The organism is Bradyrhizobium sp. UFLA06-06 (assembly GCF_054820065.1).
Genome location: NZ_JADFUD010000027.1, coordinates 1 through 107,746, shown reverse-complemented (window position 1 = coordinate 107,746; position 107,746 = coordinate 1). Strand labels below are relative to the sequence as shown.

The 107,746-nt window shown below is 64.8% G+C and carries 103 protein-coding genes, 1 tRNA gene and 1 pseudogene; 60 read left to right on the top strand and 45 right to left on the bottom strand.

What is annotated here, in order from left to right:
* Positions 1 to 138: 138 nt before the first annotated feature.
* Genes IF803_RS23280 through IF803_RS23265 form a run of 4 tightly spaced genes read right to left on the bottom strand, consistent with a single transcriptional unit; the run spans position 139 to position 4,178 of the window.
* Positions 139 to 1,305 carry an acyl-CoA dehydrogenase family protein gene (locus IF803_RS23280; RefSeq protein ID WP_461193589.1) on the bottom strand — a complete coding sequence of 389 codons (1,167 nt, stop codon included), beginning with the start codon at positions 1,303 to 1,305 and terminating at the stop codon, positions 139 to 141.
* Positions 1,299 to 2,096, bottom strand: a complete 798-nt coding sequence (locus IF803_RS23275) for an ABC transporter ATP-binding protein (protein ID WP_461193588.1) — start codon at positions 2,094 to 2,096, stop codon at positions 1,299 to 1,301. The genes IF803_RS23280 and IF803_RS23275 overlap by 7 nt, the downstream gene beginning before the upstream one ends.
* Positions 2,090 to 3,106, bottom strand: coding sequence for an ABC transporter permease (locus IF803_RS23270; RefSeq protein ID WP_038383988.1), 1,017 nt, complete (start codon positions 3,104 to 3,106; stop codon positions 2,090 to 2,092). The genes IF803_RS23275 and IF803_RS23270 overlap by 7 nt, the downstream gene beginning before the upstream one ends.
* Entirely contained in the window at positions 3,084 to 4,178 is a 1,095-nt protein-coding gene (locus IF803_RS23265) for an ABC transporter substrate-binding protein (protein WP_028339421.1), read from the bottom strand. Before IF803_RS23265 ends, IF803_RS23270 begins: the two co-directional genes overlap by 23 nt.
* Before the next feature lie 77 nt (positions 4,179 to 4,255).
* Here IF803_RS23265 and IF803_RS23260 point away from each other — a divergent pair, with 77 nt between their 5' ends.
* From IF803_RS23260 to IF803_RS23250, 3 genes are all read left to right on the top strand, one after another.
* Positions 4,256 to 4,636, top strand: coding sequence for a hypothetical protein (locus IF803_RS23260; RefSeq protein ID WP_461193587.1), 381 nt, complete (start codon positions 4,256 to 4,258; stop codon positions 4,634 to 4,636).
* 18 nt (positions 4,637 to 4,654) lie between these two features.
* Positions 4,655 to 5,641, top strand: a complete 987-nt coding sequence (locus IF803_RS23255) for an ABC transporter substrate-binding protein (RefSeq protein ID WP_461193586.1) — start codon at positions 4,655 to 4,657, stop codon at positions 5,639 to 5,641.
* Positions 5,642 to 5,804: 163 nt separating this feature from the next.
* Positions 5,805 to 6,242 carry a hypothetical protein gene (locus tag IF803_RS23250; protein WP_461193585.1) on the top strand — a complete coding sequence of 146 codons (438 nt, stop codon included), beginning with the start codon at positions 5,805 to 5,807 and terminating at the stop codon, positions 6,240 to 6,242.
* A gap of 56 nt (positions 6,243 to 6,298) precedes the next feature.
* Here IF803_RS23250 and IF803_RS23245 read toward each other — a convergent pair whose 3' ends face one another.
* Entirely contained in the window at positions 6,299 to 7,252 is a 954-nt protein-coding gene (locus tag IF803_RS23245; protein WP_411780037.1) for a sulfonate ABC transporter substrate-binding protein, read from the bottom strand.
* 165 nt (positions 7,253 to 7,417) lie between these two features.
* Here IF803_RS23245 and IF803_RS23240 point away from each other — a divergent pair, with 165 nt between their 5' ends.
* On the top strand, positions 7,418 to 8,197 hold the full coding sequence (locus tag IF803_RS23240) for an SDR family oxidoreductase (protein ID WP_461193584.1): 780 nt from the start codon (positions 7,418 to 7,420) through the stop codon (positions 8,195 to 8,197).
* 167 nt (positions 8,198 to 8,364) lie between these two features.
* Here the strand turns inward: IF803_RS23240 and IF803_RS23235 are convergent, their stop codons facing one another.
* A complete protein-coding gene (locus IF803_RS23235; protein ID WP_016843119.1) occupies positions 8,365 to 8,664 on the bottom strand; it encodes an HU family DNA-binding protein in 300 nt (99 codons plus the stop codon).
* 434 nt (positions 8,665 to 9,098) lie between these two features.
* Between IF803_RS23235 and IF803_RS23230 the strand changes: the two genes are divergently transcribed.
* The 4 genes from IF803_RS23230 to IF803_RS23215 all read left to right on the top strand — a co-directional run bounded on the left by IF803_RS23230 (position 9,099) and on the right by IF803_RS23215 (position 14,363).
* On the top strand, positions 9,099 to 10,712 hold the full coding sequence (locus IF803_RS23230; RefSeq protein WP_461193583.1) for an ABC transporter substrate-binding protein: 1,614 nt from the start codon (positions 9,099 to 9,101) through the stop codon (positions 10,710 to 10,712).
* Between the two features lie 218 nt (positions 10,713 to 10,930).
* Positions 10,931 to 11,908, top strand: a complete 978-nt coding sequence (locus tag IF803_RS23225) for an ABC transporter permease (protein ID WP_304499138.1) — start codon at positions 10,931 to 10,933, stop codon at positions 11,906 to 11,908.
* A gap of 2 nt (positions 11,909 to 11,910) precedes the next feature.
* On the top strand, positions 11,911 to 12,741 hold the full coding sequence (locus tag IF803_RS23220; RefSeq protein WP_016843116.1) for an ABC transporter permease: 831 nt from the start codon (positions 11,911 to 11,913) through the stop codon (positions 12,739 to 12,741).
* On the top strand, positions 12,738 to 14,363 hold the full coding sequence (locus IF803_RS23215) for an ABC transporter ATP-binding protein (protein ID WP_461193582.1): 1,626 nt from the start codon (positions 12,738 to 12,740) through the stop codon (positions 14,361 to 14,363). The genes IF803_RS23220 and IF803_RS23215 overlap by 4 nt, the downstream gene beginning before the upstream one ends.
* Positions 14,364 to 14,379: 16 nt before the next feature.
* Here the strand turns inward: IF803_RS23215 and IF803_RS23210 are convergent, their stop codons facing one another.
* From IF803_RS23210 to IF803_RS23200, 3 genes are all read right to left on the bottom strand, one after another.
* Positions 14,380 to 15,597 (bottom strand): fructose 1,6-bisphosphatase, encoded by a 1,218-nt coding sequence (locus tag IF803_RS23210; protein WP_461193581.1) that lies wholly within the window; start codon positions 15,595 to 15,597, stop codon positions 14,380 to 14,382.
* A 143-nt stretch (positions 15,598 to 15,740) separates the two neighbouring features.
* A complete protein-coding gene (locus IF803_RS23205) occupies positions 15,741 to 16,928 on the bottom strand; it encodes a 6-phosphofructokinase (protein WP_461193580.1) in 1,188 nt (395 codons plus the stop codon).
* A gap of 228 nt (positions 16,929 to 17,156) precedes the next feature.
* Positions 17,157 to 18,524: an NAD(P)/FAD-dependent oxidoreductase gene (locus IF803_RS23200; protein WP_461193592.1), complete on the bottom strand. Its 1,368-nt coding sequence runs from the start codon at positions 18,522 to 18,524 to the stop codon at positions 17,157 to 17,159.
* Between the two features lie 77 nt (positions 18,525 to 18,601).
* Here IF803_RS23200 and IF803_RS23195 point away from each other — a divergent pair, with 77 nt between their 5' ends.
* The 4 genes from IF803_RS23195 (at position 18,602) to IF803_RS23180 (ending at position 22,746) form a co-directional block, all read left to right on the top strand.
* Positions 18,602 to 19,456 (top strand): VOC family protein, encoded by an 855-nt coding sequence (locus IF803_RS23195; RefSeq protein WP_461193579.1) that lies wholly within the window; start codon positions 18,602 to 18,604, stop codon positions 19,454 to 19,456.
* Between the two features lie 115 nt (positions 19,457 to 19,571).
* A complete protein-coding gene (locus tag IF803_RS23190; RefSeq protein ID WP_028339434.1) occupies positions 19,572 to 20,894 on the top strand; it encodes an ABC transporter substrate-binding protein in 1,323 nt (440 codons plus the stop codon).
* A 164-nt stretch (positions 20,895 to 21,058) separates the two neighbouring features.
* The gene (locus IF803_RS23185) at positions 21,059 to 21,910 is read left to right on the top strand and encodes a carbohydrate ABC transporter permease (RefSeq protein ID WP_229159989.1); all 852 of its coding nucleotides are present in this window, start codon (positions 21,059 to 21,061) and stop codon (positions 21,908 to 21,910) included.
* Positions 21,907 to 22,746 carry a carbohydrate ABC transporter permease gene (locus tag IF803_RS23180; protein ID WP_155258377.1) on the top strand — a complete coding sequence of 280 codons (840 nt, stop codon included), beginning with the start codon at positions 21,907 to 21,909 and terminating at the stop codon, positions 22,744 to 22,746. The genes IF803_RS23185 and IF803_RS23180 overlap by 4 nt, the downstream gene beginning before the upstream one ends.
* A gap of 144 nt (positions 22,747 to 22,890) precedes the next feature.
* Here the strand turns inward: IF803_RS23180 and IF803_RS23175 are convergent, their stop codons facing one another.
* Positions 22,891 to 23,502, bottom strand: a complete 612-nt coding sequence (locus IF803_RS23175) for an LOG family protein (RefSeq protein ID WP_028339437.1) — start codon at positions 23,500 to 23,502, stop codon at positions 22,891 to 22,893.
* A 105-nt stretch (positions 23,503 to 23,607) separates the two neighbouring features.
* Positions 23,608 to 24,285: a cysteine hydrolase family protein gene (locus IF803_RS23170; RefSeq protein ID WP_028339438.1), complete on the bottom strand. Its 678-nt coding sequence runs from the start codon at positions 24,283 to 24,285 to the stop codon at positions 23,608 to 23,610.
* Between the two features lie 226 nt (positions 24,286 to 24,511).
* On the opposite strand from IF803_RS23170, the gene IF803_RS23165 reads away from it, so the two are divergent.
* A complete protein-coding gene (locus tag IF803_RS23165) occupies positions 24,512 to 25,525 on the top strand; it encodes a formamidase (protein ID WP_092082506.1) in 1,014 nt (337 codons plus the stop codon).
* 63 nt (positions 25,526 to 25,588) lie between these two features.
* Here the strand turns inward: IF803_RS23165 and IF803_RS23160 are convergent, their stop codons facing one another.
* Complete coding sequence (locus IF803_RS23160; RefSeq protein WP_304499128.1) at positions 25,589 to 26,659, bottom strand: YeiH family protein; 1,071 nt, start codon at positions 26,657 to 26,659, stop codon at positions 25,589 to 25,591.
* A gap of 86 nt (positions 26,660 to 26,745) precedes the next feature.
* Between IF803_RS23160 and IF803_RS23155 the strand changes: the two genes are divergently transcribed.
* Entirely contained in the window at positions 26,746 to 27,717 is a 972-nt protein-coding gene (locus IF803_RS23155) for a LysR substrate-binding domain-containing protein (RefSeq protein WP_461193578.1), read from the top strand.
* Here the strand turns inward: IF803_RS23155 and IF803_RS23150 are convergent.
* The 3 genes from IF803_RS23150 to IF803_RS23140 all read right to left on the bottom strand — a co-directional run bounded on the left by IF803_RS23150 (position 27,665) and on the right by IF803_RS23140 (position 30,935).
* Complete coding sequence (locus IF803_RS23150; RefSeq protein ID WP_461193577.1) at positions 27,665 to 27,886, bottom strand: hypothetical protein; 222 nt, start codon at positions 27,884 to 27,886, stop codon at positions 27,665 to 27,667. The genes IF803_RS23155 and IF803_RS23150 overlap by 53 nt on opposite strands.
* Positions 27,887 to 28,036: 150 nt before the next feature.
* Positions 28,037 to 29,275: an ATP-binding protein gene (locus IF803_RS23145; protein WP_461193576.1), complete on the bottom strand. Its 1,239-nt coding sequence runs from the start codon at positions 29,273 to 29,275 to the stop codon at positions 28,037 to 28,039.
* Between the two features lie 388 nt (positions 29,276 to 29,663).
* Complete coding sequence (locus tag IF803_RS23140; protein ID WP_461193575.1) at positions 29,664 to 30,935, bottom strand: allantoate amidohydrolase; 1,272 nt, start codon at positions 30,933 to 30,935, stop codon at positions 29,664 to 29,666.
* A gap of 374 nt (positions 30,936 to 31,309) precedes the next feature.
* Between IF803_RS23140 and IF803_RS23135 the strand changes: the two genes are divergently transcribed.
* Genes IF803_RS23135 through IF803_RS23115 form a run of 5 tightly spaced genes read left to right on the top strand, consistent with a single transcriptional unit; the run spans position 31,310 to position 36,685 of the window.
* Entirely contained in the window at positions 31,310 to 32,419 is a 1,110-nt protein-coding gene (locus IF803_RS23135; protein ID WP_461193574.1) for a BMP family ABC transporter substrate-binding protein, read from the top strand.
* A complete protein-coding gene (locus tag IF803_RS23130) occupies positions 32,416 to 33,525 on the top strand; it encodes an ABC transporter permease (protein ID WP_461193573.1) in 1,110 nt (369 codons plus the stop codon). The genes IF803_RS23135 and IF803_RS23130 overlap by 4 nt, the downstream gene beginning before the upstream one ends.
* 1 nt (position 33,526) lies before the next feature.
* Positions 33,527 to 34,453 (top strand): ABC transporter permease, encoded by a 927-nt coding sequence (locus IF803_RS23125; RefSeq protein ID WP_028339446.1) that lies wholly within the window; start codon positions 33,527 to 33,529, stop codon positions 34,451 to 34,453.
* A 19-nt stretch (positions 34,454 to 34,472) separates the two neighbouring features.
* Positions 34,473 to 35,156 (top strand): biuret amidohydrolase, encoded by a 684-nt coding sequence (biuH, locus tag IF803_RS23120; RefSeq protein WP_461193572.1) that lies wholly within the window; start codon positions 34,473 to 34,475, stop codon positions 35,154 to 35,156.
* Positions 35,153 to 36,685: an ABC transporter ATP-binding protein gene (locus IF803_RS23115; RefSeq protein ID WP_461193571.1), complete on the top strand. Its 1,533-nt coding sequence runs from the start codon at positions 35,153 to 35,155 to the stop codon at positions 36,683 to 36,685. The genes biuH and IF803_RS23115 overlap by 4 nt, the downstream gene beginning before the upstream one ends.
* Before the next feature lie 307 nt (positions 36,686 to 36,992).
* On the opposite strand, the gene puuE is transcribed toward IF803_RS23115, so the two are convergent.
* Together puuE and IF803_RS23105 are read right to left on the bottom strand one after the other, a co-directional pair.
* On the bottom strand, positions 36,993 to 37,931 hold the full coding sequence (gene puuE / locus IF803_RS23110; protein ID WP_461193570.1) for an allantoinase PuuE: 939 nt from the start codon (positions 37,929 to 37,931) through the stop codon (positions 36,993 to 36,995).
* Between the two features lies 1 nt (position 37,932).
* Positions 37,933 to 38,346 carry a DUF3830 family protein gene (locus tag IF803_RS23105; protein ID WP_016843084.1) on the bottom strand — a complete coding sequence of 138 codons (414 nt, stop codon included), beginning with the start codon at positions 38,344 to 38,346 and terminating at the stop codon, positions 37,933 to 37,935.
* A 196-nt stretch (positions 38,347 to 38,542) separates the two neighbouring features.
* Here IF803_RS23105 and IF803_RS23100 point away from each other — a divergent pair, with 196 nt between their 5' ends.
* A complete protein-coding gene (locus IF803_RS23100) occupies positions 38,543 to 39,277 on the top strand; it encodes an SDR family NAD(P)-dependent oxidoreductase (protein WP_461193569.1) in 735 nt (244 codons plus the stop codon).
* Here IF803_RS23100 and IF803_RS23095 read toward each other — a convergent pair.
* A pseudogene (locus tag IF803_RS23095) lies at positions 39,274 to 39,366 on the bottom strand (IS5/IS1182 family transposase); the annotation flags it as partial. The gene IF803_RS23100 and the pseudogene IF803_RS23095 overlap by 4 nt on opposite strands.
* Positions 39,367 to 39,776: 410 nt before the next feature.
* On the opposite strand from IF803_RS23095, the gene IF803_RS23090 reads away from it, so the two are divergent.
* Positions 39,777 to 40,382 (top strand): CarD family transcriptional regulator, encoded by a 606-nt coding sequence (locus tag IF803_RS23090; RefSeq protein ID WP_461193568.1) that lies wholly within the window; start codon positions 39,777 to 39,779, stop codon positions 40,380 to 40,382.
* Between the two features lie 77 nt (positions 40,383 to 40,459).
* Here IF803_RS23090 and IF803_RS23085 read toward each other — a convergent pair whose 3' ends face one another.
* From IF803_RS23085 to IF803_RS23075, 3 genes are all read right to left on the bottom strand, one after another.
* Positions 40,460 to 41,146: a hypothetical protein gene (locus IF803_RS23085; RefSeq protein ID WP_461193567.1), complete on the bottom strand. Its 687-nt coding sequence runs from the start codon at positions 41,144 to 41,146 to the stop codon at positions 40,460 to 40,462.
* Between the two features lie 543 nt (positions 41,147 to 41,689).
* The gene (locus tag IF803_RS23080) at positions 41,690 to 42,601 is read right to left on the bottom strand and encodes a complex I NDUFA9 subunit family protein (protein ID WP_461193566.1); all 912 of its coding nucleotides are present in this window, start codon (positions 42,599 to 42,601) and stop codon (positions 41,690 to 41,692) included.
* Between the two features lie 123 nt (positions 42,602 to 42,724).
* Positions 42,725 to 43,093 (bottom strand): VOC family protein, encoded by a 369-nt coding sequence (locus IF803_RS23075; RefSeq protein ID WP_304499117.1) that lies wholly within the window; start codon positions 43,091 to 43,093, stop codon positions 42,725 to 42,727.
* 264 nt (positions 43,094 to 43,357) lie between these two features.
* Here IF803_RS23075 and bfr point away from each other — a divergent pair, with 264 nt between their 5' ends.
* The 4 genes from bfr (at position 43,358) to IF803_RS23055 (ending at position 46,765) form a co-directional block, all read left to right on the top strand.
* Positions 43,358 to 43,840, top strand: coding sequence for a bacterioferritin (gene bfr, locus IF803_RS23070; protein WP_028339454.1), 483 nt, complete (start codon positions 43,358 to 43,360; stop codon positions 43,838 to 43,840).
* A gap of 329 nt (positions 43,841 to 44,169) precedes the next feature.
* Complete coding sequence (gene ftsZ / locus IF803_RS23065) at positions 44,170 to 45,225, top strand: cell division protein FtsZ (RefSeq protein ID WP_461193565.1); 1,056 nt, start codon at positions 44,170 to 44,172, stop codon at positions 45,223 to 45,225.
* 254 nt (positions 45,226 to 45,479) lie between these two features.
* Positions 45,480 to 46,481, top strand: coding sequence for a tryptophan--tRNA ligase (gene trpS / locus IF803_RS23060; protein ID WP_461193564.1), 1,002 nt, complete (start codon positions 45,480 to 45,482; stop codon positions 46,479 to 46,481).
* Positions 46,482 to 46,564: 83 nt separating this feature from the next.
* Complete coding sequence (locus tag IF803_RS23055; RefSeq protein WP_057015248.1) at positions 46,565 to 46,765, top strand: hypothetical protein; 201 nt, start codon at positions 46,565 to 46,567, stop codon at positions 46,763 to 46,765.
* Positions 46,766 to 46,776: 11 nt separating this feature from the next.
* Here IF803_RS23055 and IF803_RS23050 read toward each other — a convergent pair whose 3' ends face one another.
* From IF803_RS23050 to IF803_RS23040, 3 genes are all read right to left on the bottom strand, one after another.
* A complete protein-coding gene (locus IF803_RS23050; protein ID WP_461193563.1) occupies positions 46,777 to 47,646 on the bottom strand; it encodes an aldose 1-epimerase family protein in 870 nt (289 codons plus the stop codon).
* Positions 47,647 to 47,761: 115 nt separating this feature from the next.
* A complete protein-coding gene (locus IF803_RS23045; protein WP_461193562.1) occupies positions 47,762 to 48,529 on the bottom strand; it encodes an enoyl-CoA hydratase-related protein in 768 nt (255 codons plus the stop codon).
* Positions 48,530 to 48,606: 77 nt separating this feature from the next.
* On the bottom strand, positions 48,607 to 49,041 hold the full coding sequence (locus IF803_RS23040) for a MarR family winged helix-turn-helix transcriptional regulator (protein WP_304499113.1): 435 nt from the start codon (positions 49,039 to 49,041) through the stop codon (positions 48,607 to 48,609).
* Positions 49,042 to 49,317: 276 nt separating this feature from the next.
* Here IF803_RS23040 and IF803_RS23035 point away from each other — a divergent pair, with 276 nt between their 5' ends.
* From IF803_RS23035 to IF803_RS23000, 8 genes are all read left to right on the top strand, one after another.
* Positions 49,318 to 50,217: a CHAD domain-containing protein gene (locus IF803_RS23035; RefSeq protein WP_461193561.1), complete on the top strand. Its 900-nt coding sequence runs from the start codon at positions 49,318 to 49,320 to the stop codon at positions 50,215 to 50,217.
* A gap of 165 nt (positions 50,218 to 50,382) precedes the next feature.
* Positions 50,383 to 50,655 carry a helix-turn-helix domain-containing protein gene (locus IF803_RS23030; RefSeq protein ID WP_028339461.1) on the top strand — a complete coding sequence of 91 codons (273 nt, stop codon included), beginning with the start codon at positions 50,383 to 50,385 and terminating at the stop codon, positions 50,653 to 50,655.
* Complete coding sequence (gene hyfB, locus IF803_RS23025; RefSeq protein ID WP_461193560.1) at positions 50,652 to 52,667, top strand: hydrogenase 4 subunit B; 2,016 nt, start codon at positions 50,652 to 50,654, stop codon at positions 52,665 to 52,667. Before IF803_RS23030 ends, hyfB begins: the two co-directional genes overlap by 4 nt.
* Positions 52,658 to 53,614, top strand: a complete 957-nt coding sequence (locus IF803_RS23020; RefSeq protein WP_461193559.1) for a respiratory chain complex I subunit 1 family protein — start codon at positions 52,658 to 52,660, stop codon at positions 53,612 to 53,614. The genes hyfB and IF803_RS23020 overlap by 10 nt, the downstream gene beginning before the upstream one ends.
* Entirely contained in the window at positions 53,614 to 54,276 is a 663-nt protein-coding gene (locus IF803_RS23015) for a hydrogenase-4 component E (RefSeq protein ID WP_016843065.1), read from the top strand. The genes IF803_RS23020 and IF803_RS23015 overlap by 1 nt, the downstream gene beginning before the upstream one ends.
* Positions 54,273 to 55,721 carry a hydrogenase 4 subunit F gene (locus IF803_RS23010; protein WP_461193558.1) on the top strand — a complete coding sequence of 483 codons (1,449 nt, stop codon included), beginning with the start codon at positions 54,273 to 54,275 and terminating at the stop codon, positions 55,719 to 55,721. The genes IF803_RS23015 and IF803_RS23010 overlap by 4 nt, the downstream gene beginning before the upstream one ends.
* A gap of 18 nt (positions 55,722 to 55,739) precedes the next feature.
* Positions 55,740 to 57,251, top strand: a complete 1,512-nt coding sequence (locus IF803_RS23005; RefSeq protein WP_461193557.1) for a hydrogenase large subunit — start codon at positions 55,740 to 55,742, stop codon at positions 57,249 to 57,251.
* A 12-nt stretch (positions 57,252 to 57,263) separates the two neighbouring features.
* Positions 57,264 to 57,797, top strand: a complete 534-nt coding sequence (locus IF803_RS23000) for an NADH-quinone oxidoreductase subunit B family protein (RefSeq protein WP_461193556.1) — start codon at positions 57,264 to 57,266, stop codon at positions 57,795 to 57,797.
* 210 nt (positions 57,798 to 58,007) lie between these two features.
* On the opposite strand, the gene IF803_RS22995 is transcribed toward IF803_RS23000, so the two are convergent.
* Entirely contained in the window at positions 58,008 to 59,018 is a 1,011-nt protein-coding gene (locus tag IF803_RS22995; protein WP_461193555.1) for a LacI family DNA-binding transcriptional regulator, read from the bottom strand.
* Between the two features lie 98 nt (positions 59,019 to 59,116).
* Here IF803_RS22995 and IF803_RS22990 point away from each other — a divergent pair, with 98 nt between their 5' ends.
* From IF803_RS22990 to IF803_RS22975, 4 genes are all read left to right on the top strand, one after another.
* On the top strand, positions 59,117 to 59,989 hold the full coding sequence (locus tag IF803_RS22990; RefSeq protein WP_461193554.1) for a phytanoyl-CoA dioxygenase family protein: 873 nt from the start codon (positions 59,117 to 59,119) through the stop codon (positions 59,987 to 59,989).
* A gap of 140 nt (positions 59,990 to 60,129) precedes the next feature.
* On the top strand, positions 60,130 to 61,476 hold the full coding sequence (locus IF803_RS22985) for an MFS transporter (RefSeq protein WP_461193553.1): 1,347 nt from the start codon (positions 60,130 to 60,132) through the stop codon (positions 61,474 to 61,476).
* Between the two features lie 3 nt (positions 61,477 to 61,479).
* Positions 61,480 to 62,340 (top strand): sugar phosphate isomerase/epimerase family protein, encoded by an 861-nt coding sequence (locus tag IF803_RS22980; protein WP_461193552.1) that lies wholly within the window; start codon positions 61,480 to 61,482, stop codon positions 62,338 to 62,340.
* Positions 62,341 to 62,397: 57 nt separating this feature from the next.
* Entirely contained in the window at positions 62,398 to 63,903 is a 1,506-nt protein-coding gene (locus IF803_RS22975; protein ID WP_461193551.1) for a glycosyl hydrolase family 79 N-terminal domain-containing protein, read from the top strand.
* Positions 63,904 to 63,918: 15 nt separating this feature from the next.
* Here IF803_RS22975 and IF803_RS22970 read toward each other — a convergent pair whose 3' ends face one another.
* Positions 63,919 to 64,704, bottom strand: coding sequence for a division plane positioning ATPase MipZ (locus IF803_RS22970; protein ID WP_461193550.1), 786 nt, complete (start codon positions 64,702 to 64,704; stop codon positions 63,919 to 63,921).
* Here IF803_RS22970 and IF803_RS22965 point away from each other — a divergent pair.
* A complete protein-coding gene (locus IF803_RS22965) occupies positions 64,703 to 64,942 on the top strand; it encodes a hypothetical protein (RefSeq protein WP_411780073.1) in 240 nt (79 codons plus the stop codon). The two genes, IF803_RS22970 and IF803_RS22965, sit on opposite strands and share 2 nt — an antisense overlap.
* Positions 64,943 to 64,994: 52 nt before the next feature.
* Here the strand turns inward: IF803_RS22965 and IF803_RS22960 are convergent, their stop codons facing one another.
* On the bottom strand, positions 64,995 to 65,783 hold the full coding sequence (locus IF803_RS22960; RefSeq protein ID WP_461193549.1) for a crotonase/enoyl-CoA hydratase family protein: 789 nt from the start codon (positions 65,781 to 65,783) through the stop codon (positions 64,995 to 64,997).
* Between the two features lie 104 nt (positions 65,784 to 65,887).
* Here IF803_RS22960 and IF803_RS22955 point away from each other — a divergent pair, with 104 nt between their 5' ends.
* The 4 genes from IF803_RS22955 to IF803_RS22940 all read left to right on the top strand — a co-directional run bounded on the left by IF803_RS22955 (position 65,888) and on the right by IF803_RS22940 (position 69,534).
* Complete coding sequence (locus IF803_RS22955; protein WP_304499099.1) at positions 65,888 to 66,457, top strand: TetR/AcrR family transcriptional regulator; 570 nt, start codon at positions 65,888 to 65,890, stop codon at positions 66,455 to 66,457.
* A gap of 37 nt (positions 66,458 to 66,494) precedes the next feature.
* A complete protein-coding gene (locus IF803_RS22950) occupies positions 66,495 to 67,253 on the top strand; it encodes an SDR family NAD(P)-dependent oxidoreductase (RefSeq protein ID WP_461193548.1) in 759 nt (252 codons plus the stop codon).
* A gap of 110 nt (positions 67,254 to 67,363) precedes the next feature.
* On the top strand, positions 67,364 to 68,287 hold the full coding sequence (locus IF803_RS22945) for a glutathione S-transferase family protein (RefSeq protein WP_461193547.1): 924 nt from the start codon (positions 67,364 to 67,366) through the stop codon (positions 68,285 to 68,287).
* 212 nt (positions 68,288 to 68,499) lie between these two features.
* Positions 68,500 to 69,534 (top strand): LLM class flavin-dependent oxidoreductase, encoded by a 1,035-nt coding sequence (locus tag IF803_RS22940; RefSeq protein WP_461193546.1) that lies wholly within the window; start codon positions 68,500 to 68,502, stop codon positions 69,532 to 69,534.
* Between the two features lie 84 nt (positions 69,535 to 69,618).
* Here the strand turns inward: IF803_RS22940 and IF803_RS22935 are convergent, their stop codons facing one another.
* From IF803_RS22935 to IF803_RS22925, 3 genes are all read right to left on the bottom strand, one after another.
* Positions 69,619 to 71,190 (bottom strand): porin, encoded by a 1,572-nt coding sequence (locus IF803_RS22935; RefSeq protein ID WP_461193545.1) that lies wholly within the window; start codon positions 71,188 to 71,190, stop codon positions 69,619 to 69,621.
* 738 nt (positions 71,191 to 71,928) lie between these two features.
* A complete protein-coding gene (locus tag IF803_RS22930) occupies positions 71,929 to 75,030 on the bottom strand; it encodes a helicase-related protein (RefSeq protein ID WP_461193591.1) in 3,102 nt (1,033 codons plus the stop codon).
* A 292-nt stretch (positions 75,031 to 75,322) separates the two neighbouring features.
* Positions 75,323 to 75,397 (bottom strand) — tRNA-Gln (locus tag IF803_RS22925).
* Between the two features lie 220 nt (positions 75,398 to 75,617).
* Here IF803_RS22925 and IF803_RS22920 point away from each other — a divergent pair.
* Complete coding sequence (locus IF803_RS22920; protein WP_461193544.1) at positions 75,618 to 77,396, top strand: acyl-CoA dehydrogenase; 1,779 nt, start codon at positions 75,618 to 75,620, stop codon at positions 77,394 to 77,396.
* Positions 77,397 to 77,941: 545 nt separating this feature from the next.
* On the opposite strand, the gene rpsU is transcribed toward IF803_RS22920, so the two are convergent.
* Positions 77,942 to 78,247 carry a 30S ribosomal protein S21 gene (gene rpsU, locus IF803_RS22915; protein WP_461193590.1) on the bottom strand — a complete coding sequence of 102 codons (306 nt, stop codon included), beginning with the start codon at positions 78,245 to 78,247 and terminating at the stop codon, positions 77,942 to 77,944.
* Positions 78,248 to 78,736: 489 nt separating this feature from the next.
* Here rpsU and IF803_RS22910 point away from each other — a divergent pair, with 489 nt between their 5' ends.
* Positions 78,737 to 78,970 carry a DUF6894 family protein gene (locus IF803_RS22910; protein ID WP_028339486.1) on the top strand — a complete coding sequence of 78 codons (234 nt, stop codon included), beginning with the start codon at positions 78,737 to 78,739 and terminating at the stop codon, positions 78,968 to 78,970.
* A gap of 20 nt (positions 78,971 to 78,990) precedes the next feature.
* Here the strand turns inward: IF803_RS22910 and IF803_RS22905 are convergent, their stop codons facing one another.
* The 4 genes from IF803_RS22905 to IF803_RS22890 form a co-directional block, all read right to left on the bottom strand.
* The gene (locus IF803_RS22905; RefSeq protein WP_016844536.1) at positions 78,991 to 79,230 is read right to left on the bottom strand and encodes a DUF6894 family protein; all 240 of its coding nucleotides are present in this window, start codon (positions 79,228 to 79,230) and stop codon (positions 78,991 to 78,993) included.
* A 176-nt stretch (positions 79,231 to 79,406) separates the two neighbouring features.
* A complete protein-coding gene (locus IF803_RS22900) occupies positions 79,407 to 79,655 on the bottom strand; it encodes a hypothetical protein (protein WP_018270369.1) in 249 nt (82 codons plus the stop codon).
* A 104-nt stretch (positions 79,656 to 79,759) separates the two neighbouring features.
* Entirely contained in the window at positions 79,760 to 79,969 is a 210-nt protein-coding gene (locus tag IF803_RS22895) for a cold-shock protein (RefSeq protein ID WP_028339489.1), read from the bottom strand.
* Positions 79,970 to 80,258: 289 nt separating this feature from the next.
* A complete protein-coding gene (locus IF803_RS22890) occupies positions 80,259 to 81,251 on the bottom strand; it encodes a LysR family transcriptional regulator (protein ID WP_461193543.1) in 993 nt (330 codons plus the stop codon).
* 66 nt (positions 81,252 to 81,317) lie between these two features.
* Here IF803_RS22890 and IF803_RS22885 point away from each other — a divergent pair, with 66 nt between their 5' ends.
* Positions 81,318 to 81,782 (top strand): DUF1330 domain-containing protein, encoded by a 465-nt coding sequence (locus IF803_RS22885; protein ID WP_461193542.1) that lies wholly within the window; start codon positions 81,318 to 81,320, stop codon positions 81,780 to 81,782.
* A gap of 44 nt (positions 81,783 to 81,826) precedes the next feature.
* On the opposite strand, the gene IF803_RS22880 is transcribed toward IF803_RS22885, so the two are convergent.
* Together IF803_RS22880 and IF803_RS22875 are read right to left on the bottom strand one after the other, a co-directional pair.
* Positions 81,827 to 82,894: a lytic transglycosylase domain-containing protein gene (locus tag IF803_RS22880; RefSeq protein ID WP_461193541.1), complete on the bottom strand. Its 1,068-nt coding sequence runs from the start codon at positions 82,892 to 82,894 to the stop codon at positions 81,827 to 81,829.
* A gap of 75 nt (positions 82,895 to 82,969) precedes the next feature.
* A complete protein-coding gene (locus tag IF803_RS22875; RefSeq protein WP_461193540.1) occupies positions 82,970 to 83,662 on the bottom strand; it encodes a VOC family protein in 693 nt (230 codons plus the stop codon).
* 144 nt (positions 83,663 to 83,806) lie between these two features.
* On the opposite strand from IF803_RS22875, the gene IF803_RS22870 reads away from it, so the two are divergent.
* Positions 83,807 to 84,370, top strand: coding sequence for a DinB family protein (locus IF803_RS22870; protein ID WP_461193539.1), 564 nt, complete (start codon positions 83,807 to 83,809; stop codon positions 84,368 to 84,370).
* Positions 84,371 to 84,483: 113 nt separating this feature from the next.
* Positions 84,484 to 85,212: an alpha/beta fold hydrolase gene (locus IF803_RS22865; RefSeq protein WP_038386477.1), complete on the top strand. Its 729-nt coding sequence runs from the start codon at positions 84,484 to 84,486 to the stop codon at positions 85,210 to 85,212.
* 248 nt (positions 85,213 to 85,460) lie between these two features.
* On the opposite strand, the gene paoC is transcribed toward IF803_RS22865, so the two are convergent.
* From paoC to paoA, 3 genes are read right to left on the bottom strand one after another with little or no spacing between them, the layout of a single operon-like run.
* Positions 85,461 to 87,668, bottom strand: coding sequence for an aldehyde oxidoreductase molybdenum-binding subunit PaoC (gene paoC / locus IF803_RS22860; RefSeq protein WP_461193538.1), 2,208 nt, complete (start codon positions 87,666 to 87,668; stop codon positions 85,461 to 85,463).
* Positions 87,669 to 87,698: 30 nt separating this feature from the next.
* Positions 87,699 to 88,649: an FAD binding domain-containing protein gene (locus IF803_RS22855; protein ID WP_461193537.1), complete on the bottom strand. Its 951-nt coding sequence runs from the start codon at positions 88,647 to 88,649 to the stop codon at positions 87,699 to 87,701.
* On the bottom strand, positions 88,646 to 89,287 hold the full coding sequence (paoA, locus tag IF803_RS22850; RefSeq protein WP_461193536.1) for an aldehyde dehydrogenase iron-sulfur subunit PaoA: 642 nt from the start codon (positions 89,285 to 89,287) through the stop codon (positions 88,646 to 88,648). The genes IF803_RS22855 and paoA overlap by 4 nt, the downstream gene beginning before the upstream one ends.
* Before the next feature lie 399 nt (positions 89,288 to 89,686).
* Here paoA and IF803_RS22845 point away from each other — a divergent pair, with 399 nt between their 5' ends.
* The 9 genes from IF803_RS22845 to IF803_RS22805 all read left to right on the top strand — a co-directional run bounded on the left by IF803_RS22845 (position 89,687) and on the right by IF803_RS22805 (position 99,791).
* Entirely contained in the window at positions 89,687 to 90,448 is a 762-nt protein-coding gene (locus IF803_RS22845) for a crotonase/enoyl-CoA hydratase family protein (protein WP_461193535.1), read from the top strand.
* 61 nt (positions 90,449 to 90,509) lie between these two features.
* Entirely contained in the window at positions 90,510 to 92,180 is a 1,671-nt protein-coding gene (locus IF803_RS22840; RefSeq protein ID WP_461193534.1) for a bifunctional metallophosphatase/5'-nucleotidase, read from the top strand.
* A gap of 288 nt (positions 92,181 to 92,468) precedes the next feature.
* Complete coding sequence (locus IF803_RS22835) at positions 92,469 to 93,395, top strand: histone deacetylase family protein (RefSeq protein ID WP_461193533.1); 927 nt, start codon at positions 92,469 to 92,471, stop codon at positions 93,393 to 93,395.
* 127 nt (positions 93,396 to 93,522) lie between these two features.
* Complete coding sequence (locus tag IF803_RS22830) at positions 93,523 to 93,774, top strand: exodeoxyribonuclease VII small subunit (protein WP_461193532.1); 252 nt, start codon at positions 93,523 to 93,525, stop codon at positions 93,772 to 93,774.
* Between the two features lie 545 nt (positions 93,775 to 94,319).
* Positions 94,320 to 96,248: a 1-deoxy-D-xylulose-5-phosphate synthase gene (gene dxs, locus IF803_RS22825; protein WP_461193531.1), complete on the top strand. Its 1,929-nt coding sequence runs from the start codon at positions 94,320 to 94,322 to the stop codon at positions 96,246 to 96,248.
* A 99-nt stretch (positions 96,249 to 96,347) separates the two neighbouring features.
* On the top strand, positions 96,348 to 96,911 hold the full coding sequence (locus IF803_RS22820) for a nucleoside 2-deoxyribosyltransferase (protein WP_028339502.1): 564 nt from the start codon (positions 96,348 to 96,350) through the stop codon (positions 96,909 to 96,911).
* The gene (locus IF803_RS22815) at positions 96,908 to 97,669 is read left to right on the top strand and encodes a TlyA family RNA methyltransferase (RefSeq protein WP_050387959.1); all 762 of its coding nucleotides are present in this window, start codon (positions 96,908 to 96,910) and stop codon (positions 97,667 to 97,669) included. Before IF803_RS22820 ends, IF803_RS22815 begins: the two co-directional genes overlap by 4 nt.
* Positions 97,662 to 98,903, top strand: coding sequence for a class I SAM-dependent RNA methyltransferase (locus tag IF803_RS22810; protein WP_461193530.1), 1,242 nt, complete (start codon positions 97,662 to 97,664; stop codon positions 98,901 to 98,903). Before IF803_RS22815 ends, IF803_RS22810 begins: the two co-directional genes overlap by 8 nt.
* 54 nt (positions 98,904 to 98,957) lie before the next feature.
* A complete protein-coding gene (locus IF803_RS22805) occupies positions 98,958 to 99,791 on the top strand; it encodes a nucleotidyltransferase domain-containing protein (protein WP_461193529.1) in 834 nt (277 codons plus the stop codon).
* A gap of 105 nt (positions 99,792 to 99,896) precedes the next feature.
* Here the strand turns inward: IF803_RS22805 and IF803_RS22800 are convergent, their stop codons facing one another.
* Positions 99,897 to 100,748: a DUF1194 domain-containing protein gene (locus tag IF803_RS22800; protein ID WP_028339506.1), complete on the bottom strand. Its 852-nt coding sequence runs from the start codon at positions 100,746 to 100,748 to the stop codon at positions 99,897 to 99,899.
* 233 nt (positions 100,749 to 100,981) lie between these two features.
* Between IF803_RS22800 and clpS the strand changes: the two genes are divergently transcribed.
* Positions 100,982 to 101,287, top strand: a complete 306-nt coding sequence (gene clpS, locus IF803_RS22795) for an ATP-dependent Clp protease adapter ClpS (protein ID WP_461193528.1) — start codon at positions 100,982 to 100,984, stop codon at positions 101,285 to 101,287.
* Positions 101,288 to 101,377: 90 nt separating this feature from the next.
* Positions 101,378 to 102,142, top strand: coding sequence for a hypothetical protein (locus IF803_RS22790; RefSeq protein WP_461193527.1), 765 nt, complete (start codon positions 101,378 to 101,380; stop codon positions 102,140 to 102,142).
* On the opposite strand, the gene IF803_RS22785 is transcribed toward IF803_RS22790, so the two are convergent.
* From IF803_RS22785 to IF803_RS22775, 3 genes are all read right to left on the bottom strand, one after another.
* Positions 102,139 to 103,332, bottom strand: coding sequence for an adenylate/guanylate cyclase domain-containing protein (locus tag IF803_RS22785; RefSeq protein ID WP_028339509.1), 1,194 nt, complete (start codon positions 103,330 to 103,332; stop codon positions 102,139 to 102,141). The two genes, IF803_RS22790 and IF803_RS22785, sit on opposite strands and share 4 nt — an antisense overlap.
* A gap of 44 nt (positions 103,333 to 103,376) precedes the next feature.
* Positions 103,377 to 104,465 (bottom strand): chorismate synthase, encoded by a 1,089-nt coding sequence (gene aroC, locus IF803_RS22780; protein WP_461193526.1) that lies wholly within the window; start codon positions 104,463 to 104,465, stop codon positions 103,377 to 103,379.
* A 75-nt stretch (positions 104,466 to 104,540) separates the two neighbouring features.
* Positions 104,541 to 105,140, bottom strand: a complete 600-nt coding sequence (locus tag IF803_RS22775; RefSeq protein WP_304499075.1) for a histidine phosphatase family protein — start codon at positions 105,138 to 105,140, stop codon at positions 104,541 to 104,543.
* Positions 105,141 to 105,368: 228 nt separating this feature from the next.
* Between IF803_RS22775 and IF803_RS22770 the strand changes: the two genes are divergently transcribed.
* Together IF803_RS22770 and IF803_RS22765 are read left to right on the top strand one after the other, a co-directional pair.
* Complete coding sequence (locus IF803_RS22770) at positions 105,369 to 105,857, top strand: sigma-70 family RNA polymerase sigma factor (protein ID WP_016844579.1); 489 nt, start codon at positions 105,369 to 105,371, stop codon at positions 105,855 to 105,857.
* 67 nt (positions 105,858 to 105,924) lie between these two features.
* A complete protein-coding gene (locus IF803_RS22765) occupies positions 105,925 to 106,689 on the top strand; it encodes an anti-sigma factor family protein (protein ID WP_304499074.1) in 765 nt (254 codons plus the stop codon).
* Positions 106,690 to 107,074: 385 nt separating this feature from the next.
* Here IF803_RS22765 and IF803_RS22760 read toward each other — a convergent pair.
* Positions 107,075 to 107,746, bottom strand: a 672-nt coding sequence (locus tag IF803_RS22760) for a J domain-containing protein (protein WP_461193525.1), incomplete at its 5' end; no start/stop codon positions are given.

The window sequence follows — 107,746 nt, the reverse complement described above, 5'->3', positions numbered from 1 at the left end:
CCTTGGCCACCGTCTCGATATAGGGCGGATCGAGCACGGGCCCGGCGCGGACGATGGTCTCGGAGGCATTGTTGTTGGTGATGAAGCCGATGAACTCGACCGGCATGACGGGAACTCCGTTGTTGTTGGCTATTGTTTTCAGACGCCCAGCGCGGAGCGTCCGGCGGAGACACGGGTGGCATCGTCTTGCGGGGTATGGACGCGGCCGCACAGCACGTCACGGTAATGCCGCTCCAGCGGATTGGTGCGCGACAGGCCGTGATTGCTGGTCAGCGACAAGGCATCCTCCACCACTGCCGCGGCGTTATTGGTCACCGTCAGCTTGATGATGTTAGACTCGATCGCGGACAGCGGGAAGCCGTTATCGAAATCGGCCGCGAAGCTGTCGATCAGGCGGGCATTGACCGCAAGGCGAGCCTCGATGCCGCCGACGACCTCCTGCATCCGCGGCAAGGTCGCGAGCGGCGCCCCGAGATTGGCGGGCACCCGCTCCTTCAGAAATTTGACCAGCCAGTCGCGGGCGGCGCGGGCGATGCCGTCATAGATCGCGGCGACGAAGATCGCATGCACGGTCGCCTGGGTGACGTCAGGAACCTTCCAGTCGTCGGGCCTGCGGACGTCAATCTCGTAATCCAGCGGAAACACGACGTCGTCGAAGATCACGGTGTGGCTGCCGCTGGCCCGCAGGTGATCCCAGGTTTCCTCGATCCGCGTTCCCGGCAGACCGGCGGGAACCAGAAACAAGCCGACACGGGTCTCCGGCTCATCGGTCTTCGCCCAGACCGAATACCATTTCAGGATCGGCGCGCCGGTCGAATAGATCTTCCGGCCGGTCAGCCGCCAGCCGGTCTCGGTGCGGCGCGCCGTCGTCGCCGGCAGACCGCCGCGCGCGGGCGAGCCGAGCTCGGGCTCGACGCGCAATGCGTTGATCAGCGCCACGCCCTCGACCGTTTCCTTGGCGAGCTTGCGCGACAGACGTGCCGGCCAGCGCGTGCTGCGCGCCATCACCAGATGCTGGATGTAATGCATCGACAGCACCAGTGCGGTCGACGGATCGGCCTTGCCGATGATGCCGAGCACGCGCGTGGCGTCGCGGGCGCCTGCTCCGCCCCCGCCGAGCGCTGCCGGCACGGTCAGCGCCAGCAGACCTTCGCGCGAAAGATCGGCGAAATTCTCGAAGGGAAAGCTGGCGTCGCGGTCGTGCGCCGGCGCACGCGCGGCAAACACGTCGGCGAGCCGCAACGCGCGCGCGATATGCTCCGGCTCGTTCGCCTGCGGCAGCCCCCTTGCCGCTGTCGTCACCATGTCGCCTCCAGTCCGAGCAGGCCGAGGATCTGCTTGCGCAGCTCGGCAAGATAGGGATCGCCGCGATGCCGCGGGTACGGCCGGGCGACGGCGATGTCGGCCTTGATCCGCGCCGGCCGATCGGACAGCACGATGACGCGGTTGGCCAGCACCAGCGCCTCCTCGACGTCATGAGTAACGAGCAGCGTGGTAAAGCCCTTGCGCTGCCACAGCGCGACCAGCTCGGACTGCATCGCGATCCGCGTCAGCGAGTCGAGCTTGCCGAGCGGCTCGTCGAGCACGAGGATTTTGGGATCATTGACCAGCGCGCGCGCCAGCGCCACGCGCTGCGCCATGCCGCCGGACAGCTGGTGCGGATAGGCGTTGCGGAACGAGGACAGGCCGACCAGTTCGATGACATCATCGACACGGTGACGCTGCGCCTTCAGGATGCCCTGCGCTTCGAGGCCAAGCGCGACATTGTCCCACACCGTACGCCACGGAAACAGCGTCGGATCCTGGAACACGACAACCCGCGACGGATGCGGGCCGGCGATCCGCACTTCATCCTCGCGCAGCGAGCCGGACCGGGGCTTTTCCAGCCCCGCGACCAGCCGCAGCAAGGTCGACTTGCCGCAGCCGGACGGGCCGAGCAGCGCCACGAACTCGCCCGGCGCGATCGAGAGATTGACATTGTCGAGCACCGGCAGCGTGGCGCCATCGATATCGAAGGCGCGGCTGACGCCTTCGATATCGAGCTCGGCGCCTACCGCAGGATAGGTGATTGCTTCGGCGGCGGACTGCACTACCATTTGACGACGCCCTTCTGCCAGACCAGCAGGCGGTCGCGGGTGCGGAACAAGAGCGTGATCGCGCCGGAGCAGAGCAGCGACATCACGATCAGCGCCGCGTACATGTTGGCATAGGCCGCCCAGCCCTGCGCCCATTGCAGGTACCAGCCGAGCCCGGCCTTGACGCCGATCATCTCGGCGACGACGAGCACCGCAAAGGACGAGCCGAGCCCCATGAACAGGCCGACGAACACATGCGGCAGCGCGGCGGGGATCGCGACCTTCAGCACCAGGAACGACGGCTTCGCGCCGAGCGTGCGCGCGACGTCGTAATAGGCGCTGCTGACGCTCGCCACGCCCGACCAGGTCAGCACCGTCACCGGGAAGCCGGTGGCGAGCGCGATCAGGAAGGTCGAGGCGCTCCAGCTCGACGGAAAGGTGAAGAAGGCGATCGGCAGCCAGGCGGTGGCGGGCAGCGGGCCGATGAAACGCAGCACCGGATGCACCCAATAACCGATCTTCTGCGACCAGCCGATCGAGACACCGGTGATAAAGCCGACGGTTGCGCCGATGATGTAGCCGCCGAGCTGCAGCTTGATCGAGGCGAACACGCTGTCGAGCAGTTTTGGCAGATCGTCGGTGTAGACTTCGAGGATCGACTGCGGCGGCGGGAAGAACGGCAGCGGCAGCCAGGCGAACTTTGCGGTGGCGACCTCCCACAACGTCACGAAGGCGCCGAACGCCACCAGCCACGGCGCGCGTTTGCGCAACGCCTGACCGGCGCCGCCGAGATAATCCGCGCTGACCGTGCCGAACAGGATGAAGGCGGCGATGACGATCGCGCCGATGCCGAGCGATCCGGTCCGCGACCAGTCGCCGACATCGGGCCAATAAAGGCATGAGAGGCCAAAGGCGAGCCAGACGAGGCTCGCCGCAAGGCCGACACCGTAACTGCCGGAGAGGTTCGAGAACGTGACCGCTGCGCGCGGCGCGGGCGCGGCCGTCGTGTCAGACACTGAATACGTCGACATAGATCCGCTCCGCGAATTTGGCCGTGTCGGTGCTCTGCTTGAACACCTGCACCGTCTTGAGGTCGTCGGCGTAGCCCTTCAGCTCGCGCTTGAGCACCTCGCCGGTCGGATGATGGTGATGGGTGTGGTAGCGCGCCATTGCCTCGAGATCGGCGAGGCTCGCCGCCTTCGGCGCATAGGGCTGGAACGACTTCGCCGCCTTGTCCGGGTTCTGCGAGGTGAACATCGCGGCGTCGAGCAGCGCCTGGGTGATGGCGCGCGCGACTTGCGGCTCCTCGCGCACTAGGCTGCCGCGCAGACCGACGATGCAGCAGCTCTTGTCGCGATATTCGCCGTCGAGGTTGGAGGCGACCTCCTTGTATTGCGCATCCTTCAGCCAGAGATAGGCCAGCGGGTCCGACGACAGGAAGGCCTGCACCTCGCCCTTCTCGACCGCGACGTTGAGCAGGTTGCCGGGATAGGCGCGCCAGTCGACGTCCTTGATCGGGTCGATGCCGAGCTTGGCGAGCTGGATCGAGAAGAAATTCTTGTCGGGACCGGCGAGATCGCCGACCGCGACGATCTTGCCCTTGAGATCGGCGAGCTTGCCGATGCCGGAATTGGTGCGGGTCAAGACGCGCATGCAGCCGCCATGGGTGCCGGCGGCGATCTTGACGTCAAAGCCCTGCTCCAGCGGCTTCAGCCAGCGCAGCGCCATGCCGAGACCGGCGTCGCTCTTGCCGGTGGCGATCGCCTCCAGCAGCTGGTCGGTCGAGCCCGAATAGTTGACCAGCTCGACGTCGAGATTCTGCTTCTGGAAGAAGCCGTGGTCGATCGCGACCGGCAGCGGCGCAAGGCAGACCGCGCCGGCGTTCCAGGACAGCTTCAGCTTGCGCGGCGCGCCGGTCAAAGCGGGCGCATCGGACGCGGTCTTGCAGATCGGGAATTCGGAGAAGTCGATCGCCGGCGTGATCGCCCGCGGCGCGAAGGCCTGCGCGCTATACGCCCCGATCGGCGCGGCAAAGGCCGCGGCGGCGCCGGCACGCAGCAATGTGCGGCGATCCATCACCGTCTTCTTGTTATCTCTCGACATCATCACTCCTGCATTTCGGCAAGGCTCCGCCCCGCGCGCAAAACCTGTCCGTCTGCACGCCCCGTCGTTCGAAGCTCATGGTTTTAGAAAAAAGCGGATTTCTCCGGCGCGATTGCACTCAAAGCAACGTGCAAATGATGCGGCGCGACAAGTTCATCGTCAATGAAATGGAATTTCGAATGTTGTCGGCGCCACAGCCGAACTCTCCACGATCGCATCGCGCGGCGATGAAAGGATTTTCACGATCATCCCGCACGGAGATGCGGCGCGATCACCGCGACTGCATCAAATTTGAGCGTTTTGCGGTCGCATGCGCGATGTCTTCTACGCACGGCATGCCTGACGAGATCATCCTTGCCGCGCAGCCGGCGAATTCAGATTTCCGTTTCGTTGACGGCGAACGGCTTGCTCATAGACTCGATCGAACGCTGCCGCGCGTTCCGCCGCGCAGCGAATGAATCAGAAAGAAACTTCAAATGCGCAAACTGACCCGTTCGGGTTCTCCCTATACTTTCACCCGCCGCACGGCGGCCGCGCTGATCACAGCCGTGATCACGCTGTCGACGTCGGCTGCGGCACTCGCGGCTGACACGATCGTGCTGCGCGTCGGCGACCAGAAGGGCGGCAACCGCTCGCTGCTGGAAATTTCCGGCCTCGCCAAGGATCTGCCCTACAAGATCGAGTGGTCGGAATTCCCGGCCGCAGCGCCGATCCTGGAGGCGATCAATGCCGGCGCGCTCGACGTCGGCTACACCGGCGACCTGTCCTTCCTCACGGTCTATGCGTCGGGCGCGCCGATCAAGGCGATCGGCGGCACGCGCTCCGATGCGCGGACCCAGGCGATCCTGGTGCGCGGGGATTCGCCGATCAGGACGGCGGCCGATTTGAAGGGCAAGCGCCTTGCCGGCACGCGGGGCGGTTGGGGCCAGTTCCTGATCAATGCGACGCTGGAAAAGGCCGGCAGCAGGATCGAGGACGCGACCTTCGCCCCGCTCGGCCCGGTCGACGCCAAGATCGCGCTGCTCGCCGGCTCGATCGACGCCTGGGCGGTGTGGGAGCCTTACATTTCTTACGCCACGCTGAAGGACAAGGCGCGCGTCGTCGCCGACGGCGAAGGGCTGACGCCGACCATCACCTTTATCGTCGCCTCCGACAACGCCATCGCGACCAAGCGCGCGGCGGTGCAGGACCTGGTGCAGCGGCTCAACAAGGCGCGGCTGTGGTCGCTCGACCATCTCGCCGAGTATGCCAGGAACACAGCCGAGCTGACCAAGTTGCCGGAAGACGTGCTGCTCGCCGCCTACACCGCCCAGAAGACGAGCCCGATCGCGATCGACGAGGCCGTGGTGAAGGAGGTGCAGGCCGCATCCGATCGCGCCGCGCGCTACGGCATCCTCGGCAAGACGCTGGATGTCAGCAAGGCCGTCGACCGCAGCTTCACGGCAAGCGCGAGCTTGAACTAGCAGCGCGCGTGAACCGGGCACGCTCTTTCCTCACCTCGCCTTGAAAAGGAGAGGTCGGTTTGCGCAGCAAACCGGGCGGGGATCCTGCCTCCGCAGACGCCAGCGTCCGTGGAGGGCAACCCCCACCCCGCCCCCCCTTTCAGGGGGAGGGAGACAGACGGCGGTGCCCACGAGCATCAAGCCGCTCACCACAATGGAGACCTCCGATGTCCGGTCCGCTCCATCTCGCACTGATCGTCGCAGCGCATCTTGCCCGCATGACGCTGCTGGTGATGCTTTCGCTCTAGAGTTCCCGATACGCACAATGGCAATCAGGCAACGAACGGTTTTTGTGATCGAGACACGCCAGCATGCGGCGTTCGCGTTTGAGGCTGCGAGCCTTGCGCAGGCCCGGCAATTGCTGCGGACGCCATGGCTCGCCGCGGCCTTTGAGGCGTTTCATCGTCGAAACCGCCGGCCATCACCGCGATGCGAGCCCGCCGATATCCGTGCGGCCACCCCCGAGGAAGCCATGCTGTATCGCGACGTCGCCGATGAATTTGCCGACGGCTCCGATCGCTTCCTGGTCGCCGAGTTGCCCGATGAGGCCGGCGCTTCCTAGCAAACGCCATTGCCGGGGAGCGCGCTCGGGCTTGACTTATTGGGAGTGCCGCCGGCTCACTCCGTCTTCCATTCGGCATCGAATACGTTGATCGCCTTCGGGATCAGCTTGAGGCGGGTGAAGACATCGGCAATCTTCTGCTGCTCCGCAAGCACCGAAGCGTCCACGCGCCGGGCGCCGAGCTCGGCGCGATTGACCGAGCGCTCGATGATCTCGGCGGGCAGACCGATCTTCGGACTGAGTTCGGCCGCGTACTGCTTGCGATTGTCCCTGATCCATAGATCGATCTCGTCGATCGCCGTCAGCACGGTCGTCAGCACCTTCGGATTCTCTTCGGCGATCGGCCGCGATGCGATGTAGAAGGAAACGTTGGCTGCCAGGCCGCTCGCATCCGCAATGCTGCGCGCGCCGAGGCCGATTTCCGCCGCGGCATAATAGGGATCCCAGATCACCCAGGCGTCCACCGCGCCGCGTTCGAACGCCGCGCGCGCGTCCGCCGGGGCAAGGTAGACCGGCTCGATATCCTGATAGGTCAAACCGTTGGCTTCCAGCGCGCGCACCAGGAAGTAATTGACGTTCGATCCCTTGTTCAACGCGACGCGCTTCTTTCGCAGATCGGGAATCGTCTTGATCGGGCTGTCCTTCGGCACGATGATCGCCTCGTTTCGGGGCGACGCGGGCTCGTAGCCGGCATAGACGATGTTGGCGCCGGCGGCCTGCGCGAAGATCGGCGGCGCCTCGCCCACCGGACCGAAGTCGGCCGCGCCGATATTCAGGGATTCGAGCAGCTGCGGGCCGGCCTGAAATTCGTTCCAGCTCACCGTCCAGCCCAGCGGCGCCAGTTTCTGCTCAAGGATACCGCGCTCCTTGAGGAAGATCAGATTGCCGCCGCCCTTCTGGAACGCGATGCGAAAGACCTTGTCTCTTGCCTGCGCGGACGGAAGCGCGCTCCAGCCCAGAAGCAAGCCGGCCATCGCCAGCGCAAGACTTCGACCCAGCCAGTTTCGCATGCTCGCTTTCCCCCTCGAAAGACAGTATTGGAGATGGCAAGCGTGTTTGATTTTGCTGATCGCAGCAATTTCAAAGATGGGCGATTTCCGGTTCAAGCCTTTCACGCAGCATCGGTGCGGCAGAATTTCTTTGACGCCGGCCGCAACGACAACAGGGAGTGCAGCATGCAACTATCAATGAAGGACCGCGTCGCGGTGGTCACCGGCGGCAGCAAGGGCATCGGGATCGCGGTGGCGCGGCGGTTTGCCGAATCCGGCGCCAGGGTCGCGATCCTCGCCCGCGGCGCCGCCGATCTCACAGCGGCGCGCGAAGCGCTCGCCAGGGACGGCCTCGTGGTGCGCGATTACGTCTGCGACGTCGCGAAGGCCGCCGACATCACCAAGGCCCACGACCAGATCGTTGCCGATCTCGGCAAGATCGACGTGCTCGTCAACAACGCCGGCACCGCGCGCACGCTGGCGTTCGAGAGCATCAGCGACGAGGCCTGGCAGGAGGATCTCGACCTGAAATTGTTCGCCGCGATCCGCTTCAGCCGGCTGGTGTGGCCGGGCATGAAGCAGCGCAGATGGGGCCGCATCATCAACGTGCTCAACACCTTTGCCAAGGCGCCGGCCGGCAATTCCGCGCCGACCTCGGTGTCGCGCGCGGCCGGCATGGCATTGACCAAGGTGATGGCCAATGAAGGCGGCGAGCACAACATCCTGGTGAATGCGCTCTTGGTCGGCCTGATCATGAGCGATCAATGGGTCAAGCGGCATGCTGCCCAGGCGCCGGGCACGGATTTCGGGGAATTCGCCAAGGGCCTTGCCAAGGGCACCCCGCTCGGCCGCATCGGAACGGCGGAGGAGTTCGCCAACCTCGCCTGCTTCCTGGCCTCGGAGCAAGGCTCCTACATCACCGGCACCGCCATCAATGTCGATGGTGGCCGGTCGCCGGTAGTCTAGAGCCCCGGTCCTGGTTCAACCAGAACCAGGGCTCCAGATTCTGCTTTGGCGCGTTTTCTTCACGCGAACCGGTGTCCACTGCGCTCGAAAACGCTCAAGCGGGCAACCAACGGCAGGAAGCGACGGCTCAAAAGCAAAAGGCCTCCGTCACCGGAGGCCTTTTCGTCTTAAACCGCGTCCTTGGCGGCCTTGACCGGCCGTGCGCGGACGATCTTCCGGGCCGGCTTGGCCTTGAACATCATCTCTTCGCCGGTGAAGGGGTTGGTGCCCTTGCGCGCCTTGGTCGCAGGCTTCTTGACCACAACGAACTTCGCGAAGCCGGGGACGAGGAACACCCCGTTCTTCTTCAGCTCCTTGTGGCCGACATCGACGAGCGAGTCCAAAACGTTCTTGACGTCGCGCTTGGAGAGTTCGGTGGTGGTCGCGATCTTCTCGATCACTTGCGACTTCGACAGTTGGGTAGCCATGGTTGCTCCATTGATTCTGGAGTGGGCACGATATGGCGGAAAACGCCGAGAAAAACAGTGTTTTCTGCACTCCCCACCACAATATCGCTGTGGACAGCCCCCGAATCAGGGGTTTTTCCAGTGTTTTTTCCAGTCAAGGCGCTTCCGACCCCTAAATTTACAGGGTTTGCGCGGCTTCGGTGCTCCCGAAAACGCCCCCTTGAGAGAATCACCAGGCGCATCCCGCGCGGCCCGAGTGCGACAATGCTGCGCGCAATCCGGGTTGCGAGACGCTGCGGCAGGCCACTTCAGGTTTCGGAAACGATCCTCCAAAAGGCCAAGCCATTAGAAAATGACTCGGGTTCCCATTCCAAGGTAACATCGCGGAACGGCGGCCACGACCGATCTGCTGGCCGCCAAATGCAAGCCTTTATGTAAGTTCCGGAGACCCGCGTATGGATTTGAGCCGCCTCGAGATCAACCGCCGCACGGCCCTTCTGACCTCGGCCGCGATTGCTGCCAATGTCATCAATCCGATGCGGGCATTTGCGCAGGAAACCCCGCGCAAGGGCGGCGTGTTCAACGTCCATTACGGCGCCGAGCAGCGCCAGCTCAACCCCAGCATCCAGGCCTCGACCGGCGTCTACATCATCGGCGGCAAGATCCAGGAGAACCTGGTCGACCTCGACGCCAACGGCCAGCCGGTCGGCGTGCTCGCCGAGAGCTGGGAGGCGACGCCGGACGGCAAGACCGTCACCTTCAAGCTGCGCAAGGGCATCACCTGGCACGACGGCAAGCCGTTCACCTCGGAGGACGTCGCCTTCACCGCGATGAACATGTGGAAGAAGATCCTCAACTACGGATCGACGCTGCAGCTGTTCCTCACATCGGTCGATACGCCCGATCCGCAGACCGCGATCTTCCGCTACGAGCGGCCGATGCCGCTGAACCTGCTGCTTCGCGCCCTGCCCGACCTCGGCTATGTCTCGGCCAAGCATCTCTATGAGAGCGGCGACATCAGGCAGAACCCGACCAATCTGGCGCCGGTCGGCACCGGCCCGTTCAAATTCGTCAAATACGAGCGCGGGCAATACATCATCGCCGACCGCAACCCGGATTACTGGCGGCCGAACGCGCCCTATCTCGACCGCATCGTCTGGAAGGTGATCACCGACCGCGCCGCCGCGGCCGCCCAGATGGAGGCCGGCGAGCTGCACTACAGCCCGTTCTCGGGCCTGACGATCTCGGACATGGCGCGGCTCGGCAAGGACAAGCGCTTCATCGTCCAGACCAAGGGCAATGAGGGCAACGCCCGCACCAACACCATCGAGTTCAATTTCCGCCGCAAGGAGCTGTCCGATATCCGCGTCCGCCGCGCCATCGCGCACGCGATCAACGTGCCGTTCTTCATCGAGAATTTCTTGGGCGATTTCGCCAAGCTCGGCACCGGCCCGATCCCGTCGATCTCGAGCGACTTCTATCCCGGGCCGAACACGCCGCAATATCCTTATGACAAGGCCAAGGCGATCGCGCTGCTCGACGAGGCCGGTTTCAAGGCCTCCGGCGGCAACCGCTTCTCGCTGAGGCTCCTGCCGGCGCCGTGGGGCGAGGACATCTCGCTGTGGTCGACCTTCATCCAGCAGTCGCTGGGAGAAGTCGGCATCCAGGTCGACATCGTGCGCAACGACGGCGGCGGCTTCCTCAAGCAGGTCTATGACGAGCACGCCTTCGATCTCGCGACCGGCTGGCACCAGTATCGCAACGACCCCGCTGTCTCGACCACGGTATGGTACCGCTCCGGCCAGCCCAAGGGCGCGCCGTGGACCAACCAGTGGGGCTGGGAGGACAAGACCGTCGACAAGACCATCGACGATGCCGCCACCGAAGTCGATCCGGCCAAGCGCAAGGCGCTCTATGCCGATTTCGTCAAGGAGGTGAACACCGAGCTGCCGGTCTGGATGCCGATCGAGCAGATCTTCGTCACCGTGATCACGGCCAAGGCGCGCAACCACTCCAACACGCCGCGCTGGGGCTCGACGAGCTGGCACGATCTTTGGCTTTCGGCCTGATGCGTGGCTCACCCCTCATGGTGAGGAGCGCGAAGCGCGTCTCGAACCATGAGGCCCCGGTGGTGGCCTCATCCTTCGAGATGCTTGCTCCGCAAGCTCCTCAGGATGAGGAATTGGCCGGCGCGGACTGGCCCGTTGAAATCCGTGTCTTGACGAACAGATCGAAATGGCGCGACGAAAGTCGTCGCGCTCCAACTCCTTATCGGCCACAATAAGGCATGCGTATCCTGAGCCTTGCGGGGCGGCGGCTCGCCGCCTCGATCCCGACCCTGTTCCTGATCCTGATCGGCGTGTTCCTGCTGCTGCAGCTCGCGCCGGGCGACACCGTCGATGCGCTGATGGCGCAGATGGGCGGCGGCGATGCCGCGACCGCCGAGGCGCTGCGCAAATTCTACGGGCTGAACCTCTCGGTTCCGGCGCAGCTCGGCAACTATCTGTGGCACCTGGTCCGGCTCGACCTCGGCTTCTCATCGATCTACGGCAAGCCGGTGGCGACCGTGATCCTGGAACGGCTGCCGCCGACCATCCTGCTGATGACGGCGTCGCTGTCATTCGCGTTCTTCTTTGGCCTGGTGTTCGGCGTGATCGCCGCGCGTGGCGTCAACCGCTGGCCGGACACGATGATCTCCACGCTCGGCCTGATCTTCTACGCCACGCCCTCGTTCTGGTTCGGGCTGATGGCGATCGTGCTGTTCTCGGTCTATCTGCAGTGGCTGCCGCCGGGCGGCTTCGAGGATATCGGCAACGTGCAGACCGGGATCTGGCGCGTGCTGGATATCGCCGCGCACCTGGTGCTGCCGACGCTGACGCTCGGGCTGATCTTCCTCGCGATCTATTTGCGCATCATGCGCGCTTCGATGCTGGAGGTCTTGAACCTCGATTTCGTCCGCACCGCCCGCGCCAAGGGGCTGGACGAGACCCACGTCATCACCCGCCATGTGCTGCGTAACGCGCTGCTGCCGATGGTGACGCTGATCGGATTGCAGGCCGGCACCATGCTCGGCGGCTCGGTCGTGGTGGAGAGCGTGTTCTCCCTGCCCGGCCTCGGCCGCCTCGCCTATGAATCCGTGGTGCAGCGCGACCTCAACACCCTGCTCGGCATCGTCTTCGTGTCCGCGCTGCTCGTCATATCCGTGAACTTCGTCGTCGACCTGCTCTACGCGCGGCTCGATCCGCGCATCGCGGCGGAGGGCTGACGATGGATGCCGTGAAACGCTACTTCCGCAGCCCGGCCGCGGTGATCGGCCTGATCCTGCTGCTGCTTGTGATCGCGATGGCAATCAGCGCGGGTCTCCTCTATCCGCGCGATCCGCTCGCCCTTGCCGGCCGGCCGTTGATCTGGCCGTTCTCCAATCCGCGCTTCCTGCTCGGCACCGACAATTCCGGACGCGACATCGCCGCCCAGATATTCTACGGCGCGCGGATCTCGCTGCTGATCGGCGGCGTCGCCACCGTGATCGCGATCCTGATCGGCATCCTGGTCGGCGCCTTCGCCGGCTACTACGGCGGCTGGGTCGACAATGTGCTGATGCGGATCACCGAGGCGTTCCAGACGCTGCCGAACTTCGTGCTGCTGCTGGTGCTGGTCGCGGTGTTCGGCTCGACCCTGACCACGGTGACCATTGCAGTTGGAGTGGTGTCATGGCCGGCGCCGGCGCGGCTGACCCGCGCCGAGTTCCTGTCGCTGCGCAACCGCGAATTCGTTCAGGCCGGCAAGACGCTCGGCATGAAGGACGTCCAGCTGATCCTCGGCGAGATCCTGCCCAACGCGCTGCCGCCGGTGATCGTCTATGCCAGCGTGGTGATGGCGGTCGCGATCCTCTTGGAAAGCGCGCTCGCCTTCCTGAGGCTGTCCGATCCCAACGTCGCCTCCTGGGGCAATCTGATCGGGCTCGGCCGCGACGTGCTCCGGGTGCAGTGGTACGTCTCGGCGATCCCCGGCATTGCGATCCTCGTCACCGTGCTCGCGGTGTCGCTGGTCGGCCAGGGCCTCAATGATGCACTCAATCCGAGGCTGAAGAGCCGATGAGCGAGAGCGTCCTTTCCCTCGACGCCCTGACGGTGCGCCTGCCCAATGGCGCCGACCGGCCGCATGCGCTGTCCGACGTCTCATTGTCGATCGCCTCCAACGAGATCCTCTGCGTGGTCGGCGAGTCCGGCTCCGGCAAGTCGATGATGGCGAACGCCATCATGCGGCTGCTGCCGAACGAGGTTGTCATCGAACAGGGCCGGATAATGTTCGACGGCCGCGACCTCTGCGCTGCCGACAGCGCCGAAATGCGCGACGTGCGCGGCGCCGGGATTGCGATGATCTTCCAGGAGCCGATGACCGCGCTCAATCCGCTGCGCACCATCGGCGACCAGATCGGCGAGATGTTTGCGATCCACACCGCTCTCTCCAAGTCCGAGATCAATGCCCGGGTGCTGGCGCTGCTCCACGACGTCCGCATCCCCGACCCCAAGGCTGCCGCAAAAGCCTATCCGCACGAGCTGTCCGGCGGCCAGCGCCAGCGCGCGATGATCGCGATGGCGCTGGCGCTCGACCCAAAGCTTCTGATCGCGGACGAGCCGACCACCGCGCTCGACGTCACGACGCAAGCCCAGATCCTGAAGCTGATCCGCGATTTGCAGCAGCGCAAGAGGACCGCGGTGCTGTTCATCACGCATGATTTCGGCGTCGTCGCCGAGATCGCCGACCGCGTCGTGGTGATGCAGCACGGCGCGATCGTCGAGCAAGGCGCGGCCGACAAGGTGCTGAACGATCCGCAGCATGCCTACACGAAACAACTGATTGCGGCCGTGCCGCCGCTGAAGGCGCCGCCGCCGCGCATCCTGTCCGGCAAGGACATCCTGACCATCGACGGCGTCTCCAAGACCTACCGCACCGGCGGCTTCCTCGGCCGCGGCGCGCGGATCACGGAAGCCGTCAAGCACGTCTCGCTGCACCTGCCGCGCGGCGCGACGCTCGGCATCGTCGGCGAATCCGGTTCGGGCAAATCGACGCTCGCGCGCTGCATCGTGCGGCTGATCGATCCGGATACCGGGTCGATCGTGCTCGACGGCAAGGACTGGGCAAATCTCGGCCGCGACGATATCAGGCGCGAGACCCGCCACATCCAGATGGTGTTCCAGGATCCGTTCGCCTCGCTCAATCCGCGCCGCAAGGCGGCCGAGCTGGTGGCGCAGGGGCCGATCGTGCACGGCACCGACCGCACGGCCGCGATCGCGGAAGCGCGAAAGCTGTTCGAGCTGGTCGGGCTCGATCCGTCCGCCGGCGATCGCTACCCGCACGAATTCTCCGGCGGCCAACGGCAACGCATCGGGCTCGCACGGGCACTGGCGTTGAAGCCGGACGTGCTGGTTGCCGACGAGCCGGTTTCGGCGCTCGACGTCTCGGTGCAGGCGCAGGTCTTGAGGCTGCTCGCCGGGCTGCGCCAGCAGCTCGGCCTCTCCATCATCTTCATCACCCACGATCTGCGGGTCGCCGCCCAGATCTGCGATCTCGTCGCCGTGATGAAGGATGGCGCCGTGGTCGAGCAAGGGCTGACCGCCGAGGTGTTCGGCAAGCCGCAGCATCCCTATACGCAGGCGCTGCTGTCAGCGATCCCCGGCGGCGCGTTCGCGCGCGAGCACGGCACCGCAACCGTGTAGCCGGGCACGCGCGGCCCTACTCCGCCGCTTGTGGCTTGGGCTCCTCGCGCAGCCGGAAGCGCTTCAGCAATCCGGATACCGTGTCGCGGAAGCCGCCATATTCCAGCTCCGAATAGGGCAGCATCGCAGCGCCGGACCAGCCCTGGCTGCGCATCTCGATCGCCTTGCGCTGCGCGCGCTGGCGGACCTCGTCCCACGCAAGGTTGTCAAAGAAATCGGTATAGGACTCCGAGAACTTCCCGTCCCGGTCGATCGAGAAGCCGACGCAGGAAACGATCGGCAGGCAGTACATCCCCGTCACCGGGGTGTTGAGCGGCACCGGCATGAGCGGCATCACATGCGAGCCGCGCGCATCGCCGCCCACGAAGTGCGCCTTGGCGAAGGGCGAGATGATTTCTTCGGGCGCCGCGAAAATGCCCTGGTTCCTGACGACCGCGACCGGATCATCCTTGCCGGTGTACTTGCCTGCGATGGAGTGAAGGCGCTGCGCCGAAACGGCGACGGCGACCTCGCCATAGGTTTTCGAGACGATGCGATCAATGCCGAAGCGCTCGTTGTCGCGAAGCAGCGCCGCAATGTGGTAGCCGTCCGCGGGCGCATCGAGTTCGATCACGCTGTCGCCGGCCGTGTTGTCCATATCGATGATATGGAAACGGAAGCCCTTGATCATCGGGGGCAGCATCAGCCCGGCGCAATACATGGGATCGGCAAAAGCCAGATAGAGCGGCAGGTTGTAGGCGCCGGGGCCGCATTTGTCTGCGGCGAACACCATGAAGGACTCCGCGGGTCTCGCGCCCGAGAGGCTGTGGTCGAAGCTGAGTTCGGCGACGGCCGGGCCCGCGCCGCGGACGTTTCCGGAAGGGGCGTCGACGAGAAGATCCTGGCCGGCGCCGTAGAGCCCGGAGGTCTTCGCAACCGCAGTGGCCGCGAGAAACGTCTTCCAGGCGAATTGGTGGACTTCGGAGCTCCCTTCGCCCCGCGTGTGCGTCATGATGATCGCAATGTCGTCGCCGGTATGGCGCACGAACCCGTCGATCAGGAGACCGTTGTCGATCGCTTTCGCGACCTCCCCTTCGACAGCCGCGATCATGCGCGCAGATGGTTTCGTGTGGCCCCCAATGGAGCCAATGTCAGCCTTGATGACCGAAATGGTGAGTTTCATGAGCATCCCTCCGACCGCAGCGCAGCGCCTTCGCCTCGGCGCTCGCTGCGCCGGGGGCGACGGCGCGCTCATTTGCGAAAAAGAACGTCGTGTGGTGCGACAGGTTCCCTGCGCAAATTGCTTGCGGAACTATGGCCCCTCCGTCACCGCGTGTCGATACGGGCTATCGACGCATCTGGAATAGCTCGTCATGCCCGATGGGGTTACCACCCGCACTATGAAGCGCGGTTGAGAAAGATCGGCAGGCCCCGCTTGTTGGAATAGAGAGGACGGTAGCGCTCGGTGTTGTAGGCGCTTGCGACGTCCAATTTGCGTGGCCCGAGCTTGGCGTCGGGGATCGGCACGAGGTCGTAGCGGCCCTCGACCAGCGCCGACATGAGGCCGGTTTTGCCTTCCAGGATCGCATCGTAAGCCATGTTGCCGAACGTCAGCGCCACAAGCTTGTCGATGAAGTCCGGATCGCCTGACCGCAGGTCGTAGGTGAGGTCAGAGACGATGGTCTCCTCGCCGGTGCGCCGCTTGATCTCGTCCGCGAACGCTTCGGCCACGCTCGCCTTCCTGCGGTGACCGTAGGCGTCAGGCTCGCCGAATTCCTGCACCTTGTAGCCCTCCCACTCGGCGCCCTCGCTGAGCACGATCAGCGCGTAGTTACTTGGGTTGCCGTGCTTGTCATCGAGGAGAAGCTGGATCAGCTTGTCGAGATCGACCTTGTACTCCGGTATGGCGCATCGGATCGAGGTTGCGTATGCGGTATAGAGTGCCGTAAAGCCGGCATCGCGACCAAAGACGCGGAAAATGCCGATTCGCTCGTGCGAGCCGACGGTGGTGCGCTGGCGCTGGATGGCATCGCTGGCACGGGTGATCGCGGTCGAGAAGCCGATGCAGTATTCGGTGTTGCGCACGTCGTTGTCCATCGTCTTCGGGATGGCAATGATCTTGACGCCTCGCCTGTTGAGCTTGTCCGCGTAGCTGAGAGTATCGTCGCCGCCGATGGCGATCAGATGTTCGATACCGAGCCCCGCGAGATTCGCGAGCACCTCGTTGGTGAGGTCCCACGTCGTGGTTGCGATGCCACCCTTGGTGCTCTGGGAAACCGGAAAGTCGCGGCCCGCGAGATGATCGGGCAACTTCTTCATTTTGGAGGGATTGGTGCGGCTCGAGTGCAGCACGGTGCCGCCGCGCCGGTCGATGACGCGCGTGTTTTCGCGGTTCAGCGGAATGATGTAATGGGACTTGCTCGACGGGTCGTCGAGGTTCAGGTGCGTGAGGGCCTCCCAGCCGCGGCGGAGACCGACAACCTCGATGTCGTCCTCGCTGCCGCGATAGGTCACGCTCTTGATCACCGCGTTAAGGCCGGGGACATCACCGCCTCCCGTGAGAATACCAATGCGCTTCCTCGCCATGCCCACCTCCCAGGGTTGCTATCTGGCAATAACGCCTGCGTCGCGTCGGGGTTTCCACAACGCTATCCGCCAACGGCGGAATCCTCGTGATCGCGGCACCGGCCGAACCTGCTTGGGCCCCCTTGGGCCCCCACTCTTCCAGCGACGTTCTCCGACCAGTCCCCACCTCGGGCGGCTTGCCCCTCCATGCCCTTTATCTCGCGTGCGTGGCGCGACGTTGCTCCGCGCTTACCGTGAACGGCGCGAGGCGAGGAAATACTCCGCCCATCGCAGCAACTCGAAACGATCGCCCTTGACCAGCTCCTGTGCATCGCGGCGCCGGTAGAGCACCAGCATCCAGGGCGCGAGCTTGCGCAACAAGCCATGCGCCATGTACTGCACCGGCTCGGAGAACGGCAGCGCCAGCTCGCTTTCCGGGACGCCCTGGACCGCGCGTGCCAATTCGCGGCCGAGCGGGATCGTCAACGCGACCGCGCGGCCATTGCAGCCGGTCCAACCATAGGCGTTCGGACCCAGCCGGTGCATGCGCGGCAGGAAATCCGCGGTCATCCCGACATAGCCGTTCCAGACATAGTCGAAGGAGACCTCGCCGATCTGCGGCCACAGGCGCTGCAACCGCTCCGTCACGTGTGCCTTCAGCCGCCCGGTCTTGTCGCCGGGGCCGAGCACGGCACCGCCGGTGACGAGGCGATTGCGGGCATCGTAGCGCGCGAAATAGAGTTCGCCATGGGTGTCCGACATCGCCTGCCGGCCGGGAATGATGGTCTTGCGGACATTGTCCGACAGCGGCTGCGTCGCCATCTGCCACGACAGCACCGGCATCACCTCGGTCGCGATCTCCGGCACCAGCGATTTCGCGAACTCGCCGCTATAGGCATTGGTCGCGACCACGAGCGCGCGGCCGGAGATTTCACCCTTTTCCGTCTTCACCACCCAGCGATCGCCGCGGCGCTCGAAACTGAGTGCCGGCGAGCGGGCATAGATCCGCGCACCGAGGCCGAGCACGGTGCGCGCAAGGCCGCGCGCCAGCGCCAGCGGATTGACGTGACCGCCGGTCCTGTTCCAGAAGCCGCCGTACCAGGCATCCGAGCCGAGCATGTCGCTGGTCTGGTCGCGCGACAGCAATTCGACCGGCGCACCGAATTTCGACCATTGCTGCACCCGCCGCTCCGCGATCTTGATGCGGCCCGGCGAGTGCACCGGCTGCACCCAGCCGGCCTGCTCCTGCTCGGCCTCGATGCTGTAGCGTTTGACGACGTCGAACAGATCAGCGGCGCTGTCGCGCAGCATCGCGACGAAGCGCTCGCCGGCCGCGCCGTGCCTTGCGATGATGTCATCGGGATCGGGGCGCGACAGTGTCGGGATCACCTGGCCGTTGTTGCGCCCCGAGGCGCCCCAACCCGGTTCGGCGGCCTCGACGATCGCAACGTCGACTTTGGCCTCGCGCAGATGCAGTGCGGTCGATAGACCCGTGAAGCCGCCGCCGATGATCACGACATCGGCCTGCTGCGCGCCGATCAGCTCGGGGCAATCAGGGCCGGAGGGCGTCACTGCCGCCCAGAGCGAATTGGGCCAGCGCACGGCATTGCTGTTCATCATGATCCTTTCTTGCGGGCGCCCGGTCATTCTGGTTAGCTAACTCTACTCTCCTATTCCAGCCGGGAAGACAACAAGTGGCACTCAAGAACGTCATCGGAATCGATCACGCCGTGGTCATGGTGAAGGACCTCGACAAGGCCGCCGAGAACTACAGGCGGCTCGGCTTCACCGTGTCGCCGCGCGGCACCCATAGCGCGCATATGGGATCGGGCAATTACACCATCATGTTCGACCCCGATTACATGGAATTGCTCGGCGTGCTGACGCCGACCGAACACAACGCTCCGGCGCGCGCCTTCCTCGAGAAGCGCGGCGAAGGCATCGAACGCATTGCGTTCACCGCGGTGGATTCCGCTGCTGGTGCCGAGGAGATCCGCGCGCGCGGCTATGCGCCGATCGGGCCGACCGATTTCGAACGCCCGGTGACCTTGCCTGATGGCACCGTCTCCGCGGCGAAATTCCGCACCTTCCAGTGGCCGACCGCGGAGGCGCCCGGCGGCGTGCGCATCTTCGCCTGCCAGCACAAGACCCGCGAGACGGTGTGGATTCCCGAATTGATGACGCACGCCAATGGGGCAAAACGCCTCAAGCAGGTGCTGATCGTCTCGCCAGATCCCGCAGCCGATGCCGCGCATCTCTCCAAGATGATCGACGTCGCCGTCAGGAACGACGCCGACGGTGCCGTTGCGGTGCCGTCCGGCGGCGACCGCGCCGACTTCGTGTTCCTGACCAGGGATCAGCTCGGCAAGCGCTATCCTGGCGTGTCGCTGGATGGCCTGTCCGACCGCGGCGGCGCCGGCCTCGTGATCGCGGCCGACCTTGCCGCGACCGAGAAGGCGCTGGGCTCAGCCGGCGTGAAGAGCGGCAACAGCATCACCGTGCCGCCGGCTTCCGGCAACGGCACCCTGCTCGCTTTCGTCAAGGCATAGCTGCCATACCATGCGCGGCGCAGCGTTATGCAACGGCGCCGCGCATGTGGGACTAGGCACAGAAAGTTGAGGCGCTAGTATCTCTCCCAAACAAGAACCGTCCAGGGAGAGAAACATGTCGCATCACCTGATCTCGCGCCGGCAGATGCTGGCCGGCACCGCCGCGGCCGGCGCGGTTGGACTGACCGGATTTCCGGCCCGCGCCGACATCAACTGGAAGAAATATTCCGGCACCACGCTTGAGGTGATCCTCGCCAAGGGGCCGCGCGGCGACAATCTGCAGAAATACATCAAGGAATTTACCGAGCTCACCGGCATCAAGGTCGAGTCGGAGCAGATTCCCGAGCAGCAGCAGCGCCAGAAATGCGTGATCGAGCTGTCCTCGGGCAAGCCCAGCTTCGACGTCGTGCACCTGAGCTATCACGTGCAGAAGCGGCAGTTCGAGAAGGCCGGCTGGCTCGCCGACATGTCGGGCTACCTCAAGGATCCAAGCATGACGCCGCCGGACCTCGTCGAGAGCGATTTCTCGGCGGCCGGGCTGCAATATGCCCGCAACGACAAGGGCCAGATGCTGTCGCTGCCATGGTCGGTCGACTATTTCATCCTCTACTACAACAAGGAGCTGTTCCAGAAGAAGGGCGTCGAGGTCCCGAAGACGCTCGAGGAGATGGCAATCGCGGCCGAGAAGCTGACCGATCCGAAGGAAGGCATCTACGGCTTTGTCGGCCGCGGCCTGCGCAACGCCAACATGGCGATGTGGACCAACTTCTATCTGAACTATGGCGGCGAATTCCTCGATGCCAAGGGCAACATCCTGACCGACGGCCCCGAGGCGATCGAGGCCACCAAGCTCTATCAGCGGCTGCTGACGAAATGCGCGCCTCCCGGCGTTGCCGGCTTCAACTGGATGGAGTCGATGGCCTCCTTCACGCAAGGCAGGTCCGCGATGTGGATCGACGCCGACGGCTGGGCGCCGCCGCTGGAAGATCCCGCCGCCTCGCGCGTCGTCGGCAAGGTCGGCTACACGCTGGTGCCCGCCGGTCCCAAGGGCAAGTTCTCCTCGACCTATGGCGACGGCGTCGGCATCGCCGCGGCGAGCAAGAACAAGGAAGCCGCCTATCTGCTCTGCCAATGGGTGGTCTCGCGCGGCCAGGGCGCGCGCCTGCTGCAGGCCGGCGGCGGCGTGCCGTTCCGCAACTCCATCGTCGACGATGCCGAGGTCGCCAAGGGCGTGAAGACCAAGGAATGGCTGCAGTCGGTGGTTGATTCCGCCAAAATCTCGAAGCTCGGCCTGCCCGTCATCATCCCGGTCGCCGAATTCCGCGACATCGTCGGCGCGGCGCTGACCGCGACGCTGTCGGGCGCCGATCCCGCCACCGAGCTGAAGAAGGCGCACGAGCAATTCCGCCCCATCCTGGAGCGTAGCGAAAAAGCGTGAGTGTGGTGACACAGACTGAGCCGGCGGCGGCCAGCAAAGCGTTTTCAAGCGAAGTGGGTACCGGTTCGCGTGAAGAAAACGCGTCAAAGCAAGAGTCCAGAGCCGCAGGCTCTGGAGAGGCCGCCCCGGCGCATGAATGGCGTCCGCCGTCCTATTGGACGTTCGTGATCCCGGCGCTCGTCGTGGTGCTGGCGGTGATCATCTTTCCGTGGGTGTTCACGATCTGGATGAGCCTGCAGGAATGGAAGGTCGGCTCGCCGACCGTCTTCGTCGGGCTCGCCAACTATTTGCGGCTGCCGACCGATCCGCGCTTCGTCGAGGCGGTCGGGCACACGCTGTCCTACACGGCGCTGTCGGTCGTGCTGCCGCTGGTGTTCGGCACGCTGGCGGCGGTGGTGTTTCACCAGAAATTCGCCGCGCGCGGCTTCCTGCGCGGCATCTTCATCATGCCGATGATGGCGACCCCGGTGGCGATCGCGCTGGTGTGGACCATGATGTTCCACCCGCAGCTTGGCGTCTTGAACTATCTGCTGTCGCTGGTCGGCCTGCCGCCGCAGCTCTGGGTGTTCAACCCCGCGACGGTGATCCCCTCGCTGGTGCTGGTCGAGACCTGGCAATGGACGCCGCTGGTGATGCTGATCGTGCTCGGCGGCCTCGCTGCGATCCCGACCGAACCCTATGAAAGCGCGCAGATCGACGGCGCCAATTTCTGGCAGGTGTTCCGCTTCATCACGTTGCCCTTGATCATGCCGTTTCTGTTCATCGCCGGCATGATCCGCATGATCGACGCGGTGAAGAGCTTCGACATCATCTTCGCGATCACGCAAGGAGGACCGGGTTCGGCGTCGGAGACCATCAACGTCTATCTCTACAGCGTCGCCTTCGTCTATTACGACCTCGGCTACGGATCGGCGATTGCGGTGGTGTTCTTCCTCCTGATCGTGGCGCTGGCGGCACTGCTGCTTTACTTGCGCAAGCGCCTGCTGTGGACATCTGAACTCGGGGGCGAGGCATGAACCCGCGTCAGATAGCTTTGCGTCAGATTCTCGGGCGGATCGGGCTTTGGCTGTCGGTGTTCGTCATCGTCTCGCCGGCGATCCTGTTCTTCCTCTGGATGGCCTCGCTGTCGCTCAAATTCGAGATCGACAACGCTTCCTATCCACCGGTGTTCTTTCCAGAGCATATCGCCTGGAAGAACTATGCCGACGTGTTCGCCTCCAACCGCTTCCTGACCTATTTCAGCAACAGCCTTGTGGTCACCGGCTGCGCCACGGGACTTGCGATGCTGGTCGGCGTGCCCGCGGGCTACGGCATCGCGCGGATGGCCGCGCATAAGTCGGCGATCGTGATCCTGATCGCGCGCATCACGCCCGGCCTGTCGTATCTGATCCCGCTGTTCCTGCTGTTCCAGTGGCTCGGCCTGCTCGGCACGCTGGTGCCACAGATCATCATCCACCTCGTCGTCACGGTGCCGATCGTGATCTGGATCATGATCGGCTATTTCGAGACCACGCCGCTGGAACTGGAGGAAGCCGCGCTGATCGACGGCGCGACGCGCTGGCAGGTGTTCCGCCATGTCGCGCTGCCGATCGCCAAGCCGGGGCTCGCGGTCGCCTTCATCCTCGCGGTGATCTTCTCCTGGAACAACTTCGTGTTCGGCATCGTGCTGGCCGGGCGCGAAACCCGCACGCTGCCGGTCGCGGTCTACAACATGATCTCGTTCGATCAGCTGAGCTGGGGCCCGCTCGCCGCCGCCGCATTGATCGTGACGGCGCCGGTGCTGCTGCTCACCGTGATGGCGCAGCGGCAGATCGTGGCGGGGCTCACCGCGGGCGCGGTGAAGGGCGGCTAGAGCGCGTACTCGTAAATCCGCCCGCCGAATGACGCCTGCATTACCGTCAGAAGCGGACAAACGACGCGCGCTCGGTCATGTCGGCTGAGGCCAATAGCAGAAGCCGACGGCACCCGGCCCCATTACGTCTGAGGACACCGAAATCTACATCTTGTCGATGATCGACGAACCACCGACTTCGGACGCGCTCTCTTTAGCAGCGGCCGCGACAATCGCGGGGATTACGTCCTCGGCACGATCAACGACAATGGGTTGAAGCAGGTGGTCTCTATGAAGGAAACCTGCGCTGCGTATGTGGTCCAGCATTGCCATCATCGGCGCCCAAAAATCTTTGATGTTCACCAGGACCATCGGCTTACGGTGCTGCCCAAGCTGGGCCCAAGTCATGATTTCCACGATTTCCTCGACGGTGCCGATGCCACCCGGAAGTGCCACGAAGGCATCAGAACGCTCGAACATTCTGTGTTTGCGTTCGTGCATGGTGTCTGTGATCGTCAAGTCTTCGAACATCTTGAGCGCATCAGTCGTCGTTTCCCAGTTTGTGAGAAATCTCGGAATGATCGCGCCGACCTTGCCGCCGTTGTTCAGTGTGCCGCGAGCGACCGCGCCCATCACACCATGGGTTCCGCCGCCGTAGATCAGCGTCAATCCCGATGCTGCAAGAGCGTGTCCCAATCGTTCGCCTGCCTCGACGTAGGCAACGTCGCGACCGGGCGAGGAGCCGCAATAGACGCAGACTGCTTTGATCGTGCTCATGTGGAGGATAAACGCGATGCACGGCCATAGCGTCAAGCTTGTTGTGCTCGCCAGAGTCCGCTTAGGGTCACAAAGGCGATATCCCTGACGCGTCCCCTCGCCCCTCTAGCCAGCGAGCGCCTCCAGCACCGCGGCTGAATCGGTGACCCAGCCGAAGATGCCGCCCTGGGCCTTGATCATCTTCAGGCCCATCTCGTGGAATTCCGGGAAGTACGACGCGCAGCCGTCTGATATCACGACGCAGCGGTAGCCGCGGTCGTTGGCCTCGCGCACCGTGGTGTTGACGCAGACCTCGGTGGTGACGCCGCAGACCAGGAGATTCTCGATGCCGTATTTCTGCAGAATGTCGCCGAATTCGGTGGCGTAGAACGCGCCCTTGCCGGGCTTGTCGATCACGATCTCGCTGCCCTGCGGATAGAGCTCGGGAATGATGTCGTGCCCCGCCTCGCCGCGGATCAGGATCCGCCCCATCGGTCCGGGATCGCCGATCCGAAGCGACGGCGCGCCGCGCTCGACCTTCGCAGGCGGCGCGTCGGAGAGATCGGGCAGATGGCCCTCCCGGGTATGGACCACGAGCAGCCCGGCGTCGCGCACGGCCGCGAGCACTGCGGCAATCGGCTTCACCGCGCGGGCAAGCTGGCTGACGTCATTGCCGAGCGTCTCGCCGAAGCCCCCTCGCTCCATGAAATCGCGCTGCATGTCGATGATGACGAGCGCGGTCCTGCTCCAGTCGAGCGTGATCGGCGCCGGCTCCGCCGCGATCGTCCCGCTTGAATTCGCCATGACGCACGCCCCGAATGCGAGAAAACCAGCATTTGATTAAGCAAACCGCGTGCCATTGCGCAATGATGCGGCGCATCGCGGCGATCCCGATCAGCATGTGACCGTACGCCTGCATTTGCGCATTCTGCGATCTTGCTGGCATGATCGTTGCTAGCTGGGAGCCCGACCGAACGAAGATCATCGTTCGCGAAATGACAGCCCATTTCAAACAGGCGGGAGGACAGGCATGAATGGACTTGGCGGTCTCAACAAGTCACCCAACGGCGTGGTGATCGGACTGGTGCAGCTGCAGTTGCCTGTGGTTGCGACAAGGTCCGACCTGGCACGGCAGACGGAGCGCATCGTCTGGATGGTCGGCAAGGCGCGGCGCAACCTCGGAACCATGGACCTCGTCGTGTTCCCCGAATACTCGCTGCACGGCCTCTCGATGGATACCAATCCGGAGATCATGTGCCGGCTCGACGGGCCTGAAGTCGCGGCTTTCAAGCGGGCCTGCATCGAGAACAAGATCTGGGGCTGCTTCTCCATCATGGAGTTCAACCCGCACGGCAACCCCTATAATTCAGGGCTGATCATCGACGATCACGGCGATATCAAGCTCTACTACCGCAAATTCCATCCCTGGATTCCGGTCGAGCCGTGGGAGCCGGGCAATATCGGCATTCCCGTGATCGACGGACCGAAAGGCGCCAAGATCGCGCTGATCATCTGCCATGACGGCATGTTCCCGGAAATGGCGCGGGAATGCGCCTACAAGGGCGCGGAGATCATGATCCGCACCGCGGGCTACACCGCCCCGATCCGCGACAGCTGGCGCTTCACCAACCAGGCCAACGCGTTCCAGAACCTGATGGTGACGGCCAATGTCTGCATGTGCGGCTCGGATGGGTCGTTCGACTCGATGGGCGAAGGCATGATCGTCAATTTCGACGGCAGCATCATCGCGCACGGGACCACGGGACGGGCCGACGAGATCATCACCGCCGAGGTGCGGCCCGACCTCGTGCGCGAGGCGCGGATCAATTGGGGCGTCGAGAACAACATCTATCAGCTCTGGCACCGCGGCTATGTCGCGGTGAAGGGCGGCGCGATGGATTGCCCCTACACGTTCATGCAGGACATGGTGTCCGGCCGCTTCCGCCTGCCCTGGGAAGATCAGGTCAAGATTACCGACGGCACGTCCTGCGGCTTTGCCGCACCGACACGGATGTTCGGAAAGACCGCGAAGGCCGCCGAGTAGCCGGCCCTTTGATGTGAGCATGATCTCTCCGGAAAACCGCTCCACACTTTTCCGGATCATGCTCTACTTGAAGAAGTGCACGAGGCCGATGCTCAAGCCCAGGAGCAGCATCAGCGACAGCGTGACGGCGGCCGTCACCCGGCCGCCGACCGTCGAGAGCACCCGCACATCGACCCCGAGCCCAAGCGCTGCCATCGAGACGACGGTGAGGATCGCCGCCGTCTTGGTCACCGGCGCGATCGCGATGTCAGGCACGAGCTGGAACGAGCGCAGCGCGGCCAGCACCAGGAAGCCGATGATGAACCAGGGCACCAGCTTGAACGGGCTGATCGAGGCGGCCTTCGAAGTGCCCTCCTTCGCAGCGCCGGCCTTGCGCCGCCGCGCCACCAGCAGCGAGAGGCCGATCACGATCGGGCCCAGCATCAATACCCGCACCAGCTTGACCAGCGTGCCGATCTGGGTCGAGACGATGCCGGCCGGCACGGTCGCCGCCAGCACCTGCGGCACGGCATAGACGGTGAGGCCGGCGAGGATGCCGTATTGCGTCGCCGTCAGCTTGAGCAGCGGAATCAAGAGCGGTAGGCCGAGCACCATCAGCACGCCGAGAATGGCGGTGAACGAGATCGACGAGGCGATGTCGTCGCCATCGGCCTCGATCACCGGCGCCACCGCCGCGATCGCCGAATTGCCGCAGATCGAGTTGCCGCAGGCGATCAGGATCGCGAGCTTGGTCTTGAGGCCGAGCATCCGGCTGAGGCCATAGCTCACCGCCAGCATGATCACGACGGTCACGGCGATGGCGCCGATCAGCAGCCCGCCCGATGCCACGATCGCGGCAAAGCTGATGGAGGCGCCGAGCAGCATCACCGCGACCTCGAGCAGCTGCTTGGCGCTGAAGGCAATGCCCGAGCGCCAGCGCGCCGACGGCTCCCAGGCGGTGCGCACCGCCATGCCGAGCAGGATCGCGACGACGAGCGCCTCGATATAGGGATGGTCGAAAACGCGCTCCTCGGCGGCCTGGATGCCGAGCGAGATGACCGTGACGACCCCGCAGAGCAGAATCCCCGGAATGAGCTGGAATATGCGCCTCAGCGCCCCCTGCTTCTGCCCCTGGTCTTGTTCTTGTTCCGGCACAAAATCCTCTTTTCGGAGAAGATTTTATGCGCCATGGCACACCTCTTGGCTAATATATTTTCGGACTGCCCCGATAGAGAGAAGTTATGTCCCTCAACCTGCATCTGCTCCGCCTGTTCGCGGCCGTGGCGAGAACCGGAAGTTTCTCCCGCGCCGCCGACCTCCTGCACATCAGCCAGCCGGCGATCTCGAAGGGCGTGCGGGATTTCGAGCTGCAGGTCGGCTGCCGGCTGCTCGACCGCACGCCGAAGGGGGTGCGGCCGACCCGGGAGGGTGCGGCGCTGGCGCGGCATGCCGAGACGCTGTTTGCGGCCGAACGCGCCGCCGAGGACGAATTGCAGGCGCTGCGCAACCTCGACAGCGGCTCGCTGCGGATCGGCGCCAGCACCACGATCGCGACCTACATGATCCCGGAATATCTCGGCGTGTTCCACCGCGCCTTTCCCGGCATCGATCTGCACGTCGTGAGCGCCAACACCAGTGACATCGCCGCGCTGATGCTGGGACACGAGATCGAGATCGCGCTGGTCGAGGGACCGGTCGAGGACGAGAATTTGGTCAGCGAAGCCTGGCGTACCGACGTGATGGCGCTGATCGCGGGTCCGGATCATCGCTTCGCGGCGGTCCAGGGGCCGATCGACATCCGGTCGCTGAATGACGAAATCCTGATCGTGCGGGAACCCGGCTCAGGCACGCGCGAGGTGGTCGCGCAGGCGCTGGCCGCCCACCACGTCGAGCCGCAGCGGACGCTCGAGATCGGCAGCACCGAGGCGATCAAGCAGGCGGTGGCATCAGGTGTCGGCGTCGCCATCGTGTCGATCGCGACGATCGACGATCAGGTGAAGCTCGGAAAGCTGAAGGTGATCCCGATCAAGGGCGTCCATATCGAGCGCACGCTCTGGCAATTGAAATCGCCCGGCCGGCTGGACGTGCCGGCGGCGGTGGCGTTCGAGGGGATCATTCGGGAGGCGCGGACCGCGAAGACGGCCCCGCGCGGGCCTGCGGCTAGAGCGCGGCGAACAGACCCTGCGCCCAGGCAACGGCATGCTCGAAGCTGAACACACCGGGCTCGAAATAGACGGCCCGTGCCAGCACGATGCCGACCACCAGCACCCAGAACACGCTGGTGCCCGCGGTCTTCAGCCATTTCGACACGCCGTCGCTCGCGATCGAAGGATCGACCGCGGGGACCGGCTCGCCGAAGGGATCGAATGCGGATTGGCTCATCGTCCTAACCATCAGGAATACCCTGACAATGTCGCGACGACGGGGGCGGAAGCAAGGGTAGTGGAATGCCTTTTGCGGCGGTTACTTGGAATGACGTTTTCCGGTCTGAAAGCCGGGGAGCATTTCCTTCTCGGCGTCCCCCTTCAGCCATCAACTGTCGGTCACGCGCTGCGGCGCCACGCGTGGCAGCGTGATCCGCATGCGTGTCCCCATGCCCGGGGCACTGTCGAGATGGAGCTCTCCGCCCAGCCGGTTCGTGACGATGTTATGAACGATGTGGAGACCGAGCCCGATGCGGCCGATGTCGCGGCGCGTGGTGAAGAAGGGATCGAAGGCCTGCCGCAGCACGTCGTCGTCCATCCCGCAACCGTTGTCGGCGAACAGGATCTCGACCTGGTCCGCGCCTGACGCGCGCAGCCGGATCGTTATCACTCCGCCCTTGCCATCCGGAAACGCGTGCGCCACCGAATTGACGAACAGGTTGGTCAGTACCTGGCCGTAGGGGCCGGGATAGCTGTTCATGGCAAGACCGGGCGGGCAATCGACCTCGAGCGCCAGGTTGTTCTTCGGCAAGGCCGGACGCAGGTTCGAGAGAACCTGCTCGGTCGCCGCACCGAGATCGAACTGGCTGCGGTCGAAATAGCTGCGATCGACGGCGACCTGCTTGAACGATTGCACCAGATCCGCCGCGCGCTTGAGGTTGCCGACAAGCAGCGACGAGGCGCTTTCGACGACCTCGATGAAATCGCTCAGGCTGGATCGCTTCAGCTTGCCGCGCGCTGCCTCGGCAGCGAAGTCGGCGCATTTCTGCTCCAGCACTGACGCGACGGTGAGACTGGTGCCGACCGGACTGTTGATCTCGTGCGCGACGCCGGCCACCAGCCGGCCCAGCGCCGCAAGCTTTTCCGCCTCGATCAGCGACGCCTGGGTCTCCTGCAGATGGTGCAAGGCCTTCTCGGCAGCATCGCGCGCGGCACGGATCTCGCGTTCGCTGCGCTTGCGATCGGTGATCTCTTCGGCCGCAACGTTGACGCCGACGATGCTCCCGTTCGGTTCGCGCTGCGGATGCCAATGCTTGATCCAGCATCGCTCGTCATTGTGGCCGGGGCGCTGGCCGTAAACCTCCACGTCGGTGACGGGCTCTCCGGTCTCCATGATCGACCGAACGATACCTTCGACCGCCGAAGCCAGCGCGGGCACGCAATCGTGCACCGTACGCCCGAGGTGGCCTTCGACCGAAATGCCGCAGATCTCGGTGAGACGCTGGTTGATCTGAAGGTAACGGCAATCGGGAGAGAGGTAGGCAAGACCGATCGGCGCAGTGTCGTAGATCAGCTGCAGCGCCGGTTGCTTTGGGAACTGAACGTCCTGGACGACGGACGACCTCATGTCCACTACCCCCCGTTGCACCAAGTCTAGCGCTTCACGCCCGGCCCGCAAATAGGGCAGCTGAGCCGGAAACGGTGGTCTGATCTGTCTGTACTCGACGGGGCGGGGCCGGCAGCGGCCCCTGGACCGGTGCCTGCGGCGTGCTGACGCAACGTGGACAGCAAGAGGTCCTCGATATTTCGAGCCCATTTCCGCCAAGAGACTCTCGCCCCTGCGAACGCCATCTGGACCGTCGTCCTGAGGTGCGAGCGGAGCGAGCCTCGAAGGACGCACGGCCACAGTTGGGCCGTCGCCCTTCGAGACGCCGCTTCGCGGCTCCTCAGGGTGACGGTGTTGGAGTTGCGAAGGACTCTCGATCTACTCGCTGCGCAACGCGGGCGCGGCAGCTTCAGCTATTCACTGCACCGTGCGGACGAAAATTCTCGACGAAGCGCAGCAGCACCCGCGCGCCGGTGTCGGCATCGGCGAGCTCGACATGCTCGGCCGGATTGTGGCTGATCCCGCCGCGGCAGCGCACGAAGATCATGCCGATATCGGCGACATCGACCATCGCCATGCCGTCATGCCCCGCCCCGCTCGGCAGCTCGAACGCGGCATGGCCCTCGGCCGCGACCGCCTCGGCGATCTGCGTCTTGAGCCACGGCGCGCAGGGCACGCTGCGGTTCTCGTGGGTGACGTCGATCTGCAAGGCGAGGTCGCGGCGTTTTGCGATCGCCTCGATCTGCCGCACGATGTCGGCGACGGCGCGCTTGCGATGCATGTCGTTCTGCGAGCGGATGTCCATGGTGAAGGACACCTTGCCCGGGATCACATTGGTGGCGCCCGGCATCGCGTTGACATAGCCGACGGTGCCAACGAGGCCTTGTTCGTCGGACTGGCAAAACTGTTCGATCGCAGCGATGCATTCGGCAGCGCCCGCCAGCGCATCGCGCCGCAGCTTCATCGGCACCGTGCCGGCGTGGCCGGCGACGCCGGTGAGACTGGCGGCCAGCCGGGTCGCACCCGAAATCGCGGTGACGACGCCGACCGGCAGCGCCTTCTCCTCAAGCACGGGGCCCTGCTCGATGTGCAGCTCGACATAGCCGAGCAGTTCGCGGCGGGCGCGCGCCGCCTTACCGATGTGATCGGGATCGAGCCCGAACTGGATCAGCGCATCGCGCATCGACGTGCCGGCGCGATCGCGCGTGTTGAGCACGCTCTCGTCGAAGGTGCCGGCGACCGCGCGGCTGCCGAGCAGGGTCGAGGCGAAGCGCACGCCCTCCTCGTCAGCAAAACCCACGATCTCGATCGCGAACGGCAGTCGCCTGCCGCGCCGGTTCAGATCGGCGACGCAGGCGATTGCGGTGATGACGCCAAGCGGGCCGTCCCATCTGCCGGCGTCGCGCACGGTGTCGTAGTGCGAGCCGAGCATCAGCGCCGGCAGGCCCGGCCGCTCGCCCTCGTAGCGGCCGCAGACATTGCCGATCGCATCGAGATGCGCGCTCATGCCGGCCTCGCGCATCCAGGACAGGATGAGGTCCGCCGCCTTGCGGTGCTCGTCGGTGAGGAAGATTCGCGCCAGATGCTCCGGCGTCTCGGAGATCGTCGCGAGCTGATTGATCCGCGCCACGATCTCGTCGCCAAGGGAGGACGGTTTCGAGGACGGTTTTGTCTCGCTCATGCTGTTTCCCATCAGTCCAACGCGGCCGCCGGAGCCCGCCTCACTCGTAGCAGGCCCGATCCGATTCACCAGCCGGCAAATGGCGCGTCGTGCGCAGACCCCTGACCGGGCTCGCACCGGCGGTCCGGCGGTTAGCGACTGCTTAACGGCATTGCATACAACAGCTGTCGATCGCTCATAGATTAGGCAAATCAATCTCAATCAGCATCTGAGACTTCTGGACCTGATTACCATTCCTATGTGCATTCAATCGCTTACGGAGGAATGACCGCCAAACATGCTCTGGCATGAAGCTTGCGACACTTCCCTCAAGCTCCGCCGTCGGGCGGCTGCGACAAGGACAGGCGGGCCGGACCCGCCGGAGGGAGCAGGCGATGGATTTTGGCAGGATTTCAAGAAGGCATTTATTGCAGGGGAGCGCCGCACTGGCGCTCGGCAGCACGCTTGGCATTCGTGGCGCGGCGGCAGCCGAAACCACGATCGGCTTCATCTATGTCGGGTCGCGCGACGACTACGGATACAACCAGGCTCACGCGCAAGGAGCCGCGGCGGTGAAGAAGCTTCCCGGCATCAAGGTCGTCGAGGAAGAAAAGGTGCCGGAGACCGATGCAGTCGAGAAGACCATCGAGTCCATGATCAATCTCGACGGCGCCACGCTCATGTTCCCGACCTCGTTCGGTTACTACAACCCGCACGTCCTCAAGATGGCAGGCAAGTTTCCGAAACTGCATTTCGAGCATTGCGGCGGGCTGTGGTCCGACAAGGACCCGAAGAACGCCGGCAGCTATTTCGGCTATATCGACGAGGCGCAGTACATCTCCGGCATCGTCGCCGGCTATTCGACCAAGAGCGGCAAGCTCGGCTTCGTCGCCGCCAAGCCGATCCCGCAGGTGCTGCGCAACATCAACGCATTCACGCTCGGCGCCCGGCTCGCAAACCCGAAGGCGACCACGCAGGTGATCTTCACCGGCGACTGGTCGATGCCGGTCAAGGAAGCCGAGGCGACCAACAGCCTGATCGACCAGGGCGTCGACGTGCTGACCTGCCATGTCGACGGACCGAAGACGATGGTCGAGAACGCCGCGCGCCGCGGCGCTTTCGTATGCGGCTATCACGTCAACCAGTCGCCGCTGGCGCCGAAGGCCTATCTCACCGGCGCCGAGTGGAATTGGGAGGCGCTCTACCCGAAATTCGTCAAGATGATCACTGCCGGCGAAGCGATCCCGAACTTCTATCGCGGCGGCCTCAAGGAAGAGATCGTCAAGGTCTCACCCTATGGCGAGATGGTCTCGGCGGAAGCACGCAAGCATGCCGACGATGTCAAGGCCAAGTTCATGGCCGGCGAGTTTGCGATCTTCAAGGGTCCGCTCGTCGACAACAAGGGCAAGACGGTGATCGCGTCCGGCACCGATCGCGGCCAGCAGGATCCCGAACTCGAGAAGATGGACTATCTCGTCGAAGGCGTGATCGGAGCCACCGCGTGACGACGGAAACGGCGGAATCGGTAGAGGCGGCCGGCATCGCTCCGGCCGCCGATCCCGGATTCCTCCAGCGCCATGGCGCGCGCATCGAATACATCCTGATCCCGGGCGCGGCGCTGGTCGGCGCGCTCGCGGTGTTCGGCGGCTTTGTCGCGCTGTACGGCAAGAACCCGCTCGATCTGTATTTCTACATGTATTACGGCGCGTTCGGCACCGCCTTCTCCTGGCAGAACACGCTGACCCGCGCCGCACCGCTGATCCTGACCGCGCTGTGCACGGCGCTGCCGGCGCAGCTCGGCATGGTGATCATCGGCGGCGAAGGCGCGCTGCTGATCGGCGCGCTGTCGGCAACCGCGGCCGCGCTGGCGCTGCAGGGCGCGGCGCCGATCGTCGTGCAGATCGCCATGGTGATCGCGGGCATGATCGGCGGCGGCCTCTGGATCACCCTGTCGGGCGGCCTGCGGCAATATCGCGGGGTCAACGAGACGATCTCGAGCCTGCTGCTGGTCTATATCGCGCTCGCGATTCTGAACCATCTGGTCGAGGGGCCGATGCGCGATCCGGCGAGCCTCAACAAGCCGTCGACGCGCGAGATCGGCGCCGCCAACATGATCGGCACCATTCCCGGCACCGACGTGCATTGGGGCCTGGTGTTCGGTCTCGTCGCCGCCGTCGCCGCCTACATCCTGATCTATCACACCACCTTCGGCTTCGCCGCGCGCGTCGCCGGCGGCAACATCCGCGCTGCCAAGATCGTCGGCCTCAGCGTCGGCAAGCTCATCCTGACCGTCTGCTTCCTCGCCGGCAGCTGCGCGGGACTAGCCGGCATGATCGAGGTCGCGGCGGTGCAGGGCCGCACCAACGCCAACCTCGCGGCGGGCTACGGCTTCACCGGAATCCTGGTCGCGTTCCTGGCGCGGCAGAATCCGCTGGCGATCATTCCGGTGGCGATCCTGCTCGGCGGCATCTCGGCCTCCGGCGGCCTGTTGCAGCGGCGGCTCGGCCTGCCCGACGCCTCCGTGCTGGTGCTGCAAGGCATCATCTTCGTGTTCGTGCTGGCCAGCGACGCGCTCTACGGACGCATCGGCTTCCTGAAGGGAAAGTCCTGACATGGCGGACGCATCGCTCGGGCTCTGGACCGTCCCGCTCGCTGTGTTCGGCGGCGCCATCCGCGTCTCGACGCCGTTCCTGTTCGTCAGCCTCGGCGAATGCATCACCGAGCGAAGTGGCCGCATCAATCTCGGCCTCGAGGGCACGCTGGTGATGGGCGCGATGAGTGCCTACGGCATCTCCTATCTGTCCGGCTCGCCATGGCTTGGCGTGCTCGCGGCCGGCATCACCGGCGCGCTGTTCGGCGCGCTGCATGCCGGGATCTGCTCGCTGCCGCGCGTCAACGACATCGCGGTCGGCATCGCGCTGATGCTGCTCGGCACGGGCCTCGCGTTCTTCCTCGGCAAGCCGCTGATCGAGCCGACCGCGGCCCGGTTGCCGGCGATCGATTTCGGCTGGTGGAGCGACGTGCCGCAGGTCCGCGCGGCGCTGCGCATCAACGTGCTGTTCCTGATCGGCGTCGCGATCGCGCCGCTGCTCTACTGGGCCTTCAGGACCACGCGCTGGGGCCTCCTGATCCGCACCGCCGGCGAGAGCGCCGATGCGGCGCGCGCGATGGGCCATTCGGTGCTGCTGATCCGGCTGCGCGCCACCATGGTCGGCGGCTTCCTCGCCGGCATCGGCGGCTCGTTCCTGTCGCTGTTCTATCCCGGCAGCTGGAACGAAGGCCTTTCCTCGGGACAGGGCATCACCGCGGTCGCGCTGGTGATCTTCGCGCGCTGGGACCCGATGCTGTGCCTGTGGGCCTCGCTCGCCTTCGGCGGCGCGGCCGCGCTCGGGCCCGCGCTGCAATCGGTCGGCATCACCTCCGGCTATCATTTGTTCAATGCCGCGCCGTACATCCTGACGCTGGCGATCATGATCATCACCTGCTCGCCGAAGCGCACGCTGACCGGCGCGCCCGCCGAATTGTCCATCACCCGATAGCATCTCGAAAGATCATTTCATGCCCGAGCGCTTCATCAAGTCCGAGCCCTACGCCTGGCCCTACAATGGCGATCTGCGGCCAGAGAATACCGCGCTCATCATCATCGACATGCAGACCGATTTCTGCGGCGTCGGCGGCTATGTCGACAAGATGGGCTACGACCTGTCGCTGACGCGCGCGCCGATCGAGCCGATCAGGAAGCTGCTCGCGGTGATGCGCGCGCAGGGTTTTCACATCATCCATACGCGCGAGGGGCACCGGCCCGATCTGGCCGACCTGCCCGGCAACAAGCGCTGGCGCTCGCGCCAGATCGGCGCCGGCATCGGCGACCCCGGCCCCTGCGGCCGCATCCTGGTGCGCGGCGAACCCGGCTGGGAGATCATTCCCGACCTCGCGCCGCTGCCGGGCGAGCCTGTTATCGACAAGCCCGGAAAAGGCTCGTTCTGTGCAACCGACCTCGAGCTGATGCTGCGGCTGCGCGGCATCGAGAACATCGTGCTGACCGGCATCACCACCGATGTCTGCGTCCACACCACCATGCGCGAGGCCAATGACCGCGGCTTCGAATGCGTGCTGGTCGAGGATTGCTGCGGCGCGACTGACCGGAGCAACCACGACCACGCGCTGAAGATGATCAAGATGCAGGGCGGCGTGTTCGGCGCGGTGACCAAATCCGCCGACCTGATCGGGGCGCTGTCGTGATCATCGGCGAGCCGCCCGCACCATCAGGCGCGTTCGGCGTCGATGCCGTCGCCATGACGATGCGGTTCGGCGATTTCACCGCGCTCGACAATGTCGAGCTCAAGGTGCGTCCCGGCTCGTTCCACGCGCTGCTCGGCGAGAACGGCGCGGGCAAGAGCACGCTCGTAAAATGCATCATGGGCTACTACCACGCCACCGAAGGCGACATCCTCGTCGGCGGCCGCCAGCAGGCGATTGCCAATCCGAAGGACGCGCATGCGCTCGGGCTCGGCATGGTCTACCAGCACTTTACACTGGTGCCGGCGATGACGGTTGCCGAGAATTTGGTGCTGGCGCGCGATGACGTTCCTGCGATGGTCGACTGGCGCAAGGAGAAGAAGGAGCTCGAGGCCTTCCTGGCCCGGATGCCGTTCAAGGTGCCGCTCGACGCAAAGGTCTCCGACATCTCCGCCGGCGAGCGTCAGAAATGCGAGATCCTTAAGCAGCTCTATCTGAAGCGGCGCTTCCTGATCCTGGACGAGCCGACCTCGGTGCTGACACCGGGCGAAGCCGACGAGGTGCTCGGCATGCTGCGCGCGATGGTGGTCGCGGGCGAACTCACCATCCTGATGATCACGCACAAGTTCCGCGAGGTGATGGCCTTTGCCGACGAGGTGACCATCCTGCGCCGCGGCAAGCTTGCCGGCACCGGCCGGGTTGCCGAGCTGACGCCGGATGAGATGGCCCGCACCATGATCGGCGCCGAGCAGCTGACGGTGCAACCGCCGCGCACCGGCGAGACCGGCGCGGCCCGGCTCGAGCTCGACGGGCTCACCGCGCTTGACGATGCCGGCGCGATCGCCGTGCACGGCGTGTCGCTGACTGTGAAGAGCGGCGAGATCGTCGGCATCGCCGGGGTGTCCGGCAACGGCCAGCGCCAGCTCGTCGAGGTGTTGGCCGGCCAGCGCGAGGCCGAGAGCGGCATGATCCGCGTCCAGGGCGAGACCTATGCGGCGAGCCGCGCGGAGATGCGCCGCCACAGGATGTCGCTGTTGCCGGAAGAGCCGCTGAAGAACGCCTGCGTCGGCGGTATGAGCGTCGCCGACAACATCGCATTCCGCGAGTTCGATCGCGCCCCGTTCGCGCGCGGCGGCTGGTGGCTGAACCGCGCCGCCTTCCGCAACGACGCCGAGCGCAAGATCAACCGCTACAAGATCAAGACCCGCACGCCGGAGACGCCGATCGCGGCGCTGTCGGGCGGCAATGTGCAGCGCGCGGTGCTGGCGCGCGAGCTCTCGGGCGACGTCGAGGTGCTGATCGCCGCCAATCCCTGCTTCGGCCTCGACTTCGCCGCAGTGGCGCAGATCCACGCCGAGATCATGGCCGCCCGCAACCGCGGCGCGGCGGTGCTCTTGGTCAGCGAGGACCTCGATGAGCTCCTGGAGCTGTCGGATCGGCTGGTCGTGATGTTCCACGGCGCGTTCGTGCATGAGGCCCGCGCCAGCGAGGCCGACCTCACCGAGATCGGCCGGCACATGGCGGGACACTGACCATCCGCGTCAAGCGAAGCAATCCATTGTTCCGCGTACGCGGGATCTCGCAATGACGAACAGCTCTGGCCTCACAAATATGTCGTCCCTGCGAAAGCAGGGACCCATAACCACGAATGTTGATTGTTGCGCAGCGCTGGAACGACGAATCCCGTTCACAACATCCGCCGCGGCGTAGGGTCCCTGCTCCCGTGCGCAATTGCGCACTAGGCAGGGACGACACCGGAGTTTGTGGCGCGCGATCCCGGCAAGATCCCGCCATTGCAATGACGAAGCTGGCTGCGCTCCGCGTCACTCCGGGACAAACCTACCCGATCTCGAACGCGTGCTCCGCGAGATGCTTCAGATTGGCGTGCCAATGCTCGGCGATTGCAAGCCGGGTCGGCACCCAGACGTGCTCGTGCTTCTCGATGTAGTCGAGAAAGCGCATCAACGCGGCGGCGCGGCCGGGACGGCCGACGACACGGCAATGCAGGCCGACCGACATCATCTTCGGCGAGGTCGCGCCCTCGGCATAGAGCACGTCGAAACTGTCTTTCAGGTAAGTGTAGAACTCCTCGCCGCCGCCGAAGCCCTGCGCGTTGATGAAGCGCATGTCGTTGGCATCGAGCGTATAGGGGATCACGAGATGCGGCTCGGTGCCTGGCGCCTTGATCCAGTACGGCAAATCGTCGGCATAGGAGTCGCAGAGATAACGGAGGCCACCCGCCTCCATCAAAAGCCGCATCGTGTTGATCGAGGAGCGGCCGGTGTACCAGCCGAGCGGCCGCGCGCCTGTCGCCTCGGTGTGCACGGCAATGGCGCGGGCGATCTCCTCGCGCTCCTCGTCCTCCGACATGTCCTTGTGCTCGACCCAGCGCAGGCTGTGGCTGGCGATGTCCCAGCCCGCCTCCTGCATCGCGGCGACGACGTCCGGATTGCGTTTCAGCGCCGTCGCGACGCCGAATACCGTGGCCGGCAGTTTCCGCGCGGTGAATATCCGCCACAGCCGCCAGAAGCCGGCACGCGCGCCATATTCGAACATCGTCTCGATGTTGGCGTGACGCTGCCCGACCCAGGGCTGCGCGCCGAGCACGTCGGACAGAAACGCTTCCGAGGCGCGATCACCGTGCAGGATGTTGTTCTCCCCGCCCTCCTCGAAATTGACCACGAATTGCACGGCGATGCGCGCTGCGTCGGGCCATTTCGGATCGGGCGGATTGCGGCCGTAGCCGCGGAGATCGCGCGGATAGCGGGCCTCGGTCACATCAGATTTCCTCGAAGCGGATGTTCTGCGCGCCCTTCCACAACACGGTCTTGCCGAACGCGGTGAGGTTCTCCAGCCCCGAGGTCAGCGTGATGAAATGATTGCCGGCGAGCTGGCCCATCTTGCTGGCGAAATGCACGCCGCCATAGGCGAGCAGGATCTCGGTCTCACTGATGCCGCCGGGATAGAGGATGATCTGGCCCGGCGCCGGATAGCTGGTGTGGTTCTCGTAGGACACGCCGAAGTCGAGATCGCCGAGCGGCATCCAGACGCCCTCGCCGCTCCAGCGCACGTGGATCGCCTGGCTCTCGAACGGCATCGCCTTGCGGAACGCGGCGACCGTCTTCGGCGCGAGCTGCTCCTCGAAACGGGCGTCAAAGGTGAACTCGCCGGCGCGGACAATCAGTTTGCTCATCGATCTCTCGTGGGTGGGCCAAGAAGTGATGCCTCAACCATTGCCGCCGGCCCGGGCCGGACGCAAGGCCGATTCCGGCCCGGGAAGCCGGTTTTTCGCCGCTCGGCACCCCCGCAACGCAGATTTGAGCAGAGTTGCGTTGCACCGCGCCTCCCCGTTTGCGAGCCTGCGCGGATACGTCGAACAGGGTGACCAGATGACAACAAGCAGTCTGCACGGACATGTGGCACTGGTGACCGGCGGATCGCGCGGCATCGGTGCGGCGATCGTCAAGATGCTGGCGGATGCCGGCGCCGCCGTCGCCATCAATTATCGCGAGCGCTCGGCCGAGGCGGAGACGCTGGCAAAGGGCATCATTGCCGCCGGCGGCCGCGCCGTCGCGATCGCCGCCGACGTCTCGGAAGCTGCCGCCGTCGCCAGGCTGGTCGAGCGCGCCAAATCCGGGCTCGGCCCGGTCGACATCCTCGTCAACAATGCCGGCATCGCCATCGTCAGGGGTGTCGACGACCTCACCGAAGAGGATTTCGACCGCACCATCACGGTCAATCTCAAATCGGCGTTTCTGTGCACGCAGGCGGTGCTGTCGATGATGCGCACCCGGAAATGGGGCCGCATCGTCAACATCTCCTCCGGCGCTGCGCGCGGCGCCGGTTCGATCGGGCCGCACTACAACGCATCCAAGGCGGCCATGGAGGGCCTGACCCGCGGCTACGCCGCACGCCTCGTCAAGGAGGGCATCACGGTCAATGCCGTCGCGCCCTCGCTGATCGAGACCGACATGATGAAGGGACAGAGCGAGCTGGTCAGCCGCATTCCGATGGGCCGTTTCGGCACCGCCGAGGAGGTCGCGCAGGCCGTGATGCTGCTGGTCAATAATCCCTACATGACCGGACAGACCATCGCGATGAGCGGCGGCATGGCGTTCAACTAGGACGCGGCCTCATCAGCGCGCAGCCATAGCCCGATCGATGCGAGTTGAACGAAGGCAAGGTAGTTGGCGGCGAGCTTGTCATAGCGCGTCGGTCGCGGGATCATCGCGCCTGCGGTACGAATGAGTGATCGAGGCATGAGAGATCATCGCCTGCAGATGAGTGCATCTGGACCAGCAGCGGCAGAGACGTGTGCATCCCTGCCGGTTCCACCGATTGCTCCGGTGTCCTGTCTCTTGGGTTTGGCAGATGTTCGTTTCATCGGCACGAAACGATTGATTTCGCCGAGTGGGAACACGTTGCCGAGAAGCCACAGCGATTGAAGGGAATGGAAATTGGAGGCGTCATTCTCGTGGCGGCGCACGCGCTCGCGGCTTATTGGTTAGGGACAGATCGGGCAACATGAATCATTTCCAGCCCGGCAGTTTGTTTCAGACGCTTGATTGATCAGAGCTGAAATTGGCATGAGCCAATTCCAGAAGCCATGGAGCTTGTCACGAAATGAATTTCGATAATCAGACCAGATCTCCTTATTCGAACCACACACATTCAGCATCAGCGACCTCCGCCGATAAAACGGATGAGGGCCAGGACGGCGAGACGCGCTTTGGATTTAGGGCAACGGACTTGATCGTATACCCTGCGCACGGCGTCGGCCAAATTGTAGCGATTGAGGAACAGACGGTGGCGGGGGCTTGCCTCGAGTTCTTTGTCGTCTATTTCGCGAAGAGCAAGATGACGCTCCGCGTTCCGACGAGGAAGGCGGCAAGCGCCGGAATGCGTCAACTGTCCGATCCCGTTTCCATCGAGCACATGCGACGAATCCTGGGGCAGGCGCCGCACAAAGCGCGGGGTAATTGGTCCCGACTTGCTCAAGAATACGAAAGCAAGATCAATTCGGGCAATATTGTCGCTATCGCGGAGGTCATGCGCGATCTGTATCGGCCCGCGGTCAATCCCGAGCAGAGCTACAGCGAACGACAGCTGTACGCTGCGGCTGTCGAGCGCCTGTCCGGAGAAGTGGCGCTCGTCAGCGGCATTACTGAAGAAGAAGCCGTCAAGGAGCTTGAAAGCCTCATCAATGCTGAGGTCAGGCGGAGCGCATAGAGACTGGTCGCACCTCCTCGGAACGTCTGCGTCCGGTCCCGGCCGACGTTCCGGCGCCGCCGGCCAGATATGATTTCCTAGGATGGCCGTTCGACGAAGGCGACGGTCTTGTTGCTATAGGTCCATATCGCGCCGTCGCGTTTGCTGATCCCGAGAAAGGCGGTCTTTGTACCGGCATATTTCATGTCCCGATTGCCCCCGTCGATGCCATAGGCCCATGGGTCGATGCACAGAAACTCGGTGATCTTGCCGTCGGCTCCCGATGTGCGGTGGCCGACGATGCCCACATAATGGGCGCCGCCGAGGGAGGCCCGCACCGGCACCTTGTTTTCGAGATTCTTGATTGTCCAATCCACCGCTTTGCTGGGATCGCGGCCCGCGCTCACCTGGTCGCGCGCCGTCGGTTCGGCCATTTTCCAGCCCATATAGCGGACAAACACGATCTTGATGATCGAACCGCACCAATATTCATTGTTCACTGCCTTGAGGAAACCGCCATTGTTCTGGTTCCACGGTAGCTTGCTCTTCTTGTAGTTTTCCATCGACGCGTCAGCGGTCGCCGCCAGGGTGGGAAGGGTGTGCAGCTGTTCATCCACCAGCATTTCATAGACGCGATGGCGGCCGTCCAATTCGTCGCTGGCGTCCTGATTGCTGTAGAACTTGCGATAGGCGGCGGGTGCCTTGGCGGCCGTCGTGACGGTGTGGAAATAGTGCCAGATCAAATCGGTTTTCCACGAGGGATCGCGGACATGGGTGTCGGACATGGAGAGGGTCCATATAAGGCATTCGGCTGCGGCGGCTTCGCGGTCTTGTCCCGCTTGTGGTTGGACCAGCCGCGCTGAATGGTTAGTCCCCGCTAGATTGATGACGGTTCAACGCGGACTTGGTAACGCCCAATCGCGTCTTGGCGGGAAACGATCAAACAGACCGCCTCGGAAGCACCCGCCGCATGAACGAATCTCGGTCTCCTGTTGTGCATCGCATGAACCGGGGCTTGGCTCGCAGCCGAAGATCGCTTTAACCATCACAATGTCGGCTCAATGGTACGGAGCGGACTTTGCCTGTTCTGGCGCAGGCGGCTCAAAAAGCCCCGCCGAGGAGCGCTTTGGCCGCGATGCGCCCGAAAGCGGACGCGTTACTTTGAGTTTTGTTGTTCGTGACCCCAAGGTCAGTTGCCCCCGAACTACCTGCAGCTGCCGACGGCGCACAGCCATATTGCCGCAGTCGAACGGCGGATAAGCCATCGCGTCTCGTAGTGGTAGCGCGCGAACCAGCCATCTGAAGCGGATCTAACCGATGAGTCCCTGTCATCCGCACTTTGACAGCATCTTTTGGAGTATTGCCTCAACCGGCTGCGGCGAAATTCCAAGTTCGAAAAGGCCAGGCGACGACACGGTATCGATCTGCATCAGCTCCACCTGATTGCGCGTGAGAATCGGGTCCGGGAGTATTTCGGAAGCCCATGCCAGGGCGTGCCAAACGGCGAACGGGATCGGGACCAGGATGGGCGCAAGACCGGCCTGATGCGCGACGATTCCGACCAATTCTTCGTAGGAATAAACGCGAGGGCCGCCGCACTCGAAGATCGTCGGTTGCGTCTCGGCTCGCTGGATGATCCGGACAGTCGCCTCCGCCACATCTTCCACATAGGCCGGCTGCAGTTTCATCGAGCCGCGGCCGAACATCGGATAGATCGGCAGCCGGCGGAGAAGGTTGAGGATGGTCGTAAGAAACGCATCGTCCGGTCCGAACATGACGGCGGGTCGGATGATATTCGCGCCGGCAAACGTAGCCCTGACCACCAGTTCACCTTCGCCGCGCGCCCGGATGTACCGCGATCGAGACGCGGCATCGGCGCCGATGCCTGACAAGTGAACGAGTCGTTTGACTCCGGCCCGGCGCGCTTGGGCCGCTACGCGTTGGGCGGACTCGACATGAACGGAATGAAACGTCTCACGCCCATGCTCGACGTAAAGGCTGACGGTGTTGACCGCGGCGTAAGCGCCGGCAAGCGCATTTGCGACAGACCGTTCGTCATGAATATCGGCCTGGACGAACAGAAGCTGGGAATCATGCGGTCCAAACTGACTGCGCCCGCGATCTGGATGCCTTGACGCGATCCGGACGGGAAATTCGTGATCGCGCAGATGCTGAACGATGCGGCGGCCGAGAAAACCGGTTCCGCCGAATACAGTGACGGTGCGACCGTTCGTTGCCATCCTTTGATCTTTGCTCGAGAGAACGCGCCATAGCCCGAGCCGAAGCTGACGTCAGGGCGATGGCCGTCTGTCGGAACAATACCCTTTCGCAGCGACGGTTGGAATGCAGGCCGCTTCGAACCGCTATTGGACGGAAGCCGGATGCAAAGGCCGAGCGAAACTGAGTTCGTGGCCGTCGGGGTCAGCTAGGTGGAAGAAACGCTCACCCCATTCGGCATCGCGGGGCGCTGTCGCCGGCTGGTAACCCCCCGCGAGCGCGCGTTCGTAAAGTGCGTCAACATCGGTGACGTAGAAGATGACCCGACCCCACCAGGACCAGCGTCGTTCGGCAGGTTGGTCGATGAGGTTGAGGTAGCTCGGACCTGCTCGAAAGCTAGTGAACGACGACCATTCGCCGCCATGCAGGACCTCAAAGCCCAGGGCTCGGTAGAATCGGACAGCTCGTGGCATGTCATGGGTGCCCAGCGTGAGCGCGCTTATCCTCTCGATCATGGCCAAAACTCCCTTGTTCTACCTCCCTACGCTTTTTTGAAGTCGCGGCGCAGAGATTAACCTCTCATGTGCGTCGAACGGTGAGCAAGTCAGCGCCGCCCGCCCCTTTCCTTGCGTCGCCGCTCACGGCGAGCTGTGGATGCCCCAAACTGCTCGAATCGAAAGCGCTGACGCTCTAAGCTCTCCATCGCGTCGGCCAAACATCAAGTCCAGGCGCCCACGCAACCAATCGATCCCGGTGGCACCCGCGAAAAGGAGGGGAGCATGAAGGGCGACAAAGACGTTATCGAACACCTCAACAAAGCGCTGCGCCACGAGCTCACCGCAGTGAACCAGTACTGGCTGCACTACCGCCTCCTCGACAATTGGGGCTACAAGATGCTGGCCAAGGCGTGGCGCAAGGAATCGATTGAAGAAATGCAACACGCAGACAAGCTCATCGAACGCATCATCTTCCTCGATGGATCTCCCAATATGCAGACGCTGGAATCCCTCCATATCGGGAAGACCGTGAAGGCCGTGCTCGATAGCGACTTGCAAGCCGAATTGTCGGCGTACTCCCTCTACGCTGAAGCTGCGACCCAGTGCCATCAGGTCAAGGACTACGTGACACGGGATCTGTTTGAGCAACTCATGCACGATGAGGAAGAGCATATCGATTTTTTGGAAACCCAGATCGAACTCGTCGCGAGGATCGGCCTCGAGCTATATGCCCAGCGTCATATCGGAGAGCTCGACAAGGACTAAAGTGCAAACGACTGCTTTCGGCCCAAATCGGACACCGCGGCGGCGCGGAATTATGTCCGCTGCTCGCCCGTTAGGAATTCGTTAACCATCGCGGCCTAGCCTAACCTCATAGCCTGGTCATCATCAGCCGATTGCCGCTCGGTTCGGTCCAGGAACAGCCGGTGTCCGCCAAGACGCTGACATATGCCGCGCCAGGTGTGCGCCTGAAAATCTCGCCAGTGGCCGCTCGTCGCTTGCTAAGCGACTGCGCTTGCCGCGCTCACTTTAGGAGCAAAATCCTGGTGTATAGCTCCCATTCCCCAGCTCGGTAGAGCAATTGTGAGGCAAGAATGACCGATATTTGCGAGATGAAGGCGCGCATTACCGTGTTTGGGGTCGGCGGTGCCGGTGGCAATGCAGTCAACAACATGATCTCGGCCGGGCTGCAAGGCGTCGACTTCATCGTCGCCAATACCGATGCACAGGCGCTTAGCATGTCGAAGGCCGAGCGCCTCATCCAGATGGGCACGCGGGTGACGGAAGGTCTCGGCGCTGGCTCGCATCCTGAAGTGGGGCGCGCCGCAGCCGAAGAGACGATCGACGCGATCCGCGATTCTTTGACCGGCGCACACATGGTGTTCGTTACTGCCGGCATGGGCGGCGGTACGGGCACCGGCGCAGCGCCCATTATCGCCAAGACCGCGCGCGAGCTCGGTATTCTCACCATCGGTGTAGTCACTAAGCCATTCCACTTCGAGGGCCAGCGCCGCATGCGCCTTGCCGAGGCCGGCATCGCGGAACTACTGAAGGTGGTAGATACTCTGCTGATCATCCCAAACCAGAACCTATTCCGGGTGGCCAACGAAAAGACCACGTTCTCCAATGCTTTCGTGTTGGCCGATCAGGTGCTTTATTCGGGTGTGGCCTGCATCAGCGACCTCATAGTCAAGGAAGGTCTGATCAACCTCGATTTTGCCGACGTTCTCGCCGTCATGCGGGAGAAGGGCAAGGCCATGATGGGCAGAGGCGAGGCTTCCGGCGCAAACCGCGTGGTCACCGCCGCCGTAGCCGCGATTTCAAATCCATTGATCGAGGACCCCTCGATCAAGCGTGCCAGCGGCCTCATCATTTCCATCACTGGCGGCAAGGACCTGATGTTATTCGAGGTCGACGAAGCTGCTACCCGCATTCGCGACGAGGCCGACCAGGACGCCAACATCATCATTGGCGCATCGTTTGACGAAAGCCTGGAGGGTATCGTCCGCGTCTCGGTAGTGGCGACCGGCATCGATAATCTTGACCCGGCACCCCACGCGCAACCAGCGGAAAGCTCACTTACAGAGCTCGCCGGCAGGCTGCGCAACGACAGCCGTCAGGTCGCCGGATCGAGCGCGGTACACCGCTGACCGACGCGCACCGCATCGGCGCGTCGGCCAAGTGCGCAACAAAGGAGCTATGCCGTCTTGACCGGCTCGCTTGATTGCCTTACGCCTCACGCCATGAACCGCTCGATCCTGATCGCCCATTTCTGGTGGCTCGCCGACTGACAGGCGGGCCGAACGCGTTCATGCATTTCGGGGCCGCCGCATTGGGCGGCCTTTTTCTTTCATCTCATCCGGCCCACATGCGGCGTCCCCATTCAACCGAATGGAGACAAGCCGTGACCAAACCGATCATCCTCACCGGCGACCGCACCACCGGGCCGCTGCATCTCGGCCATTACGTCGGCTCGCTCAGAAGCCGCCTCGCGTTTCAGGACAGCCATGAGCAGTTCCTGCTGCTCGCCGACATGCAGGCGCTGACCGACAACGCGCACGACATCGGCAAGGTCCGCGGCAACGTCATCGAGGTCGCGCTGGATTATCTCGCCGTCGGCATCGATCCCGAGCGAACCTCGATCTGCCTGCAGTCGCAGCTGCCGGCGCTCGCCGAATTGTCGATGCTCTATCTCAACCTCGTCACCGTCGCGCGGCTGGAGCGCAATCCCACCATCAAGGACGAGATCCGCGCCCGCGGATTCGGACGGGACATCCCGGCGGGCTTCCTGTGCTACCCGGTGGCGCAGGCCGCCGATATCACCGCGTTTCGGGCCACCGTCGTGCCGGTCGGCGAGGACCAGGCTCCCCTGATCGAGCAGACCAACGAGATCATCAGGCGCGTCAACGCGCTGGCCGGTCGTGCGCTCCTGCAGGAGGCGGTGGCCGTCATACCACGCGCGGGACGGCTGCCGGGCGTCGACGGCCGCGCCAAGATGAGCAAGTCCGCCGGCAATGCGATTGCTCTCTCGGCCTCGCCCGGTGACATCTCGGCCGCGGTGCGTGCGATGTTCACCGATCCCGATCACCTGCGCGTCGGCGACCCCGGCAAGATCGAGGGCAATGTCGTGTTCAGCTATCTCGACGCGTTCGATGACGATCAGCACGCCGTCGAGGAATTGAAGGCGCGCTATCGGCGCGGCGGTCTCGGCGACGCAGCGGTCAAACGGCGGCTGGAGGACATCCTGCAAGCCCTGATCGCGCCGATCCGGGCCCGACGCGCCGAGTTGGCGGGCAATCGCGACCATGTCACTGACGTGATCAGGCGCGGAACCCTGAAAGCCCGCGAGATCACCGAGCGCACCAAGCGCGATGTGATGGCGGGACTCGGCGTGTTCCAGCTCTGAATGCGGTGTCATCAAACCATGGCAGGAACTGTGCTTGCCTGAAACAGTTGTCCGCTTGGCGAAAACCGGATTTGGAGCTTGTCGTGATCGATCCGAAAACGCTTCTCGAACGCGCCGCACAATTGACCGATCAGGCCAAGGGCGAGGAAGATGCCGGCATCCGCGAGCGGCTGCTGCGCATGGCCGAGCATTACCGCGACCTGGCCGCGCATGAGGCATGGGCGAACGAGAACCCGCCATCGGTCGGCGCGATCACCAGTGCGCTCAGCCCCCGTACCCATTGACCTGCTCTTCGTCAGCTCACGCGAATGCGATAGCCCAGTGACTGCCGCGCGCCCGGCGCGATGTGCATGAGGCCGGGCTTGCCGGCGAACTCGCCGTCGAATTCGACCGGGCTGGCAAAGCCGTGCCACGGCTCGATGCAGAGGAACGCCGCGCCGCCGGGCTTCGACCAGATGCCAAGTTCGCGAAAGCCGCGCCACGACACCTCGATCGCGGGCCCCTGCGCAGCAGCAAAGCGAACCGACGCGCTCGCAACCTGATCGAGGATCATGGCGTCGTCGTCGAACAATTGCTCCGACAACGCGAGCACCCTGCTCTTGATCGGACTAGGCGCGGCCTTCCGCCGCATCAACCCTTCCGTCAGCCGCCGGATCTCCGCCGGCTCATCCTTCTCGAAGGTCAGCGCGTAGGCCTCCTTCCGCAACCCCGGAAGCAGCGGCCAGTTGAAGGCGGGATGACCGCCGAGCGAGGCCGACAGCGTCTCGGCGCCGGTGTTGACGATGTCGAAGGCGACATCGAGATCGGCGCCATTAACGGTATAGGTGACCTCGAGCCTGAATGCGAAGGGATAGCGTGCACGCGTCTCTGCATCGTCGATGAGCGCGAGCTTGCATGATCGCGGCCCCTGCTCCACCCAGGCAAAGCGGCGATCGCGCGCGAAGCCATGCTGCGTCATCGGATAGGTCTTGCCGTTGTGGCGCAGCGTATCGTTCTTCAATCGGCCGACGATCGGGAACAGGATGGGCGCATGGCGTGGCCATTGCGGGCCGGCCTGCCACAACAGTTCGGTCCCGTCGGCATTGCTGAGCGACGACAATTCGGCGCCCTGCGCCAAAATGGTCGCGGCGATTCCGTCGCCGCGCAGCGTGTGACTGTCGCTCATGCCTCGCCTCGCCGGGTTGCGCCATGCCCCGACAGGAGATGTTCGAAGCCGGCGAGGCCGTCAACCCCAAAGCAATGGGGCCGCCGCCCTTGCGTGGCGACCCCACGCTCCGGGCCTACCCGGCAATCTTGGAGAAATCGGGCTGGCGGCGCTCGGCAAAGGCGGCAAAGGCCTCGCGTGCTTCCGCACTCATCAGCCGCTCCTGGAAGATTTCACCCTCGCGCGCCATTTGCGCGCTGATCCTGGCGGGGTCGCGCATCAGCGCCTTGGTGTGCTGAAGCGAGCCGAACGGCCGCTTCGCCAGCGCGTCCGCCGCCGCACGGGCCTTGGCGCGCAGCTCCGCGAGCGGCACAACCGCGTTGGCGAGGCCGATCGAGACCGCCGTCTCCGCCTCGACCGGTTCGCCGAGCGCGAACATCGCATAAGCCCGCGCATAGCCGATGCGCTGCGGCAGCAGATAGGTCGACGCCGCCTCCGGCACCAGCGCCAGATTGACGAACGGCGTGATCAGCCGCGCGGTCGGCGCGAGGTAGACGAGGTCGCAATGCAGCAGCATGGTGGTGCCGATGCCGACCGCATTGCCCTGCACCGCGGCAATCAGCGGCCGCGTCGCCTTGGCCAGGGCGGCGAGGAAGCGCGTCACGTGACGCTCGCCCTGCACGCCGCGCGACACCGCCGCGAAATCGGCGAGATCGTTGCCCGCGGTAAAGCTGTCGCCGTCGCCCTGCAGCAGCACGGCGCGGATCGCGGAATCGCCTTCCGCGCGCTCGAGCGCGTCGGCCATCGCGCCGTACATCGCGTTGGTGATCGCGTTCTTCTTGTCCGGGCGCGCCATCGTCACGGTGAGGACACCGCCGTCCAGCGCTACGATCACTTCACTCATGCTGCACTCCTGTTGCTTGCTTGTTGTTTGACGCGCCTTCTTCACGCGAACCGGTAATCACTTCGCTCGAAGACGCTCTAGCTGTCCTTGTCTTTCGGAAACTTGTCTTGCAGGCTGGTCAGCCAACGCGACACCACGTCGATTTCAGCGTCCGAGAACCCCTCCATCAGACGGTTGTTGATCACCCTGGTCCGCGTTGCGGCGCGTTTGCCGAGCTCCTGCCCCGCCGCGGTCAGATAGAGCCGCTGGCTGCGCCCATCCTCGCCATCGCGCCGGCGCTTCACGAGGCCTGCACGTTCCATCCGGTCGGCAAGCCCGCTCATCGCCGACGGCACGATGTCGAGCGCCTGCGAGACGTCGCCGATCAGCGCGCCGTCATTGCGCCCGAGGGAGAACAGCACGCCGGCCTGAGCCGACGTCAGATCGTGGGCGGCCGTCTCCTGATCGATGGCGCGCTGCAACCGGCGATAGGCCACGGTCAGAAGAAAGATCAGCCGGTGTTCCGCTTTCATCACGCCGTTATATATTTCGCACGCGAAATATCAAGATATTTCGTGCACGAAATATCCGGCTATTGGCGGAGATCCGTCTCAGAACCCAGCACTCACCCAAACCGCACGCGCTCGGCCGGAACAAGCCGTTCCCATCGGCGCAACTGCGACATTTTGATCCCGCCGCCCGATCGTTGCGCTGCGGCCCGGCAGAAAACCCTTGATCGACGTCGATCAAACGGGAAATCTTTGCATCCGGGAGCCGCGTTGCGGCTCTGGCGGGGTCACGAGAGTGTCATGACGTTAGCGGCAAGTCCGGACAGGGAGCGCGTTGTCCGCCCGAAGCGGGCACGCCATCTCAGCGAAGCCATGCGTTGCGAGACCGCCTTTCGCCTGATCCTGTCCGAATGCCTCGAAGAAGTCGCGACCAATCACGAGGCCTTGAGTTCCGGCGATCCCGCCGCGCTCCATCAGACCCGCATTGCACTGACACGGCTGAAAGCCGCGATCGCGTTCTACGGCCCGATGGTGGCGGATAGCGAGTGGACGCGACTGAAATCCGAACTGAAATGGCTGAGCGCACATCTCGGCGCAACGCGCGACCTCGACGTCGCGATCGAGAACAGCAAGGGCTTGCCCGAAGAACGCATGCTCCAGACGGCGCGAACCGATGCGTTCGAAGCCCTCAGGGAGGCGTTGCAAGGCGACCGCTACTGGCAGTGGTTCGACGGCATGTGGGACTGGGTCGGCAGCGGCCCCTGGACCACGCGGCAGGATCCCCGTGCCGCGCAACGGCGCGCCGTGCCGGTGTCGGTCTTTCACGCACGGCGGCTGGCGCGGTGGCATGGCAAGCTGTGCCAGAAGAGCCGCGGGCTGCAAGGCATGGGCAAGAACAAGCGGCACCGCGTCCGTCTCGCCAGCAAGCGGCTGCGCTACGCCATCGAGTTCTCGGAGGGCGGCTTGCCCGCTGACGAATACGCGTCATGGCGGATCATCCTGAAGCATCTGCGCAAGGGGCAACAACTGCTCGGCGAATTGAACGACGACGAGGTGCGTCGCGGATTGCTCGAGCGTGTCGATGCACCCGCGCAGCGCGCCCACGAGCGCAAGGCCAAGCACCAGCGCGTCCACGAGCGGAAGCGCAAGAGCCGGCTGCTGCGCCACGCCGCGGCGGTCTATCGAAAAATCTCCGGCTGAGCGCGCGTCAGCGCAACGTCGACGGCGCGCGGATGCGGCTCGCGTCGATGACCACGCGCATGAATGATGTATAAAACATCATTTATTGCTCTTGTGCCATCATTACTTGATGTGCATAAATGACATTCAAACAGACGCGACTCCTCAATCGACGGCCATCACTCGATGATCACCGCGGCGCAGCTGCGAGCTGCCAGAGCCTTGCTTGGCATCGACCAACGGCAGCTCGCCGAGCTGTCCGGACTTTCGGTGCCAACCATCCAGCGGATGGAGGCGAGCGAAGGCACCATTCGCGGCAACGTCGACTCGCTCGTGAAACTGATCGACGCGCTCGGCACGGCCGGCGTCGAGGTCATCAATGAGGGCGCCGTCAGCAGCGGCGGCGGCCGCGGGGTGCGATTGAAGGCCGGATCAGGCTCACCGAAGGTGCAGACATGATCCCGGCGGTCACTCAGCAGATCTGGTGTGTAGCCGCGCTGCTGGGAACGACCGCTCTCGCGATTGCAACGAGCCGATCGCGCCAATCGACCGCCATCGTCTACGGCACGACCTTTGCGATTTCGCTGGTCGCATTGGCCGGAGCCCTGTTCGCGCTGATCGCCCGCACCGGCGCGACGGAACTGATGCTGCCGGTCGGCTTGCCATGGCTGGGATCGCATTTCCGCCTCGATGCGCTCGCCGCATTCTTTCTCGTCGTGGTCAATCTCGGCGGTGCAGCCGCAAGTCTTTATGGCATCGGTTACGGCCGCCACGAATCCGCGCCACAGCGCATCCTTCCGTTTTTCCCAGCGTTCCTGGCCGGCATGAATCTCGTCGTGCTCGCCGACGATGCGTTCACCTACCTGCTGTGCTGGGAGTTCATGTCGCTCGCCTCATGGGCGCTCGTCATGGCGCATCACCGTGACGCAGACAATGCCCGCGCAGGCTACGTCTATCTCCTGATGGCAAGCTTCGGGACGCTGGCTCTGTTGCTTGCCTTCGGCCTGCTGGCGGGAGCCGGCGGCAGCTACAGCTTTGCGGCCATCCGCGCCGCCCCGCACACTCCGTCCGAGGCCGCATTGGTGCTCGCACTGATGCTGCTCGGCGCCGGGTCGAAAGCCGGCCTGATCCCGTTGCACGTGTGGCTGCCGCTGGCTCATCCCGCCGCACCGAGCCACGTCTCGGCGCTGATGAGCGGCGTGATGACGAAGGTCGCGATCTACGGATTCATCCGGGTCGTGTTCGATCTGCTCGGGCCGCCAGGCTGGTCGGCGGGTGTCGTGGTTCTCGTCCTTGGCGGCGCGACCGCAGTCATGGGGATCCTCTACGCGCTGATGGAGAAGGATCTCAAGCGCCTGCTCGCCTACAGCACGATCGAGAACATCGGCGTCATCTTCGCAAGCCTCGGCCTTGCGCTGGCATTTCAGGCGAACGGCCTTGGCGTCGCGGCGGCCCTCGCCTTCACGGCCGCATTGTTCCACGTGCTGAACCATTCGTTCTTCAAGAGCCTGCTGTTCTTCGGGGCCGGCGCGGTGCTGACGTCGACCGGCGAACGCGACATGGAGAAGCTGGGCGGCCTGATCCACCGCATGCCACTCACGAGCTTCGTCTTTCTGGTCGGCTGCGTCGCGATCTCGGCGCTGCCGCCGTTCAACGGGTTCGTGTCGGAATGGCTGATGTTTCAGGCCGTCCTGCAGAGCCCCGACCTGCCGCAATGGCTGCTGAAGATCATGGTGCCCGCGGTCGGCGCCTTGCTGGCGCTGGCGGCGGCGCTCGCCGCCGCATGCTTCGTCAAGGCTTTCGGAATCACATTTCTCGGCCGCGCGCGGAGCCCGGCCGCGGAAGCCGCCGGCGAAGTCGATCGCTGTTCGCTCGCCGCGATGTTCAGCCTCGCCGTGCTCTGCTTCCTCGCCGGCATTCTGCCCGGCCTCGTGATCGACGCGCTCTCGCCCGTTGCGCAGGCCGTGATCGGCCACCGGATGCCGGTTCAGGCGGACGATCCCTGGCTCTCGATCGTGCCGATCGAGGAGAGCCGCAGTTCCTACAACGGATTGCTCGTCTTTGCGTTCATCACCGCCGCAGCGTCGCTCGCGGTGTACTTCATCCACCGCTTTGCGTCGCGCGCGATCCGGCGCGGACCGGCCTGGGGCTGCGGCTTCGCCGATCCGACACCGGCGGCGCAGTATTCCGGCGTGAGCTTCGTGCAGCCGATCCGCCGCGTGTTCGGCACACTGGTTTTCCAGGCCCGCGAGCATGTCGACATGCCGGCGCCGGGCGAACTGCGGCCGGCCCGCCTCAGGGTGAATATGCACGACCTGGTCTGGGAGCGGCTCTACACACCCGTGACTGAACTCGTGTGGTTCTTCGCCGATCGGCTGAACCAGCTCCAGTTCCTGACCATCCGCCGCTACCTCAGCCTGGTGTTCGCAACCCTCATCACATTGCTGCTGGCGCTCGCGATATGGTCGTGATCTCGGACATCCTCGTTCAGCTCGGCCAGATGGCGCTTGTGCTGCTGCTCGCGCCGCTGCTGACCGGCGTCGTGCGCAAGATCAAGGCGCGGCTGTTGCGGCGGAAAGGGCCGTCGATCTTCCAGCCCTACCGCGACCTTCTGCGGCTGCTGCGCAAGGAGGTCGTGCTCGCCGACAACGCGTCCTGGCTGTTTCGCGTCACGCCCTATGTGACGTTCGCGGCCATCTGGGTCGCGGCGGCGCTGGTCCCGACATTTGCGACCGGCCTGCAATTCAACTGGAGCGCCGACCTGATCGCGATCGTCGCCCTGCTCGGCAGCGCGCGCTTCTTCCTCGCGCTTGCCGGCATGGACGTCGGCACCAGCTTCGGCGGCATCGGCTCCAGCCGCGAGGTGATGATCGCCGCGCTCGCCGAGCCGGCCATGCTGTTGATGGTGTTCTGCGTCGCGCTGATTGCCGGCTCGACGCAGCTGTCGACGGTCGCGACCTTCATGGCGTCGTCGGAAGTCGGACTGCGCGTCTCGCTCGGCATGGCGATGATCGCCCTCATCATGGTGGCGCTCGCCGAAAACGCGCGCATCCCGGTCGACAACCCGGCGACGCATCTGGAGCTGACCATGGTGCACGAGGCGATGATCCTCGAATATTCCGGGCGTCACCTCGCCATGATCGAGTTCGGCGCCTTCCTCAAGCTGCTGCTCTACATCTCCCTGATCATCTGCGTGTTCTTCCCGTGGCAGATCACCACGGAAGGCGCGGGGCCGCTGTCCTATCTGGTGAGCGTTGCCGCCTATATCCTCAAGCTTGCGGTCGCGAGCTTCCTGCTTGCCGTGTTCGAGACCGCGACGGCCAAGATGCGGGTGTTCCGCGTCCCCGAATTCCTCGGCGCAGCGCTGATGCTCGGCCTGCTCGGCACGCTGCTTCGGTTCGTGTCACGGGGCTTCTGATGCACAACCTCGCCTTCGACATTGCCCATCTGCTCGCCGGCGGGCTCGTGCTGATCAGTTTCATGATGCTGTACCAGGACCGCCTGTATGCGCTGCTGAACATTTTCGCGCTTCATGCCGTGGTGCTCGCAGCTTCCGTCGCCTGGCAGGCCTTCATCCAGAATGCGCCGCATCTCTACGTGACCGCAGCCATCGCACTGGTCTTCAAGGCGATCGTCATCCCGGTGGCGTTGCATCGCATCATCAAGCAGCTCGGCATTCATCGCGATATCGAGACCGCGGTGAGCATCGGTCCGACCATGCTTGCGGGCATGGGGCTCGTCGCCCTGTCCATGGTGCTGATGCTGCGCGTCACGGGCGCGGCCGATCCGCTGGCGCGGGAAGACCTCGCCTTCGCGCTGTCGGTGGTGCTGCTGGGATTGCTCGTCATGGTGACACGGCGCAACGCCGTCAGCCAGGTCGTCGGCTTCATGTCGCTGGAAAACGGCCTGGTGCTGGCCGCGACCGGCGCCAAGGGCATGCCGCTCGTCGTGGAGATCAGCGTCGCGTTCTCGATCCTGATCGCGTTCATCGTGATCGGCGTGTTCCTGTTCCGCATTCGCGAGCGGTTCGACACCGTCGACGTCGGCGCGCTCGATGAATTCAGGGGGGAGCGCCGATGACTGCCGCGTCGGATGCCGTCACCTGGGTTCTGTTGATACCGATCACCGCCGCGGCGGTGCTGGCCGCGCTGCCCGGCTACCGCTTGACCGCGGGTCTCAATATCGTGGCCAGTCTCGGCACCTTGCTGGCCGCGCTTTCGCTGCTCGTGGTCGAGCGCCCGCAACCCGGCCAGTACCTGCTGATCGACGATCTCAACATCGTCTTCATCGTGCTCAACACCTTCGTGGGATTCACCACGAGCGTGTTCAGCGCAAGCTATATCGCCCATGAACTCGAGACCGGGCGGCTGACGCCGGGCTATCTGCGCTTCTACCATGCCATGTATCAGGTGATGATGTTCGGCATGAACCTCGCGTTCGTGTCGAACAATATCGGCCTGATCTGGGTCGCGGTCGAGCTCGCCACGCTCACCACCGTGCTGATGGTCGGCATCTACCGGACCCACGCGGCGCTGGAAGCGGCCTGGAAGTATTTCATCCTCGGCAGCGTCGGCATCGCGCTGGCGCTGTTCGGCACGATCCTGGTGTACATGGCGGCGCTGCCGGTGGTCGGCGAGGGTCAGGACGCCATGGTGTGGACGGTGTTGATCAGCCGTGCGGCGACGTTCGACCCGGCATTGCTCAACGTCGCCTTCATCTTCCTGCTGCTCGGATACGGCACCAAGGTCGGCCTGGCGCCGCTGCACGCCTGGCTTCCGGATGCGCATGCCGAGGGCCCGACCCCGATTTCCGCCGTGCTTTCCGGCCTGCTGCTCAACGTCGCGCTCTACGCGGTGCTCCGCTTCAAGATCCTGCTCGCCGCCAATCCGGATGCGATATCGCCCGGACCGCTGATGGTGACGATGGGGCTGACCTCGCTGCTGTTCGCGGCCTTCATGCTTTACCGCCGCCGCGACATCAAGCGGCTGTTCGCCTACTCCTCGATCGAGCATATGGGGATCATCGTGTTTGCGTTCGGCATGGGTGGACCGCTCGCCAACTTTGCCGGCCTGCTCCACATGGTGATGCACAGCCTCACCAAGTCGGGAATCTTCTACGCGGTCGGCCACATTGCGCAGGTGAAGGGCACGCAGCGGATCGCCAACATTCGCGGCCTGACCGAGTCGCATCCGGCACTCGGCTGGAGTCTCGTGATCGGCGTGGTCGCGATCGCCGGCCTGCCGCCGCTGGGTATCTTCATGAGCGAATTCCTGATCGTCAGCTCCACCTTCGCGCGCCAGCCGCTGCTCGCCATCCCGCTGGTGTTCGGCCTGCTGCTCGCCTTCGGCGCGCTGATCCTGCGCCTGACCAGCCTTGCGTTCGGCGAGCCGCGCGGCAATGCCGCGCCGGCGGATGCGTCCTATTTGCCGATGTTCGCGCATTTCGCGCTGGTGCTGTCTGCGGGCATCTACCTTCCGGGACCGCTGGTCGTCTGGTTCCAGCACGTCGCCAACCTGCTGGGTTAGCGCGAGGGAGAACGGGATATGCCGAGGTTGATCGATCTGATCCGGGCCGGCCACAGGATCGAACGGCATCATCCATGGCCGCGCGCCGTGGTGGACGGCGAAACCTGGCGCACCGCCGCTCACGCATTTGCGGATGGCGGCCTGAGCCTGCTCGGACTGTGGGGTGAGCCGTCGCGCGTGCACATGGCCATCCTCGACGACCGCACGTCCGATATCGGCGTGATCAGCCTGGATTGTCCCGATCGCCAATTTCCTTCGGTCGCGGCCCATCATCCGCCGGCGCTTCGATTGGAGCGCACCCTCCACGACCTGTTCGGATTGCAGCCCATGGGCACACCGGATCCGCGTCCCTGGCTCGATCATGGCCGTTGGCAAACGCGCTTCCCGCTGGGTGAACGTCACGATGCATCAGCGGACGCAGCGCCTTATCAATTCCTCCCGGCCGAGGGGGACAGCCTGCATCAGATCGCGGTCGGTCCGGTGCATGCCGGCATCATCGAGCCCGGGCATTTCCGCTTTACCGCGAGCGGAGAGACGGTGGTCCGCCTCGAGCAGCGGCTCGGCTACACCCACAAGGGCGTCGAAGGGCTGATGGCCGGAAGCACCGTCGAGCAGGCCGCGCGGCTTGCCGGCCGGGTCTCCGGCGACAGCACGGTCGCCTATGGGCTGGCATTCGCGCTAGCCGTCGAGGCCGCGCAACGGATTGCCGTGCCGCCGCGCGCGCTGTTGCTGCGCGCGCTGATGGCCGAGCTCGAGCGACTGGCCAATCATCTCGGCGATATCGGCGCGATCTGCAACGATGCGTCATTTGCGCTGATGCAGGCGCATTGCGCCGTGCTGCGCGAATCCGTGCTGCGCGCCGCCGACGCTGCATTCGGCCACCGCCTGATGCGCGACCTCGTCGTTCCCGGCGGCGTCGCGCGCGATATCGCCGGCGATGGAGCCGACGCAATCCGGGCCGTACTCGACCAGATCCGCCGGCATTTCCCTGCGCTGGTCGAGCTCTATGACAACACCGCCTCGTTGCAGGACCGCACCGTCAGCACCGGCATCGTGACTCCAACGCTCGCCCGGCAATTCGCCGCCGGTGGTTATGTCGGGCGTGCGAGCGGCCGCGACCATGACGCCCGACGCAAGCCCGGCTATCTCCCCTATGATGGCCTCCGTTTCGAAGTCCCCGTCCTCAGCGACGGCGACGTCAACGCCCGGGTCTGGATCCGGATCCGCGAGGTTGAGCAGAGTCTTGCGCTGGCGTACCAGATCCTCATTGGCCTCGAGGCCGGCCCGGTGAAAGTGCCGCTGCACAGTGCGGCAGAGCCTTGCGAGGGCATGGCCCTCGTCGAAGGTTTCCGCGGCGACATCCTGGCCTGGCTGCGCCTGAACGGCGATCGGATCGAGCGATGCCATCTGCGCGATCCGTCGTGGTTTCAGTGGCCGCTGCTCGAGGCGGCCATCGAAGGCAACATCGTGGCGGACTTCCCGCTCTGCAATAAGTCGTTCAACTGCTCCTATTCCGGGCAGGATCTCTGAGGGCTTGAGGCGATGCGCAAACTTCTGTTCCAGAGCCTGTTTCGCCAGCCATTGACGGAGCAAGCGCCGCGCCCGGACGACGCTGCGCTCGCGGAGCTCGCGGCCATGGTCGGCCACACCGCACGACGACGCCTCGGCCGCAGCCTCTCGATCCGCGAGGTTGATGCAGGCTCCTGCAACGGATGCGAGCTGGAAATACACGCGTTAAGCAATGCGTATTACGACGTCGAACGGTTTGGAATCCGGTTCGTCGCCTCGCCCCGTCACGCCGACGTGCTGCTGGTCACGGGTCCGGTCACCAAGAACATGCGCGAGGCGCTGGAGCGCACCTACCGTGCGACGCCGGATCCCAAATGGGTTGTCGCTGCGGGCGATTGCGCAAGGGATGGCGGATGCTTCGCCGGCAGCTACGCCGTGGTTGGCGGAGTCTCCACCGTTGTTCCGGTCGATCTCCATATTCCGGGTTGCCCGCCTTCGCCGATCGCCATCCTGCGTGGCCTCGTGACCTTGCTCGAGGCGGTCGACTCCGGGGTCGCGGCAAGGTGAAGGCACGGAAAGAAACGAGCACCTCCGCCCGCACCGTGGGCGAGGCACGCTAGTGTCCCGAATCTGAAGTTCGCATCATTTGCCGCACCTTCGGATCGAACTTCGGATTCGATAAGGACACTAGCAAACTTATGATTCTAGTGTGCTTTATGAATGCGAAGTTCGTGAAAGTGGCTGCCGCGAAATCGCACGAACTTCGCATTCAGCACGCTAGCCGCTGTCGCGCAGCACCAGTTCGAAGCCGAGATCGACGCGGCGCTCGCCGCCGCGCTCCAGCGTCAGCGTCGCCGCGGTGCGGCCGATCGCGTCGCCATGCACGCTGATCGTGCTCAGGGTCGGCGAGATCAGCTGGCCCATTTCGAGATCGCCGAGCCCGATCACGGCGACCGGTTGCGCCGATGCAGGCCCGTCGCGCAGCAGCCCGGCCTTGCGCAGTCCCGACATGAAGCCGATCGCATGGGCGTCGTTGGCAGCGAACACCGCGTCGACATCGGGCAGGCGTGCATGCGCCGCCACGCTGCCGGAATCCTTGCGGTCCAGGATCAACCGGCGCGGCTCGGCGAGGCCGCTGGCCAGTGCCTCGTCCCTGAAGCCGAACCAGCGGCGGGTTCCGCGCGGATCGTCGCCGCCGATGAAGGCGAGCTGCTTGCGGCCCTGCGCGACCAGATGCTTCGCGACGGCAACGCCGGCCCTGTAATTGTCGAAGCCCGCGACCGCGTCGATCGGGTTTGCCGGCAGATCCCAGGTCTCGACGATCGGAATGCGCGCATTGCGCAGCAGGCGGGTGCCCTCCTCGGTCGCCGGCGAGCCGACCATGATGATCGCCTCGGGCCGCCGCGACAGCAGCGCCGCCAGCATGCGGTCCTCGCGCGCCGCATCATAGCGCGACTGCGCCAGGATCACGGAGAAGCCCAGCGGCTCAAGCTTGTCGGACAGGCCCTGCACCGTGTCGGCGAAGATCGCGTTGGCGATGGTCGGCACCAGCACGCCGACCGAATTGGTCCGCGCACTCGCCAGCGCGCCCGCCACCAGGTTCGGGACATAGCCGAGGTCGCGCATCGCCCGCTCGACCCGCGCCCGGGTCTCCGGGGCGACCAGGTCGGGCATCCGCACCACCCGGCTCACCGTGATAGACGAGACGCCGGCGCGCTTGGCCACCTCTGAAAGGGTGGGCGCGGCACCGGCCGGGCCGGTCCCGGGGGCGGTCAGTTCGGAGCTCATGGGGCGGAGCCTGCCCGATTCCGGGTTGCCAAGCCATTATGTTAGCGCTAGCATCGCGTCATGTTAGCGCTAACATGGAACAAAAAGGGAGAAACGGCATGATTTCGGACGAGCAGGCCCAGGCTTACAAGCGCGACGGGGTGATCGTGGTCCCCGACGTGCTCAACCAGGAGACTTTAGCCAAGGTGCGCACGGTGCTCGCCGAGCTGGTGGCCGGCGCCGCCAGCGTGAGCGAGCACACCGACGTCTACGACCTCGAGCCGGGCCATTCGCCTGACAATGCGCGCGTCCGCCGCATCAAGGCGCCGCACAAGGTGCATCCGATCTTCGACGAGATCGTGCGCAGCCCGGCCGTGATCTCGATCCTCACCAAGCTGATCGGCCCCGACCTTCGCCTGCACGGCTCCAAGCTCAACATGAAGTCGGCGCAATACGGCTCGCCGGTCGAGTGGCATCAGGACTGGGCGTTCTATCCGCACACCAATGACGACATCCTCGCGATCGGCGTGCTGCTCGACGATTGCGATATCGAAAACGGTCCGATGCTGGTGACGCCCGGATCGCACACCGGCGCCACGATGTGGGACCATCACGGCGAGGACGGCCACTTCGCCGGCCTGATCGATCCGGACCAGATCGCGGACGACATCAAACGCGCGGTGCCCTGCATGGGCAAGGCCGGCAGCATGTCGTTCCATCACGTGCGCGCGCTGCACGGCTCGGCGACCAACACATCGAACCGGCCGCGCAACCTGCTGCTCTATGAAGTCGCCGCCAGCGACGCTTGGCCGCTGATGGGCGTGAAGGATTTTGACGAGTTCAACAGCCGCCTGCTGGCGGGTCCGCCGGTGGTCGCACCGCGGCTCACCGACGTGCCGGTGCGCATGCCACTGCCGCCGGCGAAACGGCAGGGATCGATCTACGAGACACAGTCGGCGTCGAAGAAATCCTACTTCACGCGCGCCGCCTGAGACCTGAGACAATGCCCGCGGCCAGGCCGCGGGCATTGCTGCTTTCACGAGCACGATTCCCCGCGACAACGCAGAACGCGTTTGCGCGGAGATCGTGCCCGATCAAAACGACCATAAAAACAGACATAACGGGGAAACGAATGACCGAGATGGCAAGAGATGGCGCTCGCACATCGCGCCTGCGTGTGATCCTGGCCGCAAGCATCGGCTCCGCGCTCGAATGGTACGACTTCTTCCTCTACGGCACCGCAGCGGCGCTGGTGTTCGGCGAATTGTTCTTTCCGAAGAGCGATCCGGTGGTCGGCACGCTGCTGTCGTTCCTGACCTTCGGCGTCGGCTTCGTGGTGCGGCCGTTCGGCGGCCTGTTGTTCGGCATCCTCGGTGATCGCTATGGCCGCAAGCCGGTGCTGGTCGCCACCCTTCTGATGATCGGCATCGGCACCACCGCGATCGGCTTCCTGCCGACTTATGGGCAGATCGGGATCTGGGCGCCGATCCTTCTGGTCGCGATGCGCGTCATCCAGGGCCTCGGCGCCGGCGCCGAATATGGCGGCGCGGTGATCTACCTGGTCGAGAACGCACCGCCGAAGCATCGCGGCTTCTGGGGCGGCTTCGCGCCGCTCGGCGTCTCCGTCGGCAATCTGCTCGCGGCCGGCGCCTTCGCGCTGGTGACGATGCTGCCGCGCGAGGATTTGATGAGCTGGGGCTGGCGCCTGCCCTTCCTGGCGAGCTTCCTCCTGATCGTGGTCGGCATCTTCGTCCGCATGCGCATCACCGAGACGCCGGTCTACACCGAGGCGGTGGTCGCGCGCGGCAAGGTCGAGAGCAATCCGGCGATGGAGGCATTGCGCCGGCACCCGCGCAATTTCTTCGTCGTGCTCGGCGCCCGCATGGCCGAGAACGGGCTCGGCTATTTCTTCCCGGCGTTTGGTCTCAGCTACGTGATCACCACGCTCGGCGTGCCCAAGGCGGAGGCGCTCAGCGCGCTGATGCTGGCATTCACGGTCGAGCTGTTCGCGATCCTCGGCTTTGCGGCGTTGTCCGACCGGATCGGACGGCGGCCGGTCTACATGTTCGGCGCGCTGGCCGGCGTGGCGCTCGCCTTCCCGTTCTTCTGGATGGTCGGCACCAAGGAATGGATCATGATCGCGCTCGCCTTCATCCTGGCGCGCGCCGTGGTGACGGCGGCGATGTTCGGGCCGCAGGCGGCGTATTTCGCCGAGCTGTTCCCGCCGCAACGCCGCTTCGCCGGCTTTGCCTTCGCCCGCGAACTCGGCTCGCTGCTGTCGGGCGGCCCGGCGCCGTTCGTCGCCACCGCATTGGTGGCGGCCTACGGCACCTGGTGGCCGGTCGCCTGCTACGCGATGTTCCTGTCGGCCTGCACCGTCGTTGCGATCTGGATCGGGCCCGAGACCTACCAGGAGAACATCGACGCCGACGCGAGCGAACAGGCCGAGCTGCCCGCGGCGATCCCGGCGCGGGCCTGATCGGTGGCGCAGCAACTGCGTGTCCTGCAGTCGCTCTGGGCGATGGAGCGGCGGCTGGCGGATGAGGGCGAATGGCCGCTGCACACCCAGCTCGCGATGATCCGCGATGCCGGATTTGACGGCGCCGGCGTTCGCTTCATCGATCCTGCCTTCGCGCGCGAGGTGACGAGCTTCCTTCGCGCGCATGGCATGATCTGGCAGGCGCAATGCTACCCGAAGAGCGTCGACGACCTGAAGCCGGTGCTCGAGCTGGTCGCCCGGCTCGGCGCCGATCATGTCAATTTGCAGCCGGACGTTCGGCCGCGCCGGCTCGCAGATTGCATTCCCCTGCTCGAAGGCTGGCGGCGGCTTGCCGCGGAGGCCGGCGTTGCCGTGCATGTCGAGACCCATCGTGACCGGATGACGACCGACCTGTTCTTTATGCTCGACCTGCTCGACTGCTTTCCCGATCTGCGGCTCACCGCCGATCTCTCGCATTATCTGGTCGGCCGCGAATTCGCCTGGCCGGTCGACGACGTCAACCACGCGATGATCCATCGCATCCTCGACAACGCCTGGGGCATCCACGGCCGCATCGCGAGCCGCGAGCAGGTGCAGATCTCGCTCGGCTTTCCGCAGCACCAGAGCTGGGTGGCGCTATTCATGGGCTGGTGGGACTACGGCATCCGTTCATGGCGGAAGCGTTCCGGACCGGACGCGACCCTGACCTTCCTGTGCGAGCTCGGTCCGCCGCCCTATGCCATCACCGGGGCCGACGGCAGGGAATTGTCCGACCGCTGGCAGGACGCGCTGGTCATGAAGGACATGATCCGCGCGCTGTGGGATCGCATCGCGAACGAGCCGCAAGGCCCGCTTCAGCATTGATTCAAACACGCCGCGGCGGCATCCTGAACGCCACAATCCGGAACGCCGCGAGGACCCGTGCGCGACCGCTGGGCTTATCCGCTTCGATGCCTCGTCGCCGTCTCGGCCATGGCAGCCTTCGCGCACACGAAGGCCGCCGCCGCGGAGCTCGCCCTGAACGTCGCAACCCTGCCGCGCGTCGCGGCCATCGACCCGCGCTTTCAGTCCTACAACATCGAGATGGTCGAGGTGACCGGCGGACGGTTCTGGAAGCCTTATGCAACCGCCGGCACGCGTCGGCGTGCGGAAACGGATCGGTTCGCGGCTCGCGCTCCGATCGACCTGCACGATGGCAGACTGCGCAAGCTCGCCGCCGCGCTCTCCCCCGCGTATCTGCGCGTCAGCGGGACCTGGGCCAACAGCACGTTCTTTGCAGATTCCGAAACGTCACCGACCGCGCCGCCGGCCGGCTTCAACAGCGTGCTGACGCGACAGCAGTGGCGGGACGTGATCGAGTTCTCGCGCGCCATCGACGCTCCGATCGTCACGTCCTTTGCGATCAGCGTGGGCGCGCGTGACGCTACGGGGCAATGGAGCCCCGAACAGGCCCGGCAACTTCTCGCGTTCACGCGATCCGCAGGCGGGCGTATCGCCGCAGCCGAGTTCATGAATGAGCCCGATCTGCCGACCATCGGCGGCGCCCCTGACGGCTACGATGCCGCGGCCTACGGCAGGGATTTTGCAGCGTTCCGCGCCTTCATGAAGGACACCGCGCCCGACGTGACGATCCTCGGCCCCGGCACGATCGGCGCCGGCGCTGAGGCTCAAGCGCTCTTCGCCGCATCAGCAGCCGGCATCGACACGGTCTCCTACCATCATTATGGCGCGCTGTCGGCCCGATGCGCCGGCGATCGCAAGGCAAGGCATGCATTGTCGGACGAATGGTTGGCGCGAACTGGCAAGACGTTTGCCTTCACCCAAGTGCTGCGCGACCAGCTTGCACCGGGCAAGCCGATCTGGCTGACCGAAACCGCAGAGACCGCGTGCGGCGGCAATCGCTGGGCTAAAACCTTCACCGACACGTTCCGTTACCTCGATCAACTCGGACGGCTGGCCAAGGCTGGCGTTCAGGTGGTGATGCATAACACGCTGGCCGCGAGCGACTACGGGCTGCTCGACGAACGAACCCATCTGCCGCGGCCGAATTATTGGGCGGCGCTGCTATGGCGACGGTTGATGGGGACCATTGTGCTCGATGCCGGTGTCGCCGAGCAATCCGGCTTCCATGTTTATGCGCATTGCGCGCGCGACATGCCTGATGGAATAGCTCTGCTCGTCATCAACAATGATCGGCGAAAACAGCGCAAGCTCATGCTGCCAGCCGCCTCGCAACGCTACACGCTCACGAGCGCTAAGCCTGCCGACGGCAATGTTCAGCTCAATGGCGCGACGCTTTTGCTTGGAGCCACTGACAGGATCCCAGCCCTGAACGGCGACGCAGCCGCCGCCGGAACGATCGTCTTCGCACCTGCAACGATCACGTTCCTGACCGTCGCCAACGCCGGCAACGCCCATTGCCGTTAGCGGCCTGACGTCGCCTTAGGCCGCATCGCGGCTGGCGTCGGAGGATTCCGGCGGGCGCGCCACCAGATGGCCGAGCATGATGGCGGTCATCAGCCGCTCCATCTCGAGCCGTGCAGTGACATGCGACATGGTCGGCCGGCCACCGAGCGCGAGCTGGCTGACATCGTCGATCGCGGTCAGTCCGCGCGGATAGAATTCGCGGAAGATCACGCGTTCGGCCAGGCCATCGACCAAGCGGAAATTCAGCGTCTTGGACAATTCGCTCAACGCTTCGCCGACCAGGCGCTTGTTGCGTGACCCGAGCGTGGAGAGACGGTTGCGCAGCACCACCCACTCGAATGCCGGCTGATCGTGTGCGCTGCGCTCGCGCCGCGCCTCCTCCACCATCTTCGAATAGTGGCTGACGCCGGTCACTTTGAAGTCGTTCGGATCGACAGTGCCGAGCACGTCGAAATCGAGGAAGCTGTCGTTGAGCGGCGTGATCAGCGTATTCGCCAGCGAATGCGTGAACGTCGTCAGATAGGTGTCGTGGCCGGGACAGTCGATCACGACGAAATCGTGCGACCGGCCGAGCCGCTCGACGATCTCGGCAAGCGCGCTGCGCCCGAGCGTCTCGACCTCGCTGCTCCTGCCGCTCACCGTCTCGAAGCACATATGCGCGGGAACGCCGAGATCCAGCGAGGTTTCCCGCGCCCAGTCCCGCCGGTTCTCGACGTAGTGCGTCAGCGACTTCTGCTTGTTGTCGAGATCGATGGTGGCAACACGCTGACCCGCCTTGATCAGCGCGATGGCGACGTGCATGGCAATTGTCGACTTGCCAGAGCCGCCCTTGTTATTTCCGACAACTACTACTCGTGCGTTTGTCATGGGAATCCATACCGGACGCTTGAGTGAAAGCAGGACGAAACAGAATTTAATGAATGGCTCGAATCTCCCTGATTCGACGAATCTCGACAAGAGTCGTCGCACGATCGGCGTGATCGAAATTGATGCGGCTGCGACAACATTGTCACAACCGCAATCCGGGCACGTATCGTGAACGCAGCGAGCGCCGCTGCGGCGAGCGCCCCTGCTACTAGCGCGCCCCGGGACTAGCGTCCCTGAAACACAGCCGCGCGGCGCTCCACGAAGGACTTGATGCCCTCGGCCGCATCTGATGTGTTGAGCACGCGTTCGCGGATCTGCGGGATGATCGCGATTGCCGCCTGTTCGCCGGCTTCGATGAACTTGCGGCCCGCCTCCTTGGTCACCTGGATTCCAAGCGGCGCATTGCGTGCGATGATCTCCGCGAGCGCCATTGCACGCTCGACCTGCTGGCCCGCCGGCACGACTTCCTGCACGAGACCGATCCGATGCGCCTCGGCGGCGGTGAACTCGTCGCATAGCAACAGGTGATACATCGCATCGCCCCACCCGGCGCGGCTGATATATCGGAAATGCGCGCCCGCCAGCGGCGCGATGCCGCGCTTGGCTTCCATCTGGCAGAAGCGGCTGTCGTCCGCGGCGATCACGATATCGCCGGCCAGCATCATCTCGATGCCGACGGTGAACACGATACCCTGCACCGCCGTGACGATCGGCTTCCGGCAGCGCTTCGACAATCCGAACGGATCGACGTTGCCCTCCGGCAGCGGCTTGCGCGTCGCCGTCGGACCGAAGAATTTCGGCATGTCGAGACCCGCGGTGAAACTGCCGCCGGCGGCGCAGAGCACGCCGACCCAGAGGCCGTCGTCGTTGTCGAGCAGCGTCAGCGCGTCGGACAGCTCAGTCATCATCTCCGGACTGAAGGCATTCTTCTTCGCGGGATTGTCGATGATGATCTTGAGGATGTGGTCGTGCCGCTCGTGGCGGACCCGCCCTTCGCTCGCGCTGCCGGACATCTGTTCCTCCCTGCTTTGTGACCGGATAATTTCTGGATGATAGTTGTCATCCAGACGCATGATGGTCATAATCCAGAAAGAGAGTCAAACAGGGACTAGGCGAGATGGGCCATTCCCAGGCCGACAAGGCCAGGAGCCGTGAGCGTATTCTGAACGAGGCTGCAACGCAGATCCGCGGCAAGGGCCTCGACGCGCTCAGCATCGGCGGCCTGATGCAGCAGGTGAAGCTGACCCATGGCGGCTTCTATGGGCACTTCGCCTCGCGTTCCGACTTGATCGCCGCGGCGCTGGAACAGGCGCTGAATGCAGGAGAAGCATCGGCTCACGCGGCGCGCGGTCCCGACAAGCCGGTCAACATCAACACACTGGTGCGTAGCTATCTCAGCCGCGCCCATCGCGACGCGCCCAAGTCGGGCTGCGCGATCGGCGCGCTGATCTCGGATGTCGGCCGCGCCGATGCGCAATGCCGCGCGGTGATGGAGCCGCACATCGAATCCTTCATCGCCAAGGTCGCCGAGACGTTCGGCGACGATGACGACAGCAGCGCAATCGTCGCCGTGAGTGCGATGGTCGGGGCGCTGGCGATCTCGCGTGTCCTCACCGACCAGAAGCGGTCCGACGCCGTTCTGCGCACGGTGCGTGATGCCATCGTCGCGATGGCGTCCGACGAATGATTTCGCCCGCGCCACGGGCACCTTGATGGAGTGAGCCATGAACGACCGATCCGCCCTCGAGCCGACCCCTGTACAAGGAAGCGTGCTGATTGCCGGCGTCGGCGCGTCGAACGGCCTCGGCGCCGCGATTGCGCGTCGCTTTGCCGCCGGCGGCTATCCCGTCGCGATCGCCGGCCGCAACGCCGACAAGCTCGCCGCGACGGCGGCCGAGCTGGCGGCAAGCGGCGCGACGGTCGCGCACGTGGTCGGCGACGCCTCCAGGGCGGCCGATGTTGCGCGCTTCGTCGAGGCGGCCGAGAGGCTCGCACCGCTCGCGATGGCCGTGCACAATGCAGGCTCCAACCGGCCGGCACCGTTTCTGAAGGTCAGTGAGCAGCGCTTCGAGGAACACTGGCGTGAACATGCGCTCGGCGGTTTCCAGCTCGCACAGGCCACGATCCCCGCTCTGCTTGCGCGCGGCGGCGGCACGCTGGTGTTCACCGGCGCCAGCGGTTCGCTGCGCGGCAAGGCCAACTACTCACCGTTCGCCGCCGCCAAGGCCGCGCTGCGCGCGCTGGCGCAGAGCGTGGCGCGGGAATTCGGGCCGCAGGGCATCCATGTCGGCCATGTCGTGGTCGATGGCGGAATCGAGGGCGACCGCCTGCTGAGCATGCGTCCGCAATTGAAGGATGAGCGCGGACCGGATGGCATGCTCAACATCGCGGCCATCGCGGACGCCTATTGGGTGCTGCACCACCAGCACCGCAGCGCCTGGACGCTGGAGCTCGACCTGCGGCCGTGGGCGGAGCAGTTCTGAACGCGCTGCGCCGCCCTTCTCGCCCACGGATATAGGTTGCGATCGGCTGGATTCTTGTCAGCTTATGCGACAAGGTCCGTCGAGATCGCACCCTGTCCCGGGAGAAGGCCATGTCGCAGCCCACGCCGATCCTGCATCATTTCGATCAGTCGCCGTTCTCCGAGAAGATCCGCATCATCTTCGGATTCAAGAAGCTCGCCTGGAACTCGGTGCGGATCTCCCGGATCATGCCGCGGCCGGACCTGATGCCGATGACCGGCGGCTATCGCCGCACGCCGACGATGCAGATCGGCGCGGACATCTATTGTGACACCCAGATCATCATCCGCGAGTTGGAGCGGCGCTACCCGACGCCGACGCTGTTTCCGGCGGGCAATGCCGGCATGCCCTGGGCGCTCGGCATGTGGACCGACCGGCCGTTCTTTCAGAACACGGTCAACCTCGTGTTCGGCTTCGTCGGCGACAAGGTCCCGCGGGATTTCATCGAGGATCGCGAGAAGTTGCGCGGCGGCAAGTTCGACGTCGCCGCCATGACCGCGGCGCTGCCGCAGATGCGCGACCAGTTCCGCACCAATGTCGACTGGATCGAAGCGCAACTCGGCGACGGCCGGCCGTGGCTGTTCGGCGAGTTCAGCCTCGCGGACGTCAGCGCCTACATGAACGTGTGGTACGCGCGGCAGAGCCTCGCCACGATGGACGAGATCATGAAGTCCGTGCCGCGTGTTGCGGCGTGGGAGGAGCGCATCCGCGCCATCGGCCACGGCACGCGCACCGAGATGTCGTCGGCCGACGCGCTCGAGATCGCCGCGAAGGCGCAACCGCAGTCGCCTGTATTCGGCGACCCCATGGATCCAAACGGTCGCAAGCCCGGCGACGTCGTTGCCGTGATGCCGGATGACTACGGCAAGATCCCGGTGCACGGCGAGATCGTCTCGCTGTCGGCGCAACACATCGCGATCCGCCGGTCGGATGAGCGCGTCGGCGAGGTGGTGGTGCATTTCCCGCGCGCCGGCTTCCTGGTGGTCCCGGGCTGATTGCCGCAGGCTGCCCCAAGCGGACCTGGAAACGCTGCGTTTCGCGGCGTGACCTTGCCGGCCCCCTGAACCGGCAATAGCTCAACGGTATCTCCAACCCAAGGCTCCACAGCGCAGGCTTGCGGATAGATCCGCAGCAACCCGACCTTTCGGCCTGCGTGCGATGGGTAGCCCGTGGCGGATGCTCCGCCACGCCGACAACCGGACTGACTATGACGACCTCCGTCGAATTCGGGCTTGATACGTTTGGCGACGTCACCAACGACGCCGCCGGCGCGCCGCTGCCCCATGCCCAGGTGATCCGCAACGTCGTTGACGAAGCGGTGCTGGCCGATCAGCTCGGGATCGATTTCATCGGGCTCGGCGAGCACCACCGCGCCGATTTTGCGATCTCCTCGCCCGAGACCGTGCTGGCGGCAATCGCCGCGCGCACTGAAAACATCCGCCTCGGCTCGGCGGTGACCGTGCTGAGCTCGGACGACCCGATCCGCGTCTTCCAGCGCTTCGCCACGGTCGACGCGGTCTCGAACGGCCGCGCCGAGGTGATCCTCGGCCGCGGCTCCTTCACCGAGTCGTTCCCGCTCTTTGGCTTCGACCTCAGGCAATACAACGAGCTGTTCGAGGAGAAGCTCGATCTGTTCACCGAACTGCTCAAGCAGGAGCCGGTGACTTGGCAGGGCAAGCTGCGGCCACCGCTCAAGAGCCAGTCGGTCTATCCGCCGGTCGAGCACGGCCGGCTGAAGACCTGGATCGGCGTCGGCGGCAGTCCCGAATCGGTGGTTCGCGCGGCGCATTACGACCTGCCGCTGATGCTTGCCATCATCGGCGGCGATCCCAAGCGCTTTGCACCCTATGTCGACCTGCACCAGCGCGCCTACCAGCAGTTCGGCCGCGAACCGAAGCCGATCGGCGTGCATTCGCCGGGCTATGTCGCCGAGACCGACGCGCAGGCACGCGAGGAGCTGTGGCCGGACTACAAGGTCATGCGCGATCGAATCGGCAAGGAGCGCGGCTGGCCGCCGATGGGCCGCGACGAGTTCGTGTCCGAGGCCGAGCACGGCTCGCTTTATGTCGGCGCGCCGGAAACCGTTGCCCGCAAGATCGCGGCGACCGTCAAGGCGCTCGGCGCGGCGCGCTTCCAGCTGAAATACTCGGCGGGCCCGCTGCCGCACGACAAGCTGATGAAGAGCATCGAGCTCTATGGCAGCAAGGTGGTGCCGATGGTGCGCGAGATGCTCGCCGCGTGACGCGCCAGAACCGGCATGACAAAGCAAAACCCCCGGCGCTTGCACGCCGGGGGCCCTGTTAGATCGCAATCAGATCAACCGGTATTACCAGTTGCGCTGAGCGCGGAGCAGCAACATGTAGGTGTTCTGGTCCTTCAGTTCGTACACAGCGCCCGGCTTGCCGATCCCTGCAGCGCCGGGGAAAGTGAGCGTACCGGCAAAGCTCTGGTCCAGACGGGTGTAGGTGAAGTCGGCCGAGAAGGTCAGGTTCTTCACCGGGGTCCACTGGGTCTGCGTACCGAGCTGCGCGATGCTGTAGTCGGGGTTGCAGGACGTCAGGTTGGAAGCGGCACTAAAGAAGTTGCTGAGCGAACCACCCACGCCAGTGCCGGTCGGACCGCAGAGGTAGCCCTTGGCCGTACCGTTGTAGTTAACCTGGGCCCAGGCACCGTAGATGCTGGTGTTCCAGTTCGGGTTCCAGTTGTGCACGTAGGCACCGCGGAAGCCGTAGGTCGTGATCAGCTGCTGCTGACCGCCGGTCACGAAAATCGAGTCCGGCGCGAGGCCGAAGCCGATGCTCTGGTAGGCACCCGGAATGTTGGTGCCGCCGAAGATGGTGTTCGCACCCGCCGAGCCGGCGAGGTCCTGGATGTTGTAGCGCGTCGCACCGTTGGTGTAGACGCCCTGCAAGTTGATGGTGTCGCCAGGTCCGGTCGGGATGTTCTTGATCGACAGAGCCAACTGACCAGCCCAGCCCCACTTGTCGTCCGGATGACCGGTCAACTCGGTGCCGCCATAGTAGGCCACGTGGTTGTTATGCGCGGCGAACGATGCCTGGAACAGACCCCAGGCCTGGTCGACGCGCAGCATCGCGACGAGATCCGGAGCGATCGTGCCAGCGTAGTCGCTGAGGCCGAACGTGTTGGTGTTACCGACAACGCCGAAGGTTGTGGGAGCACCGAGGTTGGCCACACCAGCCTGATAGTACTGGGTCTGATCCTGAGCCGACAGAGACAGCGACACGCCGTTGCCGAACTGCGCGGTGTAGGTGAACTGGTTCACACCAGTGATCGTGCCGCCGCCGCCGACGAGACCGTCGTAGCTGTTGCCCGGGTAGTTGGCCCACGGAGCCGAGAACTGCGAGACCGCCTTACCGATGGTGAAGCCGGCGAACTGGATGAAGGCGTAGTAGACGCCGACCGTACCAGCGGCGACGTTACCGGAGGCGGCATTGTTCGGAGCCGCAGCCGTGCCGATCGCCGAATAGACGGTCGAGCCGTTGCCCTGACCAACGTAGTTGTCCGTCGTCCAGGAGAACGTCGCATCGAAGAAGGTGCGGACCACGCCGTATTCGGTCGCGGTGCGCGTATCGATGTTCAGGTCTTCACGCGAACGCCAGGTGTAGCCGTTGGTGAAGCGGTTGTTCGCACCACCAGCACCCGAGGTGTTGCCGGTGTGGTCCGAGTTGGTGTTCGCCAGAACGTCGACGCGCAGGTAGCCGCCCAGCTTGATACAGGTGTCGGTGCCCGGGATGTAGTAGAATCCGGGACCATACAGGGAGCAAACCTTCACGTACTCGACCGCTTTGGCCTTGACGGGAAGATCGGCCGCCTGAGCTCCGCCGACCGCGACGAGAGCCGCCGCCGAGCCGAGGATAAGGCTCTTAACCATCTTCATGTTAAACCTCCAAGTTGCTCTATCTCAGGGAAGGTTCCGGATCCGCCGGGTAGAACACCCTCAGGTTGGTTCCCTTGTCCCTTAAATCCCCGCTTAGTCGCTTCGCGCCTTCGGACACACCCGCATGAACGCGAGGGACTTAAGCGAACCACCTAGAACGGGACGACCTCGGGATGCCCCCCTCCGTCGTAGTTCCATATGAGACAGAAGGCCCCCGATCACGCAACAAAAGACCGCTCGGTTTGTGGCGAGTTGCGGCTGTTTTCGGGCAAATGTTGCACAAATATCACGGGCATTTGAACTGCGACACTTCGGCAAGCCATTGAAATACAATACGAATATTTCAGTTACCGTTATCGGTCACAAGATCGGGCAACACCGCGCGGAACGGTGTGCAAAACGGGTGTCCTACGGAGAAAGCGAAAAGCGGAGCCGGCTTCGGCAGCGCTGATTCCGGTATCCGGGCACGGCATTTTGGCCCAAAACGCCGCGATTTGAACAACATAACCCGCCCCAAATACCGTCGACTCGCGCCTGGAAGGGGGCTTTCCGATGGCTCGGAGCAGGCCGAATGACGGCGGGCGGTTTGCCACGGATGTGCAGTAACGATGCTACATGTCACTGGGATGTCAGCGCGCAGAATCGGTCGATTTGTTCTCCGCAGCCCCGGCGCGCTGAAATATCTCTGCTGTGCGCGGCACACCCACACGGCTCGTCTCCGACGGAGTCGCGTCGCGCTCACTCGTCCAGAATGTCCAGGAGATCCTCGATCCGCTCGAAAGGCGGCTCGTGTATGTTGTCCGAATAGAACACGCGATCGCCGTCGCGCTCGAGCGAGCGTGCCCTGGATTTCGGCAGCCTCCCCGGAAGGAACGTCGCCGCGACGGCCTCCGGGCCGACATCGAGCCTCACGATGCCTCGCCGCTTGCAATCGATCCTGAGCCTCGCCGCGGCGAAGAAATCCCGACCGGCCGAGGGCAGCCTGCCGAAGCGGCGCGAGGTCTCTTCCTCGAGATCTTCCAGATCGTCTTCGCTCCGGCACCTCGCGGCACGGCCATAGATTTCAAGCCGCACGGATTCCGATTGCACATAGCTCCTGGGCAGCAAATCCGCGAGCGGAAGGTTGAGATCGGGCACCCACAGATCGGCGGACCGGTCGTTGGTCTTCTCCGAGGCCTGCTTGAGAAGGTGGCTGTAGAGCACCGGACCGAACACTTGCACGTGGCCGGATTGCCGCGAAAGCAGATCCCCGGCGCCTCTGAGGTCGAGATCCCGCTCGCTGATCGCGAACCCGGCGCCCGGTCTGCTGAACTCCTCCAGAACGGCCAGACGCCTGCCGGATTGTTCCGAACTGGATTCGGTCAGCATGTATGCGAAGGCGCGTGTCCCGCCGCGTCCCACACGGCCTCTCAATTGATGGAGCTGTGCCAGACCGAACTTTTCCGGCCAGCAGACCACGATGGTGTTCGCCCTGGGGATGTCGAGACCGCTTTCGACGATGTTGGTCGCCAGCAGAACGTCCGCCTCACCTTCGACGAAACTCATCATTCGATCGTCCAGTTCGTCGGCGGGCAGCCTGCCGTGCAGGCAGACGATGCGCAGCTCCGGGGCCATCGACTGCACGCGCGCCAGCATCGGATCCAGATCCTGGATGCGCGGACAGATCAGGAAGCTTTGCCCGTGACGTCGCTGCTCGCGCAGCAATGCGGCGGCAATGGCGGCGTCCGAGAGCGGAGCGATCTTGGTCGCGACCGGAAGCCGATGAACGGGCGGGGATGCGATCACGCTCAGCTCCCTGAATCCCGCAAGGCCCGCCGCAAGTGTGCGCGGGATCGGCGTGGCACTCATCCACAGCGTATGGGCGCCCTTCGCCAGGCCTGAAAGCTTCGCCTTCTCCGCCGCCCCGAAGTGCTGCTCTTCGTCGACAATGACCAGGCTCAGCTTGGCGAACCTCACGTCCTTCGATGCGATCGCCTGCGTGCCGACCACGACCTTCATCTTGCCGCTTCGCAGGCCCTCCTTGGTCTCCTTCATCTCCGGAGCCGACGTCGCCCGCGACAGGCTTCCCACTTCGATGCCAAGCGGGGCAAACCGTTTGCGGAAGGTTGCGACGTGCTGCCTTGCCAGAACAGTCGTCGGCACAACGACGGCAACCTGCTTGCCCGACAACGCAACGGCCGCCGCCGCGCGCAAGGCCACCTCGGTCTTGCCAAATCCGACGTCGCCGCAGACGACCCGATCCATCGGATGACCGGACGCAAGATCATCCAGGACGTCGCGAATTGCCTTCGCCTGGTCGACTGTCGTGAAATAGGGAAAGCGCGCGACGAACCGCTCATATGCGGGACCGGGAGCGACCAGCTTGGGAGCGCGCCGGCGGCGCCGTTGCGCGATGTGTTTGGCAAGCGCCCTGGCGGCAGTTTGGATTTCCTGCTCCGCCTTGGTACGGCGCGTCCACCACGTGCTGCCATCGGCCCTGTCCAATGCCAGCTTGCCGAGCTCCGCGGCATACGGCCAGATCAGCGCAAGATCTGCCGGCGGAACGAGGACGGCATCATCCCCGGCAAAGGCCAGCCTGATCATCTCGCGCGATGATCCCTTCCCCATATCGAGGGTCTGCAAGCCATCGAGCACGGCCAGCCCGCGCTGCAGATGCACGACGACCGCGTCGCGCTCCGGCACGTCGGGATGATCGAAAGCCGAACTCCAGGCTCTCGCCATCGGCTGCGGATGATGCGCCCTGCTGCCGAGCACGTCGGTCGCCGTCACGACGACGAGCGGCTTTCGCCCTGAGCCGATGAAGCCGGTGTCGAAGTCGGCCAACAGCGCGCCTTCGCCGCCCCGCCCCTTCGCCGCCTCGTTCCAGTCGGCGAAGCGCTCCGCCTTGATCCCGCTCATTCGCTCGATCGCGCGCAGATCGTCCTCGACCGCCGCGACAAAGAGCAGCCGCGATCCGCTGCGCTCCGTGTCGGCGACAAATGCGCGAAGAGCTTTCCGCGACGAGGCGACCTTCGAGAAGTCAGGCGTGGCGATGAAAGCCGCCTTTCGAGGCAGCGAGCTCATCCGCTTGGCCAGCCGTTTCCAGTCAGCGGGCCCCAGATATTCGCGCTCCGCCTCCCTGCGGCCGGCCGCCTCCTTGATCGTGCTCAGCCAGCTATCGGCGTGGCCCGAAACGCCTGCGTCCGCGATCCAGTGCGCGCGCTGGCAATAATCCGGCAGCGCCGCCCGCTGGACCCGCTTGCCTCCCAATGCGATCCGTTCGGACATCGGGTCGATGTGCAGTTCCTCCGCGTCGAACACGACGTCGTGCTCGTCCGGATCGACACCTGCGATTCTGCGGATCACGCCACCGGAATGCTCAATTCTGAACGGCCCCAGCGCGCCCGCGGGAAATACCTCGAACGTCATTCCGTGGAACAGAGCGCTGCCGGGATAATCCGCCTCTTCGTCGAGATCGTATCCCAAAGCTTCCAGACGATCCTTGAGTTCCTGCTCGGAATAGCCCGCCCCCACCGTCAGGCTGATGCTGAGGCGCGCCGAGCTGGCGGGCAACGGCAACCGCTCCATGATCGCCTCCGCCGTCGATACCAGGAAGACCGGCTTCTTGCTCCTGGCGAGGCGCCTCAACACCGAACTGCGCCTGCCGGCGATCTCTCGTGACGGCTCCAGCCCGTCAAAGGGCAAGGTATTCAGCCGCGGGAACACCAGCACCTCGACCGAGGGATCGAGCGAATGCAGCACGCTGCCGAGGCGCTCGGCCCTGTTCTCGCTTTCTGCAAGGAAAACGATGCCGTCCCGCCCGGACTTCTTCCACTGCTCGAGAAGATGGAGCGCCAGCATGCCAAGCGGTGAGGAAGACGAGATCCCGGAACGCGCCGATCCCTTGCTTTTCTTCTTCGCGCCAGCAGCAGCGCGGGCCTTCTTGGTATTCGCCACGTCAGATCCGTCGTTATGTCGTGAGTGCGATCGCCCGTTGACCTGCGTCTCCGGGCGACTCGGGGGCTTGTCGCCCGCCGCCATGGAAACGAAAGCGGCACAATTTTCCAGCTTGGCCGACCCAATCCGCCGAAATGGCGGCAGAGGTTCGACCGGAGAGAAGGATTTCCTTTATTAAAATCAACGGCTTGTTTGCTGGCTGGGGCGGGAGGGATCGAACCTCCGAATGGCGGAATCAAAATCCGCTGCCTTACCGCTTGGCTACGCCCCAACGCGCCGATCGAAGGCCACGTCGGTCTATAGGGTGAGTCCCGCCATTTCAACAGGGCGGCGATCGAAAAGGCACGAAAGCCGCAGGTTGATGACGGTACTCTTATTATAGGGCGACGCCGCGGTGGCCGAAACAGACCGTGCGACGTCCGTTCGGACTGTTGAGAGGCCGCCGGTTTCATGGGATGACAATTTGCAAACGCCTCGTCGGGAGTAACGCCATGACCTACCGTGCGCCGATCAACGATATCCTGCTGTCCCTCAATCACGGTGCGGGGCTCGCTGCCGCCGTGGAGGCCGGCCACTACGGCGATTTCGACGGCGACATCACCGCTGCGGTGCTGGAAGAAGCCGGCAAGTTCGCCTCCGATGTGCTGGCGCCGCTGAATCGTGTCGGCGACGAGCACGGCATCAAGCTCGACAACGGCAAGGTGACGACCGCGCCGGGCTGGCCCGACGCCTATCAGCGCTGGACCGCCGCGGGCTGGAACGCGGTGTCGGGGCCGGAAGCGTTCGGCGGCCAGGGCCTGCCGCTCGCGGTCAACGCCGCCTGCACCGAGATCTGGAGCGCATCGAACGTCGCCTTCGGCCTCTGCCCGCTGCTGACGCTGTCGGCGATCGAGGCGCTCGATGCCCATGGCAGCGCCGAGCTGAAGAAGATCTATCTCGAGAAGCTGGTCACCGGCGAGTGGACCGGCACGATGCAGCTCACCGAGCCCAATGCCGGCTCCGACGTCGGCGCGCTGCGCACCCGCGCCGAACGCGCTGATGCCGGCACCTATCGCATCAAGGGCACCAAGATCTTCATCACCTATGGCGAGCACGACATGACCGACAACATCGTGCATTTCGTGCTCGCACGATTGCCCGATGCGCCCTCGGGCACCAAGGGAATCTCGCTGTTCCTGGTTCCGAAATTCCTGGTCAATGCCGACGGCTCGCTCGGCGAGCGCAATGACATCCATGCCAGCGGCGTCGAGCACAAGCTCGGCATGCACGCATCGCCGACCTGCACCATGACGATGGGCGATAAGGGTGGCGCGATCGGTTATCTGATCGGCGAGGAAAACCAGGGCATGCGCTGCATGTTCACGATGATGAATCAGGCCCGCCTCGGCGTCGGCCTCGAAGGCGTCGGCATTGCCGACCGCGCCTATCAGCAGGCGCTGGCCTATGCGCAGGAGCGCCGGCAAGGCAAGGCTATCGGCCACAAGGGCGATGGGATGGATCCGATCATCGTGCATCCCGACGTCAAGCGCATGCTGATGCAGATGCGCAGCATGACGGCCGCGGCGCGCACGATCTGCTACGCCACCGCGGTCGCGCTCGACGTTTCGGTGCGCGCCAAGGACGCCAAGGTGCGCGCCGAGGCAGCGGCCCGCGGCGCGCTGCTGACCCCGATCGCCAAGGCCTTCTCCACCGACATCGGCAACGAGGTCGCCTATCTCGGCGTGCAGATCCATGGCGGCATGGGCTTCATCGAGGAGACCGGCGCCGCGCAGCATTATCGCGATGCCCGCATCACCTCGATCTACGAGGGGACCAACGGCATCCAGTCGATCGACCTCGTCACCCGCAAGCTCGGCGCCAATGGCGGCGCCTCGGTCTGGGCGCTGCTCGACGAGCTCGCTGCCGTCATCAAGCAGGTCGAGACCTCCAACGATCCGGCATTCGGCACCACGGGCGCCAAGCTGCGCGACGCGCACGCCGCGCTGGAGCGCACCAGCAAATGGCTGCTCGAGCGCCTCGCCTCGGCGCCGAACGAGGCACTCGCCGGCGCAACGCCCTATCTGCGGCTGTTCGCCGCAACCCTCGGCGGCTGCATGCTCGCCGGCGAGGCACTGGCCGCCAAGGCGAACGGCGAAGCCGAGCCGCAGCGCTACGTCGCGCTGGCGCGCTTCTTCGCCGAGAACATCGCCGTGCAGGCGCCGTCGCTGGAAAAGACCGTGACCGAGAGCGCCGAGGCGGTGACCGGCGCGGATGCGGTGCTGGCGGGGTAAGATACTTTCCACCGTCATTGCGAGGTGAGAGGGCCCAAAGCGCTGTGCTCGCCAAGGGTCCTCCTCGCTCGTTTGATGCACACGACGTGCCTCATCACAACTGTCGTCCCTGCGAAAGCAGGGACTTATAACCACAGCCTTACGAGCTGTGGCTCCAGCTTTGCAAACCAATCGGCATTTCTGGTTATGGGTCCCGGGTCGCGCTTCGCTTGCCCGGGACGACATCGAGTTTTGCGTCTACCGCCGAATCATACGTTTTGTCAGCGGTCCGCGCGAAACGCGCGAAACTCCTCGGGGCCGTCGAGCAAGTCACGCTTGCGAGCGGCCTGATCGAACTGGCTGGCGGCATGATCCGCCATTGCGTTAATGGCCGTGCCGGCCAGGTTTTGCGCACGTCGCCGTCGGTCGTCGTGCCGCGATCGAACATTCCGATCCACGGCTCGCCGACGACAGATCTCATCGGAGATGCGTTCCTGGAGGCATCCGTTGCCTCGATAAGATCGCCGCGTCATCTTGCACGATCCTTCCAGCAGGATCGGTACGGGCTAGGTCTCCCGTGTGCCGCCTGCTTGCTGTGGCGATTGTGGTGATTGCCTTGGCGCCGAAGGTTTGGACGCCGGGAACTTGGGCTTCCGCGGAGGAGCCGCGATCAATCCATCCCGTATCGCTTGCTTGCGGGCAAGCTTGCGGGCTCGCCGCACGGCCTCGGATTTCTCTCGAACCCTTTTTTCCGATGGCTTTTCGAACGATCTGCGGCGCTTCATCTCTCTGAAGACGCCCTCGCGCTGCAACCTCTTCTTTAGAACTCGAAGCGCCTGGTCGATGTTGTTGTCCCTGACAAGAACCTGCAACGGATCACCTCTCTCGCGGTACAACGCACATTGAGTGAACAATACGAGAGCCCGCTCTATCAGCGACAGAGCGGGCCGCACCGCCATTCCAGTACATCCGTGGAACGGCAGCCGACCAACAACGTCGCGGAAGCTTCAGCCGCGGTGCTACAAGCACGCGTCCTCGCTTTCATCCGACGATGTCTTTGGAAAAGGGTCCCACCGGGACCGATCTACAAGGCTCAAGGCCAGTCGATCTATTGAAGCTATGCACTTATCTCGGCTATGCAAGACACAATCGCAAATCGTGAGAATTATGTCCGACGGTGCAAGCAACGCCGAGATCATGGCTGAACGGTGATGGCGAACACGAAAAGCGGTTCCCCAAATCTGCATCGTTGCCGAGTAGCAAATTCGCTCCAACAGGCGCAGAGTGCGGCGCTGCCGCATGATCTTGGAGCGCCGGCACTCGAGAGCCTGGGCAGCTCCCGTCACAAAAGGGAGCCGCAAATGGCAACCCGCTTCTATTTCGATATCCGCAACGGCGAGGAACTCTATGCCGACAGACAGGGCATCGAGCTACGCGACGAGGAAACTGCCGCGCACGAAGCGATGCAGTCACTGCTTAGCATAGCCAAAGACAACCCGTCTTTGGACAAGCAAAGGCTGCTGGCGTTCGAGGTCCGCACGGACGAAGGGCCATTGTTTCAGGTCAGTCTCAGTCTGGGCATAACGAGGTGCTAGGGCGTTGGCGCGCAACCAACTCAGGAATTCGAGCGGCGAATGCGCCATGCAATCCGCACTTCAAGCACGGGCCCGTCGTCGTCCCGGACTTCGATCGCAATCTGATCGAAATTGTGACCGCGAACGGAATCGCGAACCATGTCGGCCAAAGCACGCGCGGCTTCTTCTTGAACCGCCGCGAGATCGGACAGCACCAGACCTTCCTCGTCGAGGGCCAAGCCGCAACCGTCACGGAGATCGAAATAGTACTTCATCGCCATGATAATATGGCCCGGCTCTCGATCGTTCCTGCCGACCTTGCGAAATGTGGCGACGAAGTTCGATGCAGACGGCGAGAGTCGCCCTGGAGACGCTGCTTCCCATAGCGATCCCAGCGTGGCGGTCGAAAAACAGGGCAGCTTCAGCGACGTGATCGAGGATGCGGGGAGTGCGCAGCTCAGCGCACGATACGCTTGATCCGTTTGGTCCTCTTGGCCGCGGGCGCTGATGGTGCAGGTCCAGCCTGCGCGGCGGCCTCGGCGTCACGCGCTTCACGGAGAGCCCGCAGACGCACCATGTTCTTGCGCACGGCGATCGCATCGCGCTCGACCTCGGCGATTGCCTGCGCACCGGCCTCGGCGGCAAGCCGCTGGCGCTGGGCCTTGGCCAGGCGCTCGGCGGAAAGTTCTTCCGGCTTCTTGGCCATGAGCGAATGAGCCCTTTGAAAAGCACGAGACCCGCTCAACCCATCAGGGGATCGAGCGGGCCGCAGCTGTCATCCCAGTACATCCGTGGAATGACAGGTCGATTTCAAGCCAGCCGAAGATCTTCGGCGCTGGTCTTGCCACGCATCTTGTCGACCTTGAGTTCGAACGACAACTTCTGGCCCTCGGCGAGACCGCCAAGTCCGGCCCGCTCGACAGCGCTGATGTGAACGAACACGTCATTCGTGCCATCATCGGGCTGAATGAAACCGAAGCCTTTCTGGCCGTTGAACCACTTCACAGTACCTGTAGGCATTTGTCTTCTCCAAAGCGGACGCACGTGAATTCGCGCTTGGTCCGCATCATCCTTCAACCGACGATGTTCTTTGGAAAAGGGCCGCTTTGACCATTCAACAAGGCACAACGGCAAATCGAACGCCGCAAGCATACACACTTAATCCGCTAGGGCAAGCTCAGAAGCGCCGTCGATCGGGTGAGCGGAATTACACCGAGCTGTCGTTCCGATAAACCGAACCATGTTTCGGGTAAGGGCTTGCGCCGTCGGGGAACTCAGTGATTGATGACGCGGGCACAAATCGCAATATTCAACCACCCGGACTTTTCGCCTTGCGTGGAACTCGCCTTGCGCGGGACTGAACGCTTGCTCTTGCTACAGCCGGCTCCGTGGGGCGCGTGATCGGAAACGTCTTCCGCATATGCGCTGCCAGCATTGCACAGTAGTCAGTCGCGAAACGAGGCAACGGACGCCGCTTGTCCCATGAGATGGTCAGGGGCTCCTGCAACACACGGCGCCTGTGCGTGAGACCGACAATCCTTAGTCCGTAGCGCCAGCACTGAAGCTGGGAGGGAACGATCGCGACGCCGTGCCCCGCCTCGGCCAGTGCCAGCAAGGTGTGCGGACTGCGACTCTCGAACGTGATCTTCGGTTTCAGCCCCGCCATACGGCTTGCTGCATCGAAAGCACGCCGAAATCCGAACCCGCTGTCCAGCAGCAGCAACGGAAGTTCGGCGAGGTCAGCGATCTCGATCGTGCGACGGGGACCAAGTGGCATCGACGGATGGCAAGCAGCCAGCAACTGTACCGATCCAAGCGGAAGACTGCCGAAGTGCTGTTCATTCAGTCTGACGGCGTGCAGCAAATTTTGGCCGAGATGAACTTCCCCGCGTTCGAGCATCGCCAATATCTCGCTGCCCGTCCCCTCCCTGATCCTGATCTCGACCCTGGGATATCGCTCCGCGTAGCGGTGGAGAAATTCCGACAGCACGCTCTCGATGTGTTGCGGCGAGCCAGCGATCCTCAGGACCCCGGTATCTCCTTGACGGAGCAGCTGAGCCTGCTCTTTCAGTGAACTGACACTGTTGAGCAGCAGACGGCAGCCCGCAATCAACTGCTCGCCTTCGCCAGTCAACAGAAGCCGGCGCCCGACGCGGTCGAAGAGCTGCAAGCCGAGCTCCCGTTCGAGACCGATGATTTGCCTGGACAGGGCGGGTTGGGCGACACGCAACCGCAATGCAGCCTTTGAAACGGTGCCGAGCTCGGCCACCGTCAGGAACGTGAGGGCCCGTTGGAGGTTCATGCTCGCTTATACCATTCAAGCATAAGACTTGAGAAAATATATGTATTGGACGTATTTCGAAGCCTCGTGGAAAGTCCTGTCAGGCTGCGGCTTGCGGCACCCGGCACTGCAGCGGAGGAGGCTCCCATGAATTCTGGAGGCAAGATGGCTCTGGTCATGTTGGGTTGTACCGCGATCGGCGCTCTTGGCAGCGAAGCACTGCATGGCGAAGCGAGGCCGCCCGCCTATTTGATCGGCCAGATCGAGGTCACCGATCCCGATGGTTATGCCAGGGAATATCTCCCGAAAGCGAAGGAGATCATCAAGGCACATGGCGGCAAGCTGATTGCGGCTGCAGGCGCGGCGGCAACCGGTTCGCAGGTCGTTGCCGTTGATGGAAATCCACCCAAGCGCGTCGTCCTCTATATGTATCCGAGCATGGAGGCGCTTTGGGCCTGGCGGCACGATCCAGCCTACGTGCAGGTTCGGGCCGTCGGCGAGAAATACGCCAGGTACCACACATTTGCAGTCGAGGGCTCTGTCGCCAATTAGCCCTCATCACGCCGTCGATCGCAGCGACCTGCAAGGTGCGCCACCTAATTCCGAAACACCAGGCAGCGCCCGCCGACTGCCTCTAATCGGGCGCACAGCTGGTTAGCCCGCTCACGGCTCGTCTCGGCGACCCGGAGCAGATACCAGGTGGCCGAGCCTGGCCCGGCCATGCGCGATCTCAGAACGAGCGGTGCGCGATCGCCGAGCACGGATGCAAATCGTTTCTGAAGTTGCTGGTAGTCGGCGAGGACCCTCGATTGCGATGGGCCGCCGGCTAATTGTAGTCCCCAGGGTCCCCACGCAGCTTGCTGTGCGATTGTCACGGACTCTCTTGGGCCCGCGGGAAGCGCCCGAACGAGCATGCCGCGCACGATGTCGCCGCAGGCCACGGCCGCGTCGGTGTGGACCCGATCCTCAAGCGAACCCTGCGCCCATTCCTCGGCGGACTTGCCGGTGATGATCCGGACATAGGCGCGTGTTTCGCCGGGCAGATTTCCACGTCCCGCCAACCAATCCTGAACCCGCCGCGGACCACCATTATAGGCAGCCGCCGCAAGACCGAGATTGCCAAACTGCTCGCGCAGCTCGCGGAGCCAGCGCGCGGATTCCTGCAAGGCAGGCAATGGCTCGAATGGGTCGGCCAGACCGCGCCATCGCGCAGTGCCGGGCATGAACTGGGCGATCCCCTGGGCACCGGCCGAACTGACCGAGTTGGGATCGAAATTGCTTTCCTGCCAGATCAGCCGGACGAAGAAATCCGGCGGCAAGCCGCTCTCTAATGCAGCCTCCTCCAACGCCTTGCAGTATTGCTGCGGGCCATCGAGCTTTGGAGGCGACGGTGTGGCCGCCGGAGACAGAGCGGATGAGGATTGATGGTCGGACGCCGACGGAACGGCCTCAGCGTTGCGCACTCCGGCGTCGGTAACCGGACGAGACGTTTCGGTTTGCGATGTTTCTGTCTGCGCCGGCTCTGCGCGCTGCGCGGCGGGCGTCGCTGGATTGCTGAGAGGTTGGGCGCTTGCGACGGGGACAAACAGCAGCAGGCAAGCCGAGCCGATAAACGCTGGCAAAATCGATCGATGAACCCGCCGCGGCCTGAAAATCGACTGCATAAAGCGATCATCAAATTGGATGCATTCGCCGAATCATATCATCGGCGCCGACCGGGCGGCCAGAAAATTTGCTGCCTAGCGGTTGGACAGGCTCCCAACGATCGATGCGCGACGCGACAGTTCGATCCAGTTGCCATCGGGAGCGAGGATCATGGAGATCCGTGCGACCTCGCCGAGCGTCACCGGCGCAAGGCCTTCCCGCACGCCCTTGGCGCGCAGCTTGTCATGCACGGCGTCGATGTCGGCGACCTGCAGCGTGATGTAGCGCCAGCCGCGCGCCTGCCGGATCGGATCGACCGTCGCGGCAGCATCTTCCTTGAGCAGGATCAGGCTGTCGCCGAGGCGAAACGCCGGACCGCCCGACCATGATTGCCCGGCGAAGCCGAGGATGTCGCCGTAGAACCTGCAATGCGCGGCGAGGTCGCGCACCGCCATCGCGACGGCGATCTGGGTGATGCCGTCGTGTCCGGGCGCGACCAGGCAAACCCGGTTGCCATCGGGATCGTGCATGTGTTGCGGCGCTTCGACGCCCGCGCGCGCAATGATCAGTTCGCGATAGCCGCTCGGCGCCGCATCCGGCAGCGGCTCGACATGATGGTTGAGCTTGATGACCGAACCGTGCGCGTCGTGCCGATACTGCTTCTGCCCGCGGCGGATCGGCTGCACATGATCGAAGCGAAGTCCGGCATCCTGTTGCCAGAACCGCAGCATCGGCTCGAGATCGTTGGAGGAAAGGCCGACGTCGATCACGTTCTTTGCCAGTTGCATCTGCTGCCGCCCTGGGATGAAGTGCACCACGATGGATTAGCTATGCGAGGATCAAGTCACCAACGCAAGCACCACGATCACTGTGGCGGATCGGCCGGCTGGCCGCCGCGCCCGCCTGAAACAGTCAATCCAGTGAGGACCGATATGCAAGCAGGCCTCGTCCAGACTTTTCGCGCCTTTGCGTACAATAATGCCTGGGCCAATCATCGCCTGCTCACGGCCTGCGCCGGTCTCAGCCAGGCGGAGTTCGCCGCGGCGCGGACCGGATTCTTCCCGAGCCTGCAGGCGACGCTGAACCACATTCATGTCATCGACCTGTTTTATATCGACGCGCTCGAAGGTGGCTGGCTCGGCCCGAAGGCGTGGGCGAACGAGGTGCCCTACCCGTCGGTGGCGCAGCTGAAAGACGCCCAGCGGGCGATCGACCAGCGGTTGATCGTTCACTGCGATGCGCTGACGGCCGAACGGCTCGAGGACATCGTGAAGGTCAATCGCGACACCTCGGTGCAGACCGAGCGACGCGACCGCCTGTTGATGCATCTGTTTCAGCACCAGATCCATCATCGCGGCCAGGCCCATGCGATGCTGTCGGAGACCACAGTGAAGCCGCCGCAGCTCGACGAATTCTTCGCCGCCGGCGAAGCGCCGCTCCGGGCAGCCGAGCTCAGGGATCTCGGCTGGAGCGAAGCCACAGTGTGGGGCGGCTGAAGGCGAGGTTCCGCCCGCGATCGGGGGTTGTGGAACGGTTCCCGTTCCGGAACGAGGTCTTGAATCCGGGCGCTGCCACGCTCACCTGTCGTGAAACATGGGGAACTCTATCAATGCCATTCGCCAATCACCGGGGCCAGCGCATCCATTACACCGTCGAGGGGTCCGGGCCGCTGATCGTGCTGCAGCACGGTCTCCTGCTGGACGCCGCGAGCTGGAAACAATGCGGCGTGGTCGACGCGCTTGCCGATCGCTTTCGTGTCGTGTGCGTCGATTCGCTCGGACATGGCCTGAGCGACAAGCCCGCCGATCCAGCGCTCTATAATCAGGCGCAGCGCGCCGGCGACATCGTCGCCGTGATCGACGATCTCGGCGGCGAGCGCGCCCATGTGGTGGGCCACTCGATGGGCGGCTGGGTCGCAGTTGGTGTCGCCCGGTTTTTCCCGGCGCGGCTGGCGTCGCTGGCGATTGGCGGCTGGGACTTCCTCACCGGACTGCCGCGCGGCAATGCCGGCCCGCTGACCTATGGCGCCTTCATCACCTTTGCCCGCCGCACCGTGCCGGAGCTCGCCGAATGGGTGACGCCGGATCTCGAAGGCGGCGTGCGCGCCTGCTTCAATGCGCTCGGCCAGGTCGATGGGGCAAAGGACGCGGTGCTGTCCTCGCGCGTGCCGGTGCTGCTGTGGAACGGACAGGACGACGGACCGCATGCGCCGATGCAGCGCTTCGCCGCGGAGAACGGCCTCGACGCGATGTCGGTGCCCGGCGATCACCTCGGCGCACTGTTTCAGCACGGCGCCGCGATCGGCCGGGGCATCGGCTCGTTCGTCGGGCGCGGCTAGAGCGCTTAGGTAGAACAGCGCCCCCGACTCCGCTGTGCTCCCTCTCCCCGTTCTTCACGGGGAGAGGGTTGGGGTGAGGGGCCGTCTCCGCATATCCGGTGATAGTTGTCTTTATGGAGACTCCCCCTCACCCGGAACGCATCTAGCGATGCGTCATAGCTGAAGCTCTGCCTCAGCGTTCTTCTGAACGGCCGCCAACGGCGGCCTATGCCTCTCCCCGCATGCGGGGCGAGGTGAAGCGTTCCGCGCTAGACCGGCTCCGGCATCCCTGTGAGCAGCTTGTCGAGCGTGATCGGATAGTCGCGCACGCGAACGCCGGTCGCGTTGTGGACCGCATTGGCGACCGCGGCGGCGACGCCGCAGATGCCGAGCTCGGCGACGCCCTTGGCCTTCATCGGCGACGACATCGGATCGGTCTCGTCGAGGAAGATCATCTCCTGATGCGGGATGTCGGCATGGACCGGCACCTCATAGGCCGCGAGGTCGTGCGTGATGAACAGGCCGTGACGCTTGTCGACCACGAGATCCTCCATCAGCGCCGCGCCGACGCCCATGGTCATCGCGCCGATCACCTGGCTGCGCGCCGCCTTCGGATTGAGAATGCGGCCCGCCGCGCAAACCGCAAGCATCCGCCGCACCCGGATCTCCGCCGTATCGGCATCGACGCCGACCTCGACGAAATGCGCGCCGAAGGTCGACTGCTGGTAGGTTTTCGCGAGATCACCATATTCGATGGCATCCTCCGCGACGAGGTCGCCGCCGCCGGCGGCCTGCGCCAGCGGCACGCTGCGATTGCCGGAGCGGACCACGCCGTCGGCAAACACCGCCTCCTCGGAATTGAAGCCGAGCTTCTGCGCAATGGTCTCGCGCAGCTTGGTACAGGCGGCATAGACGCCGGCGGTCGAATTGTTGCCGCCCCACTGCCCGCCCGAGCCGCAGGACACCGGAAAGTCGGAATCGCCGAGCCGCACCGCGACCTTCTCGAGCGGCACGCCCATCATCTCGGCCGCAGTCTGCGCGATGATGGTGTAGGAGCCGGTGCCGATGTCGGTCATGTCGGTCTCGACGGTCACGATGCCGTTCTGGTCGAGACGAACGCGGGCCGCCGATTTGGTCACGAGATTGTTCCGGAACGCCGCGGCGACGCCCATCCCGACCAGCCAGCGCCCATCGCGGACCTCGCCGGGTTTCGGGTTGCGCTTGTCCCAGCCAAACCGCGCCGCGCCATCGCTCAGGCACTGCACCAATTGCCGCTGCGAGAAGTGCCGCTCCGGATGCTCGGGGTCGACCTGGGTGTCGTTGCTGATGCGCAGCGCGACCGGGTCGATGCCGAGCTTGTCGGCGAGCTCGTCGATCGCGATCTCGAGCGCCATCATTCCGGAGGCTTCTCCGGGCGCGCGCATCGCATTGCCCTCCGGCAGATCGAGCGCCGCAAGCCGCGTCGCCGTCATCCGGCTGGCGCCGGCATACAGCAGCCGCGTCTGGCTCACCGCCATCTCGGGCTCGCCGTCCTTGACGTTGCCGGACCAGCTCTCGTGGCCGATCGCGGTGATCTTGCCGTCGCGCTCGGCGCCGATGCGGATGCGCTGGATCGTCGCCGGTCGATGCGTCGTGTTGTTGAACATCAGCGGACGTTGCAGCGCGACCTTGACCGGCCGGCCGGCTGCGCGGGCGCCGAGCGCGGCGAGCAGCACCTCGGCGCGCAGGAACAGCTTGCCGCCGAAGCCGCCGCCGATATAGGGCGACACTAGACGGACATTCTCCTTGGGGATGCCAAGCGTCTTCGCCATGTCTTCGGCGCCCCAGGCGATCATCTGGTTGGAGGTCCAGACCGTGAGCTTGTCGCCGTCCCAGGCCGCGATCGAAGCGTGCGGCTCCATCATCGCGTGGCCCTGATCGGGCGTGGTGTAGGTGGCATCGAGCTGCACGGGCGCAGCAGCGAAGGCGGCGGCGAAATCGCCGACGGCGGTGTCGGCCGGGCCGCCGAATGACGGGTGCGGCGTGATGCCCTTGTCACGCTCCGCGGCGAGATCGAACTTGCCGTCGCCCTTGACGTAGTCGATCCGGACCAGTTGCGCCGCGGCCCGCGCCTGCTCGAAGGTCCCGGCGACGACGATGGCGACGGCCTGGTGATAATGCGCGATCTCGGGCCCGCCGAGCAGCGGCGCCGCATTGCGCTCGCCCTTGCCGAGCTTGCCAGCATTGTCCGCTGTGACGACGGCGAGCACACCCGGTGCAGCCTTCGCCGCCTCGAGATCGATCGAACCGATCCGCCCCTTGCCGATCGCCGAACCGACCACGTAGCCATAGGCCTGGTTGGCCGCGACGTCGTGCCGCTCATAGGCGTAAGGCGCGGTGCCGGTGGTCTTCAGCGGTCCCTCGATCCGGCTGGTCGGGTGGCCGATCACCTTGAGCTGGTCGATCGGATTGAAGGTGGCGGGATGTTCAAAACGCATGATGTCAGGCCCTCATCTTAAGCCTTCGTTTCAAGCTCTGGCCTCGCGCAGCACCACCGCCAGCGTTCGCTCGGCGAGCGGCAGCTTGTACGCATTGTCCTTGGTCGGCTTCGCATCGGCGAAGAGGCGCGCGGTGACGGCCTTGGCGCCAGCAGGCAATTCCGCCTCCGCCGCCTCGACGCGCCACGGCTTGTGCGCCACGCCGCCGAGCGCGACGCGGCCGGTGCCGTCGCGCTGCACGATCGCGGCAACCGAGACCAGCGCAAAGGCGTAAGAGGCGCGGTCGCGCACCTTGCGATAGGCCTGCGCGCCGCCGACCGGTTTCGGGAGCACCACCGCGGTGATCAGTTCGCCCGGCTCCAGGCTGGTTTCGATCTCGGGGCTGTCGCCGGGCAGACGATGCAGCTCGGCGATCGGAATGCTGCGCGTAGTGCCGTTGGGCCGCACCGTCTCCACGGTCGCGTCGAGCGCGCGCATCGCCACCGCCATATCGCTCGGATGGGTCGCGATGCAGGCATCGCTCACACCGACCACCGCATGCTGGCGGCTGAAGCCGCCGATCGCGGCGCAGCCGCTGCCGGGCTTGCGCTTGTTGCAGGGCAAATTGGTGTCGTAGAAATAAGGACAGCGCGTCCGCTGCAGCAGATTGCCCGCGGTCGTCGCTTTGTTGCGCAACTGGCCGGAAGCGCCGGCGAGCAGCGCGCGCGACAGCACGCCATAGTCGCGCCGCACGCGTATATCGGCGGCAAGATCGGTGTTGCGCACCAGCGCGCCGATCCGCAGGCCGCCGTCCGCGGTCTCCTCGATGCGGTCGAGCGCCAGGTCGTTGACGTCGATCAGATGCGCCGGCGTCTCGATCTCGAGCTTCATCAAGTCGAGCAGATTGGTGCCGCCGGCGATGAACTTGGCGTTCGCGGTGCCGGCGGCGGCTGCGGCCGCCGCGCCCGGCGAGGCGGCGCGCTCATAGCTGAATGATCTCATGCGCTCCTCCCGGCGACCTCGCTGATCGCCTCGGCGATGTTGGAATAGGCGCCGCAGCGGCAGATGTTGCCGCTCATGCGCTCGCGGAGCTCGGCATCGGTCAGTCGCACCGGCGCATTCAGATCCGCCGTGACATGGCTCGGGATGCCGGCCTTGACCTCGGCAAGCACGGCGACCGCCGAGCAGATCTGGCCGGGCGTGCAATAGCCGCATTGATAGCCGTCATGCTCGACGAACGCCGCCTGCAGCGGATGCAGCCCGTCCGGCGTGCCGAGGCCCTCGATCGTCGTGATCTCGTCGCCCTGATGCATCACGGCGAGCGTCAGGCAGGAATTGATCCGCCGCCCGTCGACGAGCACCGTGCAGGCGCCGCATTGGCCGTGGTCGCAGCCCTTCTTGGTACCGGTCAAATGCAGGTGCTCGCGCAGGGCATCGAGCAGCGTGGTCCTGGTGTCGAGCTCGAGCTGGTGGGTTTCGCCGTTCACGTCAAAGGATACTCTCGTCATCACGGGCGCTCCGGTCGGGGCAGATTGGGCGGCCGCAGGCGGAGGCGTCGCGATCGACGACGCCGCAAGCGAGGCGGCTCCAACAATCAACAGATGGCGCCGCGATAGTTCCAAACGTCCGGAGATCTGCATGCCGCTGCTCTCCTCAAGTCAGCCGGACGCGGAACCACGACAACGACGTGTCGAGGTCTGCTCGGCCTGTCAGCAAAGGGGGGAATGCCGCGAACGGCGGAATGTTTCTCGCGGGGAAGTTAAACTCGTCGCGAGCGCCGCGGCGGCTCCTGGGAGGCAGCAGCGCCATCAGGCGCGGGCGGCCTGCGCGGCAGCATCGTCGTACAGGTCCGGCCTACGACCAACGTCCCCTGCCCGGAGTCGCGAAATTCCGGTTAGCTGCATTGCGCCGTCCTCATGCTCGCCCACGGGGAAAAGCGGCCCGGAACACGCTGGAGCTCTTGGGGCTTGCACCGGATCATGTAGGATGGCGGTACGACCTCCACCGGCGACGATGCCGGCCGACCCTGGGACCGCTCGATGACCGCGCATGTCATAGTGACCGACGAAGCCGCCACGCGCGTGATCCGGCTGCGCAGGCCCGAGAAGAAGAACGCGATCACCCAGGAGATGTTTCGCGCGATCAGCGACGCGATCGACAAGGCGCAGAACAATCCGAATATCCGCTGCCTGATCATCACCGGCGGCTCCGGCGTGTTCACCGCGGGCAACGACATCGAGGACCTGCTCGCGCAGGGCACCTCGACCGGCGAGACGCCGCCGGCCTCCGACCTCGTCAAGTTCCTGTATTCGCTGGCCCACAATGTGAAGCCGATCATCGCCGCCGTCGACGGCGTCGCGATGGGCATCGGCACCACCATGCTGTTTCACTGCGACTATGTGCTCGCCAGCAAGACCGCGCTGTTCTCGACGCCGTTCTCCAATTTCGGCCTGGTGCCGGAAGGCGCCTCAAGCCTGTTGATGCCGCGCATGATGGGCCACCAGCGCGCCTTCGCGATGCTGGTGATCGGCCGCACCATGTCGGCCGACGACGCCCGCGTCGCCGGCTTCGTCAACACCGTGGTGGCGCCGGGGCACGCCGAGGTGGAGGCGCACAAGGTGGCGCGCGAGATCTGCGCGCTGCCGGCCGAGGCGGTGGCGATCTCGCGGCGACTGATCCGGCTGCCGCCGGAGGACGTCACCCGCCGCATCGAGCAGGAGAACCATCTGTTCAGCGAACGGATGCGCTCCAAGGAAGCTGTCGAGGCGTTCAAGGCATTCATGGCTCGCCCGAAGGATTGAAACGAAGCGTCGCAAAATTGTAGTGGCGCGGCGCCATGATCCCGTGCTCCATGGACAGGTCATGAGACAGCCCCGCCTTTCCCCTCTCGCCGCGCTCTGCGCGTTCGGAGTGGCCACAGCAAGCCCCTGTCTGGCGCAGGCCGCGGAGCCGGTGAGCCTGCGCATTCTCGCGATCAACGATTTCCACGGCTATCTGCGGCCGCCGCCGGGCGGCATCCGCATCACCGATCCCACTGACGCGGCCAAAAAGATCATGGAGCCCGCCGGCGGCGCCGAGCGGATGGCCACCGTCGTCAAGCAGCTGCGCGAGGGCCACAAGAACAACATCTTCGTTGCGGCCGGCGACCTGATCGGCGCAAGCCCGTTCCTGTCGGCGATGTTTCACGACGAGCCGACCATCGAGTCGCTCTCGCTGATGGGACTTGCGATCTCCTCGGTCGGCAATCACGAATTCGACGAGGGCAAGGACGAGCTGCTGCGGATGCAGAATGGCGGCTGCCATCCGGTCGACAAATGCCAGGGGCCGCACCCGTTCACAGGAGCCAAATTCCGCTATCTCGCCGCCTCTACGATCGACAAGGCGACCGGCAAGCCGGTGTTTCCGCCCTACGAGATCAAGCAGTTCGACGGCATTCCGGTGGCCTTCATCGGGCTGACGCTGAAGAACACCCCGAACCTGGTGTCGCCGGCCGGCGTCGCGAGCCTCGACTTCCGCGATGAGGCCGAGACCGTCAATGCGCTGGTCCCCGAGCTGAAGGCGAAGGGCGTCGAGGCGATCGTGGTGCTGATCCACGAAGGCGGCTTTCCGACCGGCGACTATAATGAATGTCCGGGGATCTCCGGACCGATCGTCGACATCGTCAAGAAGTTCGATCGCGCGGTCGACGTCGTGATCTCCGGCCATACCCACCAGGCCTATGTCTGCGAGATCGATGGTCGGCTCGTCACCTCCGGCGACAAATACGGCACCCTGGTCACCGCGATCGATCTTCAGCTCGATCCGAACAGCCATGACGTGATCAGCGCCAGGGCCGCCAACACCATCGTGCGGATCGCCGGCACCGCCAAGGATCCCGAGCAGAGCGCGCTGCTGGAATCCTACGACCGGCTGGCCGCGCCGATCGCGAGCCGCGCGGCAGGCTCGGTCACCGAAACGCTGTCGCGTACGCCTGCCGAAACTGGCGAGAGCCCGCTCGGCGACATCGTCGCCGACGCGCAGCTGCTTGCAACCAGCGCTGAGCCGAATGGCGGCGCGGTGATCGCTTTCACCAATCCGGGCGGCGTGCGCACCGACATCGTCAAGCGCGAGGACGGCGCTGTGACCTATGCCGATATCTTCGCCAGCCAGCCGTTCCGCAACCAGCTGGTAACGATGACGCTGACCGGCAAGCAGCTCAAGGACGCGCTGGAGCAGCAATGGGCCGATCCGAAGCGGCCGCGCGCCCTCCAGGTCTCGAAGGGGTTCTCCTATGCGTGGGATGCGAGCAAGCCCGATGGCGCGCGCATCATCGCCACACGGATGTCGCTGGACGGCAAACCGATCGACCCGGCCGCGAGCTACCGCGTCACCGTGAATAATTATCTCGCCGAGGGCGGCGACGGCTTCACGGTGTTCAAGCAAGGAACCGCGCAGCAATTCGGCATCTACGACGTCGATGCGCTCTATACCTACTTCAAGGCCAACAGCCCGGTGGGCCCGACGGCAGGCAAGCGGATCGAGCGGATCAATTGAGCGAGGTGTGGGGGTGGCGTACGCAGCCCCTCGCGTCGTTGCACGCGGAGCGGAGCAATCCATTATCTCCGAGCATGCGGCAGCATGGATTGCTTCGCTCTGCTCGCAATGACGCGGAAAACGCCCCGGCTTTGAAGGGACGGGAACGGAGATGATGTCGGCCCTTTCCGGAACGCCGCTAACGGCCTAGATTAGGGCCTGCTCTTGCATGATCTTGGTCGGAAAACCGCTGCGCACTTTTCCGGATCATGCGTCCTCGCACGCGCATCCATTGCGCCGGGAATTTGCATGACACTGCTTCTGACGCATTCCGCCTGTCTCGACCACCTGACCCCTCCCGGACATCCCGAACGCCCCGACCGGCTGCGGGCGGTCGCCGAGGTGCTCGGCGAGGATCGCTTCAAGGCACTGGTGCGCGATTCCGCCCCGGAAGGCGACCTCGACACCGTGCTGCTCTGTCACGGCGAGCACTATGTCAGCGAACTCCGCCACATCGCGCCGACCTCCGGCATGATCTATATCGACGGCGACACCTCGATGTCGCCGGGCACCTGGGAAGCAGTGATGCGCGGCGTCGGCGGCGCGGTGGCCGCCACCGATGCGGTGATGGAGGGCAAGCATCAAAACGCCTTCGTCGCGGTGCGCCCGCCCGGGCACCACGCCGAGAAATCGACGCCGATGGGCTTCTGCTTCTTCGACAATGCCGCGATCGCCGCCCGCCACGCGCAGCGCAAATACGGCATCAAGCGCGCCGCGATCATCGATTTCGACGTCCATCACGGCAACGGCACGCAGGATATCTTCTGGGCCGACCCGACCGTGATGTATTGCTCGACGCACCAGATGCCGCTGTTTCCCGGCACCGGGGCTGCCGGCGAGCGCGGCGAGCACGACACCGTCGTCAACGCGCCGCTGGCGCCCGGCGACGGCGGCGCCAAGTTCCGCTCCGCTTTCGAGAACCTGATCCTGCCGCAGCTCGAGAAGTTCTCCCCCGAACTCGTCGTCATCTCGGCGGGCTTCGACGCGCATCACCGCGATCCCCTGGCCTCGATCAACCTGAGGGGCGAGGATTTCGGCTGGGTCACGCGCAAGCTGATGGATCTCGCCGACAAGAGCGCCGGCGGCCGCGTCGTCTCCGTCCTGGAAGGCGGCTACGACCTGCAGGGCCTGAAAGAGTCGGTAGCATCTCACGTCACCGCATTGATGGACGGGTAAATCCCCGCCACAATACGCCCGCAAAAATTCGATTGATTCTGCGCCGGGGCGAGCATGGCCTGCGACAGGTCATGTTTGGACGACAAGATCAGGTTGCGATCTGATCCACGCAATCGGGAACGCAAGAATGGCCGACAACAGCCAAGCCGACGTGAAGAAGCTCTCCTTTGAACGCGCGATCGAGGAACTCGAATCGATCGTCAAGCGGCTCGAGGACGGCAAGGTCCCGCTTGAGGAATCGGTCGCGATCTACGAGCGCGGCGAGGCACTGAAACGGCGCTGCGAGGAACTGCTGCGCCAGGCCGAAGCCCGCGTCGACAAGATCACCACCGACGCCTCGGGCCAGCCGACCGGGACCGAGCCGCTCGACGTGCAGTAGCGCCACCGACCACCTCGATCGCGCGGCACGATGTCCGCCACGGCGGGCAATTGTTGCTGCCCATTTCCAGCAAACCGTAACCCCACGGGGCTCCCCGTGGCGGTCGTGTACGGCTGCGAATCAGGTTGAGCCGGCCCCGCTGGCTGCCGCCAAATTAGGCGAATTGGAACCCGGCCTCAGCCCAGCCATTGAAAAGGTTAGGTTTTTCAGTGCGGCGCATAGGAACCCTGCGCGCCCTATCGGGTTGGCTTTGGCTGCGGCTTTGGTGTAATGCTTCCAGTTCTATGGGCATTTGAGAGTGGCGGGCAGCCCGACTTTTCGGGCGGCATGCATCTCAAATGGTTCGACAAAACTGAACCGGGACGGGTGAAGAGCGACCAAGGTGATGCATATCACGTGGTCCAATCCGGAGTGAATCTAGGCTTACAACCAGGCACCGGCCTGCCGGGGCGGCACCCAGTGTCTGGCATTCGCTGCGCGGTGTGCGCGCCATCCCATCTCGCGTCGGGCGGTTCGTTCCGACAGGCAAAAATTGGAAATTCGCTGTGACCACATTTAGTAAGACGCCGCTTCTTGACACTATTCACACGCCCGATGACCTGCGCAAGCTGAAGGTCGAGCAGGTGCGGCAGGTTGCCGACGAGCTCCGCCAGGAAACCATCGACGCGGTGTCGGTGACCGGCGGCCATTTCGGCGCCGGCCTCGGCGTGGTCGAACTGACCACCGCCATCCACTACATCTTCGACACCCCGCGCGACCGCCTGATCTGGGACGTCGGCCACCAGGCCTATCCGCACAAGATCCTAACCGGACGCCGCGACCGCATCCGCACGCTGCGCACCGGCGGCGGCCTCTCCGGTTTCACCAAGCGCACCGAGAGCGACTACGATCCGTTCGGCGCCGCGCACTCCTCGACCTCGATTTCGGCCGGCCTCGGCATGGCCGTGGCGCGCGATCTCTCCGGCGGCAAGAACAACGTTATCGCCGTGATCGGTGACGGCGCGATGTCGGCGGGCATGGCCTATGAGGCGATGAACAATGCCGGCGCGATGAACTCGCGCCTGATCGTGATCCTGAACGACAACGACATGTCGATCGCCCCGCCGGTCGGCGCGATGAGCGCCTATCTGTCGCGCCTCTACTCCGGCAAGACCTATCGCTCGCTGCGCGAGGCCGCCAAGCAGATCAACAAGCGTCTGCCGAAGATCCTCGCCAATCGCGCCAACCGCGTCGAGGAATATTCCCGCGGCTTCATGATGGACGGCGGCACACTGTTCGAGGAACTCGGCTTCTACTATGTCGGCCCGATCGACGGTCACAATCTCGACCATCTGCTGCCGGTGCTGAAGAACGTCCGCGACATGGAGACCGGCCCGATCCTGGTTCACGTCGTGACCCAGAAGGGCAAGGGCTACGGCCCGGCCGAAGCCTCCGCCGACAAGTACCACGCCGTGGTCAAGTTCGACGTCGCGACCGGCACCCAGGCCAAGGCCAAACCAAATGCACCGGCCTACCAGAACGTGTTCGGCCAGAGCCTCGTCAAGGAAGCCGAGAAGGACGACAAGATCGTCGCCATCACCGCGGCGATGCCGTCGGGCACCGGCGTCGACATCTTCAACAAGGCGTTCCCGGACCGCACCTTCGACGTCGGCATTGCCGAACAGCACGCGGTGACCTTCGCCGCCGGCCTCGCCACCGAAGGCTACAAGCCGTTCTGCGCGATCTATTCGACCTTCCTGCAGCGCGGCTATGACCAGGTGGTCCATGACGTCGCGATCCAGAGCCTTCCGGTCCGCTTCGCGATCGACCGCGCCGGCTTGGTGGGCGCCGACGGCGCGACGCATGCGGGTTCGTTCGACAGCGCTTATCTCGGCTGTCTGCCGAACATGGTGATCATGGCTGCCGCCGACGAGGCGGAACTGGTCCACATGGTGGCGACGCAGGTTGCGATCAACGATCGTCCGAGCGCGCTGCGCTATCCTCGCGGCGAAGGCCGCGGCATCGAGATGCCGGAAGTCGGCGTTGCCCTGGAAGTCGGCAAGGGCCGTATCATCCGCGAGGGCAAGAAGCTCGCGCTGCTGTCGTTCGGCACCCGTCTTGCCGAGTGCGAGAAGGCGGCCGACGAGCTCGCCGCCCACGGCCTTTCCGCGACGATCGCCGACGCGCGCTTCATGAAGCCGCTCGACGAAGAGATGATCATGAAGCTCGCGCGCGACCACGAGATCCTGATCACGATCGAGGAAGGCTCGATCGGCGGCTTCGGCTCGCATGTCATGCAGTTCCTGTCGGACAACGCCATGCTCGACAGCGGCATGCTCAAGTTCCGCTCGATGATCCTGCCCGACGTGTTCCTCGACCACGACACGCCGGCGGCGATGTATGCCCGCGCCGGTCTCGACGCCAAGAGCATCGTTGCCAAGGTGTTCGAGACCCTCGGCAAGGACTACAAGACCGAGACCGTCAAGCTCGCCTAATCGTTACGGGCGGCGCTCACTGGAGCATTTTCGGTTCTGATTGAATCAGAACCGAAGCTCCAGGTTCTCGCTCGAAAACGCACCAGCCCCGGCACGTCCATGAAGATCTATCTGGCAGGTCCTGACGTGTTCCTGCCGGATGCCGTGGAGATCGGCCGCCGCAAGGCGGAGGTTTGCGCCTATCACGGGCTGACCGGGCTGTATCCGCTCGACAGCAGCATCGATCCCACCGCCGCCGGGGCCTCGCTCGCCATCTTCAAGAGCAACGAGGCGATGATGGAGTCTGCCGACGCCATCATCGCCAATTTGACGCCGTTTCGCGGCCCCAGTGCCGACGCAGGCACGGTTTACGAACTCGGCTACATGGCGGGACGCGGCAAACTGTGCCTCGCCTATTCCAACGATCCCACGTCCTACGCCAATCGCGTGGCGCGGCTGAGCCAAGTCGTGCCGGCATCCGACGGACGCCTGATCGATGCGGAAGGGCTGACGGTGGAAGAGTTTGGATTACCGGACAATCTGATGATGATGCACGCGCTCGACCTGCACGGCAGCCCGCTGGTGACCCCGCGCGAGCCGTCGGCCGACCTCTGGCACGACCTCACCTCCTTCGAGGCCTGCGTGCGGCTCGCTGCCGCGCAGCGCCGGCAGGCGGCGAAGTGACCAGAGCGGGCGACAACGACAACGACGCATCCGCCGGCAAGCGCATCGACGTGCTGCTGGTGGAACGCGGCCTGTTCGAAAGCCGGGCGCGGGCGCGCGCCGCCATCGACGCCGGCCTCGTCACCGCCGACGGCAAGCAGATCGCGAAGGCGTCCGAGATCGTCGCACCGGGCGCGGCCCTCTCGGCCGAGCCGGCGCATCCCTATGTCTCGCGCGGCGGCGTCAAGCTCGCCGGCGCGCTCGAGCACTATCCGATCGACGTCGAAGGCCATGTCTGCCTCGATGTCGGCGCCTCGACCGGCGGCTTCACCGAAGTGCTGCTCGCCAACGGCGCAAGCCTCGTGTTCGCCGTCGATGTCGGCCACGGCCAGCTGCATCCCTCGCTGCAGGGGCATCCGAAGATCGTCTCCATGGAGGCGACCGACATCAGGAGCTTCGAGGGCAAGCGCCTGCCGGCGCGGCCCGACATCGTGGTGATCGACGTCAGCTTCATCTCGCTGAAGCTGGTGCTGCCGGTTGCGCTGTCGCTGGCGGCCGCCCCGATGCATCTTTTGGCGTTGATCAAGCCGCAATTCGAGGCGGCGCGCAAACACTCCAAGCGCGGCGTCATCCGCAACGCGATGGTGCACCAGGAGATCTGCGACGATATCGCCGCCTTTGCCGCCTCGCAGGGCTGCACCGACATCCAGGTGTTCCCGTCCTCGATCTCAGGCGGCGACGGCAATATCGAATTCTTCCTCGGCGCGCGCCGTGGCTGAGCTTCTCACCATCGACCATGTCGGCCACCGCGGCGACGGCGTCGCGATCGAGGGATCGCAATCGATCTTCGTGCCTTATGCGCTGGCCGGCGAAACGGTCGAGGTCGACGACGTCCCGGGCAACCATCCCGACCGGCGGCGGCTGCTGCGGGTCGCGCAGGAAAGCCCCGAGCGCATCGCGCCGTTCTGTCCACATTTCGGCGTCTGCGGCGGCTGCGCGATCCAGCACTGGAACGACGCGCCCTACCACGCCTGGAAGCGCAACATCGTGGTCGAGACACTGGCGCAGGCGAAGATTGCAGCCGACGTCGCGCCACTGCTCGACGCCCACGGCGCAGGCCGTCGCCGCATCACGCTGCACGGGCGCATGGGCCCCCATGACGTCCTCAAGGTCGGCTACGCCGCGGCAGGTTCGCACGACATCATCCCGGTCGATCGCTGCCCGATCCTCGATCCTGCGCTCGACGGTGCGCTCGAGGCGGCCTGGGCCACAGCCGAGCCGCTGATCGCGATCGGCAAGCCGCTCGACATCCAGGTCACCGCAACCGTCAACGGCCTCGACATCGACGTGCGCGGCTCCGGCGCGCTGCCGACCAGCCTGATCACCACTTTGTCGCGAGTCGCGCAGAAGCACCGGCTGGCGCGGCTGACACGCCACGGCGAGCTGGTGCTGCAGCGCGGCTCCCCCGAGATTGCGATCGGAAAGGCGAAGGTCGTGCTGCCGCCCGGCTCGTTCCTGCAAGCGACCGTCAAGGGCGAGGACACGCTGGCCGCGCTGGTTCGCGAGCATTGCGGACGCGCCAAGCATATCGCCGACCTGTTTTGCGGCGTCGGTCCGTTCGCGCTGCGCCTTGCGGAGAAGGCGCGGATCGCGGCCTTCGACAGCGATGCCGGCGCCATCACCGCGCTGCAGAAGGCCGCGCAATCGACGCCGGGGCTGAAGCCGCTCAAGGCCGAGGCGCGCGACCTGTTCCGCCGCCCCTTGATGCCGCAGGAATTGCGCGACTATGACGCCGTCGTGTTCGATCCGCCGCGACAGGGCGCACAGGCGCAAGTCACCCAGCTGGCGGCGAGCAAGGTGCCGGTGATCGTCGCGGTGTCCTGCAACGCCGCGACGTTTGCGCGCGACGCGAAAATCCTGATCGACGGCGGCTACAAGATCGCAGCTGTCACGCCGGTCGATCAGTTCCGCCACACGGCGCATGTCGAGCTGGTGGCGCGGTTCGCGCGCTGACAGGACGCAGCGACGATCGCTGAGCGCGGGCGCTCCCGCTATAGTCTGCGCTCCATGTCCGACGATCCGCCGCTCGCACGCATCATTCCCGTTCTCGCCGCCGTACCGGGCGTCGCCGCCATCGTGCTCGGCGGCTCGCGGGCGCGCGGCACGGCGCATGACGCCTCCGACACCGATATCGGCCTCTGCTATCGGGATGGCGCCGCGCCGGATATCGATCGGCTGCGCGAAGCTGTAACGGGTCTGGTCGACGACCCCGCTGCTGCGCATGTCACGCCGGTCGGCGAATGGGGACCGTGGATCGTCGGCGGTGCCTGGCTCACGATCGGCGGCCGCAAGGTCGACCTGCTCTACCGCAGCATCGATCAGGTTTCCGCTGTCATCGATGCTTGCCGGAACGGCGAGATCAGCATGCACTACCAGCCGGGCCATCCGCACGGCTTCTGCTCGGCGATCTGGATGGGCGAGGTCGCGCTGTGCCATCAGCTGCACGATCCCGACGGCCTCGTCGCGGCGCTGAAGGCGAGGACCGCGCCCTACCCGCCGGCCCTCCGCGATGCGTTGGTGCGGCGCTTTCAATGGGAAGTGCTGTTCAGCATCGAGAATGCCGAGCTCGCCGTGCCGCGCGGCGACAGCACGCATATCGCCGGCTGCGCCCATCGCGCGCTGGCCTGTATCGCGCAGGTGCTGTTTGCGCTGAACGGGGCGTATCTGATCAACGAAAAGGGCGCGCTGGCGCAGGCCGCGAATTTTCCGGTGACGGTTCGCGGCCTCGCTGGTTGCGCCGCGGAGGTCTGGCGGCAGATCGGCGCGGCCGAGCACGCCGCCGCGTTGCAGACGTTGCGCGCGCTGGAGAGTGAGCTCCAGAAGATTTGTAGGGCGAGTTAGAACGGTCGGATGGGTAGAGCGCAGCGAAACCCATCATCCGCACCGCGGATATGAATTGATGGGTTTCGCTTCGCTCTACCCATCCTACGAGATCCACATGATCGGCTACCGCCCCCAGCGGTCCTGCCAGATCTTCTCGCCGATCAGGCAATTGACCCGCGGCTCCTTCTCGGCGGTCCGCATGATCGGGCGCTCGGGGGTGCGGCCGGCGACTTCGAGCAGCAGCTTGGTGCGGATCGCCTCCTTGAACTTCTCACGATCCTTGATCGTCACCACGAAGGAGCCCGGTCCGCCGATCACGCAGTCCTCGTAGTAATAGTCGAGATTCTCGATATCCATCGTCGAGTAGGACGGCTCCTTCACCATGATCGGCAGGCCATTGATGACAATGCCCTTGTCGAGCGCCGCATCGCGCGCGGGCGTGATCGGCGTGCCGTTGTTGTTGGGCCCGTCGCCGGAAATATCGATCACGCGGCGCAGGCCGCGATGCGGATTCTCGTCGAACATCGGGATCGCGAAATAGATCGCACCGGAGATCGAGGTGCGCGAGGCGCGGCGCACCGGCGTCTTCATGATCTCGGCGGCGACCGCATCGGCGGATTCAGGGCCGTCGATCACCCGCCAGGGGATGATGATCTTCTGATCGTTGGAGGCGGCCCATTCGAAATAGGTGATCGAGATCTTGCCGTTCGGACCGGCCTTCAGCGCCTGCAGGAAGTCCTTGGAGACGATGGCCTGCGCATAGCCCTCGCGCTGGATCGCGAGCTCGTCCATGTCCATCGAATAGGAGACGTCGACCGCGATGATCAACTCGATGTCGACGCTCGGTGTGGATTCCTTTTCAGCCAGGCGATGGCCTGGCTGGGTTCCCGGGCCGGGCGCGGCAACACCGGCCACATCGCCGCTGGCCAACATGCCCGCGACAAGCACCGCTCCGATCGAGACATACCAGCGCATTGCGGCCCTCCCGTCGTATGAGCGTCATCGTGACACGCAATTCAGGCGGCGAAAAGCGCAGATATCAGCTGTCCTTCACATTCAGGTTAGACGTCCACACTCAAGTCAGACTTCGCTTGTCTCGAATGCGGCGACACGCGCCGTGCCGTTGCCGCAATGACGCCGTGCAAATCGAACGGTTCCAAGCCGCGCCCGAAGACGGTATTCCTACGGGGCAATCGCGAGGGAGTGCGATGCCAGATACCGTCGTCAAGCCGAATACCAGGACGAAGACCAAGGTCGAGCGGCCGCGCCTGCACAAGGTGATCCTGGTCAACGACGACTACACGCCGCGCGAATTCGTCGTCGCCGTGCTGAAGGGTGAATTCCGCATGACCGACGACCAGGCCTACAAGGTGATGCTGACCGCGCATCAGCGCGGCGTCTGCGTCGTCGCTGTGTTCACTAGGGACATCGCCGAGACCAAGGCGACGCGCGCCACCGACGCCGGCCGAGCCAAGGGCTATCCGCTGCTGTTCACCACCGAACCCGAGGAATAGCGCGCCGGCGCCAGATTGCCGCGGGCCTTGCCACGTATTTTAGCGATCGCGGCGACCGGTGCTTTAGGGATCGCATGGTACCTACGCGGCATGTCCGTCGCGCTGCGCCAACAACTGTCCCTGCGGAAAACTCGCCCGGAGACCTCGTTCGGGCCGTTTCGCCCGTTGCCCGCCCTGCCCTGGCTGATCATGGCGGCGGCGCTGCGGATCGTCGGCTACGGCAATCTCGGCCTGATTGTGCCCGCGCTGGCGCTGGCCAACGCTTGCGTGCTGCTCGCCTTCTTCGCGACGGCACGGGACTCGATCCAGGCTTCCGGCGGCCGATCGTCGCTCGGCGAATTGACGCTGGCCGAGCAGATCAGGCTGTCGCTGTCGATCCTGTGGCGGATCGTGCTCGTGATGATCGTGGCGGCACTCGGCAGCGCCGCGATCGGCTTCTCGTCGTTTGCACCGTTTCTCTTGTCGGGCCTCGACGGCATGGCCTTCGATCAGGTCACCCATCTCGGCCGGTTCTGGAGTGCGGCGATCGCGGCGCTGGTGCTGCTGATCATCGTCAATGCAGAAGGCAATGGCGGCCGCGTCGCGCTGTTTGCCGCCGTCAAGGACCTTGGCCGGCACGCGCTCTGGCTTGGCGCGGCGGTGCTCGTGCTGGGCGCGATCAACGTTGCGCTGGGCTACGGGCAGGCGCTTGTGCGCACCGCGATCTGGGACTTCTGGCAAATCTCGATGGTGGGCCAGCCGCTCAAGAACCTGGTCTACGTCGTCTTCATCTTCGGCTTCGCGATGCTGCGGCTGTGGATCACATTGTCGATCCTGACCTTCGGCCTGAAGCAGTCTTACGCCCGCAGCGGCTAGCTAGCAGCAGCGACCGGCGCCTCGTCGAACAGGCCGTAGACCCGTTCGGCCTTGGCAAATCCCGCGATCGGAAACTCGCCGAGATCGCTCCAGCCGCCGTCGCTGATGCCGGCGAAGCGCTCCGAGGCCACCACGGTGCGGCCGAGACGGCCGGCGATCTTCTCCAGCCGCGCGGCGAGATTGACCGCCGGACCGATGCAGGTGAAGTCGAGCCGGTTGCCGCCGCCGATATTGCCGTAGAGCACGCGACCGAGATGCAGCGCGAGGCCGAAACGGAAGCGTTCGACGGCATCGCCGTTGGCGAATTGCAGCGCCTCGACGCCGGCACGGGACGCTCGCGCGGCCTCCAGCACGCGTGAGCAGACCTGCACCTCGTCACCGAGATATTCGTCGACCGGGAACACCGCGAGCAGGCCGTCGCCCATGAATTTGAGCACCTCGCCGCCATGGTCGCGGATCGCGGTGACCTGGCAATCGAAATAGAGGTTGAGGATCTCCACCACCGTCTCGGCCGGCAGGCGGTCCGACAGCGCGGTGAAGCCGCGCAGGTCCGACAGCCAGATCGCGGCATCCATCGTATCGGCATGGCCGCGCCGGATCTGGCCGCCCATGATGCGCTCGCCGGCCCGGTTGCCGACATAGGTGTCGAGCAAGAGCGAGGCGGTGCGGCGCAGGGTGATGATCTCGATATAGCGCGCCAATGGCACGGCGATCGACCGGATCGCATCGAGTTGCTCGTCGGTGAAACCGCCCGGCTGCCTGGTGGTCCAGCTCGAGGCATTGACGAAGCCGTCAGTATAGACCAGCGGCACGGCGATGTAGTCGGTGACGCCTTCGGCCTGCAGGTCCACGACGATCGGAAACCGGGCGCTTGCGGGATCGTCGAGCCGCGCGCGGACCTCAATGCCCTGCCTGAAGACGGTCGACAGCGGGCTGACGGCAAATTCCGGGGAGTCCAGGATGTTGTGATCGACGGTGCCGGTTTCGACCTCGGCGCCGGGCTTCCAGAAGAAATGGCGGCCATAGATCTCCGGATGCAGCGTGCGCACGAAGACGCCGATGCGCCACAGCGGCAATCCGGCCCGCACCAGCCGTTCGCAGCATTCCGCCATCATCTGCGGCGGGGTCGGCGCCGACCGCGCGCCGCCGATCATCCACTCGATGATGTCCCGAAGCTCCGACGCGTTCATGGCATTCCCCCAGGGCGGTCTGGCGACCGCCACTATATAGGGGATCAGCGCCCGGTCTGCCCGCGGTCGCGCAGAAAATGATCGGCCAGCACGCAGGCCATCATGGCCTCGCCGACCGGCACCGCCCGGATGCCGACGCAGGGGTCGTGGCGACCCTTGGTCAGGATGTCGGTATCGACACCCTTGCGGTCCACGGTCCGGCGCGTGGTCAGGATCGAGGACGTCGGCTTGACCGCAAAGCGCACCACCACCGGCTGGCCGGTCGAGATGCCGCCGAGGACGCCGCCGGCATGGTTGGACAGGAAACGCGTTCCGTTGTTGCCGGTCCGCATCTCGTCGGCGTTCTCCTCGCCCGACAATTCGGCGGCGCCGAAGCCGGCGCCGATCTCGACGCCCTTAACCGCGTTGATGCTCATCATCGCCGCCGCCAGGTCGCTGTCGAGTTTGGCGTAAATCGGCGCGCCGAGTCCGGCCGGCACGCCCTCGGCGACGACCTCGATGACGGCGCCGATCGAGGAGCCGCTCTTCCTGATGCCGTCGAGATAGCTTTCGAAGAACGCCGCCTTGTCCTTGTCGGGACAAAAGAACGGGTTGTTCGCAATCTCGTCCCAGTCCCACTTCTCGCGGTCGATCTTGTGCGGCCCCATCTGCACCAGCGCGCCGCGCACCTTCACCTCGGGCAGGACCTTGCGCGCGATCGCGCCGGCCGCGACGCGGGTCGCGGTCTCGCGCGCGGAGGAGCGTCCGCCGCCGCGATAGTCGCGCAGGCCGTATTTCGCTTCATAGGTGAAGTCGGCGTGGCCGGGGCGGAACTTGTCCTTGATCTCGGAATAATCCTTCGAGCGCTGGTCGGTGTTCTCGATCAGCAGCGCGATCGGCGTGCCGGTCGTCACCTGCACCCCGCTCTCCGGATGCGCCATCACGCCGGACAGGATCTTCACCGCATCCGGCTCCTGGCGCTGCGTGGTGAAGCGCGACTGGCCGGGGCGGCGGCGGTCGAGGTCGTGCTGGATCTCCTCCACGGTCAGGGGGATCAGCGGCGGGCAGCCGTCGACGACGCAGCCGATCGCGACCCCATGGCTCTCGCCGAAGGTCGTGACGCGGAACATATGGCCGAAGGTATTGAAGGACATGGCGTGTCGTAACGCGCAGGGTCGGCAGCGTCAAACGAGTTTCATGGCCCCAAAGACGCGGGTGGCCGGGCGCCCTTAACTATACTTCCGCAACCCCGCCGCGCCGAACACATAGACCGCCCCCTGCTCGATAGTGAGCTCGGCGGCCGAGGCCGTGGTCTCGAAGCCGAGCGCCACCATCAGCGCCCGCGCCGTGCCGCCATGGGCAACCGCGACCGTGTCTGCCGTCACCGAGCGATACCAGTCGGTCATCCGCACCTGGACGTCGACGTAGCTCTCGCCGCCGGCCGGCGACACCGTCCACTTCTCGGCCAAACGGCGGGCATACAGCGCGGGATCCGCAGCCTGCGCCTGCGCCAAGGTCGAGCCCTCCCACGTCCCGTAGCCGATCTCGCGCAGTCGCCTGTCGAGGGCGTAGTCGCCGGGCGGCAGGCCGAGCTCGGCGCGCACCAGCTCCATGGTGGCGCGCGCCCGGATCAGCGGGCTCGCGACGAACGGCACCGTCGTCTTGTCACGGCCGTCGCGCGCCAGGAGATCGGCGAGGATGCGCCCGGCATGCGCAGCCTGGGCGCGGCCGCGCTCATTGAGGGCGATGTCCTGCACGCCCTGGAGCCGGCCTTCGGCGTTCCACGCGGTCTCGCCGTGGCGGATGTAATAGATCGTCGGTACCGGCATTCCCGTAACGGCTGGTCCCTGCTGAGTGAGAGATGTCGGCCGCCTCAAGGCTTCCACGCTTCGAATTTTTTCGGCCCGGAGGTACACCAGCACTTCGGCCGGCGACAAGCCCAAATCGGCCGCAGCTTGGGCGGTATGCGCGCAGATCGGCGCAGACGGAATAGCCACGCCGCCAGGGTGTTATGTGGACAAGGCGGCTATCGCCGCAACCATCGAAGACTGGGATGCATGACCGCGTTTCGTCAAAGTGTCGAAGCCATGATTCCCGCGCTGCGCCGCTATGCGCGCGCGCTGGCGCGTGACACGGATATCGCCGACGATCTGGTGCAGGACACGCTGGTACGGGCGCTGCGCTCGGAGCGGCTGTTTCTCGGCGGCGACGTCAGGAGCTGGCTCTACACGATCCTGACCAATCTGAACAAGAATCGCCGGCGTTCGCTGGCGCGGCGGCCGGCGTTCGTGCCGCTGCTCGACAACAATGCCGACGCCAGCGGGACCGAGGCCGAGGGACGCGACATCGAGCGCGCGCTGTCGACGCTGGTCGAGGAGCAACGCTCGGTGCTGCTGCTCGTCATGCTGGAGGGCATGAGCTACCGGGAGGTCGCCGATATCCAGGGCGTGCCGATCGGCACGGTGATGTCCCGCCTCGCCCGCGCCCGCGCCCATGTCCGGGCTTCGATCGAGGGCCAGCGCCCGGCGCTGCGACGGGTGAAATGATAATGTGCGCGATGGCCGGCATGACGCATGAACGATTTTCGAACAAGATTTGGCAGAGACGACTGATATGACCGACCCGAACATTCCCGTCACCGAAGACGAGCTGCACGCTTACGTCGACAACGAGCTGCCGGCCGAACGCCGCGGCGATGTCGAGGCGTGGCTTGGCACGCATCCTGACGACGCGGCGCGGGTGCAGTCATGGCGCGCGATGGCCGAGACATTGCATGCACGCTACGACACCGTGCTGGACGAGGCGGTGCCGAAACGGCTCGAGCTCGAGCGGCTGGTGCGCCAGCCGCGCCGCTGGGTCTATGGCGCGGTGGCGGCGACGCTCATGGCCTTCGTCGCCGGCGGCGGCGCCGGCTGGATCGCGCGCGGAGCGGCGGCGACGCCGTCGGCCTTCCAGAGCTTCACGGTCGATGCACTCGATGCGCATCGGCTCTACGTGGTCGAGGTCCGGCATCCCGTCGAGGTGCCCGGCAGCGAGCGCGACCACCTGCAGCAATGGCTGACCAAGCGCTGCGGCTGGGACGTCCGCGCGCCGGAGCTGACCGGGCTGAAGCTGGTCGGCGGCCGCCTCCTGCCCGGACCGAGCGGCCCGGCGTCGTTCCTGATGTATGAGAGCACGTCCGGCGAGCGCTTCACGGTCTACACCGCCAAGGCGAAGACCGAGGCGACCCAGATGCGCTACGCCGCGCAGGGCAGCGACGGCGCGCTGTTCTGGGCCGATCGGGGCGTTGCCTATGTCGTCAGCGGCGGCACCGATCGCACGCGCCTGACCCAGGTCGCGCAGGCCGTCTATGATCAGATGGAGAAGAGCGGCGGGTGATCTTCCGTAATTTTACGGAAGATCAGGTCGTCGAAATTGCTTCATTTCGAGTAAGTGAATCCAGCCTCACTCAGCGTCCCAATTCCGACATCGAAAACTTCGATTCGCGTCATCGACGCGTCTCATTATCGCACCGGATGCTCACGCGAAGATGATCCGCGCCCGATCCGCCGATCGGCGCACGCGGCCTCGATTGGGGTTTTGTGTACCGCGCTGGTCCCCCTCTCGAGGCCGCACTCCTTTTCCGTCATCCGATCTGCACGCCGCAGACCTCGGACGGCCAGTTATCCTTTGTGACGCGCTCGCAATGCCCGCGTCTACCCCGATAGACTCCGGGGTAGTTGCAGTTTCGCGTCTTCGCGTCTTTGGGGCGCGCTCTCGGCGGTCAGCCGAGATCGCTGCGCGGATTATAGGGGTTACGCTCCCGCCACGTCTGCATCAATGCCTCAAGCTCGGCATCGTTCCCGTCGGGAAGGATGATGCGGGTCGTGACGTAGAGATCGCCGACAACGCCTGCCTTCGATAGCCCCTTGCCCTTGACGCGGAAAGTACGGCCGCTCGAGGTGTTTTTGGGGATCGACAGTTCGACCGCGCTGCCGAGCGTCGGCACGCGGACCTTGCCGCCCAGCACGGCCTCGTAGAGGGTGATGGGCAGGTCGATCCGGAGATCGTTGCCGTCGACCTTGAAGAACGGGTGCGGGGCGATCGAGATCGTGATCAGGAGATCGCCGGGCGGATGGCCTTGCGCGGTCTCACCCTGCCCCTTTAGCCGGATCTGTTGGCCCGCAGCGACCCCGGGCGGAATCTTGACGTTGAGCTCGCGGCCGGTCGGCAGGCGGACGCGCTTGTCTCCGCCCCTGACCGATTCCTCCAGCGACACCGTCATGGCGACCGAAAGATCGAGGTCGACGCCGACCCCGCCGCCGTCAAACTCGAACGGACTGGCCCGGCCCGCGCGGCCGCCGCCGCCGCGAGCGGCATTGCCGAACATGCTGTTGAGGATGTCCTCGAAGCTGCCGCCGCCCGTGCCGCCGCCGGGCCCAGAGCGGAAACTGTA

What these genes read in the sequence shown, in the direction of transcription:
- IF803_RS22840 (WP_461193534.1), top strand. Translation starts at nt 90,510, where the DNA reads ATGAGACAGCCCCGCCTTTCCCCTCTCGCCGCGCTCTGCGCGTTCGGA.
- IF803_RS23105 (WP_016843084.1), bottom strand. Translation starts at nt 38,346, where the DNA reads ATGAGCAAACTGATTGTCCGCGCCGGCGAGTTCACCTTTGACGCCCGT.
- IF803_RS23075 (WP_304499117.1), bottom strand. Translation starts at nt 43,093, where the DNA reads ATGATCGAGAGGATAAGCGCGCTCACGCTGGGCACCCATGACATGCCA.
- IF803_RS23040 (WP_304499113.1), bottom strand. Translation starts at nt 49,041, where the DNA reads ATGAAAGCGGAACACCGGCTGATCTTTCTTCTGACCGTGGCCTATCGC.
- IF803_RS23205 (WP_461193580.1), bottom strand. Translation starts at nt 16,928, where the DNA reads ATGGCGAGGAAGCGCATTGGTATTCTCACGGGAGGCGGTGATGTCCCC.
- IF803_RS23270 (WP_038383988.1), bottom strand. Translation starts at nt 3,106, where the DNA reads ATGTCGACGTATTCAGTGTCTGACACGACGGCCGCGCCCGCGCCGCGC.
- IF803_RS22970 (WP_461193550.1), bottom strand. Translation starts at nt 64,704, where the DNA reads ATGCACGTCGCCATCGCGCTGATCAAGGCGGGTCAGCGTGTTGCCACC.
- IF803_RS23245 (WP_411780037.1), bottom strand. Translation starts at nt 7,252, where the DNA reads ATGCGAAACTGGCTGGGTCGAAGTCTTGCGCTGGCGATGGCCGGCTTG.
- IF803_RS23080 (WP_461193566.1), bottom strand. Translation starts at nt 42,601, where the DNA reads ATGGCAACGAACGGTCGCACCGTCACTGTATTCGGCGGAACCGGTTTT.
- IF803_RS22895 (WP_028339489.1), bottom strand. Translation starts at nt 79,969, where the DNA reads ATGCCTACAGGTACTGTGAAGTGGTTCAACGGCCAGAAAGGCTTCGGT.
- IF803_RS23020 (WP_461193559.1), top strand. Translation starts at nt 52,658, where the DNA reads ATGGTCGTGATCTCGGACATCCTCGTTCAGCTCGGCCAGATGGCGCTT.
- IF803_RS23200 (WP_461193592.1), bottom strand. Translation starts at nt 18,524, where the DNA reads ATGAACAGCAATGCCGTGCGCTGGCCCAATTCGCTCTGGGCGGCAGTG.
- IF803_RS22940 (WP_461193546.1), top strand. Translation starts at nt 68,500, where the DNA reads ATGACGACCTCCGTCGAATTCGGGCTTGATACGTTTGGCGACGTCACC.
- IF803_RS23235 (WP_016843119.1), bottom strand. Translation starts at nt 8,664, where the DNA reads ATGGCTACCCAACTGTCGAAGTCGCAAGTGATCGAGAAGATCGCGACC.
- IF803_RS23210 (WP_461193581.1), bottom strand. Translation starts at nt 15,597, where the DNA reads ATGAGCGCGCCGTCGCCCCCGGCGCAGCGAGCGCCGAGGCGAAGGCGC.
- IF803_RS23030 (WP_028339461.1), top strand. Translation starts at nt 50,383, where the DNA reads ATGATCACCGCGGCGCAGCTGCGAGCTGCCAGAGCCTTGCTTGGCATC.
- IF803_RS22800 (WP_028339506.1), bottom strand. Translation starts at nt 100,748, where the DNA reads ATGCGCTGGTATGTCTCGATCGGAGCGGTGCTTGTCGCGGGCATGTTG.
- IF803_RS23010 (WP_461193558.1), top strand. Translation starts at nt 54,273, where the DNA reads ATGACTGCCGCGTCGGATGCCGTCACCTGGGTTCTGTTGATACCGATC.
- hyfB (WP_461193560.1), top strand. Translation starts at nt 50,652, where the DNA reads ATGATCCCGGCGGTCACTCAGCAGATCTGGTGTGTAGCCGCGCTGCTG.
- IF803_RS22965 (WP_411780073.1), top strand. Translation starts at nt 64,703, where the DNA reads ATGGCAATTGTCGACTTGCCAGAGCCGCCCTTGTTATTTCCGACAACT.
- IF803_RS22950 (WP_461193548.1), top strand. Translation starts at nt 66,495, where the DNA reads ATGAACGACCGATCCGCCCTCGAGCCGACCCCTGTACAAGGAAGCGTG.
- IF803_RS22890 (WP_461193543.1), bottom strand. Translation starts at nt 81,251, where the DNA reads ATGAACCTCCAACGGGCCCTCACGTTCCTGACGGTGGCCGAGCTCGGC.
- ftsZ (WP_461193565.1), top strand. Translation starts at nt 44,170, where the DNA reads ATGACCGATATTTGCGAGATGAAGGCGCGCATTACCGTGTTTGGGGTC.
- IF803_RS22835 (WP_461193533.1), top strand. Translation starts at nt 92,469, where the DNA reads ATGACACTGCTTCTGACGCATTCCGCCTGTCTCGACCACCTGACCCCT.
- IF803_RS22805 (WP_461193529.1), top strand. Translation starts at nt 98,958, where the DNA reads ATGTCCGACGATCCGCCGCTCGCACGCATCATTCCCGTTCTCGCCGCC.
- IF803_RS23015 (WP_016843065.1), top strand. Translation starts at nt 53,614, where the DNA reads ATGCACAACCTCGCCTTCGACATTGCCCATCTGCTCGCCGGCGGGCTC.
- IF803_RS23180 (WP_155258377.1), top strand. Translation starts at nt 21,907, where the DNA reads ATGAACCCGCGTCAGATAGCTTTGCGTCAGATTCTCGGGCGGATCGGG.
- IF803_RS22870 (WP_461193539.1), top strand. Translation starts at nt 83,807, where the DNA reads ATGCAAGCAGGCCTCGTCCAGACTTTTCGCGCCTTTGCGTACAATAAT.
- IF803_RS23170 (WP_028339438.1), bottom strand. Translation starts at nt 24,285, where the DNA reads ATGGCGAATTCAAGCGGGACGATCGCGGCGGAGCCGGCGCCGATCACG.
- IF803_RS23125 (WP_028339446.1), top strand. Translation starts at nt 33,527, where the DNA reads ATGGCGGACGCATCGCTCGGGCTCTGGACCGTCCCGCTCGCTGTGTTC.
- IF803_RS22905 (WP_016844536.1), bottom strand. Translation starts at nt 79,230, where the DNA reads ATGGCGATGAAGTACTATTTCGATCTCCGTGACGGTTGCGGCTTGGCC.
- IF803_RS23050 (WP_461193563.1), bottom strand. Translation starts at nt 47,646, where the DNA reads ATGAGCGACAGTCACACGCTGCGCGGCGACGGAATCGCCGCGACCATT.
- IF803_RS23150 (WP_461193577.1), bottom strand. Translation starts at nt 27,886, where the DNA reads ATGAGCCAATCCGCATTCGATCCCTTCGGCGAGCCGGTCCCCGCGGTC.
- IF803_RS22955 (WP_304499099.1), top strand. Translation starts at nt 65,888, where the DNA reads ATGGGCCATTCCCAGGCCGACAAGGCCAGGAGCCGTGAGCGTATTCTG.
- IF803_RS23280 (WP_461193589.1), bottom strand. Translation starts at nt 1,305, where the DNA reads ATGGTGACGACAGCGGCAAGGGGGCTGCCGCAGGCGAACGAGCCGGAG.
- paoA (WP_461193536.1), bottom strand. Translation starts at nt 89,287, where the DNA reads ATGCAGATCTCCGGACGTTTGGAACTATCGCGGCGCCATCTGTTGATT.
- IF803_RS23215 (WP_461193582.1), top strand. Translation starts at nt 12,738, where the DNA reads ATGAGCGAGAGCGTCCTTTCCCTCGACGCCCTGACGGTGCGCCTGCCC.
- IF803_RS23175 (WP_028339437.1), bottom strand. Translation starts at nt 23,502, where the DNA reads ATGAGCACGATCAAAGCAGTCTGCGTCTATTGCGGCTCCTCGCCCGGT.
- IF803_RS23165 (WP_092082506.1), top strand. Translation starts at nt 24,512, where the DNA reads ATGAATGGACTTGGCGGTCTCAACAAGTCACCCAACGGCGTGGTGATC.
- IF803_RS23135 (WP_461193574.1), top strand. Translation starts at nt 31,310, where the DNA reads ATGGATTTTGGCAGGATTTCAAGAAGGCATTTATTGCAGGGGAGCGCC.
- paoC (WP_461193538.1), bottom strand. Translation starts at nt 87,668, where the DNA reads ATGCGTTTTGAACATCCCGCCACCTTCAATCCGATCGACCAGCTCAAG.
- IF803_RS22765 (WP_304499074.1), top strand. Translation starts at nt 105,925, where the DNA reads ATGACCGACCCGAACATTCCCGTCACCGAAGACGAGCTGCACGCTTAC.
- IF803_RS23100 (WP_461193569.1), top strand. Translation starts at nt 38,543, where the DNA reads ATGACAACAAGCAGTCTGCACGGACATGTGGCACTGGTGACCGGCGGA.
- IF803_RS22920 (WP_461193544.1), top strand. Translation starts at nt 75,618, where the DNA reads ATGACCTACCGTGCGCCGATCAACGATATCCTGCTGTCCCTCAATCAC.
- IF803_RS22865 (WP_038386477.1), top strand. Translation starts at nt 84,484, where the DNA reads ATGCCATTCGCCAATCACCGGGGCCAGCGCATCCATTACACCGTCGAG.
- IF803_RS23085 (WP_461193567.1), bottom strand. Translation starts at nt 41,146, where the DNA reads ATGTCCGACACCCATGTCCGCGATCCCTCGTGGAAAACCGATTTGATC.
- bfr (WP_028339454.1), top strand. Translation starts at nt 43,358, where the DNA reads ATGAAGGGCGACAAAGACGTTATCGAACACCTCAACAAAGCGCTGCGC.
- IF803_RS22790 (WP_461193527.1), top strand. Translation starts at nt 101,378, where the DNA reads ATGTCCGTCGCGCTGCGCCAACAACTGTCCCTGCGGAAAACTCGCCCG.
- IF803_RS23275 (WP_461193588.1), bottom strand. Translation starts at nt 2,096, where the DNA reads ATGGTAGTGCAGTCCGCCGCCGAAGCAATCACCTATCCTGCGGTAGGC.
- IF803_RS23005 (WP_461193557.1), top strand. Translation starts at nt 55,740, where the DNA reads ATGCCGAGGTTGATCGATCTGATCCGGGCCGGCCACAGGATCGAACGG.
- IF803_RS23260 (WP_461193587.1), top strand. Translation starts at nt 4,256, where the DNA reads ATGGTTTTAGAAAAAAGCGGATTTCTCCGGCGCGATTGCACTCAAAGC.
- IF803_RS22995 (WP_461193555.1), bottom strand. Translation starts at nt 59,018, where the DNA reads ATGAGCTCCGAACTGACCGCCCCCGGGACCGGCCCGGCCGGTGCCGCG.
- aroC (WP_461193526.1), bottom strand. Translation starts at nt 104,465, where the DNA reads ATGTCCTTCAATACCTTCGGCCATATGTTCCGCGTCACGACCTTCGGC.
- IF803_RS22880 (WP_461193541.1), bottom strand. Translation starts at nt 82,894, where the DNA reads ATGCAGTCGATTTTCAGGCCGCGGCGGGTTCATCGATCGATTTTGCCA.
- IF803_RS22910 (WP_028339486.1), top strand. Translation starts at nt 78,737, where the DNA reads ATGGCAACCCGCTTCTATTTCGATATCCGCAACGGCGAGGAACTCTAT.
- IF803_RS22990 (WP_461193554.1), top strand. Translation starts at nt 59,117, where the DNA reads ATGATTTCGGACGAGCAGGCCCAGGCTTACAAGCGCGACGGGGTGATC.
- IF803_RS22770 (WP_016844579.1), top strand. Translation starts at nt 105,369, where the DNA reads ATGACCGCGTTTCGTCAAAGTGTCGAAGCCATGATTCCCGCGCTGCGC.
- IF803_RS23000 (WP_461193556.1), top strand. Translation starts at nt 57,264, where the DNA reads ATGCGCAAACTTCTGTTCCAGAGCCTGTTTCGCCAGCCATTGACGGAG.
- IF803_RS23190 (WP_028339434.1), top strand. Translation starts at nt 19,572, where the DNA reads ATGTCGCATCACCTGATCTCGCGCCGGCAGATGCTGGCCGGCACCGCC.
- IF803_RS23035 (WP_461193561.1), top strand. Translation starts at nt 49,318, where the DNA reads ATGACGTTAGCGGCAAGTCCGGACAGGGAGCGCGTTGTCCGCCCGAAG.
- IF803_RS23220 (WP_016843116.1), top strand. Translation starts at nt 11,911, where the DNA reads ATGGATGCCGTGAAACGCTACTTCCGCAGCCCGGCCGCGGTGATCGGC.
- IF803_RS23140 (WP_461193575.1), bottom strand. Translation starts at nt 30,935, where the DNA reads ATGAGCGAGACAAAACCGTCCTCGAAACCGTCCTCCCTTGGCGACGAG.
- IF803_RS23255 (WP_461193586.1), top strand. Translation starts at nt 4,655, where the DNA reads ATGCGCAAACTGACCCGTTCGGGTTCTCCCTATACTTTCACCCGCCGC.
- IF803_RS22845 (WP_461193535.1), top strand. Translation starts at nt 89,687, where the DNA reads ATGACCGCGCATGTCATAGTGACCGACGAAGCCGCCACGCGCGTGATC.
- IF803_RS22945 (WP_461193547.1), top strand. Translation starts at nt 67,364, where the DNA reads ATGTCGCAGCCCACGCCGATCCTGCATCATTTCGATCAGTCGCCGTTC.
- IF803_RS23225 (WP_304499138.1), top strand. Translation starts at nt 10,931, where the DNA reads ATGCGTATCCTGAGCCTTGCGGGGCGGCGGCTCGCCGCCTCGATCCCG.
- clpS (WP_461193528.1), top strand. Translation starts at nt 100,982, where the DNA reads ATGCCAGATACCGTCGTCAAGCCGAATACCAGGACGAAGACCAAGGTC.
- IF803_RS23230 (WP_461193583.1), top strand. Translation starts at nt 9,099, where the DNA reads ATGGATTTGAGCCGCCTCGAGATCAACCGCCGCACGGCCCTTCTGACC.
- IF803_RS23155 (WP_461193578.1), top strand. Translation starts at nt 26,746, where the DNA reads ATGTCCCTCAACCTGCATCTGCTCCGCCTGTTCGCGGCCGTGGCGAGA.
- IF803_RS23145 (WP_461193576.1), bottom strand. Translation starts at nt 29,275, where the DNA reads ATGAGGTCGTCCGTCGTCCAGGACGTTCAGTTCCCAAAGCAACCGGCG.
- IF803_RS22985 (WP_461193553.1), top strand. Translation starts at nt 60,130, where the DNA reads ATGACCGAGATGGCAAGAGATGGCGCTCGCACATCGCGCCTGCGTGTG.
- IF803_RS22775 (WP_304499075.1), bottom strand. Translation starts at nt 105,140, where the DNA reads ATGCCGGTACCGACGATCTATTACATCCGCCACGGCGAGACCGCGTGG.
- IF803_RS22930 (WP_461193591.1), bottom strand. Translation starts at nt 75,030, where the DNA reads ATGCTGGCGCTCCATCTTCTCGAGCAGTGGAAGAAGTCCGGGCGGGAC.
- IF803_RS23090 (WP_461193568.1), top strand. Translation starts at nt 39,777, where the DNA reads ATGAATTTCGATAATCAGACCAGATCTCCTTATTCGAACCACACACAT.
- IF803_RS22785 (WP_028339509.1), bottom strand. Translation starts at nt 103,332, where the DNA reads ATGAACGCGTCGGAGCTTCGGGACATCATCGAGTGGATGATCGGCGGC.
- IF803_RS22960 (WP_461193549.1), bottom strand. Translation starts at nt 65,783, where the DNA reads ATGTCCGGCAGCGCGAGCGAAGGGCGGGTCCGCCACGAGCGGCACGAC.
- IF803_RS22820 (WP_028339502.1), top strand. Translation starts at nt 96,348, where the DNA reads ATGAAGATCTATCTGGCAGGTCCTGACGTGTTCCTGCCGGATGCCGTG.
- IF803_RS22875 (WP_461193540.1), bottom strand. Translation starts at nt 83,662, where the DNA reads ATGCAACTGGCAAAGAACGTGATCGACGTCGGCCTTTCCTCCAACGAT.
- IF803_RS22830 (WP_461193532.1), top strand. Translation starts at nt 93,523, where the DNA reads ATGGCCGACAACAGCCAAGCCGACGTGAAGAAGCTCTCCTTTGAACGC.
- IF803_RS22935 (WP_461193545.1), bottom strand. Translation starts at nt 71,190, where the DNA reads ATGAAGATGGTTAAGAGCCTTATCCTCGGCTCGGCGGCGGCTCTCGTC.
- IF803_RS22900 (WP_018270369.1), bottom strand. Translation starts at nt 79,655, where the DNA reads ATGGCCAAGAAGCCGGAAGAACTTTCCGCCGAGCGCCTGGCCAAGGCC.
- biuH (WP_461193572.1), top strand. Translation starts at nt 34,473, where the DNA reads ATGCCCGAGCGCTTCATCAAGTCCGAGCCCTACGCCTGGCCCTACAAT.
- IF803_RS22855 (WP_461193537.1), bottom strand. Translation starts at nt 88,649, where the DNA reads ATGAGATCATTCAGCTATGAGCGCGCCGCCTCGCCGGGCGCGGCGGCC.
- IF803_RS23045 (WP_461193562.1), bottom strand. Translation starts at nt 48,529, where the DNA reads ATGAGTGAAGTGATCGTAGCGCTGGACGGCGGTGTCCTCACCGTGACG.
- IF803_RS23240 (WP_461193584.1), top strand. Translation starts at nt 7,418, where the DNA reads ATGCAACTATCAATGAAGGACCGCGTCGCGGTGGTCACCGGCGGCAGC.
- IF803_RS23265 (WP_028339421.1), bottom strand. Translation starts at nt 4,178, where the DNA reads ATGTCGAGAGATAACAAGAAGACGGTGATGGATCGCCGCACATTGCTG.